The organism is Roseateles sp. P1_C1_2, from assembly GCF_056406535.1.
Genome location: NZ_JBFUAB010000002.1, coordinates 165,895 through 280,582 on the forward strand (window position 1 = coordinate 165,895; position 114,688 = coordinate 280,582).

Genomic DNA, 114,688 nt, shown 5'->3' on the forward strand with positions numbered 1-114,688 from the left:
CTTCGTGGAGAGCGCCTTCGTCACCCACGCCGTGTCGACGGCCAAGGCCACCGGCATGTGGCAGTTCATGCCCGCCACCGGCCGCGACTTCGACCTGAAGCAGAACATCTTCCGCGACGACCGCCGCGACGTGCTCGCCTCCACGCGCGCCGCCCTCGACTACCTCGGCCGCCTGCACAAGCAGTTCGGCGACTGGCATCTGGCGCTGGCCGCCTACAACTGGGGCCAGGGCAATGTGCAGAAGGCCATCGCGCGCAACCAGAAGCTCGGGCTGCCGACCGACTACGCCAGCCTGAAGATGCCGGACGAGACGCGCTACTACGTGCCCAAGCTGCAGGCCGTGAAGAACATCGTCTTCGCGCCCGACCGCTATGCGCTGGTGCTGCCGGTGGTGGCCAACCACCCCTATTTCCTGAGCGTGAAGATCGAGCGCGACATCGACGTGGCCCTGGCCGCCCAACTCGCCGGCATCACGCTGGAAACCTTCCAGCAGTTCAACCCGCAGATGAACAAGCCGGTCATCCTGGCCGCCGCCACGCCGCAGGTGCTGCTGCCCTATGACCAGGCCAGCGCCTTTGCCGAGAACCTGGCGCGACACAGCGGCCCGCTGGCGAGCTGGACGGCCTGGGTCGTGCCCAAGACCATGAGCCCCGGCGAGGCCGCCAAGCGCGCCGGCACCAGCGAAGCCCTGCTGCGCGACATCAACAAGATCCCGCCCAAGATGCTGGTCAAGGCCGGCTCCACGCTGCTGGTGCCACGCGGCGAGCATGTGCACGCCGACGTGTCGGAGCGCCTGGCCGACACCGCCAGCCTCAACCTCGCGCCCGATGCGCCACCGCTGCGCCGCGTCAGCCTCAAGGCCGGCAAGGCCGACACCGTCGCCGCCATCGCGACCCGCTACAAGGTCAAGGCCGAGCAGGTCGCGCAGTGGAACAAGATGAGCGCCAACGGCCGCTTCAAGCCGGGCCAGGCCATCGTCGTCTACACGGCGAACACGGCGCCGCCCAAGGCCACGGTGGCCAAGGCCGCACCCGCCAAGACCGTGAAGGTGGCTGCCGCCAACAAGGCGCAGCCCAAGGCCAAGGGCGGCAGCAAGGGCCGCACGGTCGTGGCCGCGGCCACGCCCTGATTCAACCGACGAAGAAGAGGGCCACGCAGGCCGCCAGGCCCGCCGCCCACACCAGTGATCGCAGCGAGGCCAGGTCGGCCAGGTAGAGGCCGATGAAGCCCAGTCGCGCGGCGATGAAACCCAGCGCCAGCGCATCCACCGTCGCCTGGACGGCCTGGTGCTGATGGGCGACGAACAAGCCGGCGGCGAAGATGGGCAGGGCCTCCCAGCTGTTGGCCTGGGCCGCGTTCGCGCGCGCCTGCCATCCGCTCAAGCCGGCCAGCCACTCGCGCGGCTGGTGGTTGTCGAAACCGCCATCGCGGCGGCGTTTGCCGAAGCCCTTGGACTTGGCCAGCCAAGTGCAGCCCAGCGGCAGCGCGCAGGCGACGAGCAGGCAGATCTGGGCAATCGTCATCGGGTCTCCTCGTTCAGCGCCTATCGCTAAGCGCGTGGGCGATGGTGCCCAGGTCCACATATTCGAGTTCACTGCCCACGGGCACGCCACGCGCCAGCCGTGTCGACTTGATGCCGCGTGCGCGCAAGGCCTCAGCCAGCACGTGCGCCGTGGCCTCGCCCTCGGCCGTGAAGCTGGTGGCGAGGATGACTTCCTCGACGCCCGCTTCGGCCGCGCGCGCCAGCAGTTCGGCCGCGCCTATCTGGCGCGTGCCGACACCGTCCAGCGGCGACAGCCGCCCGAGCAGCACGAAGTAATAGCCGCGGTAGGACGCGGTGCGCTCCAGCGCTGCCTGGTCGGCCGGCGTCTCGACGACGCACAGCAGCCGCGCGTCGCGCTCGGTGTCCGTGCAGACGCTGCAGATCGGCGTCTCGCTGAAGGTGTGGCAGCGCTCGCAATGCTTGATGCGCTCAGCCGCCGCCGTCAGCGCCTCGGCCAGGCGCGGCATCGCCAGCCTGTCATGCTGCAGCAGGTGGTAGGCCATGCGCTGGGCCGATTTCTGGCCCACGCCGGGCAGGCGCTTGAGCGCCTCGATCAGCGTCTCAAGCGCGTTCAAAACGGGAATTTCATCCCCGGGGGCATGGGCATGCCTTGCGTCAGCCTGCCCATCTTCTCGGAGCTGGTCGCCTCGGCGCGGCGGGCCGCGTCGTTGAAGGCGGCGGCGACGAGGTCTTCCAGCATGTCCTTGTCATCGGCCAGCAGGCTGGGGTCGATGGTGACGCGGCGGACTTCGTGCTTGCAGGTCATCAGCACCTTGACGAGGCCGGCGCCGCTCTGGCCCTCGACCTCGATGTTGGCGAGTTCGTCCTGCGCCTTCTTCAGGTTGTCCTGCATCGCCTGGGCTTGCTTCATCAAGCCGGCGAGTTGGCCTTTCATCATGATCGTGTCCTTGTCTACGGAGTGGGCGTCAGCGGCTGCACCGAACCGGGCAGGATGCGTGCCGACGGGAATTGGGAAAGCAGCGTCCGCGTCATCGGATGCTGGGCGGCGAGGTCTTCGGCCGCACGCTGCTGGGCTTCGGCCCGGGCGACCGTGCGCAGGGCGATGGAGTCTTCGGCCACGCCGACCTCAATGTCGAGCTTTGCGTCGAGGGCCGCTTCGAGTTTGCTGACCAGGGCCGGCGCGCGCAGCGATTCGCGCTCGACGCGCAGCGTCCAGACCTCGCGGCCGTCGGCGCTGGCGCAGCCCAGGGCCTGGGCCTGGCGGGCCAGTTCGCCCGTCATGCCCACCAGGTTGAGGGCCGCGATGCGCTCGGCCCACTGTGCACCTTCGGGCGTCTCGCGCAGCTCGGCGCGGCGTGGCGCTTCGGGCTCGCGCGCCGCAGCAGCCACCGGCGCGGGCGCGTCGTCCGCGTCCATCCAGGGCGGCGGTGCGTCGTCGGGCGGCGGGCCGTCCGGGTCCATGGCCGCCTCGGTCTCGGCCTGGGCTTCGACCGGCTTGGGGCGCAGGCGGTCACTGGGCTTGGGTGCGGCCGGTTCGGCCACGGCGGCTGCGGCGACAACCGGCGCCGGTGCGACAACCCGGGGTGCAGCGACAGGTGCAGCGACCGGTGCGGCCACCACGACAGCCGGCGCCGCCACCTTGGGCAGGGGCACCGCGACGACCGCCTTGGCCACCGCCTGGGGCCTCACCAGGGCCGCGGCCTTGACGGGCCTGGGGCTGGTGCCCGCCGGCCGGAAGGCCAGCATGCGCAGCAGCACCATCAAGAGGCCCGCGTATTCGTCGGGCGCCAGATGCAGCTCGGCGCGGCCATGCAGGGCCATGCTGTACATCAGCTGGATCTCGTCGGCCGGAAGCAGAGCGGCCAGGCGGCGGATCTCGGCAGTCTCGTTGTCGGCATCGTCCAGCGCCGTCGGCGCGGCCTGGGCCAGCGCCATCTGCTGCAGCAGCGTGGCCAGGTCCTCCAGCGTGCCGGCGGCCGACAAACCCGCGCCGCGCAGCGCATCCGCCTGGGCCACGACGGCTTCGCCGCTCGCCGCCGCCAGCGCGTCGACGATGGCGACCACATGGCCACGGTCCACGCTGCCCAGCATCTGGCGCACACCGGCTTCGCTCAGCGAGCCCGCGCCGAAGGCGATGGCCTGGTCGGTCAGCGACAGCCCGTCGCGCATCGAGCCGCGCGCCGCGCGCGACAGCAGGCGCAGCGCGCCCGGCTCGGCCGGCACGTTCTCGGCGCCCAGCACATTGCCCAGATGCATCTGCACGTCCGCCGCCGCCATGGGGCGCAGATTGAATTGCAGGCAGCGCGACAGCACGGTGACCGGCACCTTCTGCGGGTCGGTCGTCGCCAGCACGAACTTCAGGTAGTCGGGCGGCTCCTCCAGCGTCTTCAGCATCGCGTTGAAGGCGGTGTTGGACAGCATGTGCACTTCGTCGATCATGTAGACCTTGAAGCGCCCGACGACCGGCTTGTAGACGGCCTGGTCCAGCAGCTGCGAGATCTCCTCGACGCCACGGTTGGACGCCGCGTCCAGCTCCACGTAGTCGACGAAACGGCCCGAATCGATGTCCCGGCAGGCGTGGCAGACGCCACAGGGCTGGGCCGTGATGCCGCCCGTGCCGTCCGGCCCGGTGCAGTTGAGGCTCTTGGCCAGGATGCGCGACACCGTCGTCTTGCCGACGCCGCGGGTGCCGGTGAACAGATAGGCGTGGTGCAGGCGCCCCTGCGTCAAGGCATTGGCGAGGGCCTGCACGACATGCTCCTGCCCCACGAGCTGCTCGAAACTCTGCGGACGGTATTTGCGGGCCAGGACCTGATAACTCATGGCGGTCATTCTATGAGTGGCCCTCCGTCGATAATTGCGGGATGACCTCCCCCGCAGCACCCCTCACCTACGACCAGGCCGGCGTCAACTACGACCTGATCGACCCGCTGAAGATCACAGCCCAGCGCGCCGCCGCCGCCACGGCCTCCCACCTGGCCGGCCATGGCTTCACCGAGGTCAAGGCCTCGCGTGGCGAGTCGGCCTATGTCGTCGACGTGGGGCCGTTCTACCTGGCCTCCATCGTCGAATGCCTGGGCACCAAGACCCTGGTGGCCGACGAGATGGCCAAGCTGACGGGCAAGAGCTTCTTCGCCGGCATCGCCCAGGACACCATCGCGATGGCCGTCAACGACCTGATCACCGTCGGCGCCACGCCGCTGGTCGTGCAGGCCTACTGGGCCGCCGGCGGCAGCGACTGGTTCGGCGACGCCCAGCGCGCCCAGGCCCTGGTGGCCGGCTGGAAGGCCGCCTGCGACACCTGCCAGGTCGCCTGGGGCGGCGGCGAGACGCCGGCCCTGGCCGGCATCGTCGAGGACGGCCGCATCGACCTGGCCGCCTCCTGCACCGGCCTCATCAACCCCAAGGAGCGTCTGTCGGTCGGCGACAAACTGGGCGCCGGTGACGCCATCGTGCTGCTGGCCTCCAGCGGCATCCATGCCAACGGCCTGAGCCTGGCGCGCAAGCTGGCCGAGCGCCTGCCCCAGGGTTATCTGACCGAGATCGAGCCGGGCGTCAGCTACGGCGAAGCGCTGCTCGCACCCACCGCGCTGTATTCGCCCGTGACCGAGGCCCTGTGGAAGGCCGGCATCGCGCCCCACTACTGCGCCAACATCACCGGCCACGGTTGGCGCAAGCTGCTGCGCCACCCGTCGCAGCTGACCTATCGCATCCACACCGTGCCGCCCAAGACGGCGGTGCTGGACTTCATCCAGAAGCAGGCCGGCCAGGACGACCGCGAGGCCTATTCGACGCTGAACATGGGCGCGGGCTTCGCCATCTTCGTCAAGCCCGAAGACGCCGAGCGCACCGCGCAGGTGGCGCGCGACTGCGGCATCGCGGCGTGGGTAGCCGGCACCGTCGAGGCGGGCGAGAAGCAGCTGCTGATCGAGCCGCTGGACATCCGCTTCAGCGAAGACGACCTCGCGCTGCGCTGAGATGGGGAACTCGTCCGCATTCCCGCGGGCCGCGCGCTGGGCCGCTCCCGAGCCGGCCCGCTCAGGCGATGTGCTAGCGGCTCAATGCCGCAAGCATCGCCGTCCCCTCGGGGGACCGACCGGGGTCGCCCGCATTCAGCGCGGCGAGACCGGGCGAGGGGCTACATGAGTTGGTATTACACGCAGATGATCCAGTGGCATGTGCTGCTGGCTTGGTGCAGCGTGGGGCTGTTTTTCATACGCGGCCTGCTGGTGCAGTTCGGCACGCCCCAACTGCAAGCGTTGGCCAAGGACGCTCGCCTGCTGGTGCTGGTGTTCGGCGTCAACGCCTGCCTTGTCGTCACGGGCCTGAGCCTGTGGGGCTCCATCGGCTACAGCCCCATCCGCGACTGGTGGCTGGGTGCCAAGCTGGTCGCGCTGGTGGGCTACATGATCTGCGGCCACTGGGCCATGAGCCAGGCGCGGCTGCACCTGCTGGGCTATCTCACCGCACTCGCCTTGCTGGCCCTGGCGATGGATTTGTCCATCAATCGGCAGTTCCTTCCAGGCTGACCCTCATGGGGCAAGTAGAATGGTCAGCGACGGGCCTCCCCGCATGGAAGCGCGCCCAACCGGGTCAGGTGGGGAACCAAGCAGCCCTAAGCGTTGCAACCAGTGCCGGGGGTAAGGCTCGTCACCCCTCCCCTCCTCTTTTGAAGACCGACGCCAACCATGGCGGCGGCTGACGCGCGCCCGCTCGCCGCGCGGCCCTTCCAGGTCGGCGACTGGACGGTCGATGCCAACGGCAACCGCCTGCTGCGCGACGGCGAGGTTCGCCCCCTGCGCTTCAAGGCCATGGCCCTGCTGCTGCTGCTGGCCGAAAGGGCCGGCCAGACGGTGCCGCGCGAGGACATCGTCGCGCTGATCTGGGACGGCAACGAATACGTCGCGCCCCAGGCCATCAACAACGCGATCTGGTCCATCCGCCAGGCCCTGGGCGACGACAGCGAATCACCGCGCTACCTCGAAACCATCCCGAAGAAGGGCTACCGGCTGATCGCGCCGGTGCGGGTGATGGCGCCCGAAACCGCCCAGGCGGCCGCCGCCACGCCAGCGCCGGCCCGGCGCTGGCCGGTGCTGGTGGCCGCGCTGCTGGCCATCGTGCTGGCAGGCGCCGGGTTCTGGCTGCAACGCGGCACCGAGCCAGCTGCGAGCGAGCCCGTCCGCTGGAGCATCGCGCCCCTTACCCAGTACGCCGGCCACGAGTTCATCGGCGCGCTGTCGCCGGACGGCCGCCAGCTCGCTTTCGGCTGGTGGCAGGGCCAGGGCCAGGCCGAGCTCTATCTGCGCGGCGCCGCCGACCCGCAGGCCAAGCCCCAGGCCATCGGCGGTGGCGTGGGCGACATCGTCGGCCTGTCCTGGGCTCCGGACGGCCAGTCCATCGTCTATGCCGCCCGACCGACGCCCGAGAAATGCCAGCTCTGGATCTACGAGCTGCGCCAGGCCAGCCGCCGTGCGCTGGCCGCCTGCCACCCGCTCTTCACGCCCATCGTGGCCTGGTCGCCGCGCGGCGACCGCATCGCCTTCACGGGCGACCAGGGCGATCCGGCCGGCGGGGCTGGCCTGTTCCTGATCGCGCCCGAAGGCGGCGCGGCGCAGCGGCTCACGCACAGCCCACCCCAGGCCCTGCCCGACCACCAGCCGGCCTGGTCGCCGGACGGCCGGCGCCTGGCCTTCGCGCGTGGCGACGCGGTGGGCGGCACGCGCGACCTGTTCGAGCTGGACGTGGCCAGCGGCGCCGTCACGCGGCTCAGCCGCGAGAAGCTGCACTATCTGCATGGCATCACCTACGCGGCCGATGGCCAGGACCTGATCTACGCGACGACCCAGCACGACGCCCGCATGCTGATGCGCTGGGACCGCCGCCACGCCCGTGCCGTGCCGCTGGGGCTGGAAGGCAGCGCACCGGCCATGGGCCGCGACGGCCAGCTCGTCTACGCGCTGATGCGCAGCCACGTCAGCATCGGCGAGGTGAAGCTGGACGGCAGCGATGCCGCACCGCGCCGGCTCGTCGGCTCCGTCGCCTCCGATCGCCAGCCCGACTTCAACGCCGCCCAGCGCCTGCTGGCCTTCAGCTCGCGGCGCTCCGGCCTGCCGCAGATCTGGACGGTGCGCCTCGACGGCGGCCAGGCCCAGGGCCTCACGCGGCTGCCGGGCCGGGCCACCGCGCCGGCCTGGTCGGCCGACGGGCGCCGGCTCGCCTTCCTGGGCCACTGCGGCGAACAGCAGCGCTCGGGCCTGTGCCTGCTGGACGGCGAAGGCGGCCCTGAGGGTGGCAAACCGCGCGCGCTGGCCGCCGACGGCTTCCTCTACGGCCCGCCGGCCTGGGACGGCACGCACATCTGGGTTACCAGCAACCGTGGCAGCCAGACCGGCAGCACCTGGCAGCTGTGGCGCTTCGCGCAGGACGGCAGCGGCGGCCAGGCCATCGCCGGCCTGCCCGCGCCGGCCGAAGCCAGCCGGGTCGCGAGCGACGGCCGGCGCGTCTATTTCCAGCCGTCCGGTTCCTCCCAGTTGCTGGCGCTGACACCGGTCGGCGGCGCCATCGAACGGCTAGCCGTGGTGGCCGACGGCGCCAGCCTCGTCGACTGGACCCTGCACCCCGACGGCGTGCTGGCCCTGACCCGCTCGGACGCCGAACGCTTCGAACTCACGCCCTGGCGCGGCGGCCCGCGCCGCGTGCTGGCCCGGCATGCCCTCGGCAGCTTCCCGGAAATGGCGGCATTCAGCCTCGGCGAAGGCGGACTGAGCGTCTTCGTGGAGCTCGCCGACCTCGCCTACGCGGACCTGATGCTGGCCCACTGATCATTTGCAAGCCATTGATTTGCAAGTGAAATTTATTTTGGATGGCGGCTGGATGCCGATTGGAGCGCGAATGCTTGCCGGGTGCTGAGGCGAGATTTCCTAATGGCCTGACCTGGCCCCGACCGCGGGCCGTCATGCCAACCAGGAGACCCCTCGTGACCCTCAGAAGAGCGCCTATCCCCATGCTGCCTTTGCTGACCCTGCTGACCAGCCTGTCCGCCTGCGGTGGTGGCGGCAGCGCGGCACCGTCTCCGGCCCCTGCACCTGCCCCCGCACCCGCACCTGCCCCCGCACCGGCACCGGCACCGGCTCCTGCCCCCGCGCCTGCTCCCGCACCGGCCGGTTGGACGCCATTGGCCGACCTGCCCGCCGGTGCCGCCAAGTTTGGCGTGGCCGAGGTGAACGGCAAGCTGTTCGTGACCGGCGGCTACGACACCAGCCGCACGGTCTACGCCTATGACATCGGCGCCAACACCTGGACGGCCGGCCCCAATCTGCCGCGCGGCACGGACAACGTCGCCGCGCTGGCGTCGGGCGGCAAGGTCTATGCGCTGGGCGGCGAGGCCAGCACGTCGCTGCAGGTCTACGACCCCGTCAGCAACAGCTGGGCACTGGGCCCCGCCCTGCCCAGCGGCCGCTTCGCCAGCGCGGCGGCGGCGCTGAACGGCAAGCTCTATCTGCTGGGCGGCTGGAACCTCAGCAACGCGGCGAGCGCCTCGCTGGCCAGCCTGTCGGCCTTCGACACCGCGGGCAACGCCTGGATGGCCGACACGCTGACGCCCATGCCCACGGCACGCAACGCGGCGGCGGCTGGCGTCATCAGTGCGCAGATCCACGTCGTGGGCGGCCGCTCACCCGGCATCCGCAGCAACGACCATTTGAGCCTGGCCACGCATGAGATCTACAACCCGCTGACCAACACCTGGCAGACGGCGGCGGCCATGCCCACGGCACGCGGCGGCATTGCCGCGGCGGTATTGAACGGCAAGCTCTATGTGTTCGGCGGCGAAGCGACCACGGCCAGCGGCAGCACGGTCAGCAACGCGGTGGAGCGCTACGACCCGGCCACCAACAGCTGGCAGGTGCTGGACGCCATGCCCTACCGCGCCCACGGCCTGGGCGCCGTGGCGGTGGGCAATGCAATCTATGTGATGGGGGGCTTCACGGCCGGCTCGGATGCGGTGGGCACTGAGTCGCGGGCGCTCTATCGCTTCCAGCCCCCGAACTGAGAAAGTGGAATCGGCCGGACACCCGCATGGATGCGGGCCTCCGGCCGATCTGGTCAGGGGCTGCAAAGCCCTCTCGTGACGCTCAGCTACCTGGGGCCTTGGCGACCTCGGTCGAACGCACCGTCAGCGTCGTCAGCTGTCCGCCACCCTGCACACTGCCCGTCACCAGGCCTTCGCGCACGCGGCGCTCGCACATCTCGCGGTCTTCCAGCGGCTGGGCCTGGCAACGCTTGAGGGCATTGGTGGCCCACTGATCGGACCGGTCGTCCGGCGAGATCAGCTTGCCCTGGCGGGCCTGCGCATAGGCCGCGCCGGCTTCGCGCAGGCAGACGTCGCGGGGTTGGTTGGTCTGGCCCGTCACGCAGGCGGCGCGCTCACGCTCGTACTGCATGCGCAGCGAATCGACGTTCTTGGCCTTCGGCGCGGCCTGGACAGCGCCGCCCAGCACGAGCAGGGCGGCGGCAAGCCAGGTGGCGGAATGACATCGACGGGTGGTCATCGCAATCTCCTTCATGGGGTGCGGCCTCAGCCGCGGGCCCGAACCGGCTGGTTGTCGTTCGAGATATAGACCTCGACACGACGGTTCATCGCGCGGTCGGACGTGCTGGCGTTGCTGGCCACCGGGTAGGCCTCACCGTAGCCGCGGGTCGCGACACGGGTAGCGTCCACACCCTGGGCGCGCAGCGCATCGGCCACGGCCTGCGAGCGGCGCTGCGACAGCGTCAGATTGGTGGCGTCGCTTCCGGTACTGTCGGTGAAGCCCTCGATCAGGACGCGACGGTCAGGATGCTGGTTCAGGTAGTGGGCCAGCTTGGCGATCGCTGTCTGCGCGTTGGGCTTGATCTCGGCACGACCGGTCTCGAACAGCACGTCGCCCAGCGTGACCAGCATGCCGCGGTCGGTCTGCTTGGCCTGCAGATCGGCCAGCTCCTGTGCCAGCGCGGCGGCCTGGGCCTGGGCGTTGGCAGCCTGAGCCTGAGCGTTGGCTGCATCGGCATTGGCGGCGGCGGCCTGCTGGCGCGCGGCGTTGGCATCGGCGTTGGCATTGGCCGCCGCGATCTGTGCATTCGCGGCCTGGTTCTGGGCGACGTTGGCGCGGCGCGCGTTGGCGTCGGCACGGGCGCGCTCGCGGTCGGCCTCGGCGGCCTTGATGGCCTCTTCCTCGGTCGCGGCGCGGCCGATGGCCATCGCCGTGCGGGCCTGGGTCGACGCGACATAGGCGGCCGAGTCGATGTCAGCAGGCGACTCGCGCTTGGCGCTCAGCTCTTCAGCCCGGCGCAGCGAATCGGCGGCCTTCTTGGCGTCCAGCGAGGCGTACTTCAGCACGGCCGGATCGGACTCGGCGCTGCGCACATTGGCGCGCGCCTGCTGCAGGCCGGGCGTGACGGTGGGGGCGCTGGCGCAGCCGGCGAACAGAGCGGCGGCTGCGGCCAGGACAGTCAGTTGGGCGAAGTTCTTCATGGCAATCCTTTCGATGAATCAGGAACGGTTCAGCTGCACCTGCAGCTGCTGGATGCTTTGGCGCACCTCGGCCAGCGCGCGGCTGGAACGGGCGGAGCGCGCCGTCGCCTGGGCGAGGGCCGCGTCGGCCGCGGCTTCGTCCGCGAGTTGGCGTGCCTGCACATAGTCCTTGCGGGCCATGGCGGCATTGGCGCGGGCCAGCTTGTCGCGGGCCGTGGACAGTTCGGCGGGCGCCTCGGCCGCATTGCCAGAGGCCTGCTCCACCGAGGAATTGGCCACGGCCATCTGTTCCTTCGGGGCGTCGGCTGTCGACGCACATCCGGCCAGGGCCGTGGCAGCAAGGGCCGCCAGCAAAACAGCCCGGCCATTCATCGAATGGTGATTCATACGAACTCCTGTGGTTTCAAATACCCGGCGTTCGCGCATCACGCCCCGCCGGGCTCGGGTTCTTTGAGGATGCAAATTCAGTATTCGCCATCACGGCCCGGCCCCCAGTCGGAGGGTCGGCGCGACGCCGGTCAGCCTGGGGCCTCCAGCGATGTGGGAAATGCCCTACAGCGGCGTTAGGCCGCGGCCGGCTCAGCCGGTGGCCTGGCGGAAGGCCATCACGGCCTGGTTGCGCAGCGTGCGGAGCAAGGACAGCTCCTTCTCGCCCAGCTGCACGGCGCCGGCCAAGGCGTGGTCGGCGTAGATCAATCCCAGCGGGGCGCCCTTGAGGATGAGGGGCAGCAGCAGAAAACTCTGCGCCTGCAGCTCACCGCGGAACCAGCTCGGCAGCCGCGGCGCGATGTTGGCGGCACGGGCGTCCTGGATCAGCGTGTCGGCGCCCTTCAGGCAGACGGCGGCGAACAGGTCCAGCGGCTGGGCCGTCAGGTCGACGCGCAGCAGCGGCGCGAGGCGCTCCACATCGGCGCCAACGCCCAGGCGCCCCGTCAGCGCCTGGCCCCGCGCGTCGCGCAGGCAGAACACGACACGGCGAAAACCCAGGGCGCGGTAGATGGTCTCCAGGATCATGCGCAGCACGGCATTGAGCTGGAAGTGCTCGACCATCGCGTCGGTGATGTCCTGCACGCCGGCGGCCAGCAACTGCGTGGCCTGGTCGGAAGGCGACACGACGGCCTTTTCCGCGGTCCTCTCCATCACCAGGGTCGGCGCGAGTTCGTGCGCCGTCAGCGAGTCGTGAACGGAAGGCGTCAACGGCGCCAGCAGGCGCTGGGCGCGTGAGTCCTTGGGCAGGTGCAGCTCCAGTGCCTCGGTCATCTGCGCCAGATGCTGGCGCGCCGTGTCGGCGGCGCGCTCGAAGGTTTCGGCGCTCAAGCCCAAGGCCCGCGAATGGCGCTGGGCCATCGCACGCAGCTTGGCGTGGGCCTGCTCGGGCGGCGTGTTCAGGATGAGGTCGGCCATGTCGTTGCTGGCGCGCGCCAGCCAGCGCTGGCGCTCGATGCCGTCTTCCAGCAGGCGCTGCGGCGCCTCGCCCACCGGGCGGCGCATCGCGCGCTGCAGGCTGTCGGGCAAGCCCCATTGCCTGGCCACACCCAGGCCCAGGGCCTCGTAGCTCATGCCCAGCACCTGGGCCGAAGCGGCGGCCTCGCTGAGGGCGGGCTGGCCGTCCTCGGCAGAGCTGACGAGGCGGCGCACGGCATCGGCCTCCTCGGGGAAATAGAACTCGGTCAGCGAGCGGCCGAGGTGGTGGAACATCGCGCCGAGAAAGGCCTCCTCGGCCTCGCGCGGGTTGGGGCAGAGCTCGCGCGCCAGCGACGCCGCCATCAGCGAGCGCAGATAGTCCTCGCGCAGGCGCTTGGCGTGGCCCTTGTTCTCCATGCGCTCCAGCAGCACCAGGCTCAGCGCCAGGTTGCGGATGCCGGCAAAGCCGATCAGCGCGACCGCGCGCGACACCGTGCTGATGCCGCCACCGCCGGCGTGCCGGTACTGGGCCGTGTTGACCAGGCGCAGCAGCTTCTGCGTCAGGGCCACGTCCTTCAGGATCTCGTTGGACAGGCTGGCCAGGCTCTCGTTCTCGGACTGCGTCAGGCGCTGGATGCGGCCGATGGCGTCGGACAGCGCCGGGAAGTCGCTCTTGTGGCGCATGCGGCGCAGCAGGAAGTCCAGCACCGGCGCGTCCTGGGCCTCGGCATCGGGCTCGGCGACGGGACGCAGCCAAGCGGCCAGCGCGTCACGCAGCAGGGCCGCGCTGGGCCAGCGCGCCGACGGCTCACGCGCCAGGCCGCGCTGCACGATGGCGCGCAGCGCGTCGTCCACGCTGCTGTCCAGGCCCGAGGGCAGCAGGAGGTCGGTGGTCTGCACGCGCTGCACGGCGCGCCAGGGGTCGGGGTCATGATTCAGGCGCTGGCCGCTGAGCATCTCGGCCAGCATGACGGCGGCCGCGAACACGTCCATCTGCGGGTGCGGTGGCGCACCGCGCGCGGCCTCGGGCGAGATATAGCCCGGCGTGCCGACGATGCGCGACGGCTGGTTGGCATCCGGCGACACCCGCGCGGCGATGCCGAAGTCCATCACGCGCGGCCGACCGCGTGCGTCGAGCAGGATGTTGCTGGGCTTGAGGTCGCGGTGCACCAGGCCGGCGGCATGGGCGGCCGTGAGCCCATCCAGGATGCCCAACATGATCGTGACGGCCTCGGTCGTCGTTGGCAGCGGCGCGGCGCGCAGGCGCTGGCTCAGCGTGCCACCGGACACGTACTCGAAGACGAGGTAGGAGCGCCCGCCCTGGCTGTCGGCCTCGAAGACCGGCACGATGCTGGGGTGGGTCAGCCGGCTGACGGCGCGCGCTTCGTTCAGCCATTCGTCGACGCTGCCCGGTTCTGCCGCGGCCTTCAGCAGCTTGACGGCGACCTCGCGATCCAGCAGCGGGTCGTGGGCCAGCCAGACGGTGGCCTGCGCACCCTCGCCCAGCCGCTGCATCAGGCGGAAGCGGCCGAGTTGGGGTGGCAGGTCGTCGGCCATCGCGCGCCTTGCTAGGAACCGCCCCGGGCGGACAGGCGGTCGCGCAGCGACGACGCGGCCGGTTGGGCGCCCTCTTCGGGCCTGGCGGCCGCGGTCGGTGGCTTGTGGGTGCCGGGGTTCAGGGCCTCCATCACCTCGCGCAGGCCGATGCCCAGCGGCTTGGCATAGCGCCGCGTCGCGGCTTCCAGGCCCGGGCGGCGACGGGCTTCGGGCAGGCCGAGGGCATCGACCAGTTCGTTGGCAAAGCTGCAGGTCAGGCGCAGCGTGTCGGCGTCGCTGCGCGGCGGATGCACGGCGCCTTCCAGCGGCTGGCGGCGGATCATGTGCAGCAGCTCGTCGCCCAGGCCCCAGTGGCGGGCCACGGCGGCGCCGAGGGCGTCCAGGTCGCAGCCCAGCACCGCATAGGCCGCCGCCTGCTCGCTCATCGCCGGCGGCGTGGGTTGGTCCTCCGTCGGCTCCGGCGGCACCATCAGCTGGCGGATCTGCTGGGCGTCGTCGGGGAAGTGGTATTGCAGCAGCAGCCGGCCGAGGTTCTGCATGACCGTGATCAGGTGCACGACCTCGCCGTCGTAGCCCGCCGGGCGCAGCGCCTGCGCCACCTGGGCCGCCTTGGCCGTGCGGGCCATCAGCTGGCGCAGCATCTCGGCGGCCACCGGCGCCAACGGTCCCGGCCAGGCCTTGAGCGAATTGGCCGCGTACTGCAGGCCGTCCAGGCCCAGCATCTGGATGGCGCGCTGCATGTTCAGCACGGTCTCGCCCTGGTGGCCGCTCTGCTTGAGCGCGTTGTTGACGCGACGCACCAGCTCCAGGCTCAGGGCCATGTCCTTCAGCACGAACTCGGACAGCGCGCTGGCGTGCTGGGACTCCAGGCCCGAGCCTCCCGTGAAACGGTGCAGGCCACTGGTCGTCGTCGGCAGGTGGCCGACGCGCTGCAGCTTGTCCATCAACAGTGCCACGGGGCCGCCACTGTCGTGCGCAGCCGAGGTGCGCCAGCCGTCCAGCGCGCGCCAGAAGCTGCGGGCGAGGTGGTAGCGCTGGCGCAACTGGCGGTCGGTGGCACGGTTGCAGATGGCGCGCAGCGGGTCGGGGATGGGATGGGGCGTCTCCCAGCCCAGGCGCACCATCTCGCGGCCGACGGGCTGCATCTGCTGCACGACATGCTGCAGATCGTTCTCCTCCAGCACCGGCTTGCCGCTGAGGATGCGGTTGAGCAGCAGGCCGACGCAGAGCACGTCCTCCTCGGCCGACTCGCGCACGGCGCGACGGGTCACGGCATTGAAGTCCGCCGTTGCAGGGAAGACCTCCTGCGCGACTTCGAGGCCGACGAGCCGCACCTTGTCGCTGGCGTCGATGACGAGGCTGGCCATCTGGATGTCGCGGTGGGCGTGGCCGGCCTCGTGGGCAAAGGCCAGGCCTTCCAGCAATTGGGCCACCCAGCCGGCGCCGTCGATCGGCAGCGGCGCGGCCTGGCGGGCCAGGCGCTCGTCCAGCGTCTCGCCCAGCGCGCGGTCGTAGGCCACATAGGGCCAGTTCTCGACCTGGCCGATCTCGAAGGGCGGCGCGAGGTTGGGGTGTTGCACGCGCTCGGCCCCCTGGGCCATGCGCAGCCAGTGCTCCAGGGCCGCCGCGCTGTTGGGCTTGTCCCGCGGCATGCACAGCATCAGTTCCTGGCCATGGCGGCTGTCGAAGACGCGCCAGATCAGGCTGCGTGCGCTCTTGGACAACAGCGCGCGCAACTCGAAGCGGCCAAAAGCTTTCAGCGGTGGGGCGGCAGGGCTGGTTTCAGGCACGGTGGACGTGGGCAGGCTGTAACAGATGGTGTCCCTGCATTGGACTCCAGGCTAGAAGTGTCCAGCTTGCAGGCAAGCGTCGAAATGCGACGGATTTCCTCGGCAGTCCGGGTCTTGCGTGCAGCAGCTCACGCTTCGAACCAGGACCTCGTCGCTTTTACACCGTCGCCAAGCCGCGAGCGTAGGCATTCGCCGCGATCTCTCAGCTTGTCAGCTGACTCCACACTTTGTCCAACCGCTTCACGCTGACCGGCTGCGGCGTGCGCAATTCCTGCGCAAACAGGCTGACGCGCAACTCCTCCAGCTGCCAGCGGAAGTCGTCCAGCCGCGCATCCCGCACGCCCTTGAGCTCGGCGACGCGGCGTGTGTAGCGTTGCTCCAGCGGCTTGACCTCGCTCATCAGCTTGGTGTCGCGCAGCGGGTCGGTCCGCAACTTGTCCAGGCGCGTCGTGATGGCCTTGAGGTAGCGGGGCAGGTGTTGCAGCTGGCTCCAGGGCGTGTCCAGCGCAAAGCGCTTGGGCACCAGGCGCTGCAGCTGGGCCGTGACGTCGTCGCCGACCTCCTTGGCCGGACGCGAGTCCTTGAGCTTGCGAGTCGCGTTGGCCAGCTCCTGCAGCACGGCATGCACGGCGCGGGCGACTTCCTGGGCAATGAGGTTGAGCCGGCTGCGGCCCTCCTCGATGCGCTTCTTGAAGCTGATCGGATCAGTTGGCAGCGGGTCGGCCAGGAAGGCGCGGTCCAGGGCCACGCCGATGATCTGGTCACGCAGGTCCTCGGCCGTACCCAGACCCATATAGAGCACCGACATGCGCTGCAGGTCGGGGATGTTCTTCTCGAGGAACTTCAGCGGCTCCTTGAGCTGCAGCGCGATCAGGCGGCGCAGGCCGGCACGGTGCCTGGCGGCCGCCACCTCGGGCTCGTCAAAGACCTCGATCTCGACCGCGTTGCCCTTGTCGATCAAGGCCGGGAAGCCGATCAGCGTCTGGCCGCCCTTGCGCACCTCCAGCAGCTCGGGGAGCTCGCCAAAGGTCCAGTCTGTATAGCTCTGGCTGGCATCACGCGCCGGCGCCACGGGCTTGACGATCTCGGCGCGGACGCCGCGCTCGGGTTGAGGCTGCGGAGCCGGCTCCGCCGCCGGCAGCTTCAAGGCCGCCAGTGCCTGGAAGGCCGACCGCGCCTGCCCACCCAGCTCGGCCTTCAGCGCGGCGAGCTGGCGGCCTTGCCCCAGTTGGCGGCCATGCTCGTCCACCACGCGGAAGTTCATGAACAGATGGGGCGCCAGCAGCTCCAGCTTGAAGTCGTTGCGCTGCACGGCAATCTGGCTGCGGTCCCTCACGGCCCTGAGCAGCGTGTCCACCAGACCACCCTGGCAGAAGGGCTGCAGCTCGATGAACTCGGCCACGAAGTCCGGCAGCGGCGTGAGGCGGGCGCGCGGCTTCTGGTGCAGGCTCTTCAGCAGCGCCGTCACCTTCTGCGCCAGCATGCCGGGCACCAGCCATTCGGCGCGCTCCTCGCTGACCTGGTTCAACGCAAAGATGGGCACGGTCACCGTCAGGCCGTCGCGGGCGTCGCCCGGCTGGTGCAGATAGGTCGCCGCACAGTCCACACCGCCCAGGCGGATGACCTTGGGGAAGGCCTCGCTGGTGACGCCAGAGGCCTCGTGGCGCATCAGCTCGTCCTGGCTGAGCTGCAGGAGCTTGTCGTTGGACTTGCTGGCCTCGCGCCACCACTTCAGCAGCGTGGCGCCCGAGAACACATGGGCCGGCAGCTTGTCGTCGTAGAAGGCGTAGATCAGCTCGTCGTCCACCAGCACGTCCTGGCGGCGCGACTTGTGCTCCAGCGCCTCGACCTTGGCGATCTGGCGGCGGTTGTGGCCGAGGAAGGGCAGCTGCCGCACGAGCTCGTCCGGCAGGTCGTCGTTGACCAGGCCCTCGCGAATGAAGATCTCGCGCGCCGCCTTGGGGTCGACGCGGCCGAAGTTCACACGCTTGTTGCTGTACAGCACGATGCCGTACAGCGTCGCGCGCTCGAGCGCCACGACCTCGGCGGCCTTCTTCTCCCAGTGCGGCTCCAGCAGCTGGGTCTTGATCAGGTGGCCGGCGATGGGCGGCAGCCACTGCGGCTCGATGTTGGCGATGCCGCGGCCGTAGAGGCGCGAGGTGTCGACCAGCTCGGCGGCCACGATCCAGCGGCCAGGCTTCTTGCTCAGGTGGGCGCCGGGGTGGCGGTAGAACTTGATGCCGCGCGCGCCGAGATACCAGTCCTCGTCGTCGCTCTTCTGGCCGATATTGCCCAGCAGCCCGGCCAGCATGGACAGGTGGAGCTGCTCGTAGGTGGCGGGGCTCTGGTTCAAACGCCAGCCGTGCTCGGTGACGACGGTGAGCAGTTGCGAATGCACGTCGCGCCATTCGCGCACGCGGCGGATGCTGACGAAGTTCTCGCGCAGCAACTGCTCGTAGCGACGGTTGGACAGCTTGTGCTCGGTACCACCGCCCTTGCTCTCTTCCAGCCATTTCCACAGCTTCAGATAGCCGCTGAACTCGCTCTTCTCATCGTCGAACTTCTTGTGCTTCTCGTCGGCGGCCTGGGCCGCTTCCATGGGCCGGTCGCGCACGTCCTGGCCGCTCAGCGCCGAGGCGATGACCAGCACCTCCGTCAGCGCCTCGCGCGTCTTGGCTTCCAGGATCATGCGACCCACGCGCGGGTCCAGCGGCAGGCGCGACAGTTCCTTGCCCAGTGGCGTCAGCTCGTTGTCGTCATCGGTCGCGCCGAGTTCCGCCAGCAGCTGGTAGCCGTCGGCGATCGCCTTCGGGCGAGGCGGCTCCAGGAAGGGGAAGCGCTCGACCTCGCCCAGGTGCAGGGCCTTCATGCGCAGGATGACGCCGGCCAGGGACGAGCGCAGGATTTCCGGGTCGGTGAACTTGGGCCGCTCGTTGAATTCCTTCTCGCTGTAGAGACGGATGCAGATGCCGTTGGACACGCGGCCGCAGCGGCCTGCGCGCTGGTTGCTGGCCGCCTGGCTGATCGGCTCGATCAGCAGCTGCTCGACCTTGTTGCGGTAGCTGTAGCGCTTGACCCGCGCCAGGCCCGGGTCGATGACGTAGCGGATGCCCGGCACCGTCAGCGAGGTCTCGGCCACATTGGTGGCCAGCACGATGCGGCGCTGGCCGTGCGGCTCGAACACCTTGTCCTGCTCGGCCGGCGACAGCCGCGCGAACAGCGGCAGCACGTCCACGCCGGGCGGGTGGTGCTTGCGCAGCGCCTCGGCCGCCTCGCGGATCTCGCGCTCGCCGGGCAGGAAGACCAGCACGTCGCCACCGCCCTCGCGCCACAACTCGTCCACCGCGTCGGTGATGGCGTTGTTGAGGTCGTACTCGCGGCTTTCCTCGAAGGGCCGGTAGCGCTGCTCCACCGGGTAGAGACGCCCCGACACCATCAGCACTGGCGCCGGGCCTTTGCTGGACTCGAAATGCTTGGCGAAGCGGTCGGCGTCGATGGTGGCCGACGTGACGACGATCTTCAGGTCGGGCCGGCGCGGCAGCAGCTCGCGCAGATAGCCGAGCAGGAAGTCGATGTTGAGGCTGCGCTCATGGGCCTCGTCGATGATGATGGTGTCGTAGGCCTTGAGCAGCGGATCGCTCTGCGTCTCGGCCAGCAGGATGCCGTCGGTCATCAGCTTGACCGAGGCGGTCTTGGCCAGCCGGTCCTGGAAGCGGACCTTGTAGCCGACGACCTCGCCCAGCGGCGTCTTCAGTTCCTCGGCAATGCGCTTGGCGACGCTGCTGGCGGCAATGCGCCGCGGCTGGGTGTGGCCGATCAGGCCGCCACCGTTGAGGCGCCCACGGCCCATCGCCAGCGCGATCTTGGGCAGCTGGGTGGTCTTGCCGGAGCCGGTCTCGCCACAGACGATGACGACCTGGTGCTCGGCCATCGCAGCGGCGATCTCATCGCGCCGCGCCGAGACGGGCAGCGATTCGGGAAAGGAAATGGAAAGAGCCGGTTGAGGCAACCGGCTCTCGGACGTTTCAGAATTCATTGCGGCGGGATTGTCCCGCAGAGCGTCACTCGGTCCGCGGGAAGTAGCTGATGACCTGGACGACGGCACCCTGGGGGTCCTGCAGCACGGCCATGCGACCGATGGTGGGGATGTCGAAGGGCCCGGCGCAGACCGTGCCGCCCAGGCTCTTGGCCTTCTCGACCGTGGCGTCGCAGTTCTCGACGGTGACGTAGGCGCCCCACATCGCGGGGCCGGGTGCCGGCGGCGTCATGACCCCGCCCACCGCGACTTCGCCGACCTTGATGACGTGATAGTCGCCCTGCCCCATATTCATCGTGTCGAAGGTCCAGCCGAACAGGCTGCCGTAGTACTCGCAGGCGGCCTTGGGGTTGGGTGTGCCCAACTCGTTCCAGCTGAAGGCGCCTGGAGTCATGTAGACGTCTTGATAGTCCTTCATCGCGGTCTCCGGTGGTGAAACGGCGATCCTCGGAGCCGGATATGACAGCGTCAAGTGACCCGAGTCACGGGCGACAATTCGGCCATGACCGGTCTTGTCTTTCCCCATACCTTCGTGCCCTGGTTTCGCGCCGTGGCGCCCTATATCCATGCCTACCGCGGCGAGACCTTCGTCGTCGGCATGCCGGGCGAGCTGGTCGCCGCCGGCAAGCTGAACGCCTTCGTGCAGGACCTGTCCATCCTGCACGCCATGGGCATCAAGATCGTCCTCGTCCATGGTTTCCGCCCCCAGGTCAACGAGCAATTGATCGCCAAGGGCCAGGTGCCGCGCTACAGCCACGGCCGCCGCATCACCGATGCCGTCGCCCTGGACTGCGCCCAGGAGGCCGCCGGTCAGCTGCGCTTCGAGATCGAGGCGGCCTTCAGCCAGGGCCTGCCCAACACGCCCATGGCCAATGCCACGGTGCGCGTCGTCTCGGGCAACTTCCTGACCGCCCGGCCGGTCGGCATCGTCGACGGCGTGGACTTCCAGCATTCCGGCCTGGTGCGCAAGGTCGACGCCGCCGCCATCCAACGTGCCATGGACATCGGCGCCATCGTGCTGCTGTCTCCCTTCGGCTTCTCGCCCACCGGCGAGGCCTTCAACCTGAGCATGGAGGACGTAGCCACATCCACGGCCATCGCGCTGCAGGCCGACAAGCTGCTGTTTGTCTGCGAGGTCGATGGCGTACCCGAGAACCCGGACGACCCGGACAGCCCCATCGACACCGAGCTGGCCGTGGCCGACGCCGACCGCATGCTGGCCAAGGCCAGCGCGACGCCCGAGCCCACCGACGTCGCCTTCTATCTGCGCCACTGCGCCGAGGCCTGCCGTGCCGGCGTGGAACGTTCCCACATCATCCCGTTCGCCGTCGATGGCGCCCTGCTGCAGGAGGTCTACACCCACGACGGCATCGGCACCATGGTCGTCGACGAAAAGCTGGAGAGCCTGCGCGAGGCCAGCGCGGACGACGTGGCCGGCATCATCCAGCTCATCGAGCCCTTCGAGCGTGACGGCACGCTGGTCAAGCGCAGCCGTACCGAGATCGAGCGTGACGCCGAGCTTTACACCGTCATCGAGCACGACGGCGTCATCTTCGGCTGCGCGGCCCTCTACCCCTACGTCGAGGCCCGCACCGCCGAAATGGCCGCGCTGACGGTATCCAGCGAAGTGCAGGGTCAGGGGGACGGCGACCGGCTGCTGAAAAGAATCGAGCAACGCGCCAAGGCCATGGGCCTGGACAGCATCTTCGTGCTGACGACACGCACCATGCACTGGTTCATCAAGCGCGGCTTCCAGCAGATGGATCCCGAATGGCTGCCTGAAGAGCGCAAGCGCAAATACAACTGGGATCGGCGCTCCCTCGTGCTGGTCAAACGATTCAACTAAGCCCCGCCGGGCTCACCCCAACGGCCCGCGCGCTAAAGTGCCGGCCGTTTCCCATTTCTCGTGTTTGTAGGAGTCCACCATGCCCCGCGTCGTCCAATGCGCCTATCTGAAGAAGGAAGCCGAAGGGCTGGACTTCCCGCCCTACCCGGCTCACACCGAACTCGGCAAGAAGGTTTGGGAAAACGTCAGCAAGGAAGCCTGGGCCGCCTGGATGAAGCATCAGACCATGCTGGTCAATGAAAATCGCCTCAACCTCGCCGACCTGCGCGCCCGCCAATACTTGATGCGTCAGGCTGAACAATTCTTCTTCGGCACGGGTGCCGAAGCGGTGGCGGGCTACGTCCCGCCACCGGCTTGAGCGCAGCGAATGAAGAATTGGGGGGCGGGCTCATTTGGACAAAGGCCAAGTGAGCCGCACCAACAGTTTTTCTTCGGCACAGGTGCCGAAGCGGTGGCCGGCTACGTGCCGCCCAGCGAATAAGCGCAAATCAGTCGGCATATGCGCAGGGCCGGGACGTCAGTCGCCGGCCCTTTCTGTTTCAGTTTCAGAGACTGCACCCATGGCGGGAACGCTGCTCGAAGGCGCCAAATGGGCAATTAACCCGAACCCGAGAGAAACTCGTCGCAGGCTGCCAACGAAAACCCTTGCATTCATGCCACCCGTCGCGATTTAATTCGTTCACGGAGATACTCGCGGTCAGCCGGCCCGAAGGCTCCGAGGCCGCGGCAGCCAATGCCGCGAGTCTCCCCGCTCAAATCGCAAGAGGAATAGCAGCATGTCCACCCTGAAAGAACTCCTGGCCCAACGCGAGGCACTCGATCACCAGATCAGCCAAACCAAGGACCGCGAACGCAGCGAAGCGGTGGCCAAGGTGAAATCCCTGATGAGCGAATATGGCCTGTCGGTGGCCGACCTCAGCATGCGCACCCCCAAGCCGGTCAAGGTGTCCAAGGTGGCGGCCAAGTATCGCAACCAGGCCACCGGCGAAACCTGGAGCGGCCGCGGTCTGCAGCCCAAATGGCTGAAGGCGGCCGTCGCCGGCGGCGCCAAGCTGACCGATTTCGCCGTCTGACAAAAGATTCCCGGCGCCGTTCCGAGCGCCGGTTTTGTACAGATTCAGGTTTTGCGCGCCGTTGCGGCGCGCCACCAGCAGGGCCATCCATCTACGGGATGGCCCTTTTCTTTTCTGGCGACGCTGCCACCTAAACTGCGCCATGCCTTTCGTCACGCTGTCCGCGCGCCAACCCCAGGGGTTTCTCCCAGGGTTGCCACGCCGTGGCGGGAACGAGATTGCACCCATGCCCAGCCATTGCCGCCCAATCACCCAGCCAGCGCCGGGTTCGCGCGCGCCGGCCTGGGTATGTGCGCCTGAGGCTTGACGATGGACCTGCATTCCGGTGCCCCGGAATTCGCCGACGGCCAGGCGCCCGACCTGAGCGTCCAGGCGCCGCCCTCGACGACATTGCCGCCCGGCCCGCGTCGCATCCATGACCGGCGTGGCTGGCGCCGTCTGCGCCGCGTCGCCCTGGCCGCGCTGGCCGGCCTGGGGGGTGGGTTGGTCACCGCCTGGGGCTTGTCGGCCGACGCGCTGCCGCCCTTGCTGCGCATTCCCCAGCCCGCCGCGGCCATGCCGGCCCAGGACCTGCTGCTGCCCATGCTGCTGGCGGCCCTCGGTCTGCTGGCGCTGTGGCGGCTGAGCGCCTGGGTGCTGCCCCTGGTCATGGCCGGCCTGCTGCTGGGCGGGGGGCTGCCCCTGCTGGTGCGCTCGCCCGCCGACCCGGCCGCGGCCCTGGACCTGCTGCTCTCCGCTCCCATGCTGACGGCCCTGGCACTGCCGCTGCTGGCCATCACGCTGAACCGCACGCTGCTGCGCCGACAGCGCCTGACCGGTCGGCTCAGCGGTCGCCGGGAAGTGCTGCTTTTCGGCTTGCTGGCTGGCCTCGGGGCGCCGGCCCTGGCTGGCGTTTTTGCGCTCGCGGCCCTGATGGCCGCCGGGCTGAGCTGGCGAGGCGCCACCGCTGGCGCCCTGGAACTGGCCGCCGCCTGGGGACTGGCGCTGCTCAGCGCGGGCACGACGATGCAGGCCAGCACCCAACGGCCACGCCGCGGCGGGCGCTGGACCGCCCGTCTGCTGGCGGCCGCCGCCGCCATCGCCCAGGCGGGCCTGATCTGGCTGCCCGAGCCCGGCGCGCTGCTGCTGCTGCCGCATCTGCTGCTCTGCCTTCACGCCCTGCAGGCCGCGCCGCGCACCAACGCCGTGCTGGGCGCTGCGCTGCTGGGCCTGTGGGCCATTGGCGCGCCGCCCACGCTGGCCGCCTACGCCCTGGGGGCCGGACTGGCGCTGCTGCCCCTGCTGCTGATTGCGCTGAGCCACCACCAGCTGCGCGACCGCGACGGCTGGCGCAGCGCCCTCGATGCCCAGGGCCTGGCCCTGGCCGAGTGGCGCCTGCCCGAGGGCCGCCGCCACGCGTCGGCGCGCTGGCAGGCCCTGACAACGCCGGTCGACGGCACCGCGGCCGGCAGTGCGCCGCTTGACTGGGTCGGCCTGGCCCACCCGCGCGACCGCGAGCCCCTGCGGCGCGCACTGCGCGAGCTGCTGGGCGACCCGCAGCGCAAGCAGCTCGCCCTGTCGCTGCGTCTGGCGGCAGACGGCGGCGACTGGCGCTGGCATGAGCTGCAGGCCCATGTGCCGCTGCGCGACCGCCGCGGGCGCGCCCGGGGCCTGATCGCCACGCTGGCCGACGTCAGCTGGCGTCACACGGCCGAAGAGCGTGAACGCCTGTCGGCCACGCTCTTCCAGCAGGCCAGCGAGGGCCTCGCCATCATCGACACGCAGTGGCGCATCGTCGAGGTGAACGCCGCCTATTGCGACATCCTGCATGCTTCGCGCGAAACCCTCATCGGCCGGCCGGCGGCGCCGCTCAGCATCGCCAATCTGCAGCGCAGCGGCCATGAAGCCGCCGAGTTGCAGGCCGCGCTGAACGACGGCCTGTCGTGGGCGGGCCAGCTGCAAGCCGAGCTGGACGACGGCGGCCAGCATGTCTTCGCCGCCAAGCTCAGCCCCGTGCCGGAGCCCGAAGGCGTCAGCCCGCGCTGGCGGCTGCTGAGCCTGACCGATCTGGGCGAGAGCCTGCGCCAGCAGGACCAGTTGCGGCGCAGCCTGCGCTTTGACGTCGCCACCGGCCTGCCCAACCGCGACGAATTCATGCGCCGCCTGCACCAGGCCCTGGGCGCCGCCAACCGCGACGGCTTCAAGCTGGTCGTCGCGCTGATCGACCTGGACGAGTTCGCCCGCGTCAATGCCGAACACGGCCAGCTCCTTGCCGACGCCGTGCTGCTGCAGCTCAGCGGCCGGCTGCAGGCCACGCTGCGCGGCTCGCGCGGCGACGCGCCGGACACCGCCGACCAGCTGGCCCGCCTGCATGGCGACGAGTTCGCCGTGCTGATGCGCGTGCAGACACCCGAGGAAGCGCAGCGCGCCTCCGACCGCCTGCTGGCCGTGCTCTCCACGCCGGTGGCGATTCGCGAGAACCGTGTCGGCAGCGGCCTGGCCATCGAGATCGGCGCCAGCATGGGCGCCACCGTCTACCCCCAGGACGATGCCGACCCCGAGACGCTGCTGCGCCACGCCGGCCATGCCCTCTACCGCGCCAAGCATGCTGGCCGCGGCGGCATCCAGTTCCATGACCCGACGCTGGACCAGCGCGACGAGGCCGGCCTGATTGCCGTGGCCCGCCTGCAGAAGGCGCTGGACGGCAACGAACTGCAGCTGCACTACCAACCCCAGATCGACCTGCGCACGGGCCAGGTCGTGGGCGTCGAGGCGCTGCTGCGCTGGCAGCACCCCGAGCGCGGCCTGCTGGCGCCGGCGCATTTCCTGCCCGTCGTCGAGACGACCGGCCTGGCCGTGCAGATCGGCGACTGGGTCATCGAGCAGGCCCTGGCCCAGGCGACGGCCTGGCTGCGGGCGGGCGTCAACGACGGCAAGGGCCTGCCGATCAGCGTCAACGTCGGCGCCCGCCAGCTGCGCCGCCACGACTTCCCGCAGCGTCTGCAGGAGCTCATCCAGCGCCAGTCGCCCGAGGTTGCCCACCTGCTGCACCTGGACGTGCTGGAGTCCGACGCGCTGGCCGAGACGGTCGCCACGCAGGCGCTCATCCAGCGCTGCCTGGGCCTGGGCGTCGGCATCGCGCTGGACGACTTCGGCGCCGGCTACTCGCGCCTGGGTTCACTCAAGCGCCTGGCCGTCGACACCCTCAAGCTCGACCGCAGCTATGTGCAGGGCATGCTGGGCGACGCCCAGGATCTGTCGCTGGTGGAAGGCGTCATCGGCCTGGCGCGCAACATCGGCTGCGCCGTGCTCGCCAAGGGCGTCGAGAGCCGCGCCCACGCGCGGGAGCTGCTGCGCCTGGGCTGCCGCCTCGGCCAGGGCAACGGCATCGCTGCGGCCATGCCGGCGTCGGCCCTGCCGGGCTGGATGCAGACCTTCGGCAAAAGCGACTGGATCGCCCAGCTGCGCAGCCCCTCGCAGGCGAATCTTTAAACTCTCGGGGTGATACCCCAAGGCTTCATCCAGGATCTGCTCGCCCGCGTCGACATCATCGAGGTGGTGGGCCGCCACGTCGAACTGAAGAAGGCCGGCGCCAACCACAAGGGCTTGTGCCCCTTCCATGGCGAGAAGTCGCCGAGCTTCAACGTCAATTCGATCCGCCAGACCTACCACTGCTTCGGCTGCGGCGTGCATGGCAATGCCATCGGCTTCCTGATGGAGCACACGGCCGCCACCTTCGTCGAGGCCGTGGAAGACCTGGCCCAGCAGGTCGGCATGCAGGTGCCGCAGGACGAGCGCAGCCCCGAGCAGCGCGAACGCGCCAAGGCCGAGAAGGCCAGGCAGCAGAGCCTGACGGATGTGCTCGCCCATGCCGCGGACTTCTACAAGGCCAAGCTGCGCGAATCCGAGCGGGCCGTCAACTACCTGAAGGGTCGCGGCCTGACGGGCCAGATCGCCGCCCGCTTCGGCCTGGGCTATGCCCCCGAGGGCTGGCGTTCGCTGGCCAGCGGATTCCCGAGCTATGACGATCCCCAGCTCGTCGAGTCCGGCCTCGTCATCACGCCAGAGGCCGAGCCCGGCCAGGACGCCAAGCGCTACGACCGCTTCCGCGACCGCGTCATGTTCCCCATCCGCAACGTGCAGGGGGAGGTCATCGGCTTCGGCGGCCGCGTGCTGGACAAGGGCGAGCCCAAATACCTGAACTCGCCCGAGACGCCCGTCTTCGTCAAGGGCCGCGAGCTCTACGGCCTCTTCGAGGGCCGCCAGGCCATCCGCCAGCGCGGCCACGCCCTCGTCGTCGAGGGCTATATGGACGTCGTCGCCCTGGCTCAGCACGGCATCGGCAACGCCGTCGCGACGCTCGGCACGGCCTGCACGGCCGACCATGTGCACAAGCTCTTCCGGCACACCGAGTCCGTCGTCTTCAGTTTCGATGGCGACGCCGCCGGCCGGCGCGCTGCCGGGCGCGCTCTGGAGGCCGCCCTGCCCCATGCGACCGAGACGCGAACGGTCAAGTTCCTGTTCCTGCCGCCCGAGCACGACCCCGACTCCTACGTCCGCGAACTGGGCGCCGAGGCCTTCGAGCGTTGCATCGAGACGGCTGTCCCGCTGTCGCGGCAGTTGGTCACCGTGGCGGGCGAGGGTTGCGATCTCGGTACGCCCGAGGGGCGGGCCCGCATGCTCAACCAGGCGCGCCCGCTGTGGAACCTGTTGCCCGACAGTCTGCTGCGCCGGCAACTGCTGGGCGAACTGGCGCGCCAGGGCCAGATGCCGGAAGCCGAGCTGCAGGCGCTGTGGCTGGGCGAGCCGGCCCCAGCCGCCGCACCCGCCGCCGAAGCAGGCGCCCCGGCGGAAAAGCCGCGTTGGCAACCCAAGGGCGAATGGAAGCCCAAAGGTGAATGGAAGGGCAAGGGCGACTGGAAATCCCGCCGGGACGCCGAGGAGCGCCCGGCAGGCCCGCGGGCCGCACCGGCGACGGCCACCGACCACGCCACCCGCCTGCTGCTGCAGCACAGCGAGCTCTGGGAGACGCTGGCCGACGAGGACCGTGCGCTGCTGCATGACCTGCCCGGCCTGCACGGCGAGCTCATCCAATGGCTGGAGCGACAGCTGACACACCACGGCTCGACGCCCTGGGCCGCCATCGAGGTGGGCCTGGCCGAGGCCGGGCTGGGCGCGCGCGCCGCCCAGGTCATCCACCCGGTTCACGACCTGGGCGCCGACGCCACCCCGGCGAAGGAATTGACGGCAGCGCTGACCAAGCTCAGGCGCGACCAGATCGACGCCGAAATCGCCAGCTTGCTGGCGCAACCCTCCCTCAGCGAGGCCGACCGCCTGCGCTACCGGCAGCTCCGCGCCCGTGCCGACGAGTTCAAGGGCGGCGGGGCTCAGGCGGCCTGAATACGGGTTTACCTGTCACCGTTTTGCAATTTGGCTGCGGATCGCTGATAATCTTGTGTTTTCCGCGCGCGTCAACAAGAGTGACGGCAGAGAGATGCCGGACCCCGGCCACCCAGCGACACTGGGCAACCCAACGGGCAAGACCCAAGGGGTTTTAAAGGCCAACTCACCCGCCACCTCTGCACACCAAACGATCACGCCAGCTTGTTCGCGCCACGCCTGGGTCCCTCGGCCGATATCCGGTTGATACCTGGCGACGAAAGCCACCGCCCCCTGCCCCGCCGGTTTTGCGATCGAGCCCGGGCCGGCCGCGGTGGCTGCTGCATTTCAGAATTGACCGCGCAAACACGAAGGACCTGCATGACCGCCAAGAAGACCGCGCCCAAGGCCAGCCCCGCTCCAGCCGAGGAGCTCAAGAAAAAGACGGCCGTGAAGGCTGCAGCCGAGGCGCCCGCCAAGACCACCAAGGCGGCCGCGGCCAAGCCTGCCACGAAGACGGCCAAGGCCGCCGTGGCTGAAGAGGACAAGCCCAAGCGCGGTCGCAAGCCCAAGGCGGCGACCGAGACCAAGAAGGTCGGCGGCAAGAAGGAAGCCGAGGACGAGGAAGACTTCTCCGACATCGACGCCGAAATCGAAGGCGAAGAGCCCGAGGCCGTCGAAGAGACGGCCGCGGTCGAGGAGGAAACCGTCAAGGCCAAGCCGCTGCGCATGAAGGTCAGCCGCGCCAAGGAGCGCGCGCTGATGCGTGAGTTCGGTCTTGAAGAGACCGCGCTGACCGAAGAGGAAGCCCACAAGCGCCGCAGCGAGCTGAAGACCCTCATCAAGATGGGCAAGACGCGTGGTTTCCTGACGCACCAGGAAATCAACGACCACTTGCCCGAGAAGCTGGTCAGCGAGGAAATCCTCGAGGCCATCATCTCCATGCTCAACGACATGGGCATCGCGGTCTACGAGCAGGCGCCCGACGCCGCCACGCTGCTGATCCAGGGCAACACGACCGCCACGTCGACCGAAGAAGAAGCCGAAGAAGCCGCCGAAGCCGCGCTGTCGACGGTGGACTCCGAATTCGGCCGCACGACCGACCCGGTGCGCATGTATATGCGCGAAATGGGCACGGTCGAGCTGCTGACCCGTGAAGGCGAAATCGAAATCGCCAAGCGCATCGAAGGCGGCCTGCAGGCCATGATGCTGGCGATCTCGGCCTCGCCGACGACCATCGCCCACATCCTCGAGTTCGCCACCAAGATCCGCGCCGGCGAGATGCAGATCTCCGACGTCGTTGACGGCTTCGTGGCCGAAGACGAGGCCGACGACTACGTGGCCGAAGAAGACTTCGACGAGTTCGACGAGGAAGACGACGACGACGGCAACGGCGGCTCCAAGGCCCTGACCAAAAAGCTCGAAGAGCTGAAGAACGCCGCGCTGGTGAAGCTGGACTCGATGTCCGCTGCCTTCGACAAGATGCGCAAGGCTTTCGAGAAGGACGGCTACAAGTCGATCCCTTACAACAAGGCCCAGCAAGCCATCAGCCAGGAGCTGATGACCATCCGCTTCACGGTCAAGACCATCGAGAAGCTGTGCGACATCCTGCGCAGCCAGGTCGACGACGTGCGCCGCTACGAGCGCGAACTGCGCAAGATCGTGGTGGACAAGTGCGGCATGCCGCAAGAGCACTTCATCAAGACCTTCCCGCCCAATGTGCTGAACCTGAAGTGGGCCGAAAAGGAAGTCGCGGCCGGCAAGCCCTACAGCGTCATCCTCGCCCGCAACCTGCCGCCGGTGCAGGAACTGCAGCAGAAGCTGACCGACATCCAGGCCAAGGCCGTGGTGCCGCTGGACGATCTGAAGGACATCAACAAGAAGATGAACGAGGGCGAAAAGGCCTCTCGTGATGCGAAGAAGGAAATGATCGAGGCCAACCTGCGCCTCGTGATCTCCATCGCCAAGAAGTACACCAACCGCGGCCTGCAGTTCCTGGACCTGATCCAGGAAGGCAATATCGGCCTGATGAAGGCGGTGGACAAGTTCGAATACCGCCGCGGCTACAAGTTCTCGACGTATGCCACGTGGTGGATCCGCCAGGCCATCACGCGCTCCATCGCCGACCAGGCCCGCACCATCCGCATCCCGGTTCACATGATCGAGACGATCAACAAGATGAACCGCATCTCGCGCCAGCACTTGCAGGAGTTCGGCTACGAGCCGGACGCCCCGACGCTGGCCGAGAAGATGGAGATCCCGGAAGACAAGATCCGCAAGATCATGAAGATCGCCAAGGAGCCGATCTCCATGGAGACGCCGATCGGCGACGACGACGACAGCCACCTGGGCGACTTCATCGAGGACACCAACAACACGGCGCCCATCGAGGCCGCGATGCAGGCCGGCCTGCGCGACGTGGTGAAGGACATCCTCGACAGCCTGACCCCGCGCGAAGCCAAGGTGCTGCGCATGCGCTTCGGTATCGAGATGCAGAGCGACCACACGCTGGAAGAAGTCGGCAAGCAGTTCGACGTCACGCGTGAACGCATCCGCCAGATCGAGGCCAAGGCGATCCGCAAGCTCAAGCACCCGAGCCGCAGTGACAAGTTGCGCACGTATCTGGATAACCTGTAAAGGTTGGCCGGATGCGTGGTTCGCTTCAGCGAACTGCCGCGCAGCGGCAATGCAACTTGCGCCCTGACTCGCGCAGCGAGGCTGGGCACAAGCTGCGTGCGACTTCCCTAAGGCCGGCTACACCCGGCCTTTTTTACGCCGATAAACTGCTCACATGACCGCGATCCGCGAGCGCACCGTCCTTTTTGCCGACCTGCGCGGCAGCACCGGGCTGTACGAGGCCCTCGGGAATGCCGAAGCCAGTGGCATGGTTACCCAGACCGTGGGCCAGATCAGCGAAGCCGTGCTGGAAAGTGGCGGCCAGCTGATCAAGACCCTGGGCGACGGCCTGATGGCCGCCTTCGAGACGCCGCGCGACGGCGTGCGCGCTGCCCAGCGCATGCAGGAAATGCTGGAACGGACCGTGCAGCGCGCGCGCCGCCAGAACCACTCCGGCTTGCTGCCGCTGCGCCTGCAGGTGGCGCTGGCACGCGGCGAGGTCGTGGAGCTCAACGGTGACTGCTTCGGCGACGCCGTCAACGTCGCGGCCCGCCTCATCGACCATGCCGGCGACGGCGAGATCCTCATCACGGCCGAGGTGCTGACCGGCCTGCACCACGCGTCCAAGGGGCGCTTCCGCAGCCTGGACCGCATCTCCGTGCGCGGCCGTATCGAGCCCGTGCATGTCTACCGCATGGACGCCGCGCCGCTGGTCAGCGCCGACGACACCGCCACGCAGTTCGGCGAGCCCATGCGTTCGACCGAGCCGGACGGCATGCGTCTGATCTGGCAGGATCTGGACCGCGTCTTCGACATCGGTGCCATGCCCATCGTGCTGGGCCGCAGCGTGCAGGCCACCTACTGCATCACCGACGCCCGTGTGTCGCGCTCGCATGCCCGCATTGACTGGCAAGGCAGCAGCTTCGAGCTGACCGACCTGTCCTACAACGGCACCTATGTGCGCTTTGGCGACTCGGGCGAGCTGCTCAGCCTCAAGCGTGGCAGCTGCACCCTGCATGGCAGCGGCGTCATCGGCCTGGGCGGCATGCCCACCGACGACCAGTCGCCCATCGTGCGCTTCGAGGTGCTGCACTTCTACGACACCGAGCCCCAGCCCTTTGGCGGACCTCGCTCCAGGCGCTGAAGACATGGTGCCCCTCGTCCAAGGCGTACCTTGGCCGGTCCCCCGAGGGGACGGCGATGCTTGCCGGTTCGACCGGCAAGCACATCGCCATCCCGGGCCGGCTCGGGAGCGGCCCAGCGCTCGGCCCGCAAAATCGATCAACTGACATGCCGTTTCTCCCCGAACCGCCGCAGCGCCACGGCGCCGCGCCTGCTGGCCCCGACGTTGCCGTCCTGTTCTGCAATCTCGGCACACCCGATGCGCCGGATGCACCTGCCCTGCGCCGCTACCTCGCCCAGTTCCTGGCCGACCCCCGCGTCGTCGAGATCCCGCGGCTGCTGTGGCTGCTGATCCTGCACGGCATCATCCTGCGCGTGCGCCCGGCCAAGTCCGCCGCCAAGTACGCCACCGTCTGGATGCCAGAAGGCTCGCCACTCAAGGTCTGGACGGAGAAGCAGGCCAAGCTGCTGCAGGGGCGGCTCGGTGTGCGCGTGGCCATGGCGATGCGCTACGGCCAGCCGGCCATTGCCACGACGCTGGATGCGCTCAAGCGTGACGGCGTACGCCGCATCCTCGTGCTGCCGGCCTACCCGCAGTACTCGGGCGCAACGACGGCCAGCGTCATCGACGACGTCGCCCGCTGGGCGCTGCAGACCCGGCATGTGCCCGAGCTGCGCTTCATCAACCGCTATCACGACGAGCTGGGCTATATCGCCGCCCTGGCCCAGACCGTGCGCGAACACTGGCAACGCGAGGGCCGCGGCGACAAGCTCGTCATGAGCTTTCACGGCATGCCCGAGCGCACCCTGCATCTCGGTGACCCCTACCACTGTGAATGCCTGAAGACGGGTCGCCTGCTGGCCGAAGCCCTGAGCCTGAAAGATGGCGAGTGGCAAGTCACCTTCCAGAGCCGCTTCGGCAAGGCCAAGTGGCTGGAGCCCTACACGGAACCCACGCTGGTCAAGCTGGCCAAGGGCGGGCTCAAGACCGTGGACGTCATCTGCCCGGGCTTCTCCGTCGACTGCCTGGAGACGCTGGAAGAGATCAACCAGGAGGCGCGCGCCGCCTTCCTGGCGGCCGGCGGCCAGCGCTTTGCCTACATCCCCTGCCTGAACGACCATCCGGCCGGCATCAAGGCCCTCGCCAAGGTGGCCGAGCGCCATCTGCAGGGCTGGATCACCGAAGCACCCCACCCCGACACCCTGGCCCTGCAACGCCAACGAGCCCTGGCTGCTGGAGCCGAGCAGTGAGCGAAGCGCTCGCCAGCATGCGGCTGGACAAATGGCTCTGGGCCGCGCGCTTCTACAAGACCCGTGCGCTGGCCGTCGAGGAGATCAACCTGGGCCGAGTGCGCATCGGCGGCCAGCCGGTCAAGCCGTCACGCGATGTGAAGGCGGGCGACCTGCTCAGCCTGCGCATCGGCGTCGTCAACCGCGAGGTCGAGGTCAAGGGCCTCTCCAACCAGCGCGGCCCGGCACCGCAGGCCCAGGCGCTCTACGCCGAAACCCAGGCCAGCATCACGGCCCGTGAGGCCGCAGCTGAGGCGCGTCGCCTGGCGCCGGAGCCGGCTGACACCATCAGCCAGGGTCGTCCGACAAAGCAGGACCGGCGCCGCTTGGCAGACTGGGACCGATGGTCCGTCTCCCTGGACGATGAAGATCCGGGTTGACCCGGATAATTCGTTTTGAATTCCCCCTCTTGAAACCAGGGCCATCGCGCCCATGTCAACGCGATTGCCCCCTTTTCTGCCATGACGACCGAAAACCCCTTGCCCGAAGACGCAGCCGGCGCTGCCGACCCCACGGCCGCCGAGCTGAACCCCGAAATCAAGATTGCCGAGCTCGAAGGCCGCCTGGCCGAGATGAGCGACGCCTATCTGCGCGCCAAGGCCGAGACGGAAAACGCCCGCCGCCGCGCGGACGAAGACGTGGCCAAGGCCCGCAAGTTCGCCGTCGAAGCCTTTGCCGAGGCCATGCTGCCGGTGATGGACAGCCTGGAAGCGGCCATCGCCACGCCCAGCGCCAGCGTCGAGACCGTGCTCGAGGGCGTCCATGCCACGCGCCGCCAGCTGTCCAGCGCGCTGGAGCGCAACAAGGTCGTCGAGATCAACCCCGGCCAGGGCGCCAAGTTCGACCCCCACCAGCACCAGGCCATCTCCGTGGTGCCGGCACCGACCCAGGACGCCAACACGGTCGTCGCGGTGCTGCAAAAGGGCTTCCTGATTGCCGACCGCGTGCTGCGTCCGGCCCTGGTGACGGTCTCGGCGCCTCGCTAATGACCTGGGGACCGACCTTGGCGCGAAGCGACATGCTCTGTCCCCACTAATTCACAGCCTGCCGCCCTTGAAGGACGGCAAGTTATCCACAAATCCAAAACATCAACAAATCTTCAGGAGTTCCAAATGGGAAAGATCATCGGCATTGACTTGGGCACCACGAATTCGTGCGTGGCCGTCATGGAAGGCAACACCACGCGCGTCATCGAGAACGCCGAAGGTGCCCGCACGACGCCGTCCATCATTGCCTACCAGGAAGACGGCGAGATCCTCGTCGGCGCCTCCGCCAAGCGCCAGTCGGTCACCAACCCCAAGAACACGCTCTACGCGGTGAAGCGCCTGATCGGCCGCAAGTTTGCCGAGAAGGAAGTGCAGAAGGACATCGACCTGATGCCCTACACCATCGCCGCCGCCGACAACGGCGACGCCTGGGTGGAAGTGCGCGGCAAGAAGTTCGCGCCGCCCCAGGTCTCGGCCGAAGTGCTGCGCAAGATGAAGAAGACCGCCGAGGACTACCTCGGCGAGGAAGTGACCGAGGCCGTCATCACGGTGCCGGCCTACTTCAACGACGCCCAGCGCCAGGCCACCAAGGACGCCGGCCGCATCGCCGGCCTGGACGTCAAGCGCATCATCAACGAGCCCACCGCCGCGGCACTGGCCTTCGGCCTGGACAAGCACGGCAAGGGCGACCGCAAGATCGCCGTTTATGACCTCGGCGGCGGCACGTTTGACGTGTCCATCATCGAGATCGCCGACGTCGATGGCGAAATGCAGTTCGAAGTGCTGTCGACCAACGGCGACACCTTCCTGGGCGGTGAAGACTTCGACCAGCGCATCATTGACTACATCGTCACCGAGTTCAAGAAGGAACAAGGCGTCGACCTGACCAAGGACGTGCTGGCCCTGCAGCGCCTGAAGGAAGCCGCCGAGAAGGCCAAGATCGAGCTGTCCAACTCGTCGCAGACCGACGTCAACCTGCCCTACATCACGGCAGACGCGACCGGCCCGAAGCACCTGAATGTCAAGCTGACCCGCGCCAAGCTGGAGTCCTTGGTTGACGAGCTGATCGAGCGCACGATTGCGCCTTGCCGCACCGCGGTCAAGGACGCCGGCGTGGCGCTGAGCGACATCGACGACGTCATCCTGGTCGGCGGCATGACCCGCATGCCCAAGGTGCAGGACAAGGTCAAGGAGTTCTTCGGCAAGGAACCGCGCCGTGACGTGAACCCCGACGAGGCCGTGGCCGTCGGTGCCGCCATCCAGGGCCAGGTCCTGGGCGGCGAGCGCAAGGACGTGCTGCTGCTGGACGTCACCCCGCTGAGCCTGGGCATCGAAACCCTGGGCGGCGTGATGACGAAGATGATCAAGAAGAACACGACCATCCCGACCAAGTTCAGCCAGACCTTCTCGACCGCCGACGACAACCAGCCGGCCGTGACCATCAAGGTCTACCAGGGCGAGCGCGAGCTGGCCCAGGCCAACAAGTCGCTGGGCGAGTTCAACCTCGAAGGCATCCCGCCGGCACCGCGCGGCACGCCGCAGATCGAGGTCTCGTTCGACATCGACGCCAACGGCATCCTGCACGTCGGCGCCAAGGACAAGGGCACCGGCAAGGAAAACAAGATCACCATCAAGGCGAACTCGGGCCTGTCCGAAGCCGAGATCGAGAAGATGGTGAAGGACGCCGAAGCCAACGCGGCCGAGGACAAGAAGAAGGTCGAGCTGGTGCAGGCCCGCAACCAGGCCGACGGCATGGTCCACAGCGTGCGCAAGTCGCTGAGCGAGCATGGCGACAAGCTCGAAGCCGCCGAGAAGGAAGCCATCGAGGCCGCGGCCAAGGACCTGGAAGAAGCCATCAAGGGTGACGACCAGGCCGACATCGAGGCCAAGACCGAGAAGCTGATGACGGCCAGCCAGAAGCTGGGCGAGAAGATCTACGCCGACCAGCAGGGCGCGCAGGCCGCTGCAGCGGCAGCCGCCGGTGCCGGTGGCGCCGAGCAGCCGCAGGCCGCGCCGCAAGGCGAAGCGAAGCGCCCGGCCGACGACAATGTCGTTGATGCCGAGTTCAAGGAAGTCAAGGACAACAAGTAATCCTTCGATGACTTCACAGCCCGGGAGCGCCTCATAGCGCCCTCGGGCTTTTCCCTTGAAAGAAGACGATGGCGTCCAAGCGCGATTACTACGAAGTCCTCGGCGTCGCCAAGAACGCGAGCGACGAAGACATCAAGAAGGCCTACCGCAAGCTGGCCATGAAGCACCACCCTGACCGCAATCAGGGCGAGGGTGCAAAGAAGGCCGAGGAGAGCTTCAAGGAAGGCAAGGAAGCCTACGAGATGCTGTCCGACGCGCAGAAGCGCGCGGCCTATGACCAGTACGGCCATGCCGGCGTCGACCCCAATATGGGTGCCGGCCGCGGCGGCCCGGGCGCGGAAGGCTTCGGTGGCTTTGCCGAGGCCTTCGGCGACATCTTCGGCGACATCTTCGGTGGCCAGGGCGGCCAGCGCCGTGGCGCGGGCGGCGGCCAGCAGGTCTACCGCGGCAGCGACCTCAGCTACGCGATGGAGATCACGCTCGAGGAAGCCGCCCGCGGCAAGGAAACGCAGATCCGCATCCCGAGCTGGGAAGGCTGCGAGACCTGCGGCGGCACCGGCGCCAAGCCCGGCACCAGTGCCAAGACCTGCGGGTCATGTCAAGGCTCGGGCACGGTGCATATGCGCCAGGGCTTCTTCAGCATCCAGCAGACCTGCCCGCACTGCCACGGCAGCGGCAAGATCATTCCCGACCCCTGCACGACCTGCAACGGCCAGGGCAAGGTCAAGAAGCAGAAGACGCTGGAGGTCAAGATCCCGGCCGGCATCAACGAGGGCATGCGCATCCGCTCCGCGGGCAATGGCGAGCCTGGCGTGAATGGCGGGCCGGCGGGCGATCTCTACATCGAGATCCGCATCAAGCAGCACGAGATCTTCGAGCGCGACGGCGACGACCTGCACTGCACGATGCCGGTGTCGATGATCACGGCGGCCCTGGGCGGCAACATCGAGGTGCCCACGCTCGGCGGCAAGGCCGAGATCGAGTTGCCTGAAGGCACGCAGCACGGCAAGACCTTCCGCCTGCGCGGCAAGGGCATCAAGGGCGTGCGCTCCAGCTATCCCGGTGACCTCTACTGCCACATCGCCGTCGAGACGCCGGTCAAGCTGACCGAGCACCAGAAGAAGCTGCTCAAGGAGCTCGACGAGTCGCTGAAGAAGGGCGGCGAGCGCCACTCGCCGAATGCCAAGAGCTGGACGGATCGGGTCAAGGATTTGTTCAAGTAAGCCATTCGCTTGCCCGTCTAAGCCGTGGTCCCGCAAGGGGCCGCGGCTTTTTTATGCCCGCTGGCTGCACGTAACGCGCAGCCAGCCTGCGCCTTAAGTCACGGCGGGCAGCGCCCACACACGTAAACGAGGTTTCCCGGCTTGACGCATAAACCCTAAAGTCCATCGACTGTCACTCCGATTCCTCATAAGTGATTCGATCCGCGCGTTTCCCAATCACAGTCCACGGCCTGGTGCCGGGGCGGGAGGCCGCATGTTCCTGATGGACCAGACCATCCAGACCGCGTCGGCGCTGATCATCGACAGCAACGCCAACTCGCGCAGCCTGATGTCGGCCCAGTTGCGCGACCTCGGTGTGGGCACGGTCAAACAGACTCCGCGCGTCAAGGATGCTCGCGTGATGCTCGAGCACCAGACCTTCGACATCGTGCTGTGCGACTACCACTTCGACAGCAGCGACACCTCGGGCCAGGACCTGCTGGACGAGCTGCGGCGCGAAGGCCTGCTGCCCTACTCCACCGTCTTCGTCATGGTGACGAGCGAGGCCACCTATGCCAAGGTCGCCGAAGCCGCCGAGGCCGCCCTCGATGCCTACCTGATCAAGCCCTATACCAGCGCCAACCTCGCCGAGCGCCTGGCCAGCGCCCGCCAGCGCAAACGCATCCTGAAGGGCATCTTCGAAGCGATCGAGAACGAGGACTTCGAGACTGCCGCCAACCTGTGCATGGCGCGCTTCGAGGCCAAGGACAAATACTGGCTCTACGCCGCGCGCATCGGCGCCGAGCTGCTGCTGCGCCTGAAGCGCTTCGACGACGCCAAGACGCTGTACGAAGCCATCATCGCGGCCAAGACCGTGCCCTGGGCGCGGCTGGGCGTGGCACGCACCGAGGTCGCCAGCGGCAACATCCAGGCGGCACGCCGCACGCTGGAGAACCTCATCGGCGAACTGCCCGACTACGCCGACTCGCACGACCTGATGGGCCATGTGCAGATGGAACAGGGCGACCTGGCCCAGGCGCTGAAGACCTATCAGACGGCGGCCACCTTGACGCCGGGCTGCCTGCTGCGCCTGCAGCGCTGCGGCAGCCTGGGCTTCTACGCCGGCCAGCGCGCCGAGGCGCTGAAGATGCTGGAGCGGGCGATGTCGCAGGGCCTGCGCTCCAAGCTCTTCGACATGCTCAGCCTCGTGCTGATCGGGCTGATGCGCTTCGACGCCAAGGATTTCAAGGGCTTCAAGTACGCCCACGATTCGCTCACCGCCGCGATGGAGCGCGCGCCCGGCTCGATCCGGCTGCAGCGCTTCGACCTGGTGTTTCGCGGCCTCGCCTTCTTGCTGGAGCGCCGCGTCGGCCAGGCCCTCGTCATGGCACGCGAGTTCACCGAGCATGCCCAGGCCGGCAACTTCGATCTCGAAGCCGCCTCGCTGCTGACGGCGCTGTGGATACGCCTGTCCAGCCAGGAGGTCGAGCTCGAGGAGATGATGCCCATCCTGAAGGGCCTGGGCACACGCTACTGCTCGGCCAAGGCCAGCACCGAGATCCTCGTCTCCATGGCCGAAGCCCACCAGGGCGCGGCCGAACAGTTCCGCGACTGCCACCAGCAGATCTTCAATGTCGCCGAGACGGCCATGCGCCACTCGCTGCGCGGCAGCGCCAAGGCGGCTGTCGAGCTGCTCATCCAGCAGGGCGAGGCGACCCGCAATGCCAAGCTCATCGACATGGCCGGCCTGGTGCTGAAGCGCCATGCCGAGAAGATCGAGGGCGCTTCGGGCCTGGCCGAACAGATCGAAGACCTGCATGGCCGCTATGTGAAGCCCATGACCGGTGGCCCGGGCAAGGCACGCGCCGCGGGCGGCGTCACGCTGCGCACGACGGCGACCACCGTCGCCGCCTGAACTGACACGCCGCTGTCAGCCGCGTATCACCCGAGGCGGCGGTCACGTGGCGCCGCGAGAATGCGCGCGCCGCCCCTAAGCTCCTTTCAATGCCCCTGCTCAAGCGCCTGCTGGCCTGGTTCCAGCCCGACACCTCACGCCCGCTGACCCAGGCCTGGCTGGCCGCCCTGTGGATGGGCCTGCTCGCCAACTGGCCACTGTGGAAGCAGCTCCAGACCCTGCCCGGTGTCGGCATAGCCTTCACCGTCGCCTTCGCCGGCATGGTGACGGCCGCGACGGGCGCCGTGCTCAGCCTGCTGGCCTGGCCGCGCCTCATCAAGGGCGTCGTCGTCGTGCTGCTGCTCGCCAGCGGCGCGCTGGCCTATTTCATCGGCAGCTACGGCATCGTCTTCGATCCCACCATGGTCGTGAACATGGTGCAGACCGATGCACGCGAAACGCGCGACCTGCTGAGCTGGAAGTTGTTGGCCAGCCTGCTCCTGCTCGGCGCCCTGCCCGCCTGGTGGCTGCTGCGCCGGCCGCAAGCGCCGCGCCAGGCGTTCGCCAAGCGACTGGGCGGCAATCTCGCATCGCTCGGCCTGGGCGTCGTACTGATGGTGCTGCTGGCGCTCAGCGTGTTCGCGACGCTGTCGTCGACGATGCGCACCTACAAGACCATCCGCTACATGGTCACGCCGCTGAATGCCGTCTATTCGGTCAGCGCCGTCGGCGTGCGCAGCCTGTCCGGCCCCAAGGGTCCGCCGGTCGTCATCGGTGCCGATGCGCGCCTGCTGCCACGCGCCGAGGGTGCCAAGCCACCGCTGCTGCTCTTCGTCGTCGGCGAAACGGCACGGGCGATGAACTTCAGCCTGAACGGCTATTCGAAGCCGACCAACCCCGAGCTGTCCAAGCTGCAAGGCGCCAGCCTCGTCAGCCTGCGCCAGGTTTCGTCCTGCGGCACCGCCACGGCCGCGTCACTGCCCTGCATGTTCGCGCCCCAGGGCCGCGCCGACTTCGACGCCGGCAAGCCTCAGCAGAACCTGCTGGACGTGCTGGAACGCGCCGGCCTGGCCGTGCTTTGGCTGGACAACCAGAGCGGCTGCAAGGGCCTGTGCGACCGCGTGCCCAACAGCCCGACGTCCAGGTTGCCCCAGGGTGCCGCGGCGCTGCCCGCGGGCCTGTGCCACAAGGACGAAATGGGCGAGGAGGAGTGCTTCGACGAAGCCCTGCTGCACGAGCTGGACAAGCGCATCGCCGCGCTGGACCCGGAGCGCCTCCAGCGCGGCCTCGTCCTCGTCATGCACCAGATGGGCAGCCATGGGCCGGCCTATTTCAAGCGCTCGCCGGCCGACCTCAAGCCCTTCCAGCCCGAATGCCAACGCAACCAACTGCAGGAATGCGAACGCCAGCAGGTCGTCAACGCCTACGACAACACGCTGGTGACGACCGACCGGCTGCTGGCCCGCTCCATCGCCTGGCTGCAGACGCAGCAGGCCTTCGATGTCGGCATGCTCTATGTGTCCGACCACGGCGAGTCGCTGGGCGAGAACGGCCTCTATCTGCACGGCATGCCCTATGCGATGGCGCCCATTGAGCAGACCCATGTGCCCATGGTGCTGTGGGCGCCGGAGGGCGGCGGCATGGCCAAGTCGCTCAAGCCCGGCTGCCTGCAATCCTTGCGCGATAAACCGGCCTCGCACGACAACCTCTTCCACACCGTGATGGGCTGGGTGGGCGCGCGGGCGGATGTCTACAAGCCGGAGTGGGACTTGCTGGCCGGCTGCAGAAGCTGAGGACCTTGCGGGACAGACCGGCGAGCAAAGCGAGGCGCTCTGTCCTCAACCAGCTAAAAGAGGTCACCCTGCGCCGAAGGCTTGCGCGGTGGCTTGAACAGCGACAGCTGCACCGGCCTTCGTTCCGTGCGCAGCCCCAGCTTGGCCACCACCCGCCGCAGTCGCGCGCGCAGCAGATCGGCCCAGATGCCCTCGCCACTGAAGCGTGTGCCGAAGCGGGCATCGTTGTCCTTGCCGCCGCGCATCTCACGGATGCGGGCCATCACGCGCTCGGCGCGGTCCGGGAAGTGGCGTTGCAGCCAGTCCTGGAAGAGCGGGTTGACCTCCCAGGGCAGGCGGATGGGGATGCTGAAAGCGCTGCTTGCACCGGCCGCATGGGCAGCCTCCAGGATGTGCTCCAGCTCGGGCTCGTTGATGAAGGGAATGATGGGCGACACGCTGACGCCCACCGGCACACCCGCCTCGGCCAAGGCCTGGATGGTGCGCAGCCGCCGCGCCGGTGCCGCGGCACGCGGCTCGAGGATGCGGGCGAGATCGTTGTCCAGCGTCGTGATCGACAGATAGACCGACACCAGCCCCTGCGCCGCCATCGGTGCGATCAGGTCCAGATCGCGCTCGATGCCGCTGGATTTGGTGACGACGGAAAACGGGTGGCTGGTTTCAGCCAGCACCTCGACGATGCGCCGCGTGATGCCCAGCTTGCGCTCGATGGGCTGGTAAGCATCGGTGGCCGTGCCCAGCACCAGCGAGCGGGGCTCGTACCTCGACCCCGCCAGCGTCTCGCGCAGGCGCTCGGCCGCATTGACCTTGGCAACGATGCGCGTCTCGAAATCCAGCCCCGGTGACAGGTTCAGATAGCTGTGCGTGGGCCGCGCAAAGCAGTAGATGCAGCCATGTTCGCAGCCGCGATACGGGTTGATGGAGTAGTCGAAGGAGATGTCGGGCGACTGGTTGCTGGTGACGATCTTCTTCGCATGCTCCTCGATGATCTGCGTCGCCACCGGCAGATGCTCCTCGGCGGCTTCCTGGTCCAGCGAACCCCAGCCGTCGTCGTACTGCTCGCGCTCGCGCTGCTCGAAGCGGTGCGGCATGGCCGTCGCCGTGCCGCGGCCCTTGATGGAGTCGAGGGGAACGAGGGTGGGCTGGGCGGCAGCAATGCGGGTGGGAGCGGGTGGCATACTGTAAATATATACAGTATTCGGCGGCAGTTCCAGAAACGGATCGATACCCGCCTGGGACGGTGGCTGACCAGGCTCCGCATAGAGTGCGCGCCATGCCTTTTTCCCTTGCACGGCGCCTGCCGTTTTCGCTTCTCGTCCTGACCCTGAGCTGCGCCGCCGCGTCCCCCATGCCCATGCCCTCGCCCGGCAACTACCGCATCGACGGCGAAGCCCGCATGCGCAGCGGCAGCGGCCCGATGCTGGCCGAGCGCATCGAGCGCTGGGACGGCAGCAATGGCAACCGCATCGTCACCACCGTGGCCGGGGGGCGCTCGCATCAGCAGAGCTATGCGGGCAGCGAGCCGGTGACCTGGTGTGTGGCGGGCGTCTCCGTGCCGCCCAAGCTGCTGCCCGATCGCTGCAAGACGCGTTGGTGGCCAGCCCAGGGCGGCGCCGAGCTGCAGGCCGAATGCCAGGCCGGCCGTCTGCAGGAGCATTGGAAGCAGATCGACGCCAAGACCTGGGAACGGCAGATGAGCTTCACGCCCGCGCCAGGCGGCGGCGGCAGCGACCCGGCGGCCGCCCTCGCCATGGTCGAACGCGGTCTGTCGCCGGCCGAAGCCGCCAAGGCCCGCGCAGCCATCGCGGCCCTGCCATCGGCCCAGGACAGGGCCGCCGCGATGGCGCCGGTCTACGAGAAGATCGAGGCCACCATCCGCAACGGCACGCCGCAGCAGGCCGCCGAAGCACGCCAGCAATTGGCCGCCCTGCAAGCGGCCCAAGGCGGCGGCGGTGGCGTGGTCTGGACCACCACCTTGACCGAGCGCTGGACCCGCATCGCCGACGCCTGCACGCCGCCGCGCAAGCCCTGACCCGGTTCTGCCCAGATACTGGGTGAGGCCGCGGCGGCAGGTCTCGGCAGCACGGCGACCTCCTTAGACTCGGCTCGATGAATATTTCGGAAGCGATTCCCGGCACGCCGGCACGCCTGCGTGATCAACGCGACTACCTGCGCCTGCTGGGTGCCCGCGTGACCGGCGGCGCGGCCAACCAGATGCTGATGGTGGCCCTGGGCTGGCAGATGTATGACCTGACGTCCAGCGCCTGGGACCTGGGCCTGGTCGGCCTCGCGCAATTCCTGCCGGCGCTGTTGCTGACGCTGCCGGCCGGCCACCTCGTGGACCAGCGCGACCGCCGCCTGCTGCTGGCGGGCAGCCTCGGTCTGCAATGCCTGGCCGCGGCCTGCCTGGCGCTGGGCAGCGCGGGCAACTGGGTCGGGCCCAACCTGATCCTCGCGCTGTCCATCCTGCTGGGCTGCGCGCGGGCGCTGCAGATGCCGTCCCAGCAGGCCCTGATGCCCATGCTGGTGACGCCCGCCCTGCTGCCGCGCGCCGTGGCGGCGGCCAGCTCGACGATGCAGGTTTCCATCATCGCGGGGCCGGCACTCGGCGGTGCCCTCTATGCGCTGGGGCCATCGGTCGCGTCGTGGCTCGGCCATGAGGGCGAGGCGGCGCACTGGGGCGCTGCGGTGGTCTACGGCGTGTCGCTGCTGCTGCTCGCGACGGCCATCGCCAACGTGCTGACCATCCGCCATCGCGCCGCCCAGCCACGCCGTGCCGCGCCCGACCTGGCGCAGCTGACGGCTGGCATCCGCTTCATCTGGCAGCGCCCCGTCGTGCTCGGCGCGATCTCGCTGGACCTCTTCGCCGTGCTGCTCGGCGGGGCCACGGCCCTGCTGCCCATCTTTGCCAGAGACATCCTGCACACCGGGCCCGAGGGCCTGGGCCTGCTGCGCGCGGCGCCGGCGCTGGGCGCCGTCGTCGTCGGCGTCTGGTTGGCACGCCACCCAATAGCCCGCCGTGCCGGCCACTGGCTGCTGGGCGCCGTGGCCGTGTTCGGCCTGACGATGATCGCCTTTGCGTTGACGACCTCCTTCGGGGTCGCCTTCGCCGTGCTGGCCGTCAGCGGTGCGGCGGACATGTTCAGCGTGGTCATCCGGCAGTCCCTCGTGCAGCTCGAGACGCCCGACGACATGCGCGGCCGCGTCGGCGCCGTGAACTCGGTCTTCATCGGCGCGAGCAACCAGCTCGGCGAGTTCGAGTCGGGCGCCACAGCCGCCCTGCTCGGCCCGGTGGGCTCGGTGTTGCTGGGCGGCGTGGGGACGCTGGCCGTCGTCGCGCTGTGGTTCAAGCTCTTCCCGGCGCTGGCGCGGCGCAACAGCCTGCAGCCCTCATTGCGGACCGACACGTAGGGCAAGGCCTACACGCGCACGCGGCATTGATGAGATGGCCGTCCCCCGCTCGGGCGGCTAGATTTGAATCGTCGAACGCCAGAGCTGTAGCCTCAACAGGCCGCTCCAAGGGCCAACGACTGAAGGCCCGAAGCCAACGCGTCGGGCCTTCTCTTTGGCTCTCGGCCCAGGTCCGGCTCTCTTGCCGCCCTCATCAACCGAACTGCGTGCTCCCGGGTCGACCGCCACAGCGAAAGAAAAACTTGAAAGCAGATGACGAGGGCCTGCTGCGCAGCGAGGAGCGCTTTCGCCTGCTGGTGGACAGCGTGCGCGACTACGCGATCTTCATGCTGGACCCGCAAGGCCATGTGCTGACCTGGAATGCCGGCGCCGAGCGCTTCAAGGGCTACCGGGCGGACGAGATCATCGGCAGCCATTTCTCGCGCTTCTACCCGCCGGAGGCGCTGGCCCGGCAACTGCCCGAGCGTGAGCTGGAGATGGCGACGCGCGACGGCGCCTTCGAGGATGAGGGCTGGCGCGTGCGCAAGGACGGTTCGCTGTTCTGGGCCAATGTCGTCATCACGGCGATGCGAGACCCCTCGGGCCGGCTGGTGGGTTTCGCCAAGGTCACGCGCGACCTGACGCAAAGGCGCCACCAAGAGGAGGCGCTCAAGCGCAGCGAGGAGCGCTTCCGGCTGCTGGTCGAAGGCGTGGCCGACTACGCCATCTTCATGCTCGACGTGAACGGCCGCGTGGCCTCCTGGAACGAGGGCGCGCAGCGCATCAAGGGCTATGCGGCCGACGCCATCCTGGGCAAGCATTTCTCCACCTTCTACCCGGCCGAGGTGCGCGAAAGCGGCTGGCCGGAATACGAGCTGCAGCAGGCCCAGGAGACCGGCCGTTTCGTGGACACGGGCTGGCGGCTGCGCCAGGACGGCACGAGCTTCTGGGCCCAAGTGACCATCACGGCGCTGCGCGACGAGGGCGGTCAGCTGATCGGCTATGCCAAGCTGACGCGCGACCTGACGGCCAGCATGCGCATCGAGGCCATGGAGTTGGCCAACCGCGAGCACGAGGAGATCCTGGGCGCCGAGCGCAATGCACGCATTGCCGCCCAACGCGCCACGCGCATCAAGGACGAGTTCCTCGCCACGCTGTCACACGAGCTGCGCACGCCGCTGACGGCCATCCTCGGCTGGACGCAGGTGCTGCTGCGGGCCAGGCCGGGCGACGCGCGCATCAATCTGCAGCGCGCCATCGAGGTCATCGACCGCAACGCGCGCGCCCAGGTGCAGCTCATCGACGACCTGCTGGACCTCAATCGCATCATGACCGGCAAGCTGCGGCTGGACCTGCGGCAGCTGGGCATGGCCGACGTCATCCAGGCGGCCGTCGAATCCGTCGCGCCCGCGGCTGCGGCAAAGGGCGTGGAGCTGCAATCGCTGCTGGACGCCGGCCCGGCCATGGTCAATGGCGACAGCGGGCGGCTCCAGCAGGTGGTGTGGAACCTGCTAAACAACGCGATCAAGTTCACCCCCGCGGGTGGCCGCGTGCAGGTGCTGTTGCAGCGCATCGATTCCCATGTCGAGTTCAGCGTCAGCGACACCGGTGCAGGCATCCCGGCCTCCTTCCTGCCGCAGGTGTTCGACCGCTTCACGCAGCAGGACGGTTCCACCACCAGGGCTCACGGCGGCCTGGGCCTGGGGCTGGCCATCTGCAAGCAGCTCATCGAGCTGCACGGCGGCAGCATCCGGGCCGAGAGCGCCGGCGAAGGCCAGGGGGCGAGCTTCCTGGCCAGGCTGCCGCTGTCCCTCCTGCAGACGGCCGAGGAGCGCGTTCACGACGCCGCATCTGCCGACGCCCGCGCCAGCGAGAACCTCGCCCTGCCCAAGCTGGACGGCGTTCACGTCTTCGTGCTGGACGACGAAGCCGATGCGCGCGGCCTGCTGTGCCGCATCCTGGAGGATCAGGGCGCCCGCGTGGTGGCCTTCGCCTCGGCGCAGGAGCTGCTCGAGGCCGTCCAGCTGTCACGGCCGACCGTCATCGTCAGCGATGTCGGCATGCCCGCCGTGGACGGCTACCAGATGATCCGCGCGCTGCGGGCCACCGAGGCCCGCGACTCCCGCATCCCCGCCCTGGCACTCACGGCCTTCGCCCGGGCCGAGGACCGCAAGCGCTCGCTGATGGCCGGCTTCCAGGCCCATCTGGCCAAGCCCTTCGACGTGGCCGAGCTCATCCTGCTGGTGGCCAATCTGGCGGAGAAATAGCGCAGCGTCGCAGCTCTTCCGGCGCTTGACGATCTCCTCAGCGAGGCGCAATGCCGTGCTGGCGCCGGGCCGCCCCGCGCTCGGCCGCGTGGCCGAGCGCTTCGAGGATAGGGCCGAAAAGGCCTGCAGCGGGCTAACCCTTAAACCAGAACTGGACCGGAAATGCTCAACTCAGGCCCGCATTGGAACCGGTTCCATTTTGTGCGTCGGTGCCGATGACGAACCCAAACTACAGGAGACAAACATGAAGTGGATGAGGCACCCCGCCCTTCGACGATTCCTGCAGGGTGGCGCGCTCGCTGCGCTGCTCAGCGCCTTCACCATCGCAGAAGCGGCGACCCTGCAGGCCGTCGCCAACAACAACTTCGTGAGCGCGACCGCAACAGGGACTTCCTTCCTTACCGCGACGGCGCCGACCGCGAGTGCATGGGAGCAGTTCGAGATCATCGCCAACACCAACGGCACGATCTCCCTCAAGGCGACGGTGAGCGGCAATCTCGTCGCCGCAGACATCGGCCTGGCCGCTCCCAATGCCGCCAAGCTGATCGCGAACCGGGCGAGCATCGGTGGCTGGGAGCAATTCACCCTGGTGCCTCAGGCCAACGGCACGGTCGCGCTGCGCTCCGCAGCGAACAACCTGTATGTCAGTGCCGACCTGAACATTGGCGGCGCCCTGGTCGCGAATCGCTCAGCGGTTGGTGCGTGGGAACAGTTCATCATCGCCAACCCACCGACAGGCCCTGGCCCGGCGCCCGATCTGGGGCCGAACGTTCGCATCGTCAGTCCCACCACGCCCAACCTGCAGGGCCTCATCAACGACATCTACAGCGCGCAGCAGGGCAACCACTTCGGCGACCGTCGTGACGCCATCCTGTTGACGCCCGGCACCTACAACAACCTGCGCATTCCGGTCGGTTTCTACACGCAGGTGCTGGGTCTTGGCAGCCACCCGGATCAGGTGCATGTCAACGGCGACCTTAGATCCGATGCCTTCCTGGGCGGTGACAACGCCACCCAGAACTTCTGGCGCGGCGCCGAAAACTTCTCCGTCACGCCCAGTCTGGGCATCGGCAACAACACCTTGCAGTGGGCGGTCTCCCAGGCCATCCCGTTCCGGCGCATGCATGTGCGCGGCAACATCAAGCTGAACCAGAACAACGGCTGGTCCAGCGGTGGCTGGTTCTCGGAGGTGCTGGTGGACGGGCAGGTGAACTCCGCTTCGCAGCAGCAATGGATCTCGCGCAACAGCCAATGGGGAAGCTGGACCGGTTCCGGCTGGAACATGGTCTTCGTGGGCGTTCCCAGCGCGCCCGCCGGCAATTTCCCGACGCAGGGCCAGCGCTATACCAAGGTGACCGAAACCCCGGTGGTACGCGAGAAGCCCTACCTCTTCATCGACACCAACGGCGGCTATGCGGTGCGGCTGCCTTCCCTGCGCACCAACAGCTCGGGCATCAGCTGGTCCAACGGGGCCACCACGCCGGGCAGCACCATTCCCATCGGCCAGTTCTTCATCGCTCGGCCGACGGACAGCGCGGCCACCATCAATGCGCAGTTGGCCGCCGGACGGCACATCCTGTTCACACCCGGCATCTACGTGCTGACGCAGACCCTGCAGGTGAACAGCCCCAACACCGTTCTGCTGGGCATCGGCTTCCCGACGCTGCGCTCGGACAACGGCCAGCCGCTGATGAAGACGGCGGATGTCGATGGCCTGACCATCTCCGGCCTCTTCTTCGACGCGGGCGCCACGGAGTCCGGCGTGCTGCTGGAAGTCGGCCCGAACGGGGCCAGTGCCAACCATGCGGCCAACCCGACCGTGCTGCACGACGTGTTCTTCCGTGTGGGCGGCGCCGCGGCGGGACGCGCGGCATTCGGCCTGAGCATCAACGCCCACAACACCATCGTCGACCACACCTGGCTTTGGCGCGCCGACCATGGCGCGGGCGTCGGCTGGACGACCAACCCGTCGGCCTATGGCCTCTGGGTGAACGGCAACAACGTGACGATCTACGGCTTGTTCGTCGAGCACTTCCAGAACCATCAGGTGATGTGGAACGGCAACGGCGGCCGGGTGTACTTCTACCAGTCGGAGATTCCGTATGACCCGCCGAACCAGGCCTCATGGAACAGTGCCAGCGGCCGGGGCTATGCCTCCTACAAGGTCGCCGACAGCGTCACCAGCCACGAGGCCTGGGGGCTGGGTATCTACAGCGTGTTCACCAACCCGAACATCTTCCTGGACCGTGCGGTCGAGGCGCCGGTCAACTCGAACGTGCGCTTCCACAGCATCATCTCGGTCTGCCTGGGGTCGAATGGCGGGATCATCAACCCGATCAACAACACGGGCGGCCAGACCGCGTGCAACGCGGCCTTCACGCCCACGGTGACCAACTTTCCCTGAGCCGACGTCACAAGGCCACTGATGCGCGCTGCGCGTCAGTGGCCTCTCCAACTGGTGTCCGTCGAGGTTCTAGTACTCGTCGCGCTCCACGCCGACATAGCCAGGCGCGAGGTTCTCGAACTTGGTGTGCATGCGCTGGAACATCAGCTTCACGGTGCCCACCGGGCCGTTACGCTGCTTGGCGATGATGATCTCCGCCACGCCGGGTTCCTTGCACTCGTCCTTGGTGTAGTACTCGTCGCGGTAGATGAACATGATGATGTCGGCATCCTGCTCGATGGCGCCGGACTCACGCAGGTCGGACATCATGGGCCGCTTGTCGGGGCGCTGCTCCACCGAGCGGTTCAGCTGCGACAGTGCGATGACGGGGCAACGCAGCTCCTTGGCCAGGGCTTTCAGGCCGCGGGAGATTTCGCCGAGCACGGTGGCGCGGTTTTCCTCGCTGCCACCGCCGTTGCCAGACATCAGCTGCAGGTAGTCGATGACGATGAGCCCCAACTGGCCGCAGATGCGCGCCTGGCGGCGGGCGCGGGCACGCACCTCGCTGGGCGACAGGCCCGGGCTCTCGTCGATGAAGATGCTGGCCTTGCCGAGCTTGTCGACAGCCTCGGACAGGCGGCCCCACTCATCGTCCTTCAGCTGGCCGGTGCGCAGATGGCTCTGGTCGATGCGGCCGATGGAGCCCACCATCCGCAGCGCCAGCTGGGCGGCGCCCATTTCCATCGAATAGATGACGACGGGTAGGCCTTCGTTGATGGCCACGTTCTCGGCAATGTTGACCGCGAAGGCGGTCTTGCCCATGGACGGGCGCGCGGCCAGCACGATGAGGTCACCGCCCTGCAGGCCGGCGGTCTGGCGGTCCAGGTCGTAGAAGCCGGTGCGCACGCCGGTCACATCCTGGGCACCGCTCTCGGCCAGTTCGTTGACGCGGTCGATCAGCTGCACGACGAGCTGGTCCATGCTCTGGAAGCCCTGCTTGCTGCGCGAGCCTTCTTCACCGATCTTGAAGATCTTGCCTTCGGCCTCGTCGAGGATCTGCGTGACGGCGCGGCCCTGGGGGTTCATCGCAGCGGTGGCGATCTCGTCGCTGGTGGTGACCAGCTTGCGCAGGATGGCGCGCTCGCGAACGATTTCGGCGTAGCGGCGCAGGTTGGCGGCGCTGGGCACGCTCTGGGCCAGCGCGTTCAGATAGGCCAGGCCACCGCATTCCTCGGCGCGCCCGACCGAAGTCAGCTCGTCGAAGACGGTGACGACGTCGGCCGGCTTGCCCGCATTGATGAGCTTGCCGATGGCCGCGTAGACATGCTTGTGCTCGAAGCGATAGAAGTCGCTCTCGGTCAGCAGGTCGGCCGCCTTGTCCCAGGCCGAGTTGTCGATCAGCAGGCCGCCAAGCACGCTCTGCTCGGCCTCGACCGAGTGCGGAGGCACGCGCAACCGCGCGACTTCGTCGTCATGCGGCGCGGCGGAGGAGGAAGCGGGAAAGATGGCTGACATGCCTGTGGACAAACCTGTGGACGAGCTGGGTGTGACCGGTGGGTCGAGCGGGAAAACTCAGGCCCTAAAAAACCGAAGGCCGAAACCCTGAGGGTATCGGCCTTCGTTCGATGATGCGGCGACCAAGTGTCACCGCGCCATCAGGGGAAGCGAGATTTACTCGGCTTCAGCAACCACCTGGACGGTGATCTCGACGACCACGTCGGTGTGGGCAGCAACGCTCACCGGGAACTCGCCGACGGTCTTCAGCGGACCGTTGGGCAGGCGCACCTGGGCCTTGGCGACGGCGGTGCCGGCCTTGGTCAGGGCTTCTGCGACGTCGGCGTTGGTCACCGAGCCGAACAGACGGCCATCAACACCGGCCTTCTGGGCGATGCGGACGGTCTTGCCGGCGATGGCTTCACCCAGCTTCTGGGCTTCGGCCAGCTTGGCGGCGGCGATCTTTTCGAGTTCGGCGCGCTTGGCTTCGAATTCCTTGATCGCGGCTTCGGTCGCACGACGGGCGGCCTTGGTCGGGATCAGGAAGTTGCGGGCATAACCGTCCTTGACCTTGACGACGTCGCCGAGGTTGCCGAGGTTGGCCACTTTTTCGAGCAGGATCACTTGCATGTCGTCAGCTCCTTAGACCTTGTGCTGGTCGCTGTACGGCAGCAGGGCCAGGAAGCGCGCGCGCTTGATGGACACCGTCAGCTGACGCTGGAAGAAGGCGCGCGTGCCGGTCAGGCGAGCGGGCGTGATCTTGCCGTTTTCGGAGATGAAATCGCGCAGCGTGTCGATGTCCTTGTAGTCGATCTGCTCGACACCGGCGACGGTGAAGCGGCAGAAACGCTTGCGACGGAACAGCAACGATTGTTGGTTGCGCTTGGGCTTCTTGTCTTTGGAGAAGCGACCTTTACCACGTGGCGGGGGCATAGAGGACCTCTGTTAAATCTATCCGGATCAATCAATTCCGGGTTCTAGGAAGCAGCGGGTTCAATCACGGTGACGTGGGCGATGAAGCCCCGGCCGTTGCGCTGGTGGGTCAGGAAACCGCGGAAGACCGCGATGCCACCGACTCCCAGCGCCTGCAACTGCTTGGCCACCTCGCCCACCGCAACCGCCTTGATCTCCAAGGAGATCTTGCGCGGCTTGCCGGCTTCGATGACTTCGGACTCAGCCTTGAGGCTTGCGTCCAGGGCCATCAGCCCGGCGGGGGTGTAACGGATCAGACCGAGTTGCTGGATCTGTGCCTGCAGGTGAAGCTGGTTCACTCAGTCGGCACGCTGCTCGAAAAACCTGGTTCTTTAGCGATGAGCAGTGCTCAGGCCGCTTCCTGCTGCGGAGCCTTGCGGGCTTCTTCGCGCTCGACGGCCTTCATCATGACCGAGGGGGTCGTGATGGCCTTGTCCTGAACCACGGTGAGGTGGCGCAGCACGGCGTCGTTGAAGCGGAAGCCCGTCTCGAGCTCAGCCAGGACTTCCTTGCTGCACTCGATGTTCAGGCACAGGTAATGGGCCTTGGCGAGCTTCTGGATCAGGTAAGCCATCTGGCGACGGCCCCAGTCCTCGACTCGGTGCACGACACCACCACCGGTGGTGATCAGGCCCTTGTAACGCTCCAGCATGGCCGGAACTTGTTCGCTTTGATCCGGATGGATCAGCAGAACGATTTCGTAGTGACGCATATTTACTCCTTGTGGATTCCAGCCCGGCGTTGTCGAAAGTGACTGCCGGTCTGTGGAAGCCGCATCACGGCGTCTACACGCGGTGCGGCAAGGGGGAACCAAGGATTCTAGCCTGGAAGGCGCAAACGGCCAAATCAGCGCCTCGATCAGGCCACCGGGCGGCTGCGAAGCTTGTCGACGAAATCACGGTCGCGCTGGCTGGGCGCCGCGGTCATCAGGCTGACGATGACCAGCGCCAGTGCGCCCGCCGGCACGCCGAACAGGCCGGCCGACACCGGCTGGATGCCCCACCACAGCGTCACCGGCCCGGGCAGCCCCACCAGCGCGCGACCGCCCGGGTGGGCGATGACGAGGTAGAGCAGGCACACCGCCAGCCCGGTCAGCATGCCGGCCAGGGCGCCGCTGCGATTGGCCCGGCGCCAGAAGACACCGGCCACCAGGGCCGGGAAGAAGGTCGAGCCGGCGATGGAGAAGGCCGCGGTGACGACGGCCAGGATGTCGGCCGGCCGGCTGGACGCCACCGCCGCCGCGCCCAGCGCCGCCGCCAGCAGCAGGGCCTTGGACAGGGTGACGCGGCGCGTGCGCGAGGCTTCGGGGTTGATGGCCTTGTAGTAGAGGTCGTGGGACAGGGCGCTGGAAATGGCCAGCAGCAGGCCGTCGGCGGTGGACAGCGCCGCCGCCAGCCCGCCGGCAGCCACCATGCCGGAGATGACATAGGGCAGACCGCCCAGCTCGGGCATGACCAGCATGACGAGGTCGGGGTGCAGGCGCAGCTCGCCCAGTTGCAGCTTGCCGTCGCCGTTCAGGTCGACGGCCGACAGCAGGGCCGGGTCGACGCGCTGCCACTGGCGTATCCATGCGGGCAACTGGTCGAAGGAGGTGCCCACCAGGCTGTTGAACACCTCGGTCTTGACCATCACGGCCAGCGCCGGCGCCGTCAGATAGAGCAGGCAGATGAAGACCAGCGACCAGGCCACCGACTCTCTCGCCGTCTTGACCGTCGTCGTCGTGTAGTAGCGCGTCAGCAGATGCGGCAAGCCGGCCGTGCCCACCATCAGGCACAGCGCCAGCGCGATGAAGTTGCGGCGCGCCGCGCTCGCCTGCTCGCGCTCGGGCGGGCTGCCATCCGGGTTGCCGGCAAAGGGCTGCATATGCGGAACGAGGCCGGACAGCGGCTGGGCCAGCTGGGCCTCGCCCACCTGCTCGCGCCGCCAGCGCTCCTCGGCCTCGGGCGGTGTGCGCGGCAGCGCGGCGCGCTGCTTCTCGGCGGCCTGGATGCGCGCCAGCGGCGCACCCTCGGACTTCAGCGCTGCCACCTGGGCGGCCGCCCTCGCCTGCTCGTCGGCCAGGGCCTTGGGCACGTCGGCCAGCTTCGCCTCGGCCGCATCGGCGCGCTGCTGGTGGATGGCGCGCACCTGCAGCTCGGCCGGGTCGCGGATCAGCTCGCGCTCGCGCTCGGCAAGCTGGTGCAGCTGCTGGCCATAGACGAGCTGCGGCAGCGGCCAGCCGGTCTGCTTGACGCTGAGCCAGATGACCGGCACCAGATAGGCCAGGATCATGATGAGGTACTGCGCCACCTGGGTCCAGGTGACGGCGCGCATGCCGCCCAGGAAGGAGCAGACCAGCACGCCGCCCAGGCCGACGAAAACGCCCACCTCGAAGCCCAGGCCCGTCAGCCGCGTCGTGATGAGGCCCACGCCGTAGATCTGCGCGACCAGATAGACGAAGGACACCAGGATGGCGGCCGCCGCACCGACCAGGCGCAGCGCACGGCTGTCGAAGCGCTCGGCGAGGAAGTCGGCCAGCGTGAACTGGCCGAAACGGCGCAGATAGGGCGCGATGCACAGCGCCACGAGGACGAATCCGCCGGTCCAGCCCAGCACATAGGCCAGGCCTGCATAGCCGCTGGCATAGAGCGTGCCGACCAGGCCGATGAAGGTGGCCGCACTCATCCAGTCGGCGCCGGCAGCCATGCCGTTGTACAGCGGCGGCACGCGGCGGCCGGCGACGAAGTATTCGGCCGGATCGGTCGTGCGGCAGAGGATGCCGATGACGGCGTAGACCAGCACCGTCGTGCCGAGGAAGGTGTAGCCGATCCAGGCCTTGGGCAGGCCACGCTGCTCGGCCAGGCCCAGGCCCACCACCAACGCGATGAAGCTCAGTGCGAACAGGAAATAGCGGCGGTGCAGAGGGCTGGCGGACACGGTCGCGATGATGGCAACAAAAAGCCCGGGTTCCCTTGCGGAGAACCCGGGCCGATCTTCAGTCGCTCAATCGCGAAGACTTACTTGGCGGCCAGACGCTGCCAGGTCTCGATGACGGTGTCGGGGTTCAGCGAGATCGACACGATGCCCTCCTCGGCCAGCCAGTCGGCGAAGTCAGGATGGTCGCTGGGGCCCTGGCCGCAGATGCCGATGTATTTGCCGGTGGCGCGGCAGGCGCGGATGGCGCGCGAGATCATGGCCTTGACGGCCGGGTCGCGTTCGTCGAAGTCGCCGGCCAGTTGCTCCAGGCCCGAGTCGCGGTCCAGGCCCAGTGTCAGCTGCGTCAGGTCGTTGGAGCCGATGGACATGCCGTCAAAGTGCTCCAGGAATTGCTCGGCCAGGATGGCATTGCTCGGCACCTCGCACATCATGATGATGCGCAGGCCGTCGACACCGCGCTTGAGGCCCCGGTCGGCCAGCATGGAGACGACCTTCTCGGCCTGCTTCACGGTACGCACGAAGGGCACCATGATCTCGATGTTGTTCAGGCCCATCTCCTTGCGCACGCGCTTCAAGGCCTCGCACTCCATCGCGAAGGCGTCCTGGAAGTCGCCGCTGATGTAGCGCGACGCACCGCGGAAGCCCAGCATGGGGTTCTCTTCGTCCGGCTCGTAGCGGCTGCCGCCGATGAGCTTGCGGTACTCATTGCTCTTGAAGTCCGACAGGCGAACGATGACAGGGCGCGGGAAGAAGGCGGCGGCAATCGTCGCGATGCCTTCGGCGAGCTTGTCGACGTAGAAGGCGCGCGGCGAGGCATGGCCGCGGGCCACTGACTCGACGGCCTTCTTCAGGTCGGCATCGATGTTCGGATAGTCCAGGATGGCCTTGGGGTGGACGCCGATGTTGTTGTTGATGATGAACTCGAGCCGGGCCAGGCCCACGCCGCTCGAAGGCATCTGCGCGAAGTTGAAGGCCAGCTGCGGGTTGCCGACGTTCATCATGATCTTGATGGGGCAGTACGGCAGCTCGCCGCGGTGCACCTCGCTGATCTCGGTCTCGAGCAGGCCGTCGTAGATATAGCCCGTGTCGCCCTCGGAGCAGGCGACCGTGACGAGCTGGCCGTCCTTCAACTTGTCCGTCGCGTCGCCGCAGCCGACCACGGCCGGGATGCCCAGTTCACGCGCAATGATGGCCGCGTGGCAGGTGCGGCCGCCACGGTTGGTGACGATGGCGCTGGCGCGCTTCATGACGGGCTCCCAGTTGGGGTCTGTCATGTCGGTGACGAGCACGTCGCCCGGCTGCACGCGGTCCATCTCGGCCACGCTCTCCACCAGCCGCACGGGCCCGGTGCCGATCTTCTGGCCGATGGCGCGGCCCTCGGCCAGCACGGCGCTGTGCGCCTTGAGCTTGTAGGCGAGCTCGACCTGGCCGGCCTGCTGGCTCTTCACCGTCTCCGGGCGGGCCTGCAGGATGTAGATCTTGCCGTCCACGCCGTCGCGGCCCCACTCGATGTCCATCGCGCGGCCATAGTGCTGCTCGATGATCAGCGCGTACTGGGCCAGTTCGGTGACTTCGGCGTCGTTGAGCGAATAGCGGTTGCGGGACTCGACGGCAGTGTCCACCGTCTTCACCAGTTTGCCGGACGCGGCCTTTTCTTCGGGCGACGCGAACTCCATGCGCAGCAGCTTGGAGCCCAGGTTGCGGCGGATGATGGCCAGCTTGCCGGCCTTCAGCGCCGGCTTGTGTACGTAGAACTCGTCCGGATTCACGGCGCCCTGCACCACCGTTTCGCCCAGACCGTAGCTGGACGTGATGAAGACCACTTCCTGGAAGCCGCTCTCGGTATCGATGGTGAACATGACGCCGGCCGAGCCGAGGTCGCTGCGCACCATGCGCTGCACGCCGGCCGACAGGGCCACGTCGTTGTGGGCAAAGCCCTTGTGCACGCGGTAGCTGATGGCGCGGTCGTTGTAGAGCGACGCGAACACCTCGCGCATCTTGTGCAGCACCTCGTCGATGCCGACGACGTTCAGGAAGGTTTCCTGCTGGCCGGCGAAGGAGGCATCGGGCAGGTCTTCCGCCGTGGCGGACGAACGCACGGCGAAGCTCACGCCGGGGTTGTCGGCGGTCAGCTGCGCGAAGGACGCGCGCACGCCGGCTTCCAGATCGGCCGGGAAGGGCTGGTTCTCGATCCAGCCGCGGATCTCGGCGCCAGCCTCGGCCAACGCGCGGACGTCATCGGTGTTGAGCGTGGAGAGACGCGCCGCGATGCGCGCGTCCAGCCCCTCGTGCTTGAGGAACTGCCGGAAGGCATGCGCCGTGGTGGCAAAGCCTCCGGGGACGCGCACGCCGCTGGCGGCGAGCTGCGAGATCATTTCGCCGAGGCTGGCGTTCTTGCCGCCAACAGACTCGACGTCGGTCATCCTCAGGTTCTCAAACGGTACGACCAGGGCGGTCGCCTCGAACAGGGTGGACATGGGGAAACTCCGGGAGGTTGAAAAACCGGTGTCGTCGCGTCGTCCGCGCCCGGTGCCGAGCCAAGGTGCTCAAGGCAAGCGCAGCTCCGTCCATTTCTGGATTCTTTTAGGAGGAGGGAGGCGCGCATGGGCTGATCGCGAGGAATTGCGGCGGATTCTAGGCCTCGGGTTTCACCCGGGTACGGCGAGTGGGTGTGCAATAAGTCCCGCTACGGCGCCATGCCCCCTCTTCAGGGGTGTCTTGCAATCGCTGTCAGCCGACTGATTCAGGTCAAGCGCCGTTGCACCCAGTCTGTGCACAATGGCCCGCGTGGCTGCCGAATCCGCTCCCGAAGTCAACCCGCATTACCTGGATCACGTGATCCGCGTGTCCGAGTCGCGCCCCGTCGAGGCCAGCGAGGACATCGTGAGCCAGAACGGCATCAAACTGCTGGCCAAAGGCGCCCAGATCAACGACAAGGTGCGCGACCGGTTGCTGATGCACAAGCTGCAGAAGCCGCTGGAAGATTGCATCCAGGTAACCCAGGGTGTCATGCCGGAGAGCTTCGGGCCGCTCGGCGAAGCCCTGTTCGAGCAACACCCGCTGCTCAAGACGATCTGTGCCCATGACCTCTACCCCAGCGCCCCGACGACACTGGCCACGCTCAAGCTCAGCGTGCCCGTGCAGTCGCTGCTGACGGTCTACGCCGAGCACCAGGGCGACCGCCTCAAGCACACTGCCGGCGTGGCGATGCTGGCGCTGGCGCTGGCGCGGCGCATGCTGCCGGGCGAAACCGAGCGGCATCGCATGCTGGCACTGGCCGGCTTGCTGCACGACGTAGGCGAGCTCTACATCGACCCGCGGTTCATGCGCCCCGGCACGCCGCTCGGGCCGCAGGAGTGGCGTCACGTCGCCTCCCACCCCGTCGTCGGCGAACGCGTGCTGCGCAACATGCCCGGCGCGGGCAAGGAAGTGGCCAGCGCCGTGTTACATCACCATGAGCGGCTCGACGGCTTCGGTTACCCACGCGGTGTGCAGGGTGCCGCGCTGCCGCTGAACGGCCAGATCCTCGCCGCGGCTGAGTGGCTGATGGCCCTCATCGAGACCAGCATGACGCCGATGACGCGTGCGAGCGTCGCGACCAAGCTCATTCCCGGCGAGTTCGACCGGGAGCTGACCGAAGCCATCGCCGCCGCGGCCCAGAGCGATCTGCCCCCGGCCGACCCGGTGGCCGACCCCATGCCGCTGGAGTCCGCGATACCACGCGTCATCGGCATTGCAGCCACGCTGGAGCGATTCCGTGAGGCACGCCCCTGGATCGAGGAGCGCATTGCAGCGGCAAGACCGGCGTTACACGCGGTGCTCAAGGCCGGACTGCAGCGCCTGCTGCGCATCCAGACGGCGTTTTCCAGCACCGGCCTCGACGTGCACGACCCTGACGCCCTCGTTGCCGAGCTTGCCGAGCAGCGCGATGCATCGCTGCAGGTGGAGCTGATGACGGTCGTTGGAGAGCTGGAGTGGCGGCTGCGCGAACTCGAGCGCGAGTCCCTGCTGCGCGCCGGCTTGCTGCCGCCTCAGGAACAGGCCGTCATGCGCGAGCTGATCGCCAGGCTCAAGGGCGAGCCTCGCGGCGAGGCATGACCTGCTGGCTATCATGGCCTCGCCCTGAACTTCGCGAGCAGTAACCATGACCGCCAGAACCGTTTATTTCGTCTCTGACGGCACCGGCATCACCGCCGAGACCTTCGGCAATTCCATCCTCGCCCAGTTCTCCATCAAGGCCCGCCACGTGCGCCGGCCTTTCGTCGATTCGGCCGAAAAGGCTCACGCCGTCGTGGCCGAGATCAACGAAGTCGCCGTGCGTGAGGCCCAGCGGCCCATCGTCTTTGCCACCCTGGTGGACCGCGACGTGCTCAAGATCGTCCGCGAGCATTGCCAGGGCCGCGTGATGGACATGTTCGGCACCTTCATCGAACCGCTGGAAGACGAGTTCGGCATCAAGAGCAACCACCGCGTGGGCCGCTTCTCCGACGTGGCCGAGAGCAAGGAATATCACGACCGCATCGAGGCCATCAACTTCTCGCTGGCCCACGACGACGGCCAGTCGGCGCGCAACCTCGACGTCGCCGACGTCATCCTCGTCGGCGTGTCGCGCTCGGGCAAGACGCCGACCTCGCTGTATCTCGCCATGCAGCATGGCATCAAGGCCGCCAACTACCCGCTGATCCCCGAAGACTTCGAGCGCCGCAAGCTGCCCGCGCCGTTGCTGCCGCACAAGCGCAAATGCTTCGGCCTGACCATCGACCCCGAGCGCCTCTCGTCCATCCGCAACGAGCGCCGCCCCGGCAGCAAATACGCCGACGTGCTGAACTGCCGCTACGAGGTCAACGAGGCCGAAGCCATGATGAAGCGCGACGGCATCGCCTGGCTGTCGTCCACGCACAAGTCCATCGAAGAGATCGCGACCACCATCCTGCGCGATATCCGGCCCGACCGTTTGATGTACTGATGCCGGCACACGCCTTAGCGCTCGTTCTCGTCGCCGCCCTCCTCCACGCCGTCTGGAACCTCGCCGCCAAGAAGTGGGGCGGCGGCACGCATTTCGTCTTCAGCTGCGCTTTGGGCGTCTGCGTGCTGTGGCTGCCCGCCGTGCTGTGGGTGGGCCTGGACGAGTTGCCGCGCTGGTCGCTGCTGGCCTGGGGCTTCGTCGCCGCCAGCGCCGTCGTCCACCTCGGCTATTTCAACTGCCTGATCGCGGGCTATCGGGCCAGCGACCTGACCGTCGTCTACCCGGTAGCCCGTGGCAGCGGGCCTTTTTTGTCGGCCCTCGCGGCCGTCGTGCTGCTGGGCGAACACCTGGGCGTCTACGGCGCGCTGGGCCTGGCCGGCGTCGTCGGCGGCATCCTGCTGATCACCATGGGCCCGCGCCTCATCGGCCGCGGCGTCGTCGACCATGAAGCCACCGCGCAGATACGGCGCCGTCGCGGCGTCTACTGGGGCGCGGCCACCGGCACGCTGATCGCCGGCTACACGGTGCTGGATGGCTATGCGGTCAAGGTGCTGGCCGTGTCGCCGCTGATGCTGGACTACTTCGGCAATGTGCTGCGCGTGCCGCTGCAGCTGCCGACGCTGCTGCGCCAGCCGCAGAGCTTCTGGCCGGAGCTGCGTCGCAGCTGGAAGGGTGTGCTGGCTGTCGCGGGCCTGGGGCCGTTGGCCTACATCCTGGTGCTGCTGGCCATGCGCGAGGCGCCGCTGTCACGCGTAGCGCCGGCGCGTGAGGTGTCCATGCTGTTCGCGGCGCTGCTCGGCGGTCAGCTGCTGGGCGAGAGTGAACGCGGCTGGCGCATCGCCGGCGCCGCGTTGATCGGGGCCGGCGTCATTGCGCTGGCCGTCTAAGACAGCATTCCGGCATTCACCGCACCGCACTCCGCATCCTCGTCGTCGAAGATGACGATGAACCAGAACGACTGCTCCGGCGAGCCGTGCACCTCGCTCAGCGCCGAAGCCGGTTTCGAAAGCTTGAGCCTGAGATCAAGCGACAACTCCTCGGCCGCCGCCAGGTCTTCGCGCGCCACCGCCTGAAGCTCCACGGGCTCGTCACGGAAGTCCAGCACCACCACCAGGTCATTGGTCTTGAAATGGCGTTGGGCGGCCTGCGCGAAGTCGGTGACGCGCGCGTCGAGGATCTCTTGAATGCGGTCAGGAAGGGAATCACTCATAGAGGCATCCCATGGATGGATGAGCCCATTGTGACGACCCGATCAGAAGCGCTGCGCCTTCAACTGCGCGCACTGCTTGGTCGCGTCCGCCGAGCAGGGCGCACTCGGCTCCACCCAGGCGACGATGGCGTCGCCGTTATGGTTGATGGACACCAACGGCGCGGAGCTGCCGGCGGCCATCACGAGTTTCGTCTGCTTGAGGGTCAAGGTTGTGTTGCTCTGGGTCTTGGTCAGCCAGGTCGTGCACGCGGCGTCGGCAGCCATGCTGTCGCATTCCTGCCAGGCGATGGCCATCCAGGACGACATGGTGGCCTGGCCCAGCAGCCGGGAGACGGGCAGTTGGGAGGCCTTGGTGAAGCCCGACCAGATGCGCTGGGTGGTGGAGTACTCGTTCACAAAGATCGAGGGGGGACCGGACCTGTCGTTGAGGGCCTGCTGTTCGGAGATCGCCCAGGCGCCCGTCGAGACAACCTTGCGTACATGGTTGAGGCGCGGGTTGAGAACGATGTACCCCACGCGCATGTCGCAGCCCGTTCCCGCATCGTTTGACTCCAGCCAAATCACGCCGGCTCCGTACGCGGCCAGCGAAGTGCCGGTCACGGACGGGAATCCGGGGCTGTCGTTGCGGCAGCCGGGCGTGTCCGGTATCCCTGCGCGCGGGTCGCCGTTCATCATGCCTGCGCCGGAGTAGGCACCGCTGCCGTCGCGGTTCACCACGATGCTGAAGCCCTGGCCGAGACCATTGGAGCCCATCCATTGGATGGCCGAGCCGCTGTACGGCAGCAGGCGTTCGCGCACCGGCTTCGTCGTCATGTAGCCGATCAGCGGGGGCAGGGCTGCGACATAGCCCTGGATTCCACCGCCCAGATTGACCGCGCCAGGCGATGCTCCCCACGTGAAGGTCGTGAGTTCGTTGTCGGCGTTGACGTCCGTGGAGCCCCGGATCTCGGTGAAGTTGCGCACCTGCTCGTCGACCAGGCCCGTCGTCAGCTTGTCCGAGAAGACGGGCTCACCGGACGAGGCGGTCGAGAAGTCCGCCAGAAAACCCCGCCAGGTCGTCCCCCACTCATTCAGCAGCACCGTGTATTTGTCGGGCGCCGCGGTCAGCACGCGGAAGGGGTAGCCCACGCTGGCCGAAATCTGGCCGCGCCGCAGGACGCTGCCTCCGCTGGGAAGCAGGCCCATGTGCGAGCCGGTCGCATTGCTCGGCGCGCGCTCACGCCAGGACAGCATCGTGCGTCCGGCCCGGTCCAGGCGAACCGCTTCCAACGCGAGGCAGTCGCTCGTGCCTGCGGGACAGGGCGCCGAAAGTTCGGCCAGGATCATGCTCGTTGGCGCCGGAGGCGGGGTGGGCACCGGTGCGGGCGCGGGCGTCGGTGCGGGCGCGGGCGTCGGTGCGGGCGCTGGTGTGGGTGCCGGAGTAGGTGCTGGTGTGGGTGCAGGCGCGGGTGCGGGTGTGGGTGCAGGCGCGGGTGCGGGTGCGGGTGCGGGTGCAGGCGCGGGTGCGGGTGCGGGTGCAGGCGCGGGTGCGGGTGCGGGTGCGGGTGCGGGTGCGGGTGCGGGTGCGGGTGCGGGTGCCGGTGCCGGTGCAGGTGCAGGTGCCGGTGCAGGTGCCGGTGCGGGTGCGGGTGCAGGTGTTGGAGCAGGCGCAGTGCTTGCACCACCGCCACCGCCGCCACAGGCAGCCAGTGCGAACGTCGTCAACAGCACCAGTGCCGGGCCTGCGCGCATGCTCATTTCCTTCATTTCCTTCACTTCCTATCGCTTGTTCTTGTGCATGCCGCCACCGTTCGCAAAACGGCTCGGCGGCATCTGCCGGCTCAGCATGCTGAGAGCAGATTCGTCGCTCAGAGCCATCGCGCCCGGATCTGGGCGCATTGCTTGGTTGCATCCGCCTTGCAGGCAGCTCGCGGTTCGACCCACGCCACCACGGCATCACCGTAGTAGTTGATCGTCATCAGAGGACTGCCACTGCTGGGCGTCAGCTGCAGCTCGGTCAGCAGCGCACTCTGCGACACCTGCGTCTTGGCGGCGTAGGTCGTGCAGGCCGCATCACTCGCCATGCTGGCGCATTCCTGCCAGGTGATGGCCGCCCATGCGGCGGAGCCCGGGCCGCTCGTCTGGGCCAACAGCCGCGACACGGGTTGCGTCGACAACTTGGCCACAACACTCCATGTCTTGGTCGCAAAGTCGCGCTGGCGCGCCACCACTTCCGTTGGTCCGGACCTGTCGGCGGCGGACTGCTGCTCCCAGACCACCCAATCGCCATTCATCACGGCTTTGCGCACATGAGTACCGGCCGCGTTGAAAACCGCTCCTTCGACGAGCAGATTGCAAGCCGTGCCAGCGTCGTTGGACTCCAACCAGCCCACGGCGGCAGAGCCAGGCGACGTCGACACACCAAACAGCGACGGGAAACCAGGACGGTCGCTGCGGCAGTCAGGCGCATCCGCGCTGGACGAACGCACGCTGCCCCACAGCGGCGTGCTGCTGTAGTTGCCGCTGCCGTCGGCGCCGAGAAAGGTGCGGAAAGCCTGGCCCTGCGCCGTGGTGCCCAACCATAGAAATACAGGGTTGAGGAAACCGGCTGCCACCAAGTAGCGTTCGCGCACCGGGCGAGCGGTCAGGCCGGCGATCGCAGGCACCGCTGCGACCTGGCCCTGCATGCCACCGCCCAGAGTCACGGAACCAGGCGTGGCGCCATAGCCGACGGTGTTCAGTTCGGTATCTTTGGCAATGCTTTCCGTGCTCAGCGCCATGCTGAAGTTGCGCACCAACTCGTCCGTCAGGGTCGTCGCGACCTTGTCCGACAAAACAGGGTCAGCACTGCCTGTCGCGGTCACGTCCAGGAGAAAGGCGTTCCAGGTGGAGGACTCCTTCAGCAGCACCGAATACTTGCGGGGGCTGCCCAGCAGGACCCGGAAGGATGCGTCCGCGTTGCTCGAGATCCTTGCCCGCTGCATGACCGCGCCACCATAGAGCATGCCGGCATGGATTCCCGCCGCTGCGCTCGGCGAGCGCTCGCGCCACGAGACCATCAGCCGGCTGCTGCGATCGATGAGCAGTTGCTCCAACTTCAGGCAGTCGTCCGCGCCGACCGCGCAAGGCGACGGCAGTTCGGCCAGGATTTGTACGCCAGGCGCGGCCGCAGGGGCGGGAGCGGGAGCAGGTGTCGGCGCTGGGGCCGGCGTCGGTGCAGGAGCCGGTGCCGGTGCCGGAGTTGGCGCGGGAGCCGGCGCAGGGCTCGGGGCTGGGGTCGGGGCTGGTGCCGGCGTGGGCGCCGGAGCTGGCGCGGCAGACCCACCGCCACCGCCACCACAGGCGGTCAAGGCGAGCGTCGTCAACAACGCCAACGCGGAATTCGCGCGCATGGTATTTCCTCCCTGTCGGACTGACTTTTATGCGCCGTCCACTCGACCCGGTGGCATCGGCGGTGGCGATTCTAGGCAGGGCCTCGAGGGTTCGCGCTCGGGGCCCCTGCTCAGTCAGGGGGTCAGTGGGTCAGCAGTCCGGTGTAGATCTGCACATAGCGTCGCGCTGCATCGTCCCAGCCGAAGTGCTGGCGCATGGCGGCCGTTCGCACCCGCGCCCAGTATTCCTGCCGGCTCCACAGCGCAAACGCGCGTCGCAGCGCGCGGCGGTAGGCATCGGCCGTGAAGGCGTTGAAGACAAAGCCCGTCGCGGTGCCGGCGGCCAGGTCTTCGAGCGTCGTGTCGGCGATGGTGTCGGCCAGGCCGCCGACGCGATGCACCAGCGGCAGCGCGCCATAGCTCAGGCCATAGAGCTGGGTCAGGCCACAGGGTTCGAAGCGGCTCGGCACCAGAATGACATCACTGCCGGCGACGATGCGATGCGCCAGGCCTTCGTCCATGCCGGTGCGGCGGGCGATCTGGCCGGGGTGCCGAGCGGCGGCCGCGGCGAATTCGGCTTCGAGGCGGGCGTCACCGCTGCCGAGAACAACGAGCTGGCCGCCGGCGTCGATCAGGTCGCTCAGCGCCTCCAGCACCAGCGGCAGGCCCTTCTGCTCGGTCAGCCGGCTGACGATGCCGAACAGCGGCGCGTCTGCCTTCACGGCCAGACCGCATTCACGCTGCAAGGCCGCTTTGCAGGCCGCCTTGCCGCTCGCATCGTTGGCGTCGTAACGCGCAGCAATGGCGCTGTCCTGCGCCGGCGACCAGACGCCGTAGTCGACGCCATTCAGGATGCCGTGCAGCACGTCGGCGCGATGGCGCAGCAGACCGTCCAGGCCGCAGCCCTGCTCGGGCGTCTGGATCTCGCGGGCATAGCTCGGGCTGACCGTCGTGATCGCGTCGGCGAAGTGCAGGCCGGCCTTCATGAAGCTCACCTGGCCATAGAACTCCAGGCCCTCGACGGCGTAATGCGAAGCCGGCAGGCCGAGGTCGCCGAACTGCTCGGCCGGAAACAGGCCCTGGTAGGCCAGGTTGTGCACGGTGAAGACCGTCCGCGCCTCAGTGCGGCGGCGCGAGCGGCTGGCGGCGATGTGGGCACAGGCCAGGCCCGCATGCCAGTCATGGGCGTGCACGAGCTGTGGCCGCCAGGCCGGGTCCACGCCTTCCGCGAGCCGCGCGGCGGCCAGGCCCAGCAGCGCGAAGCGGCGGTGGTTGTCGGCATAGGCGATGCCGGCGCCGTCCGCATAGGGATTGCCGGGGCGATCGAACAGGCCAGGCGCGTCCAGCACATAGACGGGCATGTCAAAGCCCGGCAGATGGCCACGCAGCAGCGCCGCCCTGCCCTCGCTCCACGGCAGCGCCACGGGAGCAACTGCGCACTCCTTCGTCAATGATTCGCGGATGGCCGGGAAGCCCGGCACCAGCAGCCGCGGCTCGGCACCGGCCGCGGCCAAGGCCGCCGGCAAGGCACCCGCCACGTCGGCCAGGCCGCCGGTCTTCAGCAGCGGGAACAGCTCCGCACTGACTTGGAGAACGCGATTCACAGGCGCGCGAGCATCTGCTTGGTGATCAGCACGACGCCGCTCTCCGTGCGCTCGAAGCGTTGCGCGTCCAGCGCCGCGTCCTCGCCGACGACCAGGCCGTCGGGGATCTCGCAGCCGCGGTCGACGATGACCTTGGTCAGCCGGCAATGGCGCCCGATCTCGACACCCGGCAAAAGCACGCACTGGTGGATGTTGCAGAAGGAGCGGATGCGCACGTTGTTGAACAGCACCGACTGCACGACATGCGAGCCCGACACGATGCAGCCGGCGCTGACGATGGTGTTGACCGTCATGCCGTGCATGCCGTTGTGGTCGGGGATGAACTTGGCCGGCGGCAGCTGGCGCTGGTAGGTCCAGATCGGCCAGTCGGTGTCGTAGATGTCGAGCTCGGGGCTGATGGAGGCCAGGTCGAGGTTGGCGGCCCAGAAGGCGTCCAACGTGCCGACGTCGCGCCAGTACGGCGTGGCGCCATTGGGATTCACGATGCAGCTCATGCCGAAGGGATGGGCCACGGCCTTCTCTTCGCCGACGACCTTGGGGATCACGTCCTTGCCGAAGTCATGGCTGGAACTGGGGTCGGCCAGGTCTTCGGCGAGCAGGCGATAGAGGTAGTCGGCGTTGAAGATATAGATGCCCATGCTGGCCAGGCAGACGCCGTCGCGGCCGGGGATGCAGGGCGGGTTGGCGGGCTTCTCCTTGAAGGCCGTGATGCGGCGCTCGTCGTCCACCGCCATCACGCCAAAGGCGCTGGCCTCGTCCTGGGGCACCTCGATGCACCCGACCGTGCAACCCGCACCGGTCGCCACATGGTCGACCAGCATGCTGGAGTAGTCCATCTTGTAGATGTGGTCGCCCGCCAGCACGACGATGTAGTCGGCGCCGGTGCTCTGCACGATGTCGAGGTTCTGGAACACCGCATCGGCCGTGCCGCGATACCAGCTCTCGTCGTCGGTGCGCTGTTGGGCCGGCATCAGGTCGACCGTCTCGTTCAGCTCGGCGCGCAGAAAGCTCCAGCCACGCTGGATGTGGCGCAGCAGCGAATGGCTCTTGTACTGCGTGACGACGCCGATGCGCCGGATGCCGCTGTTGACGCAGTTGCTGAGCGCGAAGTCGATGATGCGGAACTTGCCGCCGAAGTAGACGGCCGGCTTGGCGCGCGAGTCGGTCAGTTGCTTGAGGCGCGAACCGCGGCCGCCGGCCAGGACGAGGGCGATGGCGCGGCGCGCGAGCTGGTGGGGCGAGGCGACGGGGGGCATGGCGGTCTCCGGCTGCAAACAATTGCAGTTTGCGGCAGCCAGTTTGCTCCCCCGCTGGGGGCTTCCCCTCAGACCGCCGTATTTGCCCCTTCTTCGGCCGCCGCCAGGGCCAGCGCGCGTTCGAAGGCGCTGCGGCTGGGCGTCTCGACGAAGACGCAGCGCTTGCCATGCCGCTTGCAATGGTCCTTCACGCGCCAGTAGGCGTCGTGGCTGATGCAGCCCGTCTGGCAGATGACGAGGTCGGCCGCGGCGAGCTGGGGCTCCAGCTGGGCCGGCTTGTGCTCGCTGCCGCCATCGTGGTGCAGGAACTGCGCGCCGCAGCCCTCCACGGCCTGGCGGTATTGCGGCACGCTGCCGCCACGCCCGCCCACGCAGAGCACCACGCGATGCTCCAGCTTCACCGGTTCGACTGGCAGCGCCTCCTCCACCACGGCCACCGACTCCACCACTTCCACGGGCATGCGCGACGCCAGCCGGTTGACCTCGCGCTGCAGCGCCTGGTTGCGCTCCACCTGTTCGGCCAGGCGCTCGCGCAGGGCCTCGCGCTCGGGCAGGTCGGGTCGCGCCGCCTGCCAATGGGCGAGTTGCTCCTGCGCCTGGGCGAGCTGGGTCTGCAGGCCGATCTGCACGGCGCGGAACTGCATGCGCTCCTGCTCCCAGGCCTGCTGTTCACGGGCGCGCTCCTGACTCCAACCGGTCACGCGCTGCTGCACCTCGGCATAGTTTCGCGCCACGGCCTGGTGCTCAGCGGCCAGCTCGCGGTGGCGGACGATGTCCACGCGCTGGGCGGCGCCGACCTGGTGCTGCAGCATGTGCACCTGGCCCAGCACCCGCATCTCCAGCCATTCGTCGCAACGCGCATGCGTCAGCGTCGCCCACAGTGCGCCGGCAATCTCGCCCTGGGCGGCGCGATTGCGCCACCAGGTCATCAGGCTGTCGCGGCATTTGGCTTGGGCGGCGTTGCGCACGTCGATGGCGAAACGCTGCTCCAGGTCCTTCTGCAGCGCTTCGGCCACCGCGTTGCGGCGCGCGGCGGCGGTGACGAGGCTGCAGTGCAGCGTGTAGTCGTCCTCGTCGCCCTGCAGCACCAGCAGCTTTTTCGCGAGCACGCGGACACGCTCCAGCGGCACGCAGACGCCGACGACGGGGCAATGCGCGTGGCTGCCCAATTCCCACAGCCGGCGGCGGCGCGAACCAGCGACGGGCGGCGGGGCGGCATGGGCGGCGCAACAGGCTTCAGCCATTTGATGAGGTCTCCAAGGCAGAGCGGACGGAGCACTCACCCCAGCTGCCGGCGGCCAGCGCAACAGCAGTCTTCAGCACGGGAGCTCCGGTGGGAGGAGGCGCGGGCTGGCAGCGGCTGGCTGGCGCGGGATGGCGAAACGCGGGGAACTACTTCGTCAGGATCAGCTTGCCCAGCGAAGTAAGACGCAGGCGGTAGACCTGCTGGTGGTGATCGATGAACAACTCGCCGCCGGGGCCCAGCAGCGTGGCGCTGTCGATGCGGCGGTCGGTGGCTGCCGCGGGCGCCGTGGCGCGCGCGGGCTGCCTGGCCTGCAGCGTCAGCGGGGGTTTGGGTGGGAGGGCATCACCGAGCATGGCAATACTGTAATGAGAATCATTCTCGATTGCAAGTGTGCCCACGGATTCGCTGGCCGCAGAATCCCCGCATGCCCGGCCCTCACCAGCGACTCCGCGACCTCACGCGCCGCCACCCCTCGGCCATCCTGCTGATCGTGCAACTCGTCGGCCTGCTGCTCTACCCGCTGCTCGAATCGACGCGCGCCGGGCCGGTGGCGCTGAGCGCCTTCGGCATCACGGTGCTGGTGTTCACGACCGGCATGGCGTGTCGCACGCCGGGCTTGACCTGGCTGAGCGTCTGCCTCGCACTGCCGGCCATCGTCATGCTGGTGCTGCAGGCGGCGCGGGACATGCATTGGCTGCAGCCCTGGTCGGCCGCGCTGGAGGCGGTGTTCTTTTTCTACGCCGCCGCCAGCCTCGTCGCCTAAATGATGGGCGACATGCACGCCACGACGGGCGAGCTGTTCGCGGCTGCTGCCACCTTCACGCTGCTGGCCTGGGGCTTTGCCTACAGCTTCGTCGTGCTGCAGGCCGTGCAACCGGGCAGCTTCGCGGCCGCAGTCAACGCCGAGCAGCCGCGCAGCTGGACCGAGCTGATGTTCCTCAGCTTCGCCCTGCTCTCCAGCACCGGCAAGGGCGCGCGTGAAGAGTGCTCGGGCGCTGATGCGGTCGATAGCGAGGCTGGCGTTCATGGATCTCCCTGAAATCTCTTGTCCACCCCAGGACACTGCGGTCCTGTGGGAGGTACCCCCGACTGGCGAGGCGGCGCAATTATTCTCGAAACGGGCGGGGGAACCCGGCGCTCAGCTCCCCGAAACCCGGGGATCAGCCCTTCTGCCGCTCGCTCTCGTACAGGCAGATGGCCGCCGCCGCGGCCACGTTGAGCGACTCCTCGCCGCCCGGCTGCGGGATGCCGACGCGCAGCGCGCAGCGGGCCATCAGCTCGGCAGAAACGCCCTGCCCTTCGTGGCCCATGACCCAGGCGCAGGGGGACGGCAGCGCAATCCGGTGCAGCGGCTGGCTGTCATGGGAGCTGGTGGCGACCAGGGGCACGACCAGCGCTTCCAGATCGGCAGCGGCCAGGCCTTCGACGAGACGCAGGCCGAAATGGGCGCCCTGCCCCGCGCGCACGACCTTGGGCGACCACAGCGCCGCCGTGCCTTTGAGGGCCAGCACCTGGCGCACACCAAAGGCCGCCGCGCTGCGCAGGATGGCGCCAACGTTGCCGGCGTCCTGCAAGCGGTCGAGCACCACGGTGGCGGCATCGGCATCGATCTGGGGAGTCGCCGGCAACGTCAGCTCGGCGCCGATCTGCGCCGGCGACTCCAGGCCGCTCAGGCCCTTGAACAGCGCCGTCGGCACGACCAGGGTGCGCAATGCGGACTCAGTCAAGGCGGCCAACATGGCGTCCTGCATCGCGCCTTCCGTCAGCACGACCAGGGCTGGCTGCCAACCGCGTTGCAGGGCCGCACGCAGCAGATGGTCGCCCTCGATCCAGACGCTGCCCGTCTTGCGATAACCGCCAGCGTCGGCGGCGAGTTTGCGCAGCCTGACCAGCGCCGGGTTGTCGCGCGAAGTGACGTGATCGAGCTTCATGCCAGCGGGTTGATGGTCACGTCAATGCAGACTTCCCGCACCGGGGCAAAGCTGCGCCGATGCCAGGGGCTGGCGCCATGCTGCTTGAGAGCGGCCAGGTGCTCGGGCGTGCCATAGCCCTTGTGCGTGGCAAAGCCGTACTGCGGATGGCTCTGGTGCATCTGCTCGCAGAACAGGTCGCGCGCGACCTTGGCCAGGATGCTGGCGGCCGAGATGGCCTGCACGGTGGCGTCGCCCTTCACGATGGCCTCGGCCGCCATGGGCAGCACGGGCAGGCGGTTGCCGTCAATGCGCACCAGCGCCGGCTTGAGGCGCAGGCCTGTGACCGCGCGCTGCATGGCCAGCATGGTGGCCTGCAGGATGTTGATCTGGTCGATCTCTTCGGTGCTGGCCTGCGCGATGCAGCAGCACAGTGCCTTGGCGCGGATCTCGTCATAGAGCTTGGCGCGCTTGGCAGCCGTCAGCACCTTGGAGTCGGCCAATCCCTTGATCGGCTGCAGGTCATCGAGGATGACGGCGGCGGCAAACACCGGGCCTGCGAGCGGCCCACGGCCGGCCTCATCCACGCCGGCGACAAGGCCGGGCGGGGTCCAGTCGAGAGCAACTTGCTCAGGCACCAATGAGACTCGCGATCGCATCGCTGGCGCGCTGTGCGGTGTCTTGCCGCAGCAGCTCGTGGAGTTGGACAAAGCGCTCGTGCAGGGCGGCTCGGCGCGGTGCATCGGCAAGCAGGGCTTCCGCCTCCCGCGCCAGGTTCTCCGGCGTGCAGGCGTGCTGGATCAGCTCCGGCACGAGGAAGTCGCGCGCCAGGATATTGGGCAGGCCCACCCAGGGCAGCAGGCCCTTGCCCTTCATGCGCCACCAGTTCAGCGCATTCATGCGGTAGGCGATGACCATGGGACGCTTGAACAGGGCCGCCTCCAGCGTGGCCGTGCCGCTGGCCACCAGCGTCAGATCGCAGGCCGCCAGCGCCGCGTGGGACTGGCCGTCGACGAGCTGGATGTCGACGCCGCCGAGCATAGGTTCCACGAGGCCACGCAGCCCCGGCACGACGGGCATGACGAAGCGCCGCCCCGGCCTGGCCAACAGCCTGGCCGCAGCGATCAGCGCCGGCGCGATGTAGTTGATCTCGCTCTTGCGGCTGCCGGGCAGCAGCGCGATGACGGTGTCGCCCTCAGGCAGCTTCAAGGCCTCGCGCGACGCTGCACGTGGTGGCTCCACGGGAATGGCATCCGCCAGCGGGTGGCCCACATAGGTCGCGCCGATGCCGGCCTTGTGCAGGATCTCGGGCTCGAAGGGGAAGAGGCAAAGCACGTGGTCGGCGGCCGCCTTGATCTTCACGACCCGCTCGGGTCGCCAGGCCCAGATGGACGGGCAGACGAAGTGGACCGTCTTGATGCCGGCCTCGCGCAGCCGCGTCTCCAGGCCGAAGTTGAAGTCGGGCGCATCGACGCCGATGAAGACGTCGGGCCGGTTCGAGATGAGGCGCGTGCCGAGTTGCTTGCGGATGGACAGCAGCTCGCGGATGTTCAGCAGCGCATCCACATAGCCAAAGATGGACAGCTTGCTGTGCGGCCACCAGGTCTCGAAGCCCTGGGCAATCATCTTCGGGCCGCCTATGCCCTGCGACGTCAGCTCCGGCCAGCGCGCACGCAGCCCTTGCAGCAGCAGGCCGGCCAGCAGATCACCGCTGGCCTCGCCGGCCACCATGCCGAGGCGGGGCGCGGTCTGCATCGCTTATCGGACGATGCCGCGGGTCGAGGCGGCAAGGAAATTCAGCATGTTGTCGATGTCGCCATCGGCGGCGCCACCTTCAGTGCCCTTCAGCGCGGTGATGCCCGCCTTGGCCTCGTCCAGCGTGTGGCCGCTGCGATAGAGCAGCTTGTAGATCTGGCGGATGACGGCGATGCGCTCGCTGCTGAAGTCGCGACGCTTCAGGCCGACGACGTTGACGGCACGTGCCGCCAGCGGATTGCCGTCCACGGTCATGAAGGGCGGCACGTCCTGGGCCACATGGGCCTGGAAGCCGATCATGGCGTGGTCGCCGATGCGCATGCGTTGCAGGATGCCGGTCAGGCCACCGATGGTGACGTGGTTGCCCACCTGCACATGGCCTGCCAGCGTGGCGTTGTTGGCCAGCACGCACTCGTTGCCGATGACGACGTCGTGGGCCAGATGGCAATAGGCCATGATCCAGTTGTCGTTGCCCACCGTCGTCTCGCCGCGGTCCTGGACCGTGCCGATGTTCAGCGTGCAGAACTCGCGGATGGTGTTGCGGTCGCCGATGACCAGGGTCGTCGGCTCGCCGGCGTACTTCTTGTCCTGGTTGGCCGCGCCGATGGACGAGAACTGGAAGAACACGTTGTCACGGCCAATCGTGGTGTGGCCTTCGATGACGACATGTGGGCCGACCTGGGTGCCGGCGCCAATCTTCACGTGCGGGCCGATCAGCGAATAGGCGCCGACCGTGACCGACGAGTCCAGCTCGGCGGCGGGGTCGACGATGGCGGTGGGATGGATCGAGGACATAGCCATTACTTAGAAACTTGCGGGCCGAGCGCTGGGCCGCTCCCGAGCCGGTCCGCGCTGGCGATGTGCTCGCGGCTCGATGCCGCGGGCATCGCCGTCCCCCAGGGGGACCGGTCAGACGCACCGCGTTCAGCGGCGTGCGGCTGGACGAGGGGCTTCATTTCAGGCTTCGATGCGGCGCATCGTGCACATCAGCTCAGCTTCCGCGACGAGCTGGTCGCCCACCAGCGCCTTCGCGGTGAACTTGTAGATGCCGGCCTTGGCGCGGCCCAGCGTCACTTCCAGGATCAGCTGGTCGCCCGGCTCGACGGGTCGCTTGAAGCGGGCGCCGTCGATGCCGGCGAAGTAGACGACCGACTTCTCGTCCAGCGTGATGCCCACGCTCTCGATGGCCAGCAGCGTCGCGGCCTGGGCCAGGGCTTCGAGGATGAGCACGCCTGGCATGACCGGGCGGTGCGGGAAGTGGCCCAGGAAGAAGGGCTCGTTGATGGAGACGTTCTTGATGGCGCGGATGCGCTCGCCCTTGATCAGCTCGACAACGCGGTCCACCAGCAGGATGGGATAGCGATGCGGCAGGCGCTTCAGGATTTCGTGGATGTCCATCGTCGTCGGGATGGCGGTCGGGGTGGTCGGGGTGGTCGGGGTCGGTTCGTTCATTTATTTCTTCTCCAGCGCGCGCACGCGTTCGCGCAGGGTGCTGAGCTGTCGCAGGGTGGCCGCGTTCTTCTGCCAGCTCGAATTCTCTTCGAAGGGATAGGGGCCGCTGTAGACGCCTGGCTCGCTGATGCTGCGGGTCACGGTGGTGGCAGCCGAGATGTGCACGCCGTCCACGATGGTCAGGTGGCCGATGATGTTGGCCGCGCCACCGATGGTGCAGTTGGCGCCGATGCGTGTGGAGCCGGCCACGGCCGCGCAGCCGGCCATGGCCGTGTTGCGGCCGATGTGCACGTTGTGGGCAATCTGGATCAGGTTGTCGAGCTTGACGCCGTCCTCGATGACGGTGTCGGCCAGCGCGCCGCGGTCGATGCAGGTGTTGGCGCCGATCTCGACGTCGTCGCCGATGCTGACCGCGCCGAGCTGCTCGATCTTCACGTAGCCGTTCTTGCTGGGCGCGAAGCCAAAGCCGTCGGCGCCGATGACCACACCGCTGTGGACCAGGCCACGCGCGCCGATGCGGCAACCGTAGCCGAGCACCACGCGCGGCGCCAGCCGCGTGTGCGCACCAACGACTGCATCACGCTCGACGACGCAATGCGCACCGATGCGGGCATGGTCACCAACGACGGCACCCGCCTCGACGACGGCCAGCGGACCGACCTCGACGCCCTTGCCCAGCCTCGCCTCCGGCGACACGACGGCGCTGGCATGCACGCCGGCCGTGGGCGAAGGCCGCACGCGCGCAGCCCACCACTGCGTCAGGCGGGCGAAGTAGAGATAGGGGTCGGGTGTGACGATGGCCGCGCCACGCGCCGACGCCAGCTCCGCCATCGAAGGCGACACGATGACGCAGGCCGCTGCCGTGGTGGCGAGCTGGGCCTGGTAGCGCGGGTTGGCGAGGAAGCTGATGCTTTGGGCGTCAGCCTCGTCCAACGGCGCGATGCGGGCGATGCGAATGTCGGACCCACCAAGCAAATCGCCGCCCAAGGCGGCGATCAGCTGAGACAGCTCGACCGCTGTCGTTTCGCTGGACCCGAGCGCGACTGGTGTCGGGCTCATGACGGGCTCGGTTTACTTCTGCGCGTTCAGCGCGTCGATCACCTTCTTGGTGATGTCCACGCGGGCGCTGAAGTGGATGGCGTCCTGCAGGATGAGGTCGTACTTCTCGGCGTCGAAGATCTGCTTGATGACGCGGTTGGCCTTCTCGACCACGCCGGACAGCTCTTCGTTCTTGCGCTGGGTCAGGTCTTCCTGCCATTCGCGGCGCTTGCGCTGCAGATCACGTTCCTGCTCGACAACGTCGCGCTGGCGGCGGTTGCGCTCGGCTTCGGACAGCGTGGGCGCATCCTTTTCCAGCTTCTCGGCGGCGGCGCGCAACTTGGTTTCCTGATCGCGCAGGTCCTTCTCGCGCTTGCCGAACTCCGTCTCCAGCTTGATCTGCGCTGCCTTGGCCAGATTGGCCTCACGCAGCACGCGCTCGCTGTTGACGTAGCCGATCTTCAGTTCCTGGGCTTGCACCACCGAGGTGGCCAACATCATCGACGCGGCCAGGGCCATCGATTGCAAGAGCTTGCTCATCATCAGAATGCAGTCCCGATCTGGAATTGGAATTTTTCGATTCTATCCGTCCGCGCCTTGCGGATCGGTTTGCCGTAACTCAGGCGCAGCGGACCCATCGGCGAGATCCAGGACAGGCCGACACCGGCGGACATGCGCAGCATGTCGCGGCCTTCGTTGTCCTTGCCATTGGTCAGCGTGTTCCAGTTGAGCTTGGCGTCCGGCCCCCAGACGCCGCCGAGGTCGGCGAAACCGAAGATGCGGAAGCTCTTGTCGTTGCCGCTGCCGGGCACCGGCAGGTAGAGCTCGGCATTGGTGTTGAAGCGCCGGTTGCCGCCGATGTAGGAGCCGGTCGGGTCCACCGGGCCCAGCGAGCCGGCCTCGAAGACGCGCACCGAGCCCAGGCCGCCACCGTAGAAGTTCTTGAAGATCGGATAGGGCTTGCCGCCCAGGCCCACGCCCCAACCCAGCTCGCTGTTGATGCCCAGCGTGATCTTGTTGGTGATCTCGAAATACTGCTGGTATTGCAGGTTGATGCGGGCGAACTTGGCGTCGCCGATGGCACTGGTCTCGACGTTGACGCGCTGGTACCTGCCCTTGAGCGGCGAAATCACGCTGTCGCGGCTGTCGCGCTGCCAGCCGATGGTCAGCGGGATGGAATTGCTGCGCTGGCCGAACTGGTTGACGAACAGCAGATAGCTGTTGGGCAGGCCCTTGGACGTCGTGATGTCGGTCTGCTCGTAGCCGACGCCGAAGAAGACGGTGTCGACTTCCGAGTAGGGCACGCCAAAGCGGATGGCACCGCCCTTGGTGACGTACTGGTACTCCTCGCCGAGCGTGTTGATCGGGCGCGTGGTCCGATAGAACACGTCCAGCGAGCGCGACACGCCGTCGACCGTGAAGTAGGGGTCGACCGTGCTGACCTGCAACTGGCGGCCGGTGCGGGCCGTCGCGACGTCGATGCCGAGGTAGTTGCCCGAGCCGAAGACGTTGTCCTGGCGGATGGAGCCGGTGAAGGACAGCTTGGTCTGGCTGGAGTAGCCGGCACCGACCGTGATGGCGCCGGTGGGGCGCTCGACGACGGTCAGCAGCACGTCGACCTGGTCCTGGGCGCCCGGCACCTCCTGGGTGTCGATGGTGACTTCCTTGTCCTTGAAGTAGCCCAGGCGCTCGACCCGGTCGCGCGAGGACTTGATCTTCTGGCCGTCGTACCAAGCCGCCTCGAACTGGCGGAACTCGCGGCGGATGACCTCGTCGCGGGTGCGCGAGTTGCCAGAGACGATGACCTTGCGCACATAGACGCGGCGTTGCGGCTCGGCGCTGAAGGTGACGACGACCTGGCCGGTCTCGCGGTTGATGTCGGGCTTGCTGTCGACGCGAGCGAAGGCATAGCCGTAGGTGCCGAACAGGTCACTGAAGGCGCGCGTCGTGTTCGCGACGGCCTCGCCCTGGTAGGCCTCGCCGGGCTTGAGGAAGACGAGGTGCTTGAAGTCTTCCTCGCGGCCCAGGTAGTCGCCTTCGAGCTTCACGCCCGTGACGGTGTAGGGCTGGCCTTCGCTGACCGTGATGGCGATGCTGATGCTCTGCTTGTCCGGCGAGATCGTCACCTGCGTGGACGTGACGGCGAACTCGAGATAGCCGCGGTTCAGGTAGTAGCTGCGGATGGTTTCCAGGTCCGCGTTCAGCTTGGCGCGCGAGTAGCGGTCGGTCTTGGTGTACCAGGTCAGCCAGCCGGTGGTCGTCTGCTCCAGCAGGCCTTGCAGCGTGCTCTCGGAGAAGACCTTGCTGCCGAGGATGCGGATCTCGGCGATCTTGGCCGGATCGCCTTCAGTCACGTTGAAGCTGACGTTGACGCGGTTGCGCTCGATGGGCGTGATCGTCGTCGTGACCTCGGCGCCGTAGAGGCTGCGCGTGAGGTACTGGCGCTTCAGTTCCTGCTCGGCGCGGTCGGCCAGGGCCTTGTCGAAGGGCTTGCCTTCGCCGATGCCGACGTCCTTCAGCGACTTGGTCAGCGCCTCGGTGTCGAACTCCTTCAGGCCGACGAAGTTGACGTTGGCGATGATGGGGCGCTCGTCGATGATGACGACGACGGCATTGCCTTCGATGCTGATGCGCACGTCCTTGAACAGGCCAGTGGCGAACAGGGCGCGCAGGGCGGCGGCGCCTTTTTCATCGTTGTAGGTGTCGCCGATGCGAAAGGGCAGCGACGCGAACACGGTACCCGGGTCGGTACGCTGCAGGCCTTCGACGCGGATGTCCTTGAGCACGAAGGGATCGACCGCCCAGGCCAGCCCCGACTGGAACATCCCCGTGACAGCCAAAGCCAGCAAGCCGAGGCGGAAGGGGCGACGCTTCGCTCCCGAACTGAAAGGAAAGGACATGGGAACCGGGGAGTGTCAGTGCCAGCCCGCAAGGCGGGTGACGTCGTTGGAAAGGGCCAAGGCCATCATCAGCATCAGGATCAGCGCGCCAGCGCGCTGCAGTTGCCGTTGCCACCATTCGGAGACGGGGCGGCCACTCAGACCCTCAAAAAGATGATACATGAGGTGCCCGCCATCGAGCATAGGCAGCGGCAGCAGGTTCAGAACGGCGAGGCTCAGCGAGATCTTCGCGAGGAAATCCAGATAGGGCGACAAACCCGCCTTGGCCGATTGGCCGGCGTAGTCGGCAATCGTCAGCGGGCCGCTCAGGTTCTTCACCGAGGCCTCACCGATCAGCATGCGGCCGAGCAGCCGCACCGTCGTGGCGGCCATGTCCCAGCTCTGCTCGACACCGCGCCACAGGCCATCGAGCGGGCCGTAGCTGACGAAAACGCGCTCGGGCTGCGAGCCCACGCCGATCTCCAGCCGGGCCACGCTCTGGCCGCCATCATCGACAAGACGCGGCGTCGGGTTCAGCTCGACGACGCGGCCAGCGCGCTCGACGCGCCAGGCCATGGCGCGCGGCTGGTCGCCGTCGCGGGCACGACGGATGGCGTCGCGCAGGAAACCGGCATCGGGCACGGCCTGACCGTCGATGTAAAGAACGCGATCCCCGGCTTCCAGCCCGGCCACCGCACCGGCGCCGCCCGCGGCAACCTGGCGGATCAGCGGCTCAGCCAGCGGCGCCAGGCCGATGTCGTTGAACAACTGGGCATCGGGCGCACGACCGGCAAGGCGTTCCGTCTCCAGGTGCACGCTGCGCGAGCCATGGCCCTGCGCGCTGCTGACCGACAGGTACAGCGTCTCTCCCAGCGCCTGGGCGCGGGCGACCGCCGACTGCAGATGCACCAGGGACTCGACGTCCTGCCATTGCTGGCCGTCGGACGACGTGGCCCGCACCCAGTCGCCGGCATGCAGGCCGGCGCGCTCGGCCAGCGAGCCGGCGGGCGGCGTGCCCAGCACGGCCTTGGGCACTTCGCTGCCCAGCCAGGCCACGACCGCGAACAGCAGCACGGCCAGCACCCAGTTGGCCGCCGGGCCGGCCGCGACGATGGCGGCGCGCTGGCGCAGCGGCCGCTGGTTGAAGGCCTGTTCACGCTCATGCGGTGCCACCGCACCGTCGCGCTCGTCGAGCATGCGCACATAGCCGCCCAGCGGCAGCGCGCTGAGCGTGAACTCCGTGCCGTTGCGACCGACGCGGCGCCAGATCACGCGACCGAAACCGATGGAGAAGCGCAGCACCTTGACGCCACAGGCCCGCGCGACGCGGTAATGGCCCCATTCGTGGACTGCGATCAGCAGGGCCAGCGCGGCGAGGAAGGCGATGAGGGTGGTCACGGCAGTTGGCGGGCCAGTTGCTGGGCATGCACGCGGGTGCGGGCATCGAGCTCCAGCAGCGCCTCGATGCTGGCGCAGTCGCCCGGCTGAACGTCGGCCAGGCATTGCGAGTTGACCGCGTGGATGCGGTCGAAGCGCAGGCGGCCGTTCAGGAAGGCGTCGACCGCCACTTCATTGGCCGCATTCAGCACCGTGGTGCTGCCCTCAGGCGCACGCAGCGCCTGCCAGGACAGGTGCAGGCCGGGGAAGCGCACGGCGTCGGCTTCCTCGAAGGTCAGGCTGGGCGTCGTCAGCAGGTCCAGGCGGCTGGCGCCCGAGGTGATGCGCTCGGGGAAGGACAGGCCGTAGGCGATGGGCACGCGCATGTCCGGCGTGCCGAGCTGGGCCAGCACCGACTGGTCGCGGCAGACCACCATCGAATGGATGATGCTCTGCGGATGGATGATGACCTTGATCTGATCCGGCGTGAGATTGAACAACCAGCGCGCCTCGATGACCTCGAGCGCCTTGTTCATCATCGTCGCCGAGTCGACCGAGATCTTGCGGCCCATGACCCAGTTGGGGTGGGCGCAGGCCTGGTCCGGCGTCACGTCGGCCAGCGTGGCGGGGTCACGGCTGCGGAAGGGGCCGCCGGAGGCCGTCAGCACGATGTGGTCGATACGCTCATGCCAGGCCGCGCGATCCTCGGACAGGCACTGGAAGATGGCCGAGTGCTCGCTGTCGATGGGCAGCAGCGTCGCGCCGCCCTGCTCCACCGCCTGCATGAACAAGGCGCCGCCGACGACGATGGCCTCTTTGTTGGCCAGCAGCAGGCGCTTGCCGGCGCGTGCGGCGGCGATGGCCGGCGCCAGGCCGGCGGCGCCAACGATGGCCGCCATGACGGTGTCGACTTCCGGATGCGCGGCGATATCGGCCAGCGCCGGGGCGCCGTCCATGACCTCGGTACGGCTGCCGGCTTCGCGCAGCCGCTCGCGCAGGCGCGCCGCGGCGTCGTGGTCGGGCATGACGGCGAAGCGCGGCTGCCAGGCCAGGCATTGCGCCAGCAGCTCATCGACACGGCTCATCGCGCTGAGCGCCACGACCTCGTAGCGCTCGGGATGGCGCGCGATGACGTCCAGCGTGTTGACGCCGATGGAGCCGGTCGAGCCGAGGACGCAGACGCGTTGGCGGGTCATATCAGAGGCTGATCAGCGCAAGCGCCAACGGGAAGACGGGCAGCAGCGCGTCGATGCGGTCCAGCACGCCACCGTGGCCAGGCAGCAGATTGCTGCTGTCCTTGGCGCCGACGGCACGCTTCACGAGGGATTCGAACAGATCGCCGACGACGCTCATCGCGCCGAGGAAGACCAGGGCCAGCAGCGATACCCAGCCATGGCGCTGGACCAGCAGCGTGTAGAGGCTGGGCGAGTCGATGGCGACCTTCACGTCGATGACATGGACCCAGACGAAGCCGAGCAGGATGACGCCCGCCATGCCGCCCCAGACGCCTTCCCAGCTCTTGCCGGGACTGATGGCCGGCGCGAGCTTCCTCTTGCCGAAGGCGCGGCCGCAGAAATAGGCCGCGATGTCGGCCATCCAGACGAGGCAGAACACCGACAGGATGAAGTTGATGCCGTGCACCTTGGCCTGCACGATGGCCAGCCAGGCACCCCAGAGCAGCACGCCGCCCAGGGCCAGCCGCGCGCCGCGTGCGATGCGCGGCCAGCCGGTCGGGCCCGCGCGCAAGGCAAAGGCGCCGCCCAGCACCCAGACCAGGCTGGCCAGGGACCAGACCCAGGCCGGTGGTGCGTTCAGGCCGCCGATCAGCAGCGTCCAGACACAGGCCAGCGCGAGCGCCACGCCGGCGGCGATCGCACCGGTACCGGGCAGGCCATTGAGCCGCGCCCATTCCCAGCCGGCCGCGCCCATCATGACGACGGTGACCCAGGCAAAGGGCCAGGGCGAGGCCTGGAAGAGTACCGGCAGCAGGATGGCCAGCAGCACGAGGGCGGTGATGACGCGGGTCTTCAGCATGGTGTCAGTGCCGCACGGCCGCCCGAAGGCGCTGACGCGCGCCCTCGGGGGGCAGTGAGCGGAGCGAGCGTGGGGGCATCATTTTTTCTCAGGCTGCGGCGGGCGCCTCTTTGACGCCGCCGAAGCGACGGTCGCGCTCGTGGAAGGCCGCGATGGCCGCGTCCAGTTCACGCTCGCCGAACTCGGGCCACAGGCAGTCCGAGAACACGAATTCGGTATATGCCGCCTGCCAGAGCAGGAAGTTGCTGATGCGCACCTCGCCGCCGGTGCGGATGAAGAGGTCGGGGTCGGGCGCATAGCTCATGGCCATGAACTCCGACAGCTTGGCTTCGGTCAGTTCGTCGGGCTGCACGCCGGCCTTGATCGCGGCCTTGCAGGCCTGCACGATGTCCCAGCGGCCGCCGTAGTTGAAGGCGACGTTGAGCGTCAGCTTGGTGTTGTGCAGCGTGCTGGTCTCGGCCTCGTTCCAGGCATTGCGCAGCTTGTCGGACACCGCGTCACGGTCGCCGACGATGCGGATGCGCACACCCATGGCGCCCATCTTGGCCAGATAGCGACTTACCGCGGCCAGCACCAGGCCCATCAGACCCGAGACCTCGTCGCTCGGCCGCTTCCAGTTCTCGCTGGAGAAGGCGAAGACGGTGACGTATTCGATGTCGCGGTCGATGCAGGCCTGGACGATCTTGACGAGGCTGTCCACGCCGGCCTTGTGGCCGAAGAAGCGCGGCAGGAAGCGCTTCTTGGCCCAGCGGCCGTTGCCATCCATGACGATGGCCACATGGCGCGGTGGCGCCGGGCGGTCTTGCGCCATGAGGACGGCGCTCAAACCGCGAGGATCTCGGCTTCCTTGCCCGAGATCAGCTTGTCGATCTCCGAAATCACCCGGTCGGTGAGCTTTTGCACTTCATCGAGGCTGCGACGCTCGTCGTCCTCGCCGATTTCCTTGTCCTTGAGCAGCTTCTTGGCATGCTCGTTGGCATCGCGGCGCAGGTTGCGCACGGCCACCTTGGCGTCTTCACCGGCATTGCGCACGACCTTGGTCAGGTCGCGGCGACGCTCTTCGGTCAGCGGCGGCATCGGCACGCGGATCAGGTCGCCCTGGCTGGCCGGGTTCAGGCCCAGGTCGCTCTCGCGGATGGCCTTCTCGATCTTGGGGCCCATGCCCTTTTCCCAGGGCTGCACGGAGATGGTGCGGGCGTCCAGCAACGTCACATTGGCCACCTGCGAGATCGGCACCATGGAGCCGTAGTAGTCGACGCTGACCTGGTCGAGGATGCCGGGGTGGGCGCGACCGGTGCGGATCTTGTGCAGTTCGTTCTTCAGGGCTTCCACCGACTTGGCCATCTTGGCCTCGGCGTTCTTCTTGATGTCGGCAATGCTCATGATCGATACCTATGAATTTGCGGGACAGACCGCCCGAGCGGCAGCGCGCAGCTCTGTCCCCAACTGACTAAGGTTTTAGACGTGCACCAATGTGCCTTCGTCCTCGCCCTGCACCACGCGGCGCAGAGCACCGGGCTTGAAGATGCTGAACACCTTGATCGGCAGCTTCTGGTCGCGGCACAGCGCGAAGGCGGCGCCGTCCATGACCTGCAGATTGCGCGTGATGGCCTCGTCGAAGCTGATGCGGGCGTAGCGCGTGGCGGTCGGGTCCTTCTTCGGGTCGGCGGTGTAGACGCCGTCGACCTTGGTGGCCTTCAGCACGATCTCGGCGCCGATCTCGGCACCACGCAGGGCCGCGGCCGTGTCGGTCGTGAAGAAGGGGTTGCCGGTGCCGGCGGCGAAGACGACGACCTTGCCCTCTTCGAGGTATTGCAGCGCCTTGGGGCGCACATAGGGCTCGACGACCTGCTCGATGGCGATGGCGGACATGACGCGGGCGGTCATGCCTTCCTGGCGCATCGTGTCGGCCAGGGCCAGCGAGTTCATCACCGTGGCCAGCATGCCCATGTAGTCGGCGGTGGCGCGGTCCATGCCGACCGAGCCGCCCGCGACGCCGCGGAAGATGTTGCCGCCGCCGATGACGACGGCGACTTCGATGCCCATCTGCGTCACTTCGCGGATTTCCTGCACCATGCGGACGATGGTCGCGCGATTGATGCCATAGGCGTCGTCACCCATCAGGGCTTCGCCGGAGAGCTTGAGCAGAATGCGCTTGTACGCGGGCATGGTGTCCTCAGTATTTGGGGGCCTATGGTGGGCCGCAAGTTTAAAGGGCGCCAACTTGGCGCCCTTTCATTTCGCAAGAGTCTTTACTGACCCTTTGCAGCTGCCACCTGGGCAGCCACTTCCGCCGCGAAGTCGTCGACCTTCTTCTCGATGCCTTCGCCAACGACGTAGAGCGTGAAGCCCTTGACCGTCGTGTTGGCCGACTTCAGGTAGGCGGCGACGGTCTGCTTGCCGTCGGCAGCCTTCACGAAGACCTGGTCCAGCAGGCTGACTTCCTTCAGGAACTTCTGCACCGAGCCTTCGACCATCTTGGCGACGATGTCGGCCGGCTTGCCGGATTCGGCAGCCTTCTCGGTGGCGATCTTGCGCTCCTTGGCGACCAGCTCGGCCGAGACTTCGGCGCTGGACAGGGCGGCCGGCTTCATCGCGGCCACGTGCATGGCGACGTCCTTGGCGGCGACGTCGTCACCTTCGAACTCGACCATCACGCCGATGCGCGTGCCATGCAGGTAAGAGGCCAGCTTGGCGCCGGTGTAGCGCTGGAAGCGGCGGATCGACATGTTCTCGCCGATCTTGCCGATCAGGCCTTTGCGCACGTCTTCCACGGTCGGGCCGAAGCCTTCCTGCGACAGCGGCAGCGCCGACAGGGCGGCCACGTCGGCCGGGTTCTGTTCAGCCACCAGGCCGGCCAGGGCGTTGACGAAGGCCAGGAAGGCGTCGTTCTTCGAGACGAAGTCGGTCTCGCAGTTGACTTCGATCAGGGCGCCGTTGCCACCGACCACGGCCGAGGCGACGATGCCTTCGGCGGTGACGCGGGACGCGGCCTTGCCGGCCTTGTTGCCGAGCTTGACGCGCAGGATCTCTTCAGCACGGACCAGATCGCCTTCGGCTTCGGTCAGCGCCTTCTTGCACTCCATCATCGGGGCGTCGGTGCGGGCACGCAGTTCGCCCACCATGCTTGCAGTGATTGCAGCCATTTCTATCTCCAGATTTCGGTTGGCAAAAGGGGCCTCGCGGCCCCTTTCAGATGCAGGGTCGAAAGGGCTTTAGGCCTCTTCGGAAACCTCGACGAACTCGTCGCCAGCGGGAGCAACCGCGGCCAGCACTTCGTTCGTGGCGTTGGCCTTGCCTTCCAGCACAGCGTCAGCGACGGCGCGGGCGTACAGAGCGACAGCCTTGGCGGAGTCGTCGTTGCCGGGGATGACGTAGTCGATGCCGATGGGCGAGTGGTTGGTGTCAACCACGCCGATGACCGGGATGCCGAGCTTCTTGGCTTCGGCAACGGCAATCTTGTGATAGCCGACGTCGATGACGAAGATGGCGTCGGGCAGAGCCGTCATGTCCTGGATGCCGCCGATGTTCTTTTCCAGCTTGGCGATGTCGCGCTGGAACAGCAGGGCTTCCTTCTTGATCGCGGGCTGGGTGCCGGCGTCGATCTGGGCCTGCATGTCCTTCAGGTTCTTCAGGGAGGTCTTGACCGTCTTGAAGTTGGTCATCATGCCGCCGAGCCAACGCGAGTCGACATAGGGCATGCCGGCGCGCTGGGCTTCAGAAGCGATGAACTCGCGGGCTTGGCGCTTCGTGCCGATCATCAGGATCGTGCCGCGCTTGGCAGCGAGCGAGCGCACGAACTTCATCGCATCGTTGAACGCAGGCAGCGTCTTCTCGAGGTTGATGATGTGGATCTTGTTGCGATGGCCGTAGATATACGGGGCCATCTTGGGATTCCAGAAGCGGGTTTGGTGGCCGAAATGGACGCCGGCTTCCAGCATCTCGCGCATCGTGACAGACATGGGTCTTACTCCGAAGGTTGTGTCTAAAATCCGGCCCGAATTGCGTTGCAGCGACTGGAAACAGTTGTTTCTCAACTGAAATCCCGTGCCGCAAACCACAACACCTTTGCGTGGCCGGTTTGCGATTTGTTGCGACGGTGGCGACCGAACGATTCAGCCACAACACCCTCACAACCGTTCTGCCGAGACCTGGCAACGCTGAAACAGCGAAGCACCCCCGGCAAAACCCGCAGAGTATACACAAACCCATGGCCCTCCCCAGCCGAAGCCGCTCCGCAGCGGCCGTCAGCTTGCCCGTCAGCGCTTCCCGCCGGGTGAACGCTTGAGCCGCCGTGTCGCGGTGGTCGGCGCCGGTCTGGCTGGCGTGACGACGGCCTACGAACTGGCCGCCCTGGGGCTCCAGGTGCAGGTCTTCGAGCGCGGCGGCAGCGTCGCCGAGCAGGCCAGCTTTGCCAGCAGCGCCCTGCTCTCGCCCTTTGTGCCCAATCTGGCGGACACGACGTCCGCCGCGCCCCTCAACTTTCGCTTTCGCCGCTGGCGGGCGGGGCGGGGTGCGAGCGATGCGGCGAGCCAGCTCGTCGCGCTGAGCCAACTGGGCCTGGCCCGCAGCGCCGAACTGCGCCGCGAACCGGGCCTGGACGACGAAGCCACCCAGGGCCTGCTGGTCGCGCTGACCGATGCCAAGCGCGTGGCGGCTGCGCAGGCGCGGCTGGAGGGCTGGAAGGCCCTGGGCCTGCAGGTCGAACTCATCGAAGCCGGTGAGGCCCGACTGCGCGAGCCCGGCCTGAACGCCGACGCGCCGCTGGCGGCCGCCCTGGCCTTTGCCCAGGGCGGCGCCGGCAATCCCCGCCTCTTCGCCCAGCAACAGCGCCTGCAGGCCCAGCGCCTGGGCGCCGCGTTTCGCTTTCACACCACCGTGCGCGCCGTCGCCGCCGACGGCGCTGGCCTGACGCTGCGCCACGAGTACACACCGCCCGTGGAGGCACCCATCCGCGGCGCCGAGCGCGACGCCGGCGACACCCTGCCCCAGTTCCCCGGCCCGCAGGACGAACGCTTCGATGCCGTGGTGCTGTGCAACGGCCTGGACGCGGCCGCCTTGCTGGGTCAGCGCCTGCCGCTGGCGGCACAGCACGAAGCCTCCGTCACCGCGCCGCTGCGCCTGCTCGAGGCCCACCCCGACCTCGGCCCCAAGGCCGGCTGGATCGACCCCACGCTGGGCCTGGCCATCGCCCGCACCGGCCAGCGCGTGCGCGTGACCGGCGGCCTGGCCGTCACCGACGCCCGCGCCCGGGTGGCCCCGGACTTCGAGGCCCTGCACCGCGGCCTGCAGCACTGGTTCCCCGGCTCGGTCATGCACCAGCAGGTGCAGCAGGGCCAGAGCCGCCGCGCACTGTCGGCCGACGGCTTGCCCGTGCTCGGTGCCAGCCAGCGAGCGGGCCTGTGGCTCAACCTCTCGCTGGGCGGCCTCGGCTGGGGCCTGGCCTGTGGCAGCGCCCAGGTCCTGGCCCGGCAGATCGCCGGCCTGGCGCCCGCGCTGGACATTGCCGCCCTCGGCCCGCAAAGACTCGCCTAAGCTCGCGGGCATGCACGCGCTGCTGCCCACGGATTGCAACCTCCCCCTGTTCGACGTCGCCACCAGCCGGCGCATCGAGGCGCGCGCCCTCGTCCATTCGCCCGACCTGATGGAGCGCGCCGGCCTGGCCGTTGCGAAGCTGGCGCTGGCGCTGCGAACGGGGCCTGGGCCGGTCTGGATCGCCTGCGGCCCGGGCAACAACGGCGGCGACGGGCTGGTGGCGGCGCGGCGCCTGGCCGAGGCTGGCGTGCCGGTGCATGTGAGCCATGAAGCGCCCACCAATCCGTCCCTGGTCATCGACGCATTGCTGGGCCTGGGCCTGAACCGAGGCCCGTCCGTCGAGATGCTCGTCACCTTCGCCGCGATGGCCGCCTGCGGCGTACCCATCCTTGCCGTCGACCTGCCCAGCGGCCTGTTGGCCGATACCGGCCAGGCCGCGGGTGACCATGCCGTGCGGGCCGACCACACGCTCACGCTGCTGACCCTCAAACCCGGCCTCTTCACCGGCGAAGGTCGCGCGCATTGCGGGCGCATCTGGTTCGACGACCTGGGCGTCGCGCCCGACGAGCCGCCCACTGCCGACCTGCTGGGGCCGGCGACCCCGCCGCAGCGCAGCCCCACCAGCCACAAGGGCAGCCACGGCCAGGTGCTGGTGGTGGGTGGAGCTCCTGGCATGCAGGGCGCCGCGCGGCTGGCTGCACGGGCCGCGCTGGCCTGCGGCGCCGGACGCGTCTACGTGGACCTGCTGGGCTTGCCCGACGGCGAGGTCGCCGACCCGGGCCGACCCGAGCTGATGCGTGGACGACTCGCCGACCTACCCCAGGCCGTGGGCGTCATCGGCTGCGGCGCCGGCGACGCCATCGCTCCTGCCCTGCCCTCGCTGCTGCAGACCTTGCCGCGCCTGGTGCTGGATGCCGATGCGCTGAACGCCATCGCCGCCGATGCCGGACTGCAGGCGCTGCTGAAAGCCCGGTCCGCCGGCAGCACGCTGCTGACGCCGCACCCGCTGGAAGCCGCCCGGCTGCTGCACCGTGACACCGCCGGCCTGCAGGCTGACCGACTCGCCGCCGCGCGCGACTTGGCCCAGCACTATGGCTGCACCGTCGTCCTCAAGGGTTCCGGCAGCATCGTCGCCTCACCGGCCGAGCGCCCCGCGATCTGTGCCAGCGGCGGCCCGGCCTTGGCAACGGCCGGCAGCGGCGACGTGCTGGCCGGCTGGCTGGGCGGGCTGTGGGCTCAGGAACCGGACGCCAGCGCCCATGCGATCGCCTGCGCCGGCGTGGAAGCCCACGCCCGCGCGGGTGAGGTTGCCGGCGTACTGCGCGCCGGCGACCTCATCGAGCGCCTAGCGGCGCTTGCGCGGCGCTGACTTCGTCGCCGTCTTCTTCGACGCCTTGCTGGCCTGCCGCTTGGCAGCCTGCTGAGCCGCCTTGACCGGATGCAGGGCCGCGATGACCTCCTTGCGGCTCTTCTTCACGTCACGGTCGGTCTGGCGCACTTCGTCCAGCGTCTCGACGGCCGTCTTGGGAGCGCGCTTCTTGGCCGGCACCTTGCCCGAAGGCTTGCCCGCGGGCTTGGCGCCGCCGCGGCTGGGCGGCCGCGCCTCGTCGCTGTCGCGCACCAGGCGGAAGTCGATGCGGCGGCCATCCAGGTCCACGCGGCTGACCTGCACCTGCACGCGCGCGCCGGTGGCGTAGCGGATGCCGGTGCGCTCGCCGCGCAGTTCCTGGCGCACCTCGTCGAAGCGGTAGTACTCGCCACCGAGCTCGGTGATGTGGACCAGGCCTTCGACGTAGAGCGCGTCCAGCTGCACGAACAGGCCGAAGGACGTGACCGCGCTGACGGTGCCGGCGAATTCCTCGCCGAGGCGGTCGCGCATATAGCGGCACTTGAGCCAGGCCTCGACGTCACGGCTGGCCTCATCGGCGCGGCGCTCATTGGCACTGCAATGCGCGCCGACCACTTCCCAGCGCTCCGCGTCGTTGCGCGCGTCCGCCGGGTTGGGCGGCGGCGGCCGGCCCGGGCGCTTGGGCGCCTGCGGCACATTCATCTTGGCCGGGTCCAGCGTGTAGCGCTTGTTCGCCAGCAGGCACTTGATGACGCGGTGGACGAGCAGGTCGGGGTAGCGCCGGATCGGGCTGGTGAAGTGGGTGTAGGCCGGGTAGGCCAGGCCGAAGTGGCCGGAGTTGACGCCTGTGTAGATGGCCTGCTGCATGGAGCGCAGCAGCATGGTGTGGATCTGCTGCGCGTCGGGCCGGTCCTTGGTGGCCTCGGCGAGCTGCTGGTATTCGCGCGGCGACGGGTCGTCGGAGATGCCCACCGAGATGCCCAGCGAGCGCAGATAGTTCTGCAGCGTCTGGCGCTTCTCCGGCGTCGGGCCTTCGTGCACGCGGAAGAGCGAATGGTGCTTGCTGGACTGGATGAAGTCCGCCGAGCAGGTGTTGGCGGCCAGCATGGCCTCCTCGATCAGCCGGTGCGCATCGTTGCGCGTGCGCGGGATGATCTTCTCGATGCGGCCGTTGTCGTCGCAGACGATCTGCGTCTCGGTGGTCTCGAAGTCGATGGCGCCGCGGCGGTGGCGCTCGGCCAGCAGCGCGCGGTAGACCTCGTGCAGATGCAGCAGATGCGGCACCAGCTCACGCCGCTTGGCGGCCTCGGGGCCATGGGTGTTGGCCAGCACGGCCGCGACCTCGGTGTAGGTGAAGCGCGCATGCGAGCAGATCACCGCCGGGTAGAACTGGTAGGCCGCGACCGTGCCGTCGCTGGACACCAGCATGTCGCAGACCATGCTGAGCCGGTCTTCATACGGGTTCAGCGAGCACAGGCCGTTGGACAGCTTTTCCGGCAGCATCGGGATGACGCGGCGCGGGAAGTAGACCGAGGTGGCGCGCTCGTAGGCATCGGCATCCAGCGGCTCGCCGGGCTTCACGTAATGCGACACGTCGGCGATGGCGACGAGCAGGCGCCAGCCCTCGATGGCCTTCTTGCCGCGGCCCTGCTTGAAGGGCTCGCAATAGACGGCGTCATCAAAGTCGCGCGCGTCCTCGCCGTCGATGGTGACGAGGGGCACGTCGCGCAGGTCGATGCGGTGCTTGAGGTCGGCGGCGCGCAGCTTCTCGGGCAGCTTGGCGGACTGGGTCAGCGTCTCGGGGCTGAAGCGATGCGGCACGTCGTACTTGCGCACCGCGATCTCGATCTCCATGCCGGGGTCGTCGATCTCGCCCAGCACCTCGACGACGCGCCCCACCGGCTGCGAATACAGCGATGGCGGCTCGGTCAGCTCGACGGCGACGACCTGGCCGGCGGTCGCGTTGGCGATGCCGTTCTTCGGAATCAGGATGTCCTGCCCCATGCGCCGGTCTTCGGGCGCGACGAGCCAGATGCCGGACTCGAGCAGCAGCCGGCCGATCAGCGGCCGTTTCTTGCGCTCGAGGATCTCCAGCACCTTGCCCTCGGGTCGGCCGCGCTTGTCGAAGCGCACGACGCGCACCCTGAGGCGGTCGCCATGCATGACGGCATGGGTTTCCTGCGAGGACAGATAGATGTCCGAAGAGCCGTCGTCGGGGATCAGGAAGCCGTGGCCATCACGGTGGCCCTGCAGCGTGCCTTCGACCTCGCCGAGCAGGCCGGCCCCGTCGCCCGTAGACGATGAATTTGCGTTCTTCAAGTTTTTGATGATAGGATCTCGGTTTTCCTGAAACGGCTCAGGACTTCGCTAGAAGTTTTGAGCACCTTGCCCAGGTGGCGGAATTGGTAGACGCACTAGTTTCAGGTACTAGCGGGTAACTCCGTGGAGGTTCGAGTCCTCTCCTGGGCACCAAAACAAAAGAAAAAGGCCAGCGCATCGCGCTGGCCTTTTTTGTTTTGGGGTCCAGGAAGCGATGTCCAGTGGACATCGCGTGAGGACGAGAAGGGCTTGGAGCTGCGCTCCAAGCCGGGGTCGCGCTTGCGTGACCGAGTCCCCGCCGATGCGCCCTCGATGGGCGCTTCGGCGAGTCTTGCCTGACGCCCATCTTCAGTCGATTCAAACAGCGAACTTCTTCGCCAGCTGCTCCGGCCCCATGCCGTCGTATTCCTCGAACGGCTGGTGGATCCAGGGCGAGGTCTCGAGCATCTCGCAGTAGTAGTCCGGCGTGTAGGCCGACACCTGCTTGGTCCAGATGACCGCCGAGCGCAGCTCGGTGATGGACGGCATGCCGCGCAGGCGCTCGACGACGGCCTTCAGCGTGACGCCCGAATCGGCCAGGTCGTCGACCAGCAGCACGCGGCCGGCCAGCTCGCCCTTGGGCATGGTGATGTACTTGGCCATGTCCAGGCGACCCTGGATGGTGCCGGCCTCGGCGCGGTAGGAGCTGGTGGACATGATGCCCAGCGGCTTGTCGAACACGCGCGACAGCACGTCGCCCGGGCGCATGCCGCCGCGAGCCAGGCAGAGGATCTGGTCGAACTGCCAGCCCGAGGCGTGCACCTTGAGCGCGAGGCGCTCGGTCAGCAGGTGGTACTCGTCCCAGGATACGTAGAGGTGTTTGCCGTCGTCGGTCAACATGGTGGCGTTGTCTCCGTTGGTGTGATGGTAATCAGGCGGAATAGGGGTGGCGCAGCACGATGGTGTGCTCGCGGTCGGGGCCGGTCGAGACCATGTCGATGGGCGCGCCGATGACTTCTTCCACGCGCTTCAGGTAGCTGCGCGCATTGGCCGGCAGCGCGTCCCAGGACGTCACGCCGAAGCTGGTCTCGGTCCAGCCCGGGAAGGTCTCGAACACCGGCTCGCAGGCCTCGATCTCGTCGGCGTCCAGCGGCAGGATGTCGAGCAGCTTGCCATCGAGCTGGTAGCCCACGCACATCTTGATCTCGGTCAGGCCGTCCAGCACGTCGAGCTTGGTCAGGCACAGGCCGGTGATGCCGTTGATGATGATGGAACGCTTCAGCGCAGCCGCATCCAGCCAGCCGCAGCGGCGCGCACGGCCGGTGACGGTGCCGCGCTCCTGGCCGACGGTGGACAGGTGATAGCCCACCGTACCGGGCGCTTCCCAGTCCAGCTCGGTCGGGAAGGGACCGGAGCCGACACGGGTCGTGTAGGCCTTGGTGATGCCCAGCATGTAATGCAGCATCTGCGGGCCCACGCCGGCACCGGCGGCGGCATTGCCGGCCACGCAGTTGCTGGACGTCACATAGGGGTAGGTGCCGTGGTCGATGTCCAGCAGCGTGCCCTGGGCACCCTCGAACAGGATGTTGGCGCCGGCCTTGCTGGCCTTGTGGATCATGTAGCCGACGTCGGCCAGCATGGGCTTGATGGCCTCGGCCATCTTCATGGCCTGCTCGAAGATGGGTTCGAAGGCGAGCGGCTCACCCTTCAGATAACCCGACAGCGCGAAGTTGTGCAGGTCCAGCAGCTCGCGCAGCTTCTTGGCGAAGCGCTCGGGGTGCTTCAGGTCCTGGGCGCGCAGCGCGCGGCGGGCGACCTTGTCTTCGTAGGCCGGGCCGATGCCCTTGCCGGTCGTGCCGATCTTGCCGCTGCCGCTGGTCTCGCGCAGTTGCTCGCGCGCCTTGTCCACGGCGACGTGGAAGGGCAGGATCAGCGGGCAGGATTCGCTGATGAAGAGGCGCGAACGCACCTCGACGCCGGCGGCTTCCAGGCGCTCGATCTCGGTCAGCAGATGGGTCGGGTCCACCACGACGCCATTGCCGATATAGCAGGCCACGCCGTCGCGCATGATGCCGCTGGGGATCAATTGCAGCGCCGTCTTCACGCCCTTGATGACCAGCGTGTGGCCGGCGTTGTGGCCGCCCTGGAAGCGCACCACGCCCTGGGCGTGATCCGTCATCCAGTCCACGACCTTGCCCTTGCCCTCGTCACCCCATTGGGTGCCGACGACGACCACATTGCGTCCACGCGCGGTTTGGCTCATGTTGATTGCCTGTCTAGCTTGAAAGGATTGGTGGTCGCCGCGCCTTACAGCGTTCGGACAACCCACTGAGTGTGCTCGCGAACCAGCTCGCGGTCACAGTCGAATTCATCGGCCTCGTGCTCATGCCCGGGCAAAACGCACACCACCGTTTCGCCCTGCTCGCGCAGGCTGCGAACGGCCTGGCGCAGCGAGGCGTCCTCGCCCCATGGCGCGCGCACCGCCGCGCGCAAAGGCGTGGCCGGCACCAGCGTCACCAGCGTCTTCAGGTCCAGGCTGAAGCCCACGGCGGGGCGGCGACGGCCGAAGGCAGCACCGACCTCGTCGTAGCGGCCGCCACGCAGCACGGCATCGGAGCAGCCCGACGCATAGGCGGCGAAGCGGATGCCGGTGTAGTAGGCATAGCCCTGCAGATCGGCCAGGTCGAAGCCCAGCGCCACCTCGGGGTGGACGGCAGCCAGATGGCCCGCCAACCACTCCAGGTCGGCCAGCGCCGCCTTGACGAGCGGATGCGCAGGCAGGCGGCGCGCCGCCTCGGCCAGCACCTCGCGCCCCCCGAACAAGCTGGGCAGGGCCAGCAAGGCGTCGCGCGTCACGGCCGGCATGTCGACACTGAGGGCCGACAGCGCCGCCAGGTCCTTGGCGGCCAGCGCCGCGGTCAGCGCTTCCAGCGTCTCGGGCGCCAGCTTGACGCCGTCGAGCACGCCCTGCAGCAGGCGCGCGTCGCCGAGGTCCAGCATCACATCGCTCAGGCCGGCGCGGCGCAGCGCGTCCAGCGCCAGCTCATGCACCTCCAGGTCGGCTTCCAGACCGGCATGGCCGTAGATCTCGACACCGAACTGCAGCGGCTCGCGGCTGGTGTTGAGGCCGTCGGGACGCGTGTGCGCCACGGGGCCGCAGTAGCACAGCCGGGTCACGCCCTGGCGGTTCAGCAGATGGGCGTCGATACGGGCGACCTGGGGCGTCGTGTCGGCACGCAGGCCGAGCGAGCGGCCGGAGAGCTGGTCGACCAGCTTGAAAAGCTTGATGTCGGAGCCGCTCCCGGTGCCGGACAGCAAGGAGTCGAGGTGCTCCAGCAGCGGCGGGATGACCAGCTCGCAGCCATAGCCGCGGGCCATGTCGAGCAGCTCTCTACGCAGCTCTTCGATGCGGCGCGCCTGCGAAGGCAGGACATCGGCAATGTGCTCGGGCAGCAGCCAAGCAGAGGACATGGGCGCAGGCTAGGCGGTTAAAAACGGCATTGTACCTATGCCATTTCGGCCCCAGCCTTCAGATCAGCGCAACCAGAGCAGTCCGAAAAGGCCCATCAGGATGCTGGCCAGACCGATGAAACGGATCTGGCCATCGCTCAGCGCCAGGATGCGGCTGAACACCTCGCGCCAGCGCGCCGGGCTGATCAGCGGCATCAGCCCCTCGATGACCATCACCAGCGCGAGCGCGGTGAGCAGTTCCGTCACTTGCGCGCGGGCGCGGCGGCGGGTGCGGAGCCGGATCCCCGCATGGCCTTGAAGAAGTCGCTGTTCGGGTCGACGACCATCACGTCGCTCTTCTTGCTGAAGCTGGCGCGGTAGGCCTCCAGCGAGCGGTAGAACTGGGCGAACTGCGGGTCGCGACCGAAGGCTTCGGCGTACAGGGCCGAGGCCTTGGCATCGCCCTCGCCCTTGATCAGCTGAGCGTCCCGGTAGGCTTCGGCCACGATGATTTCGCGCTGGCGATCGGCATCGGCCTTGATCTTCTCGCCCTCGGCGGCGCCGGTCGAGCGCGTCTCGTTGGCCACGCGCTTGCGCTCCGACTCCATGCGGCGGTAGACCGAGTCGGTGATGGTGGACGCGAAGTCCACGCGCTTGATGCGCACGTCGACGACCTCGATGCCGAACTGCTTGGCTTCGTCGGCCAGGCGCTTGCGGACGTCGTTCATGATCTTGTCGCGCTCGGCGGACAGCACGCCGATGACGGTGCGCTTGGTCACTTCCTCGTTGAAGGCGGCCTGCACGATGGGAGCGAGGCGGTTCTCGACGTTGCGGATGTCGGAGCCGTTGTTGCGGATGAACTGGCGCGGCTCGGTGATGCGCCACTTGATGAGCCAGTCGATGACCAGGCTCTTCTTCTCGGCCGTGAAGATGGGGCGCGACTCAGGGCTGTCCAGCGTCTGCACGCGACGGTCCAGCATGACGACGTTCTGCACCGGCGGCGGCAGCTTGAACTTCAGGCCCGGCTCCGTGACGACTTCCTTGATCTCGCCCAGCGCATAGATGACGGCGAACTGGCGTTGGTCGACGATGAAGAGCGTCGACGACAGCAGCATCAGCACGACGATGGCGCCGGCGAGGATGGCGGCAATACGGTTCATTCGGATGGTCCTCGATCAGCGGCCGTCGCGGCTGCGCTGGTTGTCACGGCTGCGCGGGTCGGCGGCAGCAGGCAGTGTCTGCGGCTCGGGCACGCTGGTCGGCTGCGGCGCGGAGACGGTCACGCTGCCGCTGCTGCCCTGCTGCAGCAGCTTGTCCAGCGGCAGATAGAGCAGGTTGGAGCCGCTCTTGCTGTCCACCATGACCTTGCTGACATTGGTGTAGACCTGCTGCATCGCGTCGATGTAGAGGCGGTCGCGGGTGACCTGGGGCGCCTTCTGGTACTCGGCCAGCACGCTCTTGAAGCGCTGCGCATCACCCTCGGCGGTCGCGATGACGCGGGCCTTGTAGCCCTCGGACTGCTCGCGCAGCCGCGCGGAGTCGCCGCGGGCGCGCGGGATCACATCGTTGGCATAGGCCTGGGCCTCGTTCTTCAGCTGCTCGCGGTTGGCGTTGGCCTTGAACGCGTCCTCGAAGGCGGCCTGGACCTGTTCGGGCGGCTGCACGCTCTGCACGTTGACGTTCTTGATCTGGATGCCGGCGTTGAGACGGTCCAGCTGGGCCTGGATGGACTTGACCAGTTCGGTCGCGATGGCATCGCGCTGCTCATAGAGCACCGAGTCCATGGTGTTCTTGCCGACGATCTCGCGCACGGCCGATTCGGCGGCCAGCAGTACCGCCTGCTCGGGGTCGCGGTTCTCGAACAGGAAGTCCTTCAGGTTCTTGATGGTGAACTGCACCGTGAAGCGGATGTCGACGATGTTCTCGTCCTGGGTCAGCATGGACGAGTCGCGCAGGCCGGTGGCCGCGACAACCGAGCTGCGGCCCACCTCGACCTGGCGCAGTTGCGAGACCGGTTGGATCTCGTGCGCCTGGAAGGGGTAAGGCAGGCGCCACTGAAAGCCGGCCTCGACGGTCTTGCTGAACTTGCCGAAGGAGGTGACGACGCCCTGCTGGCCTTCCTGCACGATGAAGAAACCGCTGGCCAGCCAGCCCAGCGCCACAACGCCGGCGATGAGGCCGACGCCGATGCCCGCACCCTTCATGTCGGGTGAACCACCGGAACCGCTGGGGCCGGACGGCCCGCCGGACTTGCCGCCGAACATGCCCGAGAGCTTGCGGTTGAAGTCGCGCCAGAGCTCGTCGAGATCGGGCGGGCCGTCATTGCGGCCATTGTTCAGCAGCCGGCCCGCGGCACGCGCGACGGGAGTCATCAGGCGCTGAACCCAGGAGCTGCGGGGCGGTGTGTGGGAAGTGCTGCTCATGCCTGCGAGGGGTCTGAGGAAGAGGGCTCGGGATCGAGATCCGACGGATCAACGTCGAAACGTGGGTCCCGTTCGTCGGGAATCAAGGGCTGGGTCTGCATGGCGGTCGCAATCAGCTGGCGCAACTCGGCCAGGCCGCTGCCGTCCAGGGCGCTGACGAAGACGCGTGGCGTCGGCTCGGTGCTGCCGTTGGCGCGCAGCACGGCGTCGACGATGTCGCGCGGGCGCTGGTCGTCGGGCAGCAGGTCCTGCTTGTTGTAGACCAGCAGTTGCGGCACGTCGGCCGCGCCGATCTCGGCGAGCACGCGCTCGACCTCGGCCATCTGCTCCTCCAGCACCGGGCTGGCGGCGTCGACGACGTGCAGCAGCAGGTCGGCATCGGCCGCCTCCTGCAGCGTGGCGCGGAAGGCCTCGACGAGCTTGTGCGGCAGGTCGCGGATGAAGCCCACGGTGTCTGACAAGGAAACGCTGGCCGCGGCCTGCTCCAGGTAGAGCGAGCGCGTCGTCGTGTCCAGCGTCGCGAACAGCTGGTTGGCCGCATAGGCGCGCGCCTTGGTCAGCGCGTTGAACAGCGTGCTCTTGCCCGCGTTGGTGTAGCCGACCAGCGAGACCTTGAAGACGCCGTTGCGCGAGCGCGCCTTGCGCTGCGTGCCGCGCTGGCGCTGCACCTGCTTCAGGCGTTCCTTGGTCTTCTTGATGCGCTCGTCGATCATGCGACGGTCCAGCTCGATCTGGGCCTCGCCAGGGCCGCCGCGCATGCCGATGCCGCCGCTCTGGCGCTCCAGGTGGCTCCAGCGCCGCACCAGGCGCGTGGCCAGGTATTGCAGCCGCGCCAGCTCGACCTGCAGCTTGCCCTCGTGGCTTTGCGCACGGGCGGCAAAGATCTCGAGGATCAGTGCGGTGCGATCGGCCACGGGCACGCCGAGCACGCGCTCCAGGTTGCGCTGCTGGGCCGGCGAGATGGCCTGATCGAACAGCACCGTGTGGGCCTGGTGGGCCTGCACGAGCAGCTTGATCTCGTCGGCCTTGCCGGAGCCGACAAACAGCGCCGCATCGGGCGCCGGGCGGCGCGCGATGACCTTGGCGACGGGCGTGTCGCCGGCGGATTCCGCCAGCAGTGCCAGTTCATCCAGGCTCTCATCGAAGCCCTGGGAAGCGCGGTGGCGACCGAAATCGACACCCACAAGAATGGCGCGCGCCGCCTCGGAGGGCGGCGTCGCGTCGTGGGCAGAGGTCGCGGACAAGGGTGTGGTGATCAGGCGTCCGCGGGAGCGTCGCCAGCGTGGAAGTTGACTGCGCGGCCCGGCACGACAGTGGAAATCGCGTGCTTGTAGACCATCTGCGTCACGGTGTTGCGCAGCAGGACGACGTACTGGTCAAACGATTCGATGTGGCCTTGGAGCTTGATGCCGTTCACGAGGTAGATCGAGACGGGCACATGCTCTTTGCGGAGCAGGTTCAAAAAGGGGTCCTGCAAAAGTTGGCCTTTGTTGCTCATCGGTATGCTCCGAGTTATTCGGGGGGATGGGGGACTACGGGTAAGACCTTAACACAGCGCCTCTATCCCTCCGGAGGTCAGCCTAGGTCTTTTCGTCGAAGGGATTCTTCGAAGAACGTAGCTCTATCTTCAGCGGCGTGCCGACCAATTTGTAGTGCGCGCGGATGCGGCCTTCGAGATAGCGCTTGTAGACCTCGGTGACGCCGTCCAGCGCATTGCCGTGAATGACGACGATGGGCGGGTTCTGGCCGCCCTGGTGGGCATAGCGCATCTTGGGGCGCGAAACGCCCGAGCGCTTGGGCTGCTGGTGCTCGACGGCCTCCTGGACGAGGCGGGTCAGCACCGGCGTCGTCATCTTGCGGTAGGCCGAGGCATAGGAATCAGCCAGCGAGTTCCACACCGCCGACAGGCCCTGGCGTTTCAACGCCGAGATGTTGTGCATCGGTGCGAACTTCAGGAACACCAGGCGCTGCTCGATCTGGCGCTGCAGCGTCTCGCGCTGGTAGCTGTCGACGGCGTCCCACTTGTTGATCGCGACGACCACGGCGCGGCCGCTGTCGAGGATGTAGCCGGCGATGTGGGCGTCCTGGTCGGTCACGCCCTGGGTCGCGTCCAGCAGCAGCAGCACGACATGGGCGTCGGCGATGGCCTGCAGCGTCTTGACGACCGAGAACTTCTCGATGGCCTCGAAGACCTTGCCCTTGCGGCGCAGGCCGGCGGTGTCGATGAGCTTGAACTTCTGGCCGTTGCGCTCGAAGTCCACCGTGATGGCGTCGCGCGTCGTGCCCGGCATGTCGAAGGCGACGAGGCGCTCCTCGCCCAGCCAGGTGTTGATCAGCGTGCTCTTGCCCACATTGGGGCGGCCGGCCACCGCCAGGCGGATGACGTCGTTCTGCTGCGGCCCGGCGCCGAACTCCTCGCTGGTGTCCTCGAAGGGCTCCAGCACGGCGTCCAGCAGGCTGCGGATGCCCTGGCCGTGGGCCGACGAGATCGGGTGCGGTTCGCCCATGCCGAGTTCGTGGAACTCGGCCAGCAGCGGCGACTCGCTCATGCCCTCGGCCTTGTTGACGGCCAGGTGCACGCGCTTGTTGACGCTGCGCAGATAGCGCGCGATGTCGCTGTCGTGGGCCGACAGGCCCAGGCGGATGTCGACGACGAAGATGACCGCATCGGCCTCGGCGACGGCCTGCTTGGTCTGCTTGGCCATCTCCTTGACGATGCCGCTGCTGCTGTCGGGTTCGAAGCCGCCGGTGTCGATGCAGATGAACTCGCGGTCGCCCAGGCGGCCGTCACCGTAGTGGCGGTCGCGCGTCAGGCCGGCGAAGTCGGCCACGATGGCGTCGCGCGACTTGGTCAGGCGATTGAACAGCGTCGACTTGCCCACATTGGGGCGGCCGACCAGGGCAATGACAGGTTTCATTCGGCCTTGATGGCGAACAGACCGCCACTCTTGGTCGCGACCAGGGCCGTCTCGCCCTGCAGCGCGATGGTGACGACCTGCGAGCCGTCGGTGGACAGACGCGAACGCGTCTTGCCGGTATCGCGGTCGATCAGATGGACCAGGCCATCGAAATCGCCGACCAGCACCTGCTTGGCCATCACCACGGGTTCGGACAGCTTGCGGCGCTGGAACTGATCGGCCGACCAGGCCAGGTCGCCATTGGCCAGCTTCCAGGCCGACAGGCGGTCGGAGGCATCACCGGCCACGACGACTTGCGAGTCGGCGCCGATGCCATTCGTGCCGCCGACGACGCGGTTCCACAGCGCGCTGCCGCGCTCGGCGTTCACGCAGCCCACCGAGGACTGGAAGGCGCGGGCACAGATCAGCTCACCCTGGCGCACGGCCGGGCCGACCAGATCGGCCAGGCGTTCGACCTCATTCGTGCCGCGCGGCGTGGCCACGCTGGCTTCCCAGCGCAGCTGGCCCTTGACGGGGTCGACACCGGCCAGGCGCGGGCCCTGGCCGACGATCAGCGTGTCCTTGTAGGCCAGCAGCACGCCGGCCTTGGCCAGCGTCAGCGGCTCGCCGGGACGCTTGAGTTCCCAGATCTTGCGGCCGTCCAGCGCGTCGAAAGCCAGCACCTGGCGGTCCAGCGTCAGCGCGAAGACGCGCTCGCCGGCCACCAGCGGCGCGGCGACGACGGGCGTCGGCAGGGCCTTCTTCCAGACCACGCGGCCGTTGTCCAGCACGACGAGTTCGTTGTCGCGGTTGACGACGGCGGCAAAGCGGCCATCGCTGCCGACGCCTGCAGCCAGCTTGCTGCCAATGTCACCACGCCACAGCTCGCGGCCATCGGCCACATCCAGCGCCCGCACCTGGCCATCGCTGCTGGCCACGACGAAGCGGTCAGCCAGCGTGACGATGCTGAGGTTGAAATTGATGTTGTCGCCCTTGGCGCTCCAGACGATGCGGCCGCTGGCCGGGCCGGACAGCGTCTCCAGCGCGGCCGGCTTGCTCTTCTCGTCGCCGAACCAGTTGTTCCACGTCGAGCTGATCGTGGAGCAGCCCGACAGCGAAGCTGCCAGCAGCGAGATCAGGACGGCGCGCCTCATTGCGCGGCTCCGGTCGCTTCGACGGCGGTGGGCACGCCCAGCGTGGCCAGCTTGGCCTCGATGATGCGGCGGTAGTCCTGGGTCTTGTCCAGACCGGCCAGCGCCTTCTGGTATTCGGCCTTGGCGGCGTCGCGCTTGTCCTGCAGCAGCAGCAGGTCGCCACGGCGGTCGGCCACCAGCGCGGCGAAGTCGGTCGACTTGATCGCGTCCAGCGTCTTGCCGGCCTCGTCATAGGCCTTGGCATCGATCTGCAGGCCAGCCAGGCGCAGGCGCGCCACGTCGCGGTAGGCGCCGCCCTCGGCGCCCTGCTCGGCCACCCAGGTCAGGCTCTGCCGGGCGTCGTCGGCCTTGCCCTTGTCGAGCTGCAGCTTGGCGACCTGCAGGCCGGCCTGGGCTGCATAGCCGGTGCCGCCGTAACGGGCCTTCAGATCGCCAGCGGCGACGGCGGCCTTGTCGAGGTCCTGTGCGGCCAGGGCGCGGTCGAATTCGTCGTACATCGCGCCGGCCTTGGCGGCCTGGTCGCGCTGGTACATCTGCCAGCCCTGCCAGGCGGCGACGGCGGCCAGGGCGATCGTCAGCCCCCAGGTGATGAGGTTGCCCCAGCGCTTCCAGAACGCTTTGAGTTGTTCAAGTTGTTCTTGTTCTTCGAGGTCGAGATGGGCGGCCATGGGGAAAACTTCAGGAAAGGGTCTCGGGAGGCCCGGGATTATGCGGGGAGGAGATCGGCGGCCCAGGCGGCCACGTCGGCGAGCGGCCGGCTGAGCTGCTCGCCACCGTCGCGCAGCGGCTTCACGCTCACCTCGCCGCGGGCCAGTTCATCGGCACCGAAGACGAGGGCGAAGCGCGCGCCGGAGGCGTCGGCCTTCTTGAACTGCGACTTGAACGAGCCGCCGCCGGCGTGCATCTGCACGCTGACGCCGGCTTCGCGCAGCGCCTCGAGCACGCTGAAAGCGTGAGGCAGCGCCGCGGCGTCGGGCACGATGGCATAGGCCTGCGGCGCCGACGACGGCACGGGCAGGCCGAGCTCGTCGATCAGCAGCAGCAGGCGCTCGATGCCCAGGCCAAAGCCGACCGACGGCGTCGGCTTGCCGCCGAGCTGCTCGAACAGCCCGTCATAGCGGCCGCCGCCGCAGACCGTACCCTGGGAGCCGAGCTGGTCGGTCACCCATTCGAAGACGGTCAGGTTGTAGTAGTCCATGCCGCGCACCAGGCGCGTGTTGACGCGGTATTCGAGGCCAGCCGCGTCGAGGATGGTGCGCACGGCATTGAAGTGGGCCAGCGTCTCTTCGCCGAGGAAGTCCATCAGCTTGGGCGCCGCCTCGATGACCGGCTGCATCGCCGGGTTCTTGCTGTCCAGGATGCGCAGCGGATTGCTGTGCAGGCGCTTCCTGCCGTCATCGTCGAGCTTGTCGGCATGGGCCTCGAAGTGGGCGATCAGTGCGGTGCGATGAGCATTGCGCTCGGCCGGCTGGCCCAGGGAGTTCAGCTCCAGGCGCACATGCTGGCCAACGACCAGACCGAGGGCCTGCCAGAGGCGGCGCACCATCAGGATGATCTCGGCGTCCACGTCCGGGCCGGCAAAGCCCAGGGCCTCGACGTCGAGCTGGTTGAACTGGCGGTAGCGACCCTTTTGCGGGCGCTCGTGGCGGAACATCGGGCCCATGGTCCACAGGCGCAGCGGGCCGTTGTAGAGGGCGTTGTGCTCGACCATGGCGCGCACGATGCCGGCCGTGGCCTCGGGGCGCAGCGTCAGCTGGTCGCCGTTCATGCTGTCGGTGAAGGAGTACATCTCCTTCTCGACGATGTCGGTCACCTCGCCCAGGCCGCGCACGAACAGCGCCGTCGGCTCGACGATGGGGGTCAGCATGTACTGGTAGCCATAGCTGGACAGCACCTTGCGCAGCGTGGTCTCGAACCAGCTCCACAGTTCGCCGCTGGGCAGCTTGTCCTTGCGGGTGACGCTGGCCGGGAGGATGTCGTTCATCCCCTTCACGGCCTGGATGGTTTTGCTCATGCAGTAGCGGTCGCGCCGAAGCGCTTCTCGATGTAGTTCTCGACCAGAGCATGGAACTCGGCCGCAATGTTGTCGCCGCGCAGCGTCAGCGCCTTCTCGCCGTCGATGAAGACGGGGGCCGCCGGGGCCTCGCCGGTGCCGGGCAGGCTGATGCCGATGTCGGCATGCTTGCTCTCGCCGGGGCCGTTGACGATGCAGCCCATGACGGCCACCTTCATCTCCTCGACGCCGGGGTATTTGTTGCGCCAGACCGGCATCTGCAGGCGCAGGAAGTCGTCGATCTGCTTGGCCAACTCCTGGAAGGTGGTGCTGGTGGTGCGGCCGCAGCCGGGGCAGGCGGTCACGCTCGGGTTGAAATGCCGCAGGCCCAGGGCCTGCAGGATCTCCAGCGCCACGACGACTTCCTGCGTGCGCGACTCGCCCGGTTGGGGCGTGAGGCTGACGCGGATGGTGTCGCCGATGCCCTCTTGCGCCAGGATGCCCAGCGCGACCGAAGACGCGACCGTGCCCTTGGTGCCCATGCCGGCCTCGGTCAGGCCCAGGTGCAGCGCGTAGTCGCAGCGGCGGGCGAGTTCGCGGTAGACCGAGATCAGGTCCTGCACGCCGCTGACCTTGCAGCTGATGATGATGTTGTCGGGGTTGAGGCCGAGCTCGGCGGCGTAGGCGGCCGAGGTCAGCGCCGACTCGACGAGGGCCTGGTACATGACCGGCTTGGCGTCCCAGGGCACCGCGCGCCTGGCGTTCTCGTCCATGAACTGGGCGAGCAGCTCTTGGTCCAGGCTGCCCCAGTTGACGCCGATGCGCACGACCTTGTCGTATTTGGCGGCGGCCTCGACCATCATGGCGAACTGGCGGTCCTTCTTGTCACCCTTGCCGACGTTGCCCGGGTTGATGCGGTACTTGGACAGGGCCTGGGCCATGGCCGGATGCTCGGTCAGCAGGCGGTGGCCGTTGTAGTGGAAGTCGCCCACCAGCGGCACGTCGATGCCCATGCGATCCAGCTGCTCGCGGATATAGGGCACCGCATCGGCGGCCTCGGGCGTGTTGACGGTGATGCGCACCATCTCCGAGCCGGCAATGGCCAGCTCCTTGATCTGGATGGCCGTGCCGATGGCGTCCACCGTGTCGGTGTTCGTCATGGACTGCACACGCACCGGCGCGTCACCACCCACGGTGACGACGCGGTTGCCCCAGACGACGCGGGCCTGGCGGCTCTTGCGTGGCGCGGGGGCGGCCTCGGGAATGATCCATTCGCTCATCACTTCAACTCCAGTCGAGCGACGTTGTCCTTGCTTTGCGCCGCCAGGTCGACGGCGGCACCGCGCCATTCGAGCTGGGTGCCGCGCACATTGCCGATGCGCAGCCTGTAGGGCGCGGCACCGGTGAATTCCTGTTGCTCGCCGGCGCGCAGCACGCGCGACAGCAGCATCTGGCCCTTGGCATCGGCGACCTCGATCCAGGTGTCTGCCGTCGCCGTCACGCGCAGCGCGCTGCCGGGCGTGGCGGTGACCGTGGCCTTGACCGCCGGCACCGAGGCCGGCGCCGCAGCGGGCGGCGGGGCGACTTCACGCACCTGCAGCGGCGCGGAAGCCACCGGTTCGGGCGCAGCGACCGAGGTGGTGGCGGTGGCGGCAGGCTCGGAAGCCGCCGGTGCAGGCACGAACTCGACGACCGGCGCACTCGCCCCGGCGACGACGGTGCCGGAAGCCGCCGACGCATTGCTGCCCCGCTCGGGCAGCCAGCCGGCCGGAATCCAGTAGATGGCGGCCGCGGCCACGAGCAGCAGCAGCGGCCCCCAGACAACGGGCCGCATCGCCAGGGCCAGCACACCGCCATCGATGGGGCCGGCACCGCGCTCGCGGAAGGGTTGGTTGAGCCCGGGGCGCACGTCGAACTCGCGATCGCGGGTGCGCGGCAGCATGGCCAGCACCGGGCCAGAGTCGACCTTGAGCGCGCGGCACATGGCCGTGGCCAGCGCGCGGGCGAAGGTGGCGTCGGGCAGCTCGTCGAAACGGTCGGCCTCGAGGGCCTCGAGCTTGGCCTGGGGCACCTTGAGCATGACGGCCAGGGCGGCGATGTGCAGGCCGCGTTGCTGGCGTGCGCTCCTGAGCCAGGCGCCCGCAGTGGCGGCCTGGCTGGCGGGTCCCTCGGAGATGGATTCCATCGTCTCGTTCTTGTTGTGTGCCGCGGTCACGGCTTATTCGTCGTAGCGGCCGGCATCCAGGGACTGGGTCTCGGGAGACTGGGGATATTTGCGGCGCAGTTGCGTGGCCAGGTCGTCGACCGTGCCGCTGTTGCCCAGCTTGCGCTCGACGCGCAACTGCAGCCACAGGCTCTGGGCGTTGGTCTGCTCGGGCTGGCTGTTGACGCGCTTCACATAGAAGCGGGCCCGATCCAGCTCGCGGTTGCGGTAGAGCACCTCGGACAGATTCACCGCGATGGCCGGGTTGCCGGCGTCGAGCTGGAAAGCGCGCGTCAACGTCTTCTCGGCCACCAGCAGGCGGCCGGCGCGTGCTTCGCAGACGCCCTTGGCCAGCAGCGTGCGTGCCGGGGCGCGATAGGTGGACTGGGCCAGGGCCTGGTCGAACAGCGAGTCGGCCGTTTGCCAGCGCTGCTGCTGGCACATGAACCAGCCGTAGTTGTGCAGGGTGTCGGAATCGTTGGGATAGACGACCAGCGCGCGGCGGAAGGCCTCCTCGGCGAGCTGGTGTTCGCCCATGGCGCCGTAGATCAGGCCGCGCAGATTGACGGCATCGCGCATGTCGGGCTTAGCCTGCAGCGCGAGCTTGAGCTCGTCCAGCGCCGTGTTGAACTGGCCGCGCGAGAAATAGCCCTGGGCCAGCTCCAGACGGATGGCGGCCTTGCGGTCGGCGTCGGTCTGGTCGGAATCGGTTCGGATCTCGCGGTCGCCGCTCGGCGCGGTGGTGCCGGCGCAGGCGGCAAGGAGGGCGGTGGCCAGAACGATCAACAGTCGCTTCATCAAATCCTCGGCTTGGGGGAGCATCAGTTGGATTTGGCCACCGTGACGGGTGCCCTGACCATGCGGATATGCGCGCGGGTGCGGTCCTGTACCTCACCGGCCAACTGACCGCAGGCGGCGTCGATGTCGTCGCCACGCGTCTTGCGCACCGTCGTCACGATGCCGGCCTGGATCAGCACCTCGGCAAAGGCCTGCACGCGCGCATTCGTGCTGCGGATCAGACCCGACGCCGGGAAGGGGTTGAAGGGGATCAGGTTGATCTTGCAGCTGACCTTGTGCTTCAACAGCCGCACCAGCTCATGGGCCTGTTCGGGCGAGTCGTTCACCTCCTGCAGCATGCAGTACTCGAAGGTGATGAAGTCGCGCGGCGCGGCGTCGAGGTAGCGGTTGCATGCGGCCAGCAACTCGGCGATCGGGTACTTCTTGTTCAGCGGCACGAGCTGGTCGCGCAGCGGGTCGGTGGGCGCATGCAGGCTGACGGCCATGGCCACCGGGCAGTCCTCGCGCAGCCGGTCGATCATGGGCACGACGCCCGAGGTCGACACGGTGACGCGGCGGCGACTGAGGCCATAGCCATGGTCGTCCAGCATGGTCTTGAGCGACGGCACGAGCTGGTCGTAGTTCTGCAGCGGCTCGCCCATGCCCATCATGACGACGTTGGAGATCACTCGCTCCGTCGTGTTGAGGCGTTTGCGCAGGTTGTGCTCGGCGAACCAGAGCTGGGCCGTGATCTCGGCGGTGCTCAGGTTGCGGCTGAAGCCCTGGTGGCCGGTCGAGCAGAAACGACAGCCCACGGCGCAACCGGCCTGGCTGGAGATGCAGAGGGTGCCGCGATCGTCTTCGGGGATGAAGACCGCCTCGACCGCATTGCCGGCGCCGACATCGAACAGCCACTTGATGGTGCCGTCGGCCGAGACATGCTCGGAGATGACGGCCAAGGCGGTGATGTGGGCACGCCCCTTGAGCTTGTCGCGCAAGGACTTGGCGAGGTCGGACATCTGATCGAAGTCAGACGCGCCCTTCTGGTGGACCCAGCGGAACAGCTGGGTCGCACGGAACTTCTTTTCGCCCAGTTGCTCGCAGTAGGCGGCCAGGCCTGGCAGATCAAAACCGAGCAGGTTGACCGCTTCCATACGAACTTCCTGGGCCGGGGTCACCGACCCCGTTGGGGGCAATTAACGGCCGGCGTAGACGTTCATGCCGGGGAAGAAGAATGCCACTTCGACGGCGGCCGTTTCGGCGGCGTCGGAGCCATGCACGGCGTTGGCGTCGATGCTGTCGGCGAAGTCGGCGCGGATGGTGCCCTTCTCGGCCTTCTTCGGATCGGTCGCGCCCATCAGGTCACGGTTCTTCAGGATGGCGCCTTCACCTTGCAGGGCCTGGATCATCACCGGGCCGGAGATCATGAAGTTGACCAGGTCGTTGAAGAAGGGACGGGCCTTGTGGACAGCGTAGAACTGTTCGGCTTCGACGCGCGACAGGTGCACCATCTTGGCAGCCACGACCTTCAGGCCGGCGCCTTCGAAGCGGGCGTAGATCTGGCCGATGACGTTCTTCGCCACGGCATCGGGCTTGATGATGGACAGGGTGGTTTCGATCGCCATGGGATTCTCCTGAGGGGGCGTATTGGACAAAGCCTGTGATTGTAGCGGGCAGGGATGACCCTAGTTGTATCGTCCGCCGCGCTTTCAGCGACGGCCGCCGTAGCCGCCGCCGGAGCGACCGCCACCACCGCCGCCACCGCCGCCACCACCACCACCGCCCTTGCCGCCACGGCCACCGCCGCCACCGCCACGGCGCAGGAAGGCGTCGCCACCGATATAGCCCACCGAGGTCTGCATCGGATCGGGTTCACGCGGGCCGTTGCCCTTGTTGCCACCGCCGCCCTTGCCGTGCCGGTCATTCTGCTGGCTGCCGCCGGCGCCGAAGCCCTGGGGCAGGCCGCGCTTGCCGCTGGTGGCGTGACGCCGGTCGAAGGTCTGCTCCAGCGGATTGACGTGGTGCGGAATGAAACCGTCGTCTTCATCGTCGTCCCGGCGCGGCGCGCGCTCCTCGCGCGGCGGGCGGGCCTGCTGTTGCGGCGCCTCGGGCGGGCGGCTCGGGCGCGGGCCGCCACTGCCGCTGTGTCGCTCATCGTTGCGGCGCTTGTTGCGGTCGTTCTTGCTGCCCTGCTGCTGCTGCGGCTGGCTCTTGCCCTGACCCTGGCTGTAGCCCTGCCCCTGGTTCTGGCCCTGACCTTGTCCTTGTCCGCTGTTCGAGGTGTGGCCCGCCAGGCGGCGGATGACGCGAACGTCGTCGTCGCCCAGCTCCACCCAGACGCCGCGCTTGAGGCCGCGCGGCAGCACCACGGTGCCGTAGCGGATGCGGATCAGGCGGCTGACCACCATGCCGACCGCCTCGAAGAGCTTGCGCACCTCGCGGTTGCGGCCTTCGGTAATGACGACGCGGTACCAGCGGTTGGCGCCTTCGCCGCCGCCGTCCTCGATGCTCTTGAACGAAGCCGTCTGGCCTTCGACATTGACGCCTTCCAGCAGCTTGGCGCGCTGCTCGTCGCTCAGCGAGCCGAGCACACGGGCCGCGTACTCGCGCTCGACGCCGAAGCGCGGGTGCATCAGCTGATTGGCCAGTTCGCCGGAGTTGGTGAAGAGCAGCAGGCCTTCGGTGTTGATGTCCAGGCGGCCGACGGACTGCCATTTCTGGCCCTGCACGCGCGGCAGCGAGCGGAACACCGTCGGGCGACCTTCCGGATCGTTGAACGTGGACACCTCGCCCGTGGGCTTGTGATAGGCCAGGATGCGCGGGTTCGGCGGCGAGATGCGCACGCGCACGTCCTTGCCGTTGACGCGCACCCGGTCACCGAAGGAGATGCGCTGGCCGACATGGGCCACTTCGCCGTTCACTTCGATCTTGCCTTCGGCGATCCATTCCTCGATGTCGCGGCGCGAGCCGATGCCGGCCTGGGCCAGCACCTTCTGCAGCTTGGGCGCATCGGCATCCGGCGCCAGCACGCGCTTGCTCTCGCCCTCGACCGCTTCTTCGGCCGCCTCGTCGGGCTCGGGCCGCAGCTGCGGCGGCTCACCCACCGGACCTTCCGATTCCGCGTCCAGATTGCCCGACAGCACATCGGCAAAGCGCGCCCCCGCGGCCTCGACGAGTTCCGGCGCCAGGATCGGGCCAGACGGCTCAGCACCACCACCCGCCGGTTGCGCTGCATCCTGACGCTCCGCACGCTCCTTGCGGTTGCGTCGGCGGTTGCGACCGCGTCCGCTGCGCTCGCCATCTTCGTCCGACTCGCCCTCTTCCCCTTCACCATCCGCCTCGCCGCCTGCCGCGGTCGACGCGGTCGGCGCCTCCTCAGCCAGCGTGAAAACGGGCGCCGCCGGTGCCGCGACCGGTGCCGGCGCTTCTGCAGCCACGGCGGGTGCCGAATCCTCTGCGGCAGCCTTTCGAGGCGCGCGCTTGCGGGCCGGTGCCGGCGCCTCTTCGGCCGGCGCCGCCGTCACGGCTTCCTCGGCCACGGCCTCGGCGGGCTTGCGGCGAGTGCGCTTCACGGGCGTGGCCGCCTCAGCGGGCTCAGCGGGCTCAGCGGCCTCAGGCGTGGCCTCGGGCGCAGCCTCGGCCGGCGCCTTGGCCGTCGTGCGACGCCGTTTGGGCGCGGCAGGCGCTTCGGCCTCGGCGGCAGGAGGCAGGGACTTGTCTTGGTCGGCAGCGTCGTTCATGCGGATTCGGGCTGGGGTTGCGGGGGCGGATCGTTGGGGTCGGGATCGGGGAGTGCCGGCGTACCGTCGTCGCCAAACAGGCTCAGACTCGGGACGATTGCTTCGGCAGGCACTTCGGAAGCTGTCTCGGCCGGCGCCTCGGAAGGCGCCTCGACGTCACCGGGAGCGTCAAGCAGCTGGCCTTGCAGGGCCTCGAAGGCCGGCGGCGCTTCGCCGCCAATGTCCAGGGCAGGCAGCTGTTCCAGGCTGGCCAGACCCAGGTCATCGAGGAAGGACTTGGTCGTCGCGTACAGCGCCGGGCGCCCCGGCGTCTCGCGATGGCCGATGGCCTCGATCCAGCCGCGGTCCTCGAGCTGCTTGACGATCTGGCTCGCGACGACGACGCCGCGGATGTCCTCGATGTCGCCGCGCGTGACCGGCTGGCGGTAGGCAATGATGGCCAGCGTCTCGAGCACGGCACGCGAATAGCGCGGCGGCTTCTCGGGGTGCAGGCGGTCGAGGTATTCGCGCAGCTCGGGGCGGCTCTGGAAGCGCCAGCCCGAGGCGAGCGCCACCAGCTCGACGCCCTTGCCTTCCCAGTCGCGGCTGAGCTCGTCGAGCAGGCTGCGCACGGTATCGGCGCCGAGTTCGTCGGCGAACAGGCTGCGCAGCTCGCGCAGCGTCAGCGGCTGCGAGGCACAGATCAGCGCGGTCTCGAGGACGCGCTTGGCATCCTGGGTATTCATGAACGCAAGTGCGCCCTCAATCAAGCCTAGCTTGGCAATCCGTCCGGGCCTGGGCGCTCACAGCGGTCTTCAGGCGAAGCAGACGGGGTCTGTCCGGGCGTCACCTTGGGGCTCAGCAGCCTTCCAGCGGGACGCGATCGGGGTGGTTGACCGGGCGGGCGGATGAACTGCTAACCGCGCGGATCGCGCCCGTCTTGTCGACTTCTGGGCGCGTTGGCTGCCACGACAACCGGAGTGCATTGTATAGCCGCGTCAGCCGGGCAGGTCTGCGGCGCCAATCTGGGCCCAGGCGGCGGCCATGTCGGCGGGCGGTGGCGCGGTCAGCACCAGGGCCTCGCCGGTGGTCGGATGGGTCAGGGACAGCCGAGCCGCATGCAGGGCCTGGCGCGTCAGCCCGAGGGCCGGGGCGCCGCCATAGAGCACGTCGGCCAGCATGGGGTGGCCGCTGTGCATCAGGTGCACGCGGATCTGGTGGGTGCGGCCGGTGTGCAGCACGCAATGCACGGCGCTGACGGGGCGGCCCTGCACATCGCCGACACCGAGGGGGAAGAAGTCCGTGCGCGCCGGCTTGCCGAGGTTGGCCGGGGCGATGGCCATCTTCACGCGCGAGATCGGATCGCGGCGCATGGCCTGTTCGACGACGAAAGGCTCTTCGACCCGGCCCCAGGCCAGGGCCAGGTATTCGCGGTGCACCTCGCGCGCCGAGATCTGGCGCATCAGCGCCGTGACGGCCGCCAGCGTCTTGCCGACGACCATGACGCCACTGGTGTCCTTGTCCAGCCGGTGCACGATGCCGCCGCGCGGCAGCGTCGCCGCGGCGGCGTGATGGGCCAGCAGGCCGTTCATCAGCGTGCCCGACCAGTTGCCCGCGGCCGGGTGCACGACCAGGCCAGCCGGCTTGTTGACCACCGCCATGTGCTCGTCCTCGTAGACGAAGTCCAGCGCCATCGCCTCGGCGCGGAAGGCGCGGCTCTCGTCGGTGGGCAGCAGCTCGATCTCGACGCGCTGGCCGGCGCGCAGCTTGTGGGCAGCCTTCTCCAGCACCTTGCCGTCGACCGTCACGCAGCCGCGCTCGATCAGCGACTGCAGATGGTTGCGCGAGAACTCCGGCGCCTGCGTCGTCAGCCAGCGATCCAGGCGCTCACCATGGCCACCGGCATCGACTTCCGCAGCGCGCCGCTCGGCGTCGCCACCGTCTTCGGCTTCCTGCTCGAAATCGTCCTGACCCCCCACCCTATACTCCGCGTCCATTGTTCCCTGTGACCAGCCGGCAGCATCGCCGTCGACTTCAGACATGTTTGTTGAGAAATTCAAGGCCGGCCGCATCGTCGCCGGCGCTGTCCTGATGGCGTTCGCGCTTGGCATGAGCGGCTGCGGCTCCACGGCCAAGGAGGACCCAAACTCCCAGGCGGCGCTGGACAAATTGTATGCAGACGCCAAGGACGACCTGAACGCGGGCAGTTATGACCGCGCAATCAAGTCCCTGGAGAAGATCGAGGGGCGCGCCGCCGGCACGACGATGGGTCAGCAGGCGACGCTGGATCTGGCCTGGGCCTACTTCCGCACGGCCGAGCGCGCGCAGGCGATCTCGACGCTGGACCGCTTCATCAAGCTCAACCCGTCCAGCCCGGCGATGGACTACGCCCTCTACATGAAGGGCATCGTCAACTTCAACGAAGACCTGGGCCTGTTCGGCCGCCTGGCCAACCAGGACGTGTCCGAGCGCGACCAGCAGGCGTCGCGCGAAGCCCTGCTGGCCTTCCGCCAGCTCGTCGAGCAGTTCCCCGAGTCCAAGTACTCGGCCGAAGCGACGACCCGCATCAACTTCATCACCAACACCTTGGCGGCCTACGAGATCCATGTGGCGCGCTACTACTTCAACCGCAAGGCCTATGTGGCCGCGGCCAACCGCGCCCAGGCGGCCGTGGCGGAGTTCCAGTACGCGCCCGGCATCGAGGAAGGCCTGTTCATCATGGGCGAGAGCTATGACAAGCTCGGCCTGACCCAGCTGCGCGACGACGCCCGCCGCGTGCTGGACAAGAACTTCCCCGACAGCCAGTACGCCAGCAACGGCGGCAAGCGCAAGAAGCCCTGGTGGCAGTTGTGGTGACCCCTCGCCTGGCCTTGCGCCGCTGAACGCGGGCAAGTCCAGTCGGTCCCCCGGGGGGACGGCGATGCTTGGCGGATCGACCGCCAAGCACATCGCCAAGCGGGCCGGCTCGGGAGCGGCCCAGCGCTCGGCCCGAAAGCCAAACATCAAACGGGCCGTCAGGCCCGCTCTTCATTCAGCAGCTGCAGCCAGGCCAGCGCCTCGGCCTCGTTGGCCACCGGCGTCATCGGCGGCAGGGCCGCGCGCAGGCGGCGGCCGTAGTTCATGCCGGCCATGCGCGGGTCGCACACCACCAGCAGGCCGCGGTCGGTCTCGGTGCGGATCAGCCGGCCGGCGCCCTGCTTCAACGCGATGGCCGCCTCGGCGACGAAATACTCCGAAAACGCATTGCGCCCCTGGGCCTCCAGGCGCTGCACCCTCGCTTCCACGAGCGGATCGTTGGGCGGCGGAAAGGGAAGCTTGTCGATGATGACGCACTGCAGCGCATCGCCGGGCACATCGATGCCTTCCCAGAAGCTGGCCGAGCCGACCAGCACCGACGCCGGGTTGTCGATGAAGCGCTGCAACAGCACGCGCTTGGGCGCGGCACCCTGCTGCAGCACGCCGATGGCGTCGCCGGCCGCCTCGAAGCGCTCGCGCAGCGCATCCGCCACCGTCTGCAGATTGCGCAGCGTCGTCGTCAGCACAAAGGTCCGGCCACCCAAGGCCCGCGCCAGACGCGAGGCCAGCAGCGCGACGCTGGGCGGGTGGCTGGGCTCGCTGGGCTTCGGAAAGCCCCGCGGCACATAAAGGCGCGCATGGGTCGGGTAGTCGAAGGGGCTGCCGACGCGCAGCACCTCGGCGTCCGTCAGGCCGGCGGGTTCGGTGAACCAGGTCAGGCCCTCGTCATCGCCCAACGTGGCCGACGTGAACACCCAGGCCTTGGGTGGGCCCTCCAACTGCTGCTGCATCGCGTCGCGGATGTCCAGCGGCGATTCGACGAGGCGGGCGGAGTGCGGGCTGATGTCGATCCAGCGCACATCGCCCGGGTCGGGTTCGGTGGCGAACTGTTTCGCCAGCTCGCGCAATTCCTGGGCGCGCTCGCACAGGCGGGCGAAGTCGGGCGCGGCCTCGCGCACAGCGGTCAGCGCCTCCAAGGCCTTGGCCGCCGCGGCCTCGACCCCAGCCAGCGCCCCGGCAAAGGCGGGCTGGTTCGCCCTCTCCTTCCAGCCCAGCTTCAGCGTGCCCCGCAGCTCGCGCCCGGCCGTGGCCAGCGGCCCGGCCGCCGCCAGGCGCAGCTCGCGTGCCGCCTTCTCGACGCCGGCATGCAGCCCCTGCCAGTCGTGCACGCCGCGCGCATGGGCCAGGCCCTGGGCCAGCATGTCGCGGGCGAAATCGATCAGGGAGGCCGTGCCCAGCAGCGTGCCGAGGAATTGCACGCCCGCCTCGGCGAGCTGGTGGGCCTCGTCGAAGATGGCGATTTCGACGCTGGGCAGCAGCTCCGCGACGCCGGTGTCGCGCAGGGTCATGTCGGCGAAGAAGAGGTGGTGGTTGACGACGACGACGTCGGCCTCCATGGCCTCACGCCGCGCCTTGACGACGTAGCAGGCCTTCCAGTCCGGGCATTCCTGGCCCAGGCAGTTCTCGCGGCTGGAGCTGACGATAGGAATGATGGGGGAACGCTCATCCAGCCCGTCGATCTCGGCGAAATCACCCGTCGTCGTGCCCAGGGCCCAGCGCTCGATGCGGGCCAGCGACAGCGCCGTGCGCCGGTCCGGGAATTCGCCGGAGACGCGCGCCTCCTTCATGCGGTGCAGGCAGAGGTAGCTGCTGCGCCCTTTCAGCAGCGCCAGGCGCACCGGCGTGTTCAGCGCCTTGGTCAGGCGCGGCAGGTCGCGCAGGAAGAGCTGGTCCTGCAGGCTCTTGGTGGCGGTGCTGATGAGGGCCCGGCTGCCCGCCAGCAGGGCCGGGACGAGGTAGGCGAAGGTCTTGCCGACGCCGGTACCCGCTTCGACGACCAGGGCCTGGCGGCGGCTGAGCGCCCGGGCGACGGCACGGGTCATCTCCAGCTGGGGCGCGCGGGGCTTGTAGCCCCTATCCAGGCGCGCCAAGGGGCCGTCCAGGTCGAAAGCAGCCAGAACGGCCTGTTCGAGTTCGTCAGCAGCGGGCGGGGCGGGAGGGGTGGCCTGATCGAGGGCGTCGAGCCAGTCGTCGAGGGAGTGTGTTTGCACGCCGGTCATGGCACCCGTTGCCCCGCAAAAGCAGTGGCTGCAAGGCGCGAACCGCAGCCGGGCTCGCCGCCCGGCGAGGATTTGCAACGCCGCAGACGCTGTTTTTGCGGGGCAACCCGAAGGGCAAGGAAGCCCAACGCCGCACTCGTTGTTGCACGGCTGGCGCAGGCGGCCAGCCTGCACTGCGCCGCGCGCCTAGATTGCGCCGCTGGGCTACCTTGCGGGCGCCATGCGCGGCGTACAAACACACTCCTAGGCGGGTTCATCGGGCTCGGTGGCGGCCTCCAGCCGGGCAATCATGTCGCGCAAGGCGAGGCGCCGCTTCTTGAGCCGCTGCAATGCCAATTCGTCCACTGGCGGTTGTTCGACCAGGCGGTCGATCATCGCGTCCAGGTCGCCATGCTCCATGCGCAACTCAATGAGCCGCCGCGGCAACGAGTGAAGTTGTTCATCCATCCGAGGGTTTGCGAAGGCGGTTCCATGCAGGCCAAAAGCTCACTGCCCAGTATAGTTTTCGTATGCCCTCCCCCACCGCCGTCGGATTCCGACTCAACGCAGCCACCGGCACCCATCGCGGTGACCGGGCCTACCAGCAGGACCAGGTGGCCGTCATCGCCCACCCCCGCATCGCAGGCTGTGTCTTGGGCATCGTCGCCGATGGCATGGGCGGCAAGAGCGGCGGGCGCAAGGCGGCGGACCAGGTCATCCTGACCGCGCGTCAGCTCTTCGAGCGCTACTCGCCCGAGGACGAGTTGCCGGCCGAGCTGCTGAGCCAGATCACGGCCGAGGCGCATCTGATGATCAAGCTGACGGCCATCTCCGCCGAGGAGGAGCCGCACAGCACCATCGCCGGTTTCGTCGTCAGCAGCGACCGCTGCGCGCACTGGATCCACTCCGGCGACTCCCGCATCTACTGGTTCCGTGGCGCCCGCCTCGTCAAGCGTTCCATGGACCACTCCTATGTGCAGCGCCTCGTCGACGAAGGCCAGCTCACCGAGGCGGAGGCCAGTTCGCATCCGCAGAGCAATCTGCTGACCGCCTGCCTGGGCACCGTGCAGGACCCGACGTCGACGTCGGAACGCTTCGAGAACCTCGAAGTGGGCGACACGCTGATGTGCTGCAGCGATGGCCTCTGGCACTACTTCACCGCCCAGGAACTGGGCAGCGTGCTCTACAGCCTGCCGCCGCGCGAAGCGGCCGAGTTGCTGGTCAGCAAGGCGCGCCAGCGCGCGCGGGGCGGCGGCGACAACCTG

General features: G+C 68.1%; 97 protein-coding genes, 1 tRNA gene, 1 other RNA gene and 1 pseudogene (2 of these 100 running past the window's edge). 34 read left to right on the forward strand and 66 right to left on the reverse strand.

Going from position 1 to position 114,688, the window contains the following annotated elements; translation table 11 throughout:
- Window positions 1-1,129: the 3' portion of a transglycosylase SLT domain-containing protein gene (locus AC1D2H_RS02600; RefSeq protein ID WP_478009776.1), read on the forward strand. 446 nt of this gene lie to the left of the window's left edge; only the last 1,129 of its 1,575 coding nucleotides appear in the window; its start codon lies beyond the left edge, outside the window; the stop codon is at window positions 1,127-1,129.
- Window position 1,130: 1 nt separating this feature from the next.
- On the opposite strand, the gene AC1D2H_RS02605 is transcribed toward AC1D2H_RS02600, so the two are convergent.
- From AC1D2H_RS02605 to dnaX, 4 genes are read right to left on the reverse strand one after another with little or no spacing between them, the layout of a single operon-like run.
- Window positions 1,131-1,523, reverse strand: coding sequence for an MAPEG family protein (locus tag AC1D2H_RS02605; RefSeq protein WP_478009777.1), 393 nt, complete (start codon window positions 1,521-1,523; stop codon window positions 1,131-1,133).
- A gap of 13 nt (window positions 1,524-1,536) precedes the next feature.
- Window positions 1,537-2,127: a recombination mediator RecR gene (gene recR / locus AC1D2H_RS02610; RefSeq protein WP_477928774.1), complete on the reverse strand. Its 591-nt coding sequence runs from the start codon at window positions 2,125-2,127 to the stop codon at window positions 1,537-1,539.
- Entirely contained in the window at window positions 2,115-2,441 is a 327-nt protein-coding gene (locus AC1D2H_RS02615) for a YbaB/EbfC family nucleoid-associated protein (RefSeq protein WP_477928577.1), read from the reverse strand. The genes recR and AC1D2H_RS02615 overlap by 13 nt, the downstream gene beginning before the upstream one ends.
- 14 nt (window positions 2,442-2,455) lie before the next feature.
- Complete coding sequence (gene dnaX, locus AC1D2H_RS02620) at window positions 2,456-4,327, reverse strand: DNA polymerase III subunit gamma/tau (RefSeq protein ID WP_478009778.1); 1,872 nt, start codon at window positions 4,325-4,327, stop codon at window positions 2,456-2,458.
- Between the two features lie 41 nt (window positions 4,328-4,368).
- On the opposite strand from dnaX, the gene AC1D2H_RS02625 reads away from it, so the two are divergent.
- The 5 genes from AC1D2H_RS02625 (at window position 4,369) to AC1D2H_RS02645 (ending at window position 9,554) form a co-directional block, all read left to right on the forward strand.
- On the forward strand, window positions 4,369-5,481 hold the full coding sequence (locus AC1D2H_RS02625) for an AIR synthase-related protein (RefSeq protein ID WP_478009779.1): 1,113 nt from the start codon (window positions 4,369-4,371) through the stop codon (window positions 5,479-5,481).
- A gap of 165 nt (window positions 5,482-5,646) precedes the next feature.
- Window positions 5,647-6,033, forward strand: coding sequence for a SirB2 family protein (locus AC1D2H_RS02630; RefSeq protein WP_477928572.1), 387 nt, complete (start codon window positions 5,647-5,649; stop codon window positions 6,031-6,033).
- A gap of 28 nt (window positions 6,034-6,061) precedes the next feature.
- Window positions 6,062-6,159, forward strand: an RNA gene (gene ffs / locus AC1D2H_RS02635) — signal recognition particle sRNA small type.
- 33 nt (window positions 6,160-6,192) lie between these two features.
- Complete coding sequence (locus AC1D2H_RS02640; RefSeq protein ID WP_478009780.1) at window positions 6,193-8,325, forward strand: winged helix-turn-helix domain-containing protein; 2,133 nt, start codon at window positions 6,193-6,195, stop codon at window positions 8,323-8,325.
- A 155-nt stretch (window positions 8,326-8,480) separates the two neighbouring features.
- Entirely contained in the window at window positions 8,481-9,554 is a 1,074-nt protein-coding gene (locus AC1D2H_RS02645; protein WP_478009781.1) for a Kelch repeat-containing protein, read from the forward strand.
- 82 nt (window positions 9,555-9,636) lie between these two features.
- On the opposite strand, the gene AC1D2H_RS02650 is transcribed toward AC1D2H_RS02645, so the two are convergent.
- From AC1D2H_RS02650 to AC1D2H_RS02680, 7 genes are all read right to left on the reverse strand, one after another.
- On the reverse strand, window positions 9,637-10,053 hold the full coding sequence (locus AC1D2H_RS02650; RefSeq protein ID WP_478009782.1) for a hypothetical protein: 417 nt from the start codon (window positions 10,051-10,053) through the stop codon (window positions 9,637-9,639).
- Between the two features lie 26 nt (window positions 10,054-10,079).
- A complete protein-coding gene (locus tag AC1D2H_RS02655) occupies window positions 10,080-11,015 on the reverse strand; it encodes an OmpA family protein (protein ID WP_477928564.1) in 936 nt (311 codons plus the stop codon).
- An 18-nt stretch (window positions 11,016-11,033) separates the two neighbouring features.
- The gene (locus tag AC1D2H_RS02660) at window positions 11,034-11,402 is read right to left on the reverse strand and encodes a DUF4398 domain-containing protein (protein ID WP_477928562.1); all 369 of its coding nucleotides are present in this window, start codon (window positions 11,400-11,402) and stop codon (window positions 11,034-11,036) included.
- Between the two features lie 192 nt (window positions 11,403-11,594).
- Window positions 11,595-13,976 carry a protein kinase domain-containing protein gene (locus AC1D2H_RS02665; RefSeq protein ID WP_478009783.1) on the reverse strand — a complete coding sequence of 794 codons (2,382 nt, stop codon included), beginning with the start codon at window positions 13,974-13,976 and terminating at the stop codon, window positions 11,595-11,597.
- 11 nt (window positions 13,977-13,987) lie between these two features.
- Window positions 13,988-15,766, reverse strand: a complete 1,779-nt coding sequence (locus AC1D2H_RS02670) for an HDOD domain-containing protein (RefSeq protein ID WP_478009784.1) — start codon at window positions 15,764-15,766, stop codon at window positions 13,988-13,990.
- A 202-nt stretch (window positions 15,767-15,968) separates the two neighbouring features.
- The gene (hrpA, locus tag AC1D2H_RS02675; protein WP_478009785.1) at window positions 15,969-19,802 is read right to left on the reverse strand and encodes an ATP-dependent RNA helicase HrpA; all 3,834 of its coding nucleotides are present in this window, start codon (window positions 19,800-19,802) and stop codon (window positions 15,969-15,971) included.
- A 25-nt stretch (window positions 19,803-19,827) separates the two neighbouring features.
- Window positions 19,828-20,220 carry a VOC family protein gene (locus AC1D2H_RS02680; RefSeq protein WP_478009786.1) on the reverse strand — a complete coding sequence of 131 codons (393 nt, stop codon included), beginning with the start codon at window positions 20,218-20,220 and terminating at the stop codon, window positions 19,828-19,830.
- Between the two features lie 84 nt (window positions 20,221-20,304).
- Here AC1D2H_RS02680 and argA point away from each other — a divergent pair, with 84 nt between their 5' ends.
- From argA to AC1D2H_RS02750, 14 genes are all read left to right on the forward strand, one after another.
- Window positions 20,305-21,648 (forward strand): amino-acid N-acetyltransferase, encoded by a 1,344-nt coding sequence (argA, locus tag AC1D2H_RS02685; protein ID WP_478009787.1) that lies wholly within the window; start codon window positions 20,305-20,307, stop codon window positions 21,646-21,648.
- A 79-nt stretch (window positions 21,649-21,727) separates the two neighbouring features.
- On the forward strand, window positions 21,728-22,006 hold the full coding sequence (locus tag AC1D2H_RS02690; protein WP_478009788.1) for an oxidative damage protection protein: 279 nt from the start codon (window positions 21,728-21,730) through the stop codon (window positions 22,004-22,006).
- Between the two features lie 418 nt (window positions 22,007-22,424).
- Complete coding sequence (locus tag AC1D2H_RS02695; RefSeq protein ID WP_477928550.1) at window positions 22,425-22,721, forward strand: H-NS histone family protein; 297 nt, start codon at window positions 22,425-22,427, stop codon at window positions 22,719-22,721.
- Window positions 22,722-23,030: 309 nt separating this feature from the next.
- Window positions 23,031-26,192, forward strand: coding sequence for a putative bifunctional diguanylate cyclase/phosphodiesterase (locus AC1D2H_RS02700; protein WP_478009789.1), 3,162 nt, complete (start codon window positions 23,031-23,033; stop codon window positions 26,190-26,192).
- 9 nt (window positions 26,193-26,201) lie between these two features.
- Window positions 26,202-28,100, forward strand: coding sequence for a DNA primase (gene dnaG, locus AC1D2H_RS02705; protein WP_478009790.1), 1,899 nt, complete (start codon window positions 26,202-26,204; stop codon window positions 28,098-28,100).
- 360 nt (window positions 28,101-28,460) lie between these two features.
- The gene (rpoD, locus tag AC1D2H_RS02710) at window positions 28,461-30,716 is read left to right on the forward strand and encodes an RNA polymerase sigma factor RpoD (RefSeq protein WP_478009791.1); all 2,256 of its coding nucleotides are present in this window, start codon (window positions 28,461-28,463) and stop codon (window positions 30,714-30,716) included.
- Between the two features lie 154 nt (window positions 30,717-30,870).
- On the forward strand, window positions 30,871-31,839 hold the full coding sequence (locus tag AC1D2H_RS02715) for an adenylate/guanylate cyclase domain-containing protein (RefSeq protein WP_477928544.1): 969 nt from the start codon (window positions 30,871-30,873) through the stop codon (window positions 31,837-31,839).
- 146 nt (window positions 31,840-31,985) lie between these two features.
- A complete protein-coding gene (hemH, locus tag AC1D2H_RS02720; RefSeq protein ID WP_478009792.1) occupies window positions 31,986-33,068 on the forward strand; it encodes a ferrochelatase in 1,083 nt (360 codons plus the stop codon).
- Between the two features lie 17 nt (window positions 33,069-33,085).
- Entirely contained in the window at window positions 33,086-33,487 is a 402-nt protein-coding gene (locus AC1D2H_RS02725; protein ID WP_477928773.1) for an RNA-binding S4 domain-containing protein, read from the forward strand.
- Window positions 33,488-33,568: 81 nt separating this feature from the next.
- Window positions 33,569-34,093, forward strand: coding sequence for a nucleotide exchange factor GrpE (gene grpE / locus AC1D2H_RS02730; protein WP_477928541.1), 525 nt, complete (start codon window positions 33,569-33,571; stop codon window positions 34,091-34,093).
- Window positions 34,094-34,219: 126 nt separating this feature from the next.
- Complete coding sequence (gene dnaK / locus AC1D2H_RS02735) at window positions 34,220-36,184, forward strand: molecular chaperone DnaK (protein ID WP_478009793.1); 1,965 nt, start codon at window positions 34,220-34,222, stop codon at window positions 36,182-36,184.
- Between the two features lie 68 nt (window positions 36,185-36,252).
- Complete coding sequence (gene dnaJ / locus AC1D2H_RS02740; protein WP_478009795.1) at window positions 36,253-37,407, forward strand: molecular chaperone DnaJ; 1,155 nt, start codon at window positions 36,253-36,255, stop codon at window positions 37,405-37,407.
- 253 nt (window positions 37,408-37,660) lie between these two features.
- Entirely contained in the window at window positions 37,661-39,301 is a 1,641-nt protein-coding gene (locus AC1D2H_RS02745; RefSeq protein WP_477928535.1) for a response regulator, read from the forward strand.
- Between the two features lie 89 nt (window positions 39,302-39,390).
- On the forward strand, window positions 39,391-41,073 hold the full coding sequence (locus tag AC1D2H_RS02750; RefSeq protein WP_478009796.1) for a phosphoethanolamine transferase: 1,683 nt from the start codon (window positions 39,391-39,393) through the stop codon (window positions 41,071-41,073).
- Window positions 41,074-41,126: 53 nt separating this feature from the next.
- Here AC1D2H_RS02750 and AC1D2H_RS02755 read toward each other — a convergent pair whose 3' ends face one another.
- Window positions 41,127-42,251, reverse strand: coding sequence for a PA0069 family radical SAM protein (locus AC1D2H_RS02755; RefSeq protein ID WP_478009797.1), 1,125 nt, complete (start codon window positions 42,249-42,251; stop codon window positions 41,127-41,129).
- Between the two features lie 95 nt (window positions 42,252-42,346).
- Here AC1D2H_RS02755 and AC1D2H_RS02760 point away from each other — a divergent pair, with 95 nt between their 5' ends.
- From AC1D2H_RS02760 to AC1D2H_RS02775, 4 genes are all read left to right on the forward strand, one after another.
- Window positions 42,347-43,105 (forward strand): hypothetical protein, encoded by a 759-nt coding sequence (locus AC1D2H_RS02760; protein WP_478009798.1) that lies wholly within the window; start codon window positions 42,347-42,349, stop codon window positions 43,103-43,105.
- A 77-nt stretch (window positions 43,106-43,182) separates the two neighbouring features.
- Window positions 43,183-44,484: an MFS transporter gene (locus AC1D2H_RS02765; RefSeq protein WP_478009799.1), complete on the forward strand. Its 1,302-nt coding sequence runs from the start codon at window positions 43,183-43,185 to the stop codon at window positions 44,482-44,484.
- Window positions 44,485-44,726: 242 nt separating this feature from the next.
- Window positions 44,727-46,730, forward strand: coding sequence for a PAS domain-containing hybrid sensor histidine kinase/response regulator (locus AC1D2H_RS02770; RefSeq protein WP_477928525.1), 2,004 nt, complete (start codon window positions 44,727-44,729; stop codon window positions 46,728-46,730).
- A gap of 55 nt (window positions 46,731-46,785) precedes the next feature.
- Window positions 46,786-49,134 carry a hypothetical protein gene (locus tag AC1D2H_RS02775; protein WP_478009800.1) on the forward strand — a complete coding sequence of 783 codons (2,349 nt, stop codon included), beginning with the start codon at window positions 46,786-46,788 and terminating at the stop codon, window positions 49,132-49,134.
- A gap of 69 nt (window positions 49,135-49,203) precedes the next feature.
- Here the strand turns inward: AC1D2H_RS02775 and dnaB are convergent, their stop codons facing one another.
- From dnaB to ppsA, 7 genes are all read right to left on the reverse strand, one after another.
- Window positions 49,204-50,628, reverse strand: a complete 1,425-nt coding sequence (dnaB, locus tag AC1D2H_RS02780) for a replicative DNA helicase (RefSeq protein WP_477928522.1) — start codon at window positions 50,626-50,628, stop codon at window positions 49,204-49,206.
- Window positions 50,629-50,784: 156 nt separating this feature from the next.
- The gene (gene rplI, locus AC1D2H_RS02785) at window positions 50,785-51,237 is read right to left on the reverse strand and encodes a 50S ribosomal protein L9 (RefSeq protein ID WP_477928520.1); all 453 of its coding nucleotides are present in this window, start codon (window positions 51,235-51,237) and stop codon (window positions 50,785-50,787) included.
- 12 nt (window positions 51,238-51,249) lie between these two features.
- Complete coding sequence (gene rpsR, locus AC1D2H_RS02790) at window positions 51,250-51,540, reverse strand: 30S ribosomal protein S18 (RefSeq protein WP_056198092.1); 291 nt, start codon at window positions 51,538-51,540, stop codon at window positions 51,250-51,252.
- A gap of 44 nt (window positions 51,541-51,584) precedes the next feature.
- Window positions 51,585-51,878 carry a primosomal replication protein N gene (gene priB / locus AC1D2H_RS02795; RefSeq protein ID WP_477928518.1) on the reverse strand — a complete coding sequence of 98 codons (294 nt, stop codon included), beginning with the start codon at window positions 51,876-51,878 and terminating at the stop codon, window positions 51,585-51,587.
- Between the two features lie 50 nt (window positions 51,879-51,928).
- Window positions 51,929-52,291 (reverse strand): 30S ribosomal protein S6, encoded by a 363-nt coding sequence (gene rpsF / locus AC1D2H_RS02800; protein WP_119045492.1) that lies wholly within the window; start codon window positions 52,289-52,291, stop codon window positions 51,929-51,931.
- Between the two features lie 146 nt (window positions 52,292-52,437).
- Window positions 52,438-54,495: a sodium:solute symporter family protein gene (locus AC1D2H_RS02805; protein ID WP_478009801.1), complete on the reverse strand. Its 2,058-nt coding sequence runs from the start codon at window positions 54,493-54,495 to the stop codon at window positions 52,438-52,440.
- Between the two features lie 80 nt (window positions 54,496-54,575).
- A complete protein-coding gene (ppsA, locus tag AC1D2H_RS02810) occupies window positions 54,576-56,972 on the reverse strand; it encodes a phosphoenolpyruvate synthase (RefSeq protein ID WP_478009802.1) in 2,397 nt (798 codons plus the stop codon).
- 310 nt (window positions 56,973-57,282) lie between these two features.
- Between ppsA and AC1D2H_RS02815 the strand changes: the two genes are divergently transcribed.
- Genes AC1D2H_RS02815 through AC1D2H_RS02825 form a run of 3 tightly spaced genes read left to right on the forward strand, consistent with a single transcriptional unit; the run spans window position 57,283 to window position 60,348 of the window.
- Window positions 57,283-58,593 carry an HD-GYP domain-containing protein gene (locus AC1D2H_RS02815; protein WP_478009803.1) on the forward strand — a complete coding sequence of 437 codons (1,311 nt, stop codon included), beginning with the start codon at window positions 57,283-57,285 and terminating at the stop codon, window positions 58,591-58,593.
- A 46-nt stretch (window positions 58,594-58,639) separates the two neighbouring features.
- A complete protein-coding gene (gene ppsR / locus AC1D2H_RS02820; protein WP_477928512.1) occupies window positions 58,640-59,461 on the forward strand; it encodes a posphoenolpyruvate synthetase regulatory kinase/phosphorylase PpsR in 822 nt (273 codons plus the stop codon).
- On the forward strand, window positions 59,461-60,348 hold the full coding sequence (locus AC1D2H_RS02825; RefSeq protein WP_478009804.1) for an EamA family transporter: 888 nt from the start codon (window positions 59,461-59,463) through the stop codon (window positions 60,346-60,348). The genes ppsR and AC1D2H_RS02825 overlap by 1 nt, the downstream gene beginning before the upstream one ends.
- On the opposite strand, the gene AC1D2H_RS02830 is transcribed toward AC1D2H_RS02825, so the two are convergent.
- The 8 genes and pseudogenes from AC1D2H_RS02830 to hemP form a co-directional block, all read right to left on the reverse strand.
- On the reverse strand, window positions 60,345-60,671 hold the full coding sequence (locus AC1D2H_RS02830; protein ID WP_477928508.1) for a hypothetical protein: 327 nt from the start codon (window positions 60,669-60,671) through the stop codon (window positions 60,345-60,347). The two genes, AC1D2H_RS02825 and AC1D2H_RS02830, sit on opposite strands and share 4 nt — an antisense overlap.
- A 42-nt stretch (window positions 60,672-60,713) precedes the next feature.
- Window positions 60,714-61,997, reverse strand: a complete 1,284-nt coding sequence (locus AC1D2H_RS02835; RefSeq protein ID WP_477928506.1) for a hypothetical protein — start codon at window positions 61,995-61,997, stop codon at window positions 60,714-60,716.
- Between the two features lie 521 nt (window positions 61,998-62,518).
- Window positions 62,519-63,745: a hypothetical protein gene (locus tag AC1D2H_RS02840; RefSeq protein ID WP_478009846.1), complete on the reverse strand. Its 1,227-nt coding sequence runs from the start codon at window positions 63,743-63,745 to the stop codon at window positions 62,519-62,521.
- Between the two features lie 87 nt (window positions 63,746-63,832).
- Window positions 63,833-64,042 (reverse strand): annotated as a pseudogene (locus AC1D2H_RS02845) (YncE family protein); the annotation flags it as partial.
- Between the two features lie 122 nt (window positions 64,043-64,164).
- Complete coding sequence (gene glgA / locus AC1D2H_RS02850) at window positions 64,165-65,625, reverse strand: glycogen synthase GlgA (RefSeq protein WP_478009805.1); 1,461 nt, start codon at window positions 65,623-65,625, stop codon at window positions 64,165-64,167.
- Window positions 65,622-66,881 (reverse strand): glucose-1-phosphate adenylyltransferase, encoded by a 1,260-nt coding sequence (gene glgC / locus AC1D2H_RS02855; RefSeq protein WP_478009806.1) that lies wholly within the window; start codon window positions 66,879-66,881, stop codon window positions 65,622-65,624. Before glgC ends, glgA begins: the two co-directional genes overlap by 4 nt.
- 68 nt (window positions 66,882-66,949) lie before the next feature.
- A complete protein-coding gene (locus tag AC1D2H_RS02860; RefSeq protein ID WP_477928501.1) occupies window positions 66,950-68,125 on the reverse strand; it encodes a DUF2325 domain-containing protein in 1,176 nt (391 codons plus the stop codon).
- Window positions 68,126-68,273: 148 nt separating this feature from the next.
- Window positions 68,274-68,480, reverse strand: a complete 207-nt coding sequence (gene hemP / locus AC1D2H_RS02865) for a hemin uptake protein HemP (RefSeq protein ID WP_477928500.1) — start codon at window positions 68,478-68,480, stop codon at window positions 68,274-68,276.
- A 71-nt stretch (window positions 68,481-68,551) separates the two neighbouring features.
- Between hemP and AC1D2H_RS02870 the strand changes: the two genes are divergently transcribed.
- Together AC1D2H_RS02870 and AC1D2H_RS02875 are read left to right on the forward strand one after the other, a co-directional pair.
- Entirely contained in the window at window positions 68,552-68,890 is a 339-nt protein-coding gene (locus AC1D2H_RS02870; RefSeq protein ID WP_477928498.1) for a hypothetical protein, read from the forward strand.
- A gap of 12 nt (window positions 68,891-68,902) precedes the next feature.
- Window positions 68,903-69,166 carry a hypothetical protein gene (locus AC1D2H_RS02875; RefSeq protein WP_478009807.1) on the forward strand — a complete coding sequence of 88 codons (264 nt, stop codon included), beginning with the start codon at window positions 68,903-68,905 and terminating at the stop codon, window positions 69,164-69,166.
- Between the two features lie 121 nt (window positions 69,167-69,287).
- Here the strand turns inward: AC1D2H_RS02875 and AC1D2H_RS02880 are convergent, their stop codons facing one another.
- The 16 genes from AC1D2H_RS02880 to rpsB all read right to left on the reverse strand — a co-directional run bounded on the left by AC1D2H_RS02880 (window position 69,288) and on the right by rpsB (window position 84,534).
- Entirely contained in the window at window positions 69,288-70,058 is a 771-nt protein-coding gene (locus AC1D2H_RS02880; protein ID WP_478009808.1) for a TrmH family RNA methyltransferase, read from the reverse strand.
- Window positions 70,055-70,696, reverse strand: a complete 642-nt coding sequence (gene rnhB / locus AC1D2H_RS02885) for a ribonuclease HII (RefSeq protein WP_478009809.1) — start codon at window positions 70,694-70,696, stop codon at window positions 70,055-70,057. Before rnhB ends, AC1D2H_RS02880 begins: the two co-directional genes overlap by 4 nt.
- Window positions 70,668-71,792, reverse strand: a complete 1,125-nt coding sequence (gene lpxB / locus AC1D2H_RS02890) for a lipid-A-disaccharide synthase (protein WP_477928488.1) — start codon at window positions 71,790-71,792, stop codon at window positions 70,668-70,670. Before lpxB ends, rnhB begins: the two co-directional genes overlap by 29 nt.
- Before the next feature lie 3 nt (window positions 71,793-71,795).
- On the reverse strand, window positions 71,796-72,587 hold the full coding sequence (gene lpxA / locus AC1D2H_RS02895; RefSeq protein ID WP_478009810.1) for an acyl-ACP--UDP-N-acetylglucosamine O-acyltransferase: 792 nt from the start codon (window positions 72,585-72,587) through the stop codon (window positions 71,796-71,798).
- A gap of 162 nt (window positions 72,588-72,749) precedes the next feature.
- A complete protein-coding gene (fabZ, locus tag AC1D2H_RS02900; RefSeq protein WP_478009811.1) occupies window positions 72,750-73,244 on the reverse strand; it encodes a 3-hydroxyacyl-ACP dehydratase FabZ in 495 nt (164 codons plus the stop codon).
- Window positions 73,245-74,303 carry a UDP-3-O-(3-hydroxymyristoyl)glucosamine N-acyltransferase gene (lpxD, locus tag AC1D2H_RS02905; protein ID WP_478009812.1) on the reverse strand — a complete coding sequence of 353 codons (1,059 nt, stop codon included), beginning with the start codon at window positions 74,301-74,303 and terminating at the stop codon, window positions 73,245-73,247.
- A 12-nt stretch (window positions 74,304-74,315) separates the two neighbouring features.
- Window positions 74,316-74,825: an OmpH/Skp family outer membrane protein gene (locus tag AC1D2H_RS02910; RefSeq protein ID WP_477928482.1), complete on the reverse strand. Its 510-nt coding sequence runs from the start codon at window positions 74,823-74,825 to the stop codon at window positions 74,316-74,318.
- Window positions 74,825-77,182 (reverse strand): outer membrane protein assembly factor BamA, encoded by a 2,358-nt coding sequence (gene bamA / locus AC1D2H_RS02915; protein WP_477928480.1) that lies wholly within the window; start codon window positions 77,180-77,182, stop codon window positions 74,825-74,827. Before bamA ends, AC1D2H_RS02910 begins: the two co-directional genes overlap by 1 nt.
- Window positions 77,183-77,197: 15 nt before the next feature.
- The gene (gene rseP, locus AC1D2H_RS02920; protein ID WP_478009813.1) at window positions 77,198-78,559 is read right to left on the reverse strand and encodes an RIP metalloprotease RseP; all 1,362 of its coding nucleotides are present in this window, start codon (window positions 78,557-78,559) and stop codon (window positions 77,198-77,200) included.
- Window positions 78,556-79,734, reverse strand: coding sequence for a 1-deoxy-D-xylulose-5-phosphate reductoisomerase (gene ispC / locus AC1D2H_RS02925; protein ID WP_478009814.1), 1,179 nt, complete (start codon window positions 79,732-79,734; stop codon window positions 78,556-78,558). Before ispC ends, rseP begins: the two co-directional genes overlap by 4 nt.
- Before the next feature lies 1 nt (window position 79,735).
- On the reverse strand, window positions 79,736-80,572 hold the full coding sequence (locus AC1D2H_RS02930; RefSeq protein WP_477928474.1) for a phosphatidate cytidylyltransferase: 837 nt from the start codon (window positions 80,570-80,572) through the stop codon (window positions 79,736-79,738).
- Window positions 80,573-80,660: 88 nt separating this feature from the next.
- The gene (gene uppS, locus AC1D2H_RS02935; protein WP_477928771.1) at window positions 80,661-81,383 is read right to left on the reverse strand and encodes a polyprenyl diphosphate synthase; all 723 of its coding nucleotides are present in this window, start codon (window positions 81,381-81,383) and stop codon (window positions 80,661-80,663) included.
- An 11-nt stretch (window positions 81,384-81,394) separates the two neighbouring features.
- Window positions 81,395-81,955 (reverse strand): ribosome recycling factor, encoded by a 561-nt coding sequence (gene frr / locus AC1D2H_RS02940; protein WP_477928473.1) that lies wholly within the window; start codon window positions 81,953-81,955, stop codon window positions 81,395-81,397.
- Window positions 81,956-82,030: 75 nt separating this feature from the next.
- Entirely contained in the window at window positions 82,031-82,741 is a 711-nt protein-coding gene (gene pyrH, locus AC1D2H_RS02945) for a UMP kinase (RefSeq protein ID WP_119045460.1), read from the reverse strand.
- 83 nt (window positions 82,742-82,824) lie between these two features.
- Entirely contained in the window at window positions 82,825-83,718 is an 894-nt protein-coding gene (gene tsf / locus AC1D2H_RS02950; RefSeq protein ID WP_477928471.1) for a translation elongation factor Ts, read from the reverse strand.
- Window positions 83,719-83,787: 69 nt separating this feature from the next.
- Window positions 83,788-84,534 carry a 30S ribosomal protein S2 gene (gene rpsB, locus AC1D2H_RS02955; protein WP_444764063.1) on the reverse strand — a complete coding sequence of 249 codons (747 nt, stop codon included), beginning with the start codon at window positions 84,532-84,534 and terminating at the stop codon, window positions 83,788-83,790.
- 322 nt (window positions 84,535-84,856) lie between these two features.
- On the opposite strand from rpsB, the gene AC1D2H_RS02960 reads away from it, so the two are divergent.
- On the forward strand, window positions 84,857-86,107 hold the full coding sequence (locus AC1D2H_RS02960; protein ID WP_478009815.1) for an NAD(P)/FAD-dependent oxidoreductase: 1,251 nt from the start codon (window positions 84,857-84,859) through the stop codon (window positions 86,105-86,107).
- A gap of 10 nt (window positions 86,108-86,117) precedes the next feature.
- Window positions 86,118-87,476, forward strand: coding sequence for an NAD(P)H-hydrate dehydratase (locus AC1D2H_RS02965; protein ID WP_478009816.1), 1,359 nt, complete (start codon window positions 86,118-86,120; stop codon window positions 87,474-87,476).
- Here the strand turns inward: AC1D2H_RS02965 and rnr are convergent.
- Window positions 87,453-89,774: a ribonuclease R gene (gene rnr, locus AC1D2H_RS02970; protein ID WP_478009817.1), complete on the reverse strand. Its 2,322-nt coding sequence runs from the start codon at window positions 89,772-89,774 to the stop codon at window positions 87,453-87,455. The genes AC1D2H_RS02965 and rnr overlap by 24 nt on opposite strands.
- Window positions 89,775-89,842: 68 nt before the next feature.
- Between rnr and AC1D2H_RS02975 the strand changes: the two genes are divergently transcribed.
- Window positions 89,843-89,927, forward strand: a tRNA-Leu gene (locus AC1D2H_RS02975).
- 204 nt (window positions 89,928-90,131) lie between these two features.
- Here AC1D2H_RS02975 and AC1D2H_RS02980 read toward each other — a convergent pair.
- The 20 genes from AC1D2H_RS02980 to AC1D2H_RS03075 all read right to left on the reverse strand — a co-directional run bounded on the left by AC1D2H_RS02980 (window position 90,132) and on the right by AC1D2H_RS03075 (window position 110,366).
- Entirely contained in the window at window positions 90,132-90,653 is a 522-nt protein-coding gene (locus AC1D2H_RS02980; RefSeq protein WP_119045448.1) for a phosphoribosyltransferase, read from the reverse strand.
- A gap of 31 nt (window positions 90,654-90,684) precedes the next feature.
- Window positions 90,685-92,016 carry an adenylosuccinate synthase gene (locus AC1D2H_RS02985; protein ID WP_477928462.1) on the reverse strand — a complete coding sequence of 444 codons (1,332 nt, stop codon included), beginning with the start codon at window positions 92,014-92,016 and terminating at the stop codon, window positions 90,685-90,687.
- A 44-nt stretch (window positions 92,017-92,060) separates the two neighbouring features.
- Window positions 92,061-93,224, reverse strand: coding sequence for an ATP phosphoribosyltransferase regulatory subunit (locus AC1D2H_RS02990; protein WP_477928460.1), 1,164 nt, complete (start codon window positions 93,222-93,224; stop codon window positions 92,061-92,063).
- A gap of 63 nt (window positions 93,225-93,287) precedes the next feature.
- On the reverse strand, window positions 93,288-93,470 hold the full coding sequence (locus tag AC1D2H_RS02995; protein WP_478009818.1) for a DUF2065 domain-containing protein: 183 nt from the start codon (window positions 93,468-93,470) through the stop codon (window positions 93,288-93,290).
- Window positions 93,467-94,363 (reverse strand): protease modulator HflC, encoded by an 897-nt coding sequence (gene hflC / locus AC1D2H_RS03000; RefSeq protein WP_478009819.1) that lies wholly within the window; start codon window positions 94,361-94,363, stop codon window positions 93,467-93,469. Before hflC ends, AC1D2H_RS02995 begins: the two co-directional genes overlap by 4 nt.
- A 15-nt stretch (window positions 94,364-94,378) precedes the next feature.
- Complete coding sequence (hflK, locus tag AC1D2H_RS03005) at window positions 94,379-95,575, reverse strand: FtsH protease activity modulator HflK (protein WP_477928455.1); 1,197 nt, start codon at window positions 95,573-95,575, stop codon at window positions 94,379-94,381.
- Window positions 95,576-95,622: 47 nt separating this feature from the next.
- On the reverse strand, window positions 95,623-96,870 hold the full coding sequence (gene hflX, locus AC1D2H_RS03010; protein WP_478009820.1) for a GTPase HflX: 1,248 nt from the start codon (window positions 96,868-96,870) through the stop codon (window positions 95,623-95,625).
- 11 nt (window positions 96,871-96,881) lie between these two features.
- On the reverse strand, window positions 96,882-97,124 hold the full coding sequence (hfq, locus tag AC1D2H_RS03015) for an RNA chaperone Hfq (RefSeq protein ID WP_056198163.1): 243 nt from the start codon (window positions 97,122-97,124) through the stop codon (window positions 96,882-96,884).
- A gap of 82 nt (window positions 97,125-97,206) precedes the next feature.
- Window positions 97,207-98,544 carry a ribosome biogenesis GTPase Der gene (der, locus tag AC1D2H_RS03020; RefSeq protein ID WP_477928451.1) on the reverse strand — a complete coding sequence of 446 codons (1,338 nt, stop codon included), beginning with the start codon at window positions 98,542-98,544 and terminating at the stop codon, window positions 97,207-97,209.
- Window positions 98,541-99,677, reverse strand: a complete 1,137-nt coding sequence (gene bamB / locus AC1D2H_RS03025) for an outer membrane protein assembly factor BamB (protein WP_477928449.1) — start codon at window positions 99,675-99,677, stop codon at window positions 98,541-98,543. The genes der and bamB overlap by 4 nt, the downstream gene beginning before the upstream one ends.
- Window positions 99,674-100,345, reverse strand: coding sequence for a YfgM family protein (locus tag AC1D2H_RS03030; protein WP_478009821.1), 672 nt, complete (start codon window positions 100,343-100,345; stop codon window positions 99,674-99,676). The genes bamB and AC1D2H_RS03030 overlap by 4 nt, the downstream gene beginning before the upstream one ends.
- A gap of 38 nt (window positions 100,346-100,383) precedes the next feature.
- Window positions 100,384-101,691 carry a histidine--tRNA ligase gene (hisS, locus tag AC1D2H_RS03035; protein ID WP_478009822.1) on the reverse strand — a complete coding sequence of 436 codons (1,308 nt, stop codon included), beginning with the start codon at window positions 101,689-101,691 and terminating at the stop codon, window positions 100,384-100,386.
- Window positions 101,688-102,950: a flavodoxin-dependent (E)-4-hydroxy-3-methylbut-2-enyl-diphosphate synthase gene (gene ispG, locus AC1D2H_RS03040; RefSeq protein ID WP_478009823.1), complete on the reverse strand. Its 1,263-nt coding sequence runs from the start codon at window positions 102,948-102,950 to the stop codon at window positions 101,688-101,690. Before ispG ends, hisS begins: the two co-directional genes overlap by 4 nt.
- Window positions 102,950-103,885 (reverse strand): helix-turn-helix domain-containing protein, encoded by a 936-nt coding sequence (locus AC1D2H_RS03045; protein WP_478009824.1) that lies wholly within the window; start codon window positions 103,883-103,885, stop codon window positions 102,950-102,952. The genes ispG and AC1D2H_RS03045 overlap by 1 nt, the downstream gene beginning before the upstream one ends.
- A 3-nt stretch (window positions 103,886-103,888) precedes the next feature.
- A complete protein-coding gene (gene pilW, locus AC1D2H_RS03050; RefSeq protein WP_477928439.1) occupies window positions 103,889-104,671 on the reverse strand; it encodes a type IV pilus biogenesis/stability protein PilW in 783 nt (260 codons plus the stop codon).
- Window positions 104,672-104,694: 23 nt separating this feature from the next.
- Window positions 104,695-105,804, reverse strand: a complete 1,110-nt coding sequence (gene rlmN, locus AC1D2H_RS03055; RefSeq protein WP_477928437.1) for a dual-specificity RNA methyltransferase RlmN — start codon at window positions 105,802-105,804, stop codon at window positions 104,695-104,697.
- Window positions 105,805-105,846: 42 nt separating this feature from the next.
- Window positions 105,847-106,275: a nucleoside-diphosphate kinase gene (ndk, locus tag AC1D2H_RS03060; protein ID WP_477928435.1), complete on the reverse strand. Its 429-nt coding sequence runs from the start codon at window positions 106,273-106,275 to the stop codon at window positions 105,847-105,849.
- Window positions 106,276-106,359: 84 nt separating this feature from the next.
- Window positions 106,360-108,390, reverse strand: a complete 2,031-nt coding sequence (locus AC1D2H_RS03065) for a pseudouridine synthase (protein ID WP_478009825.1) — start codon at window positions 108,388-108,390, stop codon at window positions 106,360-106,362.
- Window positions 108,387-109,115, reverse strand: a complete 729-nt coding sequence (scpB, locus tag AC1D2H_RS03070; protein ID WP_478009826.1) for an SMC-Scp complex subunit ScpB — start codon at window positions 109,113-109,115, stop codon at window positions 108,387-108,389. The genes AC1D2H_RS03065 and scpB overlap by 4 nt, the downstream gene beginning before the upstream one ends.
- A 252-nt stretch (window positions 109,116-109,367) precedes the next feature.
- Entirely contained in the window at window positions 109,368-110,366 is a 999-nt protein-coding gene (locus AC1D2H_RS03075) for an RluA family pseudouridine synthase (protein WP_477928430.1), read from the reverse strand.
- A gap of 43 nt (window positions 110,367-110,409) precedes the next feature.
- Between AC1D2H_RS03075 and AC1D2H_RS03080 the strand changes: the two genes are divergently transcribed.
- Entirely contained in the window at window positions 110,410-111,225 is an 816-nt protein-coding gene (locus AC1D2H_RS03080) for an outer membrane protein assembly factor BamD (protein WP_477928428.1), read from the forward strand.
- 158 nt (window positions 111,226-111,383) lie between these two features.
- Here the strand turns inward: AC1D2H_RS03080 and AC1D2H_RS03085 are convergent, their stop codons facing one another.
- Window positions 111,384-113,342 carry an ATP-dependent DNA helicase gene (locus AC1D2H_RS03085; RefSeq protein WP_478009845.1) on the reverse strand — a complete coding sequence of 653 codons (1,959 nt, stop codon included), beginning with the start codon at window positions 113,340-113,342 and terminating at the stop codon, window positions 111,384-111,386.
- A 345-nt stretch (window positions 113,343-113,687) separates the two neighbouring features.
- Window positions 113,688-113,891: an HP1242/YdcH family protein gene (locus AC1D2H_RS03090; protein ID WP_119045407.1), complete on the reverse strand. Its 204-nt coding sequence runs from the start codon at window positions 113,889-113,891 to the stop codon at window positions 113,688-113,690.
- Window positions 113,892-113,953: 62 nt separating this feature from the next.
- Here AC1D2H_RS03090 and AC1D2H_RS03095 point away from each other — a divergent pair, with 62 nt between their 5' ends.
- Window positions 113,954-114,688 carry the 5' portion of a PP2C family protein-serine/threonine phosphatase gene (locus AC1D2H_RS03095; protein ID WP_477928426.1) on the forward strand. Its footprint extends 36 nt past the window's final position, so only the first 735 of its 771 coding nucleotides appear in the window; the start codon lies at window positions 113,954-113,956; its stop codon lies off the right edge, out of view.

Excerpts from the sequence above, each read along its gene's own strand:
- AC1D2H_RS02605 (WP_478009777.1), bottom strand. The coding sequence starts at position 1,523 with ATGACGATTGCCCAGATCTGCCTGCTCGTCGCCTGCGCGCTGCCGCTG.
- AC1D2H_RS02615 (WP_477928577.1), bottom strand. The coding sequence starts at position 2,441 with ATGATGAAAGGCCAACTCGCCGGCTTGATGAAGCAAGCCCAGGCGATG.
- dnaX (WP_478009778.1), bottom strand. The coding sequence starts at position 4,327 with ATGAGTTATCAGGTCCTGGCCCGCAAATACCGTCCGCAGAGTTTCGAG.
- AC1D2H_RS02625 (WP_478009779.1), top strand. The coding sequence starts at position 4,369 with ATGACCTCCCCCGCAGCACCCCTCACCTACGACCAGGCCGGCGTCAAC.
- AC1D2H_RS02630 (WP_477928572.1), top strand. The coding sequence starts at position 5,647 with ATGAGTTGGTATTACACGCAGATGATCCAGTGGCATGTGCTGCTGGCT.
- AC1D2H_RS02640 (WP_478009780.1), top strand. The coding sequence starts at position 6,193 with ATGGCGGCGGCTGACGCGCGCCCGCTCGCCGCGCGGCCCTTCCAGGTC.
- AC1D2H_RS02650 (WP_478009782.1), bottom strand. The coding sequence starts at position 10,053 with ATGACCACCCGTCGATGTCATTCCGCCACCTGGCTTGCCGCCGCCCTG.
- AC1D2H_RS02655 (WP_477928564.1), bottom strand. The coding sequence starts at position 11,015 with ATGAAGAACTTCGCCCAACTGACTGTCCTGGCCGCAGCCGCCGCTCTG.
- AC1D2H_RS02660 (WP_477928562.1), bottom strand. The coding sequence starts at position 11,402 with ATGAATCACCATTCGATGAATGGCCGGGCTGTTTTGCTGGCGGCCCTT.
- AC1D2H_RS02665 (WP_478009783.1), bottom strand. The coding sequence starts at position 13,976 with ATGGCCGACGACCTGCCACCCCAACTCGGCCGCTTCCGCCTGATGCAG.
- hrpA (WP_478009785.1), bottom strand. The coding sequence starts at position 19,802 with ATGAATTCTGAAACGTCCGAGAGCCGGTTGCCTCAACCGGCTCTTTCC.
- AC1D2H_RS02680 (WP_478009786.1), bottom strand. The coding sequence starts at position 20,220 with ATGAAGGACTATCAAGACGTCTACATGACTCCAGGCGCCTTCAGCTGG.
- argA (WP_478009787.1), top strand. The coding sequence starts at position 20,305 with ATGACCGGTCTTGTCTTTCCCCATACCTTCGTGCCCTGGTTTCGCGCC.
- AC1D2H_RS02690 (WP_478009788.1), top strand. The coding sequence starts at position 21,728 with ATGCCCCGCGTCGTCCAATGCGCCTATCTGAAGAAGGAAGCCGAAGGG.
- AC1D2H_RS02695 (WP_477928550.1), top strand. The coding sequence starts at position 22,425 with ATGTCCACCCTGAAAGAACTCCTGGCCCAACGCGAGGCACTCGATCAC.
- AC1D2H_RS02700 (WP_478009789.1), top strand. The coding sequence starts at position 23,031 with ATGGACCTGCATTCCGGTGCCCCGGAATTCGCCGACGGCCAGGCGCCC.
- rpoD (WP_478009791.1), top strand. The coding sequence starts at position 28,461 with ATGACCGCCAAGAAGACCGCGCCCAAGGCCAGCCCCGCTCCAGCCGAG.
- AC1D2H_RS02715 (WP_477928544.1), top strand. The coding sequence starts at position 30,871 with ATGACCGCGATCCGCGAGCGCACCGTCCTTTTTGCCGACCTGCGCGGC.
- hemH (WP_478009792.1), top strand. The coding sequence starts at position 31,986 with ATGCCGTTTCTCCCCGAACCGCCGCAGCGCCACGGCGCCGCGCCTGCT.
- AC1D2H_RS02725 (WP_477928773.1), top strand. The coding sequence starts at position 33,086 with ATGCGGCTGGACAAATGGCTCTGGGCCGCGCGCTTCTACAAGACCCGT.
- grpE (WP_477928541.1), top strand. The coding sequence starts at position 33,569 with ATGACGACCGAAAACCCCTTGCCCGAAGACGCAGCCGGCGCTGCCGAC.
- dnaK (WP_478009793.1), top strand. The coding sequence starts at position 34,220 with ATGGGAAAGATCATCGGCATTGACTTGGGCACCACGAATTCGTGCGTG.
- dnaJ (WP_478009795.1), top strand. The coding sequence starts at position 36,253 with ATGGCGTCCAAGCGCGATTACTACGAAGTCCTCGGCGTCGCCAAGAAC.
- AC1D2H_RS02745 (WP_477928535.1), top strand. The coding sequence starts at position 37,661 with ATGTTCCTGATGGACCAGACCATCCAGACCGCGTCGGCGCTGATCATC.
- AC1D2H_RS02750 (WP_478009796.1), top strand. The coding sequence starts at position 39,391 with ATGCCCCTGCTCAAGCGCCTGCTGGCCTGGTTCCAGCCCGACACCTCA.
- AC1D2H_RS02755 (WP_478009797.1), bottom strand. The coding sequence starts at position 42,251 with ATGCCACCCGCTCCCACCCGCATTGCTGCCGCCCAGCCCACCCTCGTT.
- AC1D2H_RS02760 (WP_478009798.1), top strand. The coding sequence starts at position 42,347 with ATGCCTTTTTCCCTTGCACGGCGCCTGCCGTTTTCGCTTCTCGTCCTG.
- AC1D2H_RS02765 (WP_478009799.1), top strand. The coding sequence starts at position 43,183 with ATGAATATTTCGGAAGCGATTCCCGGCACGCCGGCACGCCTGCGTGAT.
- dnaB (WP_477928522.1), bottom strand. The coding sequence starts at position 50,628 with ATGTCAGCCATCTTTCCCGCTTCCTCCTCCGCCGCGCCGCATGACGAC.
- rplI (WP_477928520.1), bottom strand. The coding sequence starts at position 51,237 with ATGCAAGTGATCCTGCTCGAAAAAGTGGCCAACCTCGGCAACCTCGGC.
- rpsR (WP_056198092.1), bottom strand. The coding sequence starts at position 51,540 with ATGCCCCCGCCACGTGGTAAAGGTCGCTTCTCCAAAGACAAGAAGCCC.
- rpsF (WP_119045492.1), bottom strand. The coding sequence starts at position 52,291 with ATGCGTCACTACGAAATCGTTCTGCTGATCCATCCGGATCAAAGCGAA.
- ppsA (WP_478009802.1), bottom strand. The coding sequence starts at position 56,972 with ATGTCCACCCTGTTCGAGGCGACCGCCCTGGTCGTACCGTTTGAGAAC.
- ppsR (WP_477928512.1), top strand. The coding sequence starts at position 58,640 with ATGACCGCCAGAACCGTTTATTTCGTCTCTGACGGCACCGGCATCACC.
- AC1D2H_RS02825 (WP_478009804.1), top strand. The coding sequence starts at position 59,461 with ATGCCGGCACACGCCTTAGCGCTCGTTCTCGTCGCCGCCCTCCTCCAC.
- AC1D2H_RS02830 (WP_477928508.1), bottom strand. The coding sequence starts at position 60,671 with ATGAGTGATTCCCTTCCTGACCGCATTCAAGAGATCCTCGACGCGCGC.
- AC1D2H_RS02835 (WP_477928506.1), bottom strand. The coding sequence starts at position 61,997 with ATGATCCTGGCCGAACTTTCGGCGCCCTGTCCCGCAGGCACGAGCGAC.
- glgC (WP_478009806.1), bottom strand. The coding sequence starts at position 66,881 with ATGCCCCCCGTCGCCTCGCCCCACCAGCTCGCGCGCCGCGCCATCGCC.
- AC1D2H_RS02860 (WP_477928501.1), bottom strand. The coding sequence starts at position 68,125 with ATGGCTGAAGCCTGTTGCGCCGCCCATGCCGCCCCGCCGCCCGTCGCT.
- hemP (WP_477928500.1), bottom strand. The coding sequence starts at position 68,480 with ATGCTCGGTGATGCCCTCCCACCCAAACCCCCGCTGACGCTGCAGGCC.
- AC1D2H_RS02870 (WP_477928498.1), top strand. The coding sequence starts at position 68,552 with ATGCCCGGCCCTCACCAGCGACTCCGCGACCTCACGCGCCGCCACCCC.
- AC1D2H_RS02875 (WP_478009807.1), top strand. The coding sequence starts at position 68,903 with ATGCACGCCACGACGGGCGAGCTGTTCGCGGCTGCTGCCACCTTCACG.
- AC1D2H_RS02880 (WP_478009808.1), bottom strand. The coding sequence starts at position 70,058 with ATGAAGCTCGATCACGTCACTTCGCGCGACAACCCGGCGCTGGTCAGG.
- rnhB (WP_478009809.1), bottom strand. The coding sequence starts at position 70,696 with ATGCGATCGCGAGTCTCATTGGTGCCTGAGCAAGTTGCTCTCGACTGG.
- lpxB (WP_477928488.1), bottom strand. The coding sequence starts at position 71,792 with ATGCAGACCGCGCCCCGCCTCGGCATGGTGGCCGGCGAGGCCAGCGGT.
- lpxA (WP_478009810.1), bottom strand. The coding sequence starts at position 72,587 with ATGTCCTCGATCCATCCCACCGCCATCGTCGACCCCGCCGCCGAGCTG.
- fabZ (WP_478009811.1), bottom strand. The coding sequence starts at position 73,244 with ATGAACGAACCGACCCCGACCACCCCGACCACCCCGACCGCCATCCCG.
- lpxD (WP_478009812.1), bottom strand. The coding sequence starts at position 74,303 with ATGAGCCCGACACCAGTCGCGCTCGGGTCCAGCGAAACGACAGCGGTC.
- AC1D2H_RS02910 (WP_477928482.1), bottom strand. The coding sequence starts at position 74,825 with ATGATGAGCAAGCTCTTGCAATCGATGGCCCTGGCCGCGTCGATGATG.
- bamA (WP_477928480.1), bottom strand. The coding sequence starts at position 77,182 with ATGTCCTTTCCTTTCAGTTCGGGAGCGAAGCGTCGCCCCTTCCGCCTC.
- ispC (WP_478009814.1), bottom strand. The coding sequence starts at position 79,734 with ATGACCCGCCAACGCGTCTGCGTCCTCGGCTCGACCGGCTCCATCGGC.
- AC1D2H_RS02930 (WP_477928474.1), bottom strand. The coding sequence starts at position 80,572 with ATGCTGAAGACCCGCGTCATCACCGCCCTCGTGCTGCTGGCCATCCTG.
- uppS (WP_477928771.1), bottom strand. The coding sequence starts at position 81,383 with ATGGCGCAAGACCGCCCGGCGCCACCGCGCCATGTGGCCATCGTCATG.
- frr (WP_477928473.1), bottom strand. The coding sequence starts at position 81,955 with ATGAGCATTGCCGACATCAAGAAGAACGCCGAGGCCAAGATGGCCAAG.
- pyrH (WP_119045460.1), bottom strand. The coding sequence starts at position 82,741 with ATGCCCGCGTACAAGCGCATTCTGCTCAAGCTCTCCGGCGAAGCCCTG.
- tsf (WP_477928471.1), bottom strand. The coding sequence starts at position 83,718 with ATGGCTGCAATCACTGCAAGCATGGTGGGCGAACTGCGTGCCCGCACC.
- rpsB (WP_444764063.1), bottom strand. The coding sequence starts at position 84,534 with ATGTCTGTCACGATGCGCGAGATGCTGGAAGCCGGCGTCCATTTCGGC.
- AC1D2H_RS02965 (WP_478009816.1), top strand. The coding sequence starts at position 86,118 with ATGCACGCGCTGCTGCCCACGGATTGCAACCTCCCCCTGTTCGACGTC.
- AC1D2H_RS02980 (WP_119045448.1), bottom strand. The coding sequence starts at position 90,653 with ATGTTGACCGACGACGGCAAACACCTCTACGTATCCTGGGACGAGTAC.
- AC1D2H_RS02985 (WP_477928462.1), bottom strand. The coding sequence starts at position 92,016 with ATGAGCCAAACCGCGCGTGGACGCAATGTGGTCGTCGTCGGCACCCAA.
- AC1D2H_RS02990 (WP_477928460.1), bottom strand. The coding sequence starts at position 93,224 with ATGTCCTCTGCTTGGCTGCTGCCCGAGCACATTGCCGATGTCCTGCCT.
- hflC (WP_478009819.1), bottom strand. The coding sequence starts at position 94,363 with ATGAACCGTATTGCCGCCATCCTCGCCGGCGCCATCGTCGTGCTGATG.
- hflK (WP_477928455.1), bottom strand. The coding sequence starts at position 95,575 with ATGACTCCCGTCGCGCGTGCCGCGGGCCGGCTGCTGAACAATGGCCGC.
- hfq (WP_056198163.1), bottom strand. The coding sequence starts at position 97,124 with ATGAGCAACAAAGGCCAACTTTTGCAGGACCCCTTTTTGAACCTGCTC.
- der (WP_477928451.1), bottom strand. The coding sequence starts at position 98,544 with ATGAAACCTGTCATTGCCCTGGTCGGCCGCCCCAATGTGGGCAAGTCG.
- bamB (WP_477928449.1), bottom strand. The coding sequence starts at position 99,677 with ATGAGGCGCGCCGTCCTGATCTCGCTGCTGGCAGCTTCGCTGTCGGGC.
- AC1D2H_RS03030 (WP_478009821.1), bottom strand. The coding sequence starts at position 100,345 with ATGGCCGCCCATCTCGACCTCGAAGAACAAGAACAACTTGAACAACTC.
- hisS (WP_478009822.1), bottom strand. The coding sequence starts at position 101,691 with ATGAGCAAAACCATCCAGGCCGTGAAGGGGATGAACGACATCCTCCCG.
- ispG (WP_478009823.1), bottom strand. The coding sequence starts at position 102,950 with ATGAGCGAATGGATCATTCCCGAGGCCGCCCCCGCGCCACGCAAGAGC.
- pilW (WP_477928439.1), bottom strand. The coding sequence starts at position 104,671 with ATGAAGCGACTGTTGATCGTTCTGGCCACCGCCCTCCTTGCCGCCTGC.
- rlmN (WP_477928437.1), bottom strand. The coding sequence starts at position 105,804 with ATGGAAGCGGTCAACCTGCTCGGTTTTGATCTGCCAGGCCTGGCCGCC.
- ndk (WP_477928435.1), bottom strand. The coding sequence starts at position 106,275 with ATGGCGATCGAAACCACCCTGTCCATCATCAAGCCCGATGCCGTGGCG.
- AC1D2H_RS03065 (WP_478009825.1), bottom strand. The coding sequence starts at position 108,390 with ATGAACGACGCTGCCGACCAAGACAAGTCCCTGCCTCCTGCCGCCGAG.
- scpB (WP_478009826.1), bottom strand. The coding sequence starts at position 109,115 with ATGAATACCCAGGATGCCAAGCGCGTCCTCGAGACCGCGCTGATCTGT.
- AC1D2H_RS03075 (WP_477928430.1), bottom strand. The coding sequence starts at position 110,366 with ATGGACGCGGAGTATAGGGTGGGGGGTCAGGACGATTTCGAGCAGGAA.
- AC1D2H_RS03080 (WP_477928428.1), top strand. The coding sequence starts at position 110,410 with ATGTTTGTTGAGAAATTCAAGGCCGGCCGCATCGTCGCCGGCGCTGTC.
- AC1D2H_RS03090 (WP_119045407.1), bottom strand. The coding sequence starts at position 113,891 with ATGGATGAACAACTTCACTCGTTGCCGCGGCGGCTCATTGAGTTGCGC.